We start from the raw sequence: 114,251 nt of genomic DNA on the forward strand, positions 1-114,251 counted from the left end.
TCCGGAAGTCCAAAGAGGCGTAAGAAAGTCCGCTAGCCCCGACTATTCCGCCATTCGGCGAACCTTCTACCATTTCTGATAGCTGCCGCTCATCCGAGCCGGAATCTGCCGACCCCGCAAAGGTAGCGGTGAGCGTTCCTTAAGAAATGGACGGGCGCGCCGCTTGAGAGGGCCGGCGCGCCCGCTGGCCGTCAGACCGGACGGTTCTCGTTGCGGTTGCGCACGGGTTCCATCGTCGCCACGCCATCCTCGTAGCTGATCTCGGGGAAGGGCATGGCCGTTTCCGCGAGCGTATTGAGCACGAATTCGAGCTTCTGCGCGCCGTTCATCTTCTTCACGTCGTTCTTGTCGATCGAGGTGAGTTCGAGCGTTTCCTTCCACACCGTCGATTCATCGAGCGGCAGGATCTTCGCGGTGATGCCGCCGGGCAGGGCCACCGTGTACTTCTTCAGGAAGTCGATGTTGTTGACGAAGAAGACATAAGTGCCTTCGGGCACGAGGAAGTCGGCCAGTACTTCGCCGGCGTCCTTGAGCCAGGCGAAGTTATGCAGATAGCCGGCGAGAACCGGGATCTTGCCGGTGGCGCTGTCGGCGACGGCGAGGATCTGTTCGATCGAATATGCCGGCGGGCGGGCCTCGTCGGCGACCTGGTCCTGGAAGGCGAGGGCGATGTCGCCCCGGAAGCCGAAAGTGCCGGCCTTGGGCAGCGGTTCCTTGAGAACGGCGTTGAGCAACCGGTGCTGGCTGGCAAGCGTCCCGAAGGCGGTGTCCTCGAGCGCGACGGCGGTGAGTGTGGACATGGTTGTCTCCTGCTGGTGATGCGAGCGTGTGCTTTGCAAGAAGCGGGCCGTTTTGCCTTGTCCGGGGTGTCGGAGGGATCTGGGCAGGGCTTTGTCGGGATTGCCTTCCCGGCATTGTGTGCATTGCAACAAAAAGCCCACGCGCATTTGTGACAAAGCTGACACGTAAAACTGCGGGGTCTTGGGAATCCTGCCATTTCCTGAGTTGGCACGCTGCTTGCTGCACCAGCTTCCACCAAAACAAGATATGCCAGGAGCAGCGCCATGATCGTCCTGACTGATAGTGCCGTTCACGCAGTTCGCAGCGCCATTGACAAGGCGGAAGCATCGCCCGCCGGTCTGCGCATTCAGGTCGAGGCAGGCGGCTGTGCCGGCTACAAGTACATGATGGGCCTTGTCGGCACGCCCGACGACGGAGACGCAGTGGTCAGCAGCGGCGGAGTTTCGATCTTCGTCGATGAGGAAAGCCAGCCGCTGCTTGCCGGTACCACGATCGACTTCGTGGTCGCGCTCGAAGGCTCAGGCTTCACTTTCGACAACCCTAACGCAACGAACAATTGTTCGTGCGGCAAGTCATTTGGCTGACGGAGACCGGCAATGTGGGAATACAGCGAGAAGGTCAAAGACTACTTCTTCAACCCCAAGAACAGCGGGGTCCTTGAGGACGCGGACGGCATCGGCGATGTCGGTGCCATCAGCTGCGGTGACGCACTGCGCCTGATGATCAAGGTGGACCCGGTGACCCAGATCATCACCGACGCCCGCTTCCAGACGTTCGGCTGCGGTTCGGCCATCGCCAGCTCGTCGGCGCTGACCGAACTGATCATCGGCAAGACCATCGAAGAAGCGATGCAGATCTCCAACCAGGACATCGCGGACTTCCTCGGCGGCCTTCCGCCCGAGAAGATGCACTGTTCGGTCATGGGCTTCGAGGCGCTGCAGGCGGCCGTCGCCAACTACCGCGGCGAGGAATGGGTTGACGACCACGAGGAAGGCGCCCTGATCTGCAAGTGCTTCGGCATCGACGAGGGCATGATCGAGCGCACCGTGCGCGGCAACGGCCTGACCACGGTGGACGAGATCACCAACTACACCAAGGCGGGCGGCGGCTGCTCGACCTGTGCCGAAGGCATCGAGGGCGTGCTCGAACGCGTCAATGCCGAGATGGTAGCCGCGGGCGAGCTCGCTCCGGAGAAGGCCTTCGTGCCGGGCGTGGTCCCCCGGAAGGTCAAGGAGAAGAAGGTCGTCCGCAACGATACGGCTGCCAAGGCTCCGCTCACCACGCTGCAGAAGATCAAGATCATCGAGCAGACGCTCGAGGAGATTCGTCCTTCACTGCAGCGCGATGGCGGCGACTGCGAGCTCGTCGATGTCGATGGCAACCGGGTGATCGTGAAGCTCACCGGCGCCTGTGTTGGCTGCCACCTGTCGAGCGCCACGATCGAGGGCGTGCAGGCCCGCCTCGTCGAGGCGGTCGGCGTGCCGCTGATCGTGATCCCCGCCGCACCAGTTCACTGATGGCGTCCACTGTTGACCGGTAACTGACTGATCCAAGGAAAGGCCCCCACCATGGAACCCGCGCCCGTCTATCTCGACAACAATGCCACCACCCGTTGTGACCCCAAGGTCGTGGAGGCAATGATCCCGTTCTTTTCGGAACAGTTCGGCAATGCATCCTCGATGCATGCCTTTGGAGCCGAGGTAGGTGGCGCGCTGGCCAAGGCGCGGAAGCAGCTCCAGGCGCTGCTTGGCGCCGAATTCGATCACGAAATCATCTATACCTCGGGCGGCACCGAGGCGGACAACATGGCGATCATGTCCGCGCTTGAAACGCAGGGCGACCGTGACGAGGTGATCACCTCGGCGGTGGAACATCCGGCAGTGCTCAGCCTCGTTGCCCATCTCGAAAAGACCGGCCGCGCCAAGGTTCACATCATTCCCGTGGACTCCAAGGGCCGCCTCGACATGGAGGCTTACCGCAAGGCGCTCGGCCCCAAGACCGCGATTGCCTCGATCATGTGGGCGAATAACGAAACCGGCACGATCTTCCCGGTGGAGCAGCTCGCCGAACTGGCTCACCAGGCAGGTGCGTTGTTCCACACCGATGCGGTGCAGGCCGTCGGCAAGATCCCGATCAACCTGGCCGACAGCGAAATCGACATGCTTTCGCTGTCGGGTCACAAGCTGCACGGTCCCAAGGGCATCGGTGCGCTCTATGCCCGCAAGGGAACTCGCCTGCGTCCTCTGATCCGTGGCGGCCATCAGGAGCGCGGCCGCCGTGCGGGCACCGAGAACGCGCCTGCCATCATCGGCCTCGGCAAGGCTGCCGAACTGGCGATGGAGCACATGGCCGACGAACAGACCCGCGTGGCCGGGCTGCGTGACCGGCTCGAAAAGGGCCTGCTCCAGCAGATCGGCAACAGCTTCGTCACCGGTGATGCGGACAATCGTCTGCCCAACACCGCCAATGTCGCGTTCGAATATATCGAGGGCGAGGCGATCCTGCTGCTGATGAACCGCGAGGGCATTGCCGCCAGTTCGGGCTCCGCCTGCACCTCGGGCTCGCTTGAACCCAGCCACGTGCTGCGTGCGATGAACGTCCCTTACACGGCCGCACACGGGGCCATCCGGTTCTCGTTCAGCCGCGAGAATGGCGATGCCGATGTCGACCGGGTGCTTGAAGTGATGCCTGCAATCATCGGCAAGCTGCGCGAGATGTCGCCGTTCTGGCGCGAACGCGACAACCAGGCCTTCAACCCGACTTATGCCTGACCCAACCACCTGAAGAGGAACCGGACCATGCTCGCCTATCAGCCCCGTGTCATTGTCAACGACAGTACGCTGCGCGACGGCGAGCAGTCTCCGGGAGTGGCTTTCAGCCTCGACGAAAAGCTGGCGATCGCCGCGGCACTCGAAGCGGCCGGTGTCGACGAAATTGAGGCAGGCACCCCGGCGATGGGCGTCGAGGACATCGAGGCGATTTCCGCGATGTCCCAGCAGGCCCGCACCTCGCAGATCATCCCATGGTGCCGGGCAACCCGCGACGACGTCGATGCTGCCGCTCGGACCGGCGTCGAGCGCGTGCATCTCTCGGTTCCGGTTTCGGATCGCCAGATCCGCGCCAAGTTCGGCACCGGACGGGCGGACGTCCTTGCGCGGATTGAGGAAGTTGTCGGCTACGCTCTGGACCGGGGCCTGCGCGTCTCGATCGGCGGCGAGGACGCCAGCCGCGCCGATCTCGATTTCCTGAAGCGTGTCGTCGTCACCATCGAGGAAGCCGGCGGGCAACGCTTCCGTTTCGCCGATACGCTGGGCGTGCTCGATCCCTTTGGGACCTGCGACCTGTTCCGCGAACTGGCCCGCGAAACCGACATCGAGCTGGAATTCCACGGCCATGACGACCTCGGCCTCGCTACGGCCAATACCCTCGCGGCGGTGCGCGGCGGTGCGACCCATGTCAGCGTCTGCGTGCTGGGCCTGGGCGAGCGGGCGGGCAATGCCCCGCTCGAGGAAGTCGTGGCGGGCCTGGGCGAGACGCTGGGCTGCTCGACCGGCGTTGACTTTACGCAGCTTCCACAGCTTGCGGACATCGTGGCGCGCGCCGCATGCCGCACGATCCCGGAAAACAAGCCGATCGTCGGCTCAATGGTCTTCACGCACGAATCGGGTATCCACGTTTCCGGCCTGCTGCGCGACGCCGGCACGTACGAAGCGCTTGATCCGGCCCGTTTCGGGCGTGAGCGTCGTATCCTGCTGGGCCGTCATTCCGGCCGCGCGGCGGTGACGTCCAGCCTGCGTTCGATTGGGCTCGAGGCTGACCAGCAGCGGCTTGAACGCATCCTTGCCGATGTGCGTGCCCGCGCTCTCAGCACCAAGCAGCCGGTGGAACTGGCCGACCTGGCTCTGATCTATTGCCGCTCGGGCATGACGGAAGGGGCTGTGTGATGCCTTACTCGTCCCTCATCGATCAGGTCGTGCCCGCAACCCCGCCGCGCCGCCCCTCGCTGTTTGCGATGCTGCGTGAGGATATCAGGTGCGTGGCCGCGCGCGATCCGGCCGCCAACAACTGGCTTGAGGTCGTCCTGACCTACCCGGGCATTCACGCCATCGTCTGGCACCGTCTTGCCAACCGGCTGTGGCGGGCAAAGCTGCGCTTTCCCGCGCGCTTCCTCTCGTGGTTCGCACGGCTGCTGACCAATGTCGACATTCATCCGGCCGCGACCATTGGCCGCCGTTTCTTCATCGATCACGGAGCAGGCGTGGTGATCGGCGAGACAGCCGAGATCGGCGACGACGTGACGCTCTATCACGGTGTCACCCTCGGCGGTACGAGCTGGTCTCCCGGCAAGCGCCACCCCACGCTCGAAGACGGCGTGCTGGTCGGCTGTGGCGCCAAGATCCTGGGACCGATCACCGTGGGCAAGGGCGCGCGCGTCGGCGCCAACAGCGTGGTCGTCGACCCGGTTCCGCCCGCCATGACCGTGGTTGGCATTCCCGGCCGCATTGTCCGCGCCGCCTCGGACCGCCGCCGCGTTACCGGCCGGATCGATCTCGATCATCACCTCATGCCCGATCCTGTCGGCGAGGCGATTGCCGAATTGCTCGACCGGATCGACTTTCTCGAGATGCGGCTTGCTCATCGCGAAGGCCGGGAACCCACATGCACGGAGGATACCCATGAGCTTGCTTGACGATCTTCAGGGCCTGTCGAGCGCCGAGGATTTCTTCACCTTCCTCGATGTGCCGTACGAGCCTTCGGTGGTGCACGTGGCGCGGCTCCACATCCTGCGGCGCATGGGCCAGTACCTGCGCGGCAGTGAAGTCGAGGGCGCACTGGCAAGTGCCGACGATGCCGCGCTCATGTCGTTGTGCCGCGAGCATCTCACCCAGGCTTACGAGGATTTCGTCAAGTCCTCGCCGATCGAGGAGCGGCTGTTCAAGGTTCACAAGGAGGCCATCGAGCCCAAGCCGGAACCGAACCGCCCCTTCGTGCCGCTAACCGCCCTCTCGGGCCAGAACCTATCCGCAGGAGAGTGACCATGCATATCGTCGTATGCATCAAGCAGGTCCCCGACAGCGCGCAGATCCGTGTCCACCCGGTCACGAACACGATCATGCGCCAGGGCGTGCCGACCATCATCAACCCCTATGACCTGTTCGCGCTGGAAGAAGCGCTGCGGCTCAAGGATCGTTTTGGCGCCACGGTCACGGTGCTGACGATGGGCCCGCCGACTGCCGCGGAATCGCTGCGCAAGGCGCTGACTTTCGGTGCTGACCGTGCCGTCCTGCTGACCGACCGCTACTTCGCCGGTTCGGATACGCTGGCGACCAGCTACGCGCTGTCGATGGCGCTGCTGAAGGTGGCCGAGGAATTCGGCAAGCCGGAGATCATCTTCACCGGCAAGCAGACGATCGATGGTGATACCGCACAGGTCGGCCCCGGCATCGCCAAGCGTCTCGACTACAACCAGCTGACTTACATCGCCCGCATCGTCGAGACCGATACCGATGCCGGCACGATCAAGGTCGAACGCCGCGCCGAAGGCGGGCTGCAGGTGCTGGAATCGAAACTGCCGGTGCTCATCACCATGCTGGAGGCGAGCAACGAGATGCGCCGCGGCTCGATCGAGAACGCGCTGATCGCCGCTCGCGCCGAGGTCGTCACCTGGAATGCTGCCGCTGTCGGCATCGAGGACCTGACAAAGTGCGGCCTGCGCGGTTCGCCGACGATCGTGAAGAAGGTCTTCGCGCCGACGGCCCGCACCGACAAGGCCGAAATCGTCGAGGTTGACGGCAAGGTCGACGCCAAGGCCGCAGCGCTGGTCGAAGCGATTTTCGCCAAAGCACCGGCGGTCGAGCAGGACCTGCTCGAACACGCCGCACACCACTACGTCTGAAAGGAGCGTATATCATGGCCGAAGAAAACAAGCCCGCTCCGGCAGCCGGCGGCAGCCGCGCCAACACGAAGAAGGAACTGCCCGAGCACTTCAAGGCGTACAAGCACGTCTGGGTGGCGGTCGAGATTGAGCATGGCCAGGTCCATTCGGTCTCGTTCGAGCTGCTGGGCGAAGGGCGCAAGCTGGCCGACAAGCGCGGCGTAGAACTGGCCGCCGTCGTCATGGGTGACGACCGCGCCAGCCTCGACGCTGCAGCGGTCGCGTGTTTCGAATACGGTGCGGACTGCGTTTATCTCGCGCAGGACCCGGCGCTGAAGCACTATCGCAACGAGACCTCGACCAAGGTTCTCACCGACATCGTCAACACCTACCAACCCGAGATCCTGCTGCTCGGCGCGACCAATCTCGGCCGCGATCTGGCGGGTTCGGTGGCGACCACGCTGCAGACCGGTCTCACCGCCGACTGCACCGAGCTGGCGATCGACGATGAAGGCTCGCTGGCGGCTACTCGCCCGACCTTTGGCGGATCGCTGCTCTGCACGATCTTCACGCTCAACTACCGCCCGCAGATGGCGACCGTGCGCCCGCGCGTTCTCGCCATGCCGGACCGCGAAGAGGGCCGCACCGGCCGGATCGTCGAGTTCGATCCCAAGCTGGTCGAGGACGACGTGATCACAAAGGTGCTCGACTTCATTGCCGACCGCGATACCGACAAGGCCAACCTGCCTTATGCCGATATCGTCGTGGCTGGCGGGCTTGGCCTTGGTTCGGCCGAGAACTTCCAGCTGGTCAAGGAACTGGCCGAAGTGCTCGGCGCCGAATACGGCGGCTCGCGTCCGCTGGTGCAGAAGGGCTGGATCACGTCCGACCGGCAGATCGGCCAGACCGGCAAGACCATCCGGCCCAAGCTTTACATCGCCGCGGGCATTTCGGGCGCGATCCAGCACCGTGTCGGCGTCGAGGGCGCTGACGTAATTGTCGCCATCAACACCGATCCCAATGCGCCGATCTTCGAATTCGCGCACCTGGGCATCGTCGCCGATGCCGTCACCCTGCTGCCTGCGCTGACCGACGCCTTCGCGGCGCGGCTGCGTGTCAACCGTCTCGCAAGCTGAGGAGGAACCCATGGGAGAATTCAACAAGCCGTTCGACGCCATCGTCGTAGGGGCAGGTCCCTCCGGCAATGCTTGCGCTTACATGATGGCCAAGGAAGGCCTCAATGTCCTGCAGATCGAGCGCGGCGAGTACGCGGGGTCGAAGAACGTGCAGGGCGCGATCCTCTATGCTGACGCACTCGAAAAGATCATCCCGGAATTCCGTGACGAAGCGCCGCTGGAACGGCACGTGATCGAGCAGCGCATGTGGATGATGGACGACAAGTCGCACTCCGGCATGCATTACCGTTCGGACGACTTCAACGAGGAGAAGCCCAACCGCTACACGATCCTGCGCGCGCAGTTCGACAAGTGGTTCTCCTCCAAGGTGAAGGAAGCGGGGGCGCTGGTTCTCTACGAGACCACCGTGACCGAACTGGTCAAGGATCTCTCGGGCAAGGTGATCGGTGTTCGCACCGACCGCCAGGGCTCGCCGATCATGGCCAATGTCGTGATCCTGGCCGAAGGCGTGAACGGGCTGGTCGGACAGCGCTCGGGCCTGCGTAATGAAGTCTCGCCAGACAGCGTCGCGCTGGCGGTGAAGGAAATGCACTTCCTGCCGCGCGAGACGATCGAGGCCCGCTTCAACCTTTCCGGCAACGAAGGCGTGGTGATCGAGGCCATGGGCACGATTACCAAGGGCATGACCGGCACCGGCTTCCTCTACACCAACGAGGAATCGATCTCGGTCGGCATTGGTTGCATCGTCTCGGACTTCGCGGAAACCAACGTGACGCCGAATGAACTGCTCGAGGCGTTCAAGAACCACCCCTCGATCAAGCCGCTGCTGGCGGACTCGGAGTGCAAGGAATACGCCGCGCACCTCATTCCCGAGGGCGGTTACAAGGCGATCCCGCAGCTCACCGGCGCGGGCTGGATTGTCGTCGGTGACGCGGGCCAGTTCGTCAACGCGGTGCACCGCGAAGGCTCGAACCTCGCCATGACGACCGGCCGCATCGCCGCCGAAACGGTCGTTTCGCTCACCCGCAAGCGCGAGGAGATGACCGCCGCGAACCTTGCCGAGTACGAGAAGCGCCTTGGCCAGTCCTTCGTCATGAAGGACCTGAAGAAGTACAAGGGCATTCCCGAGCTGTTGCACAAGAACAAGGGCAACTTCTTCGGCACTTACCCCAAGCTGATCAGTTCGGCGATGCAGACCTGGTTCCGCGTCGACGGGATCGACAAGATCTCCAAGGAAAAGGCGATTTTTCGCAATTTCCGTGAGACCCGTACGCTGTGGGGGATGATGGGCGACGCCTTCAAGATGGTTCGCGCCTGGCGGTAATTTCGAAATACAACACGACAATACGAGGAGCAGGCAGATGAGTGACGTAATGGCGGCGCCCCGCGCCAAGGTTGAAGAGAAGCTGTTCCAGAACCGCTATCTGGTCGATGCGGGCCGCCCGCACATCAAGGTCAAGCCGCACACGACGCCTTCGGCCAGCCTGATGTCGATGGTGACGCTGTGCCCGGCCGGCTGCTACTCGCAGACCGAAGGTGGTCAGGTCGAGGTTGCCGCCGATGGTTGCCTCGAATGCGGCACCTGCCGGATCGTGACCCGCAAGACGGGCGAGGTTGAATGGAACTATCCGCGCGGTGGTTTCGGCGTGCTCTACAAGTTTGGTTAAATTCGGACATTTCCGAAATTAATTTTGCGAGCCTTTATCAATTGCGAGGAAAGGCATTCATTGCTTGTCGAATCGGCGGAAATCTGAGACTTTTCCACTCTAGAGTCCGAATCCCGACAAACCGATCGGGAGTATCGATAAGGACCAGTGGAGAAGATGTCCTGACGGCAGAAAGGTTTCCGTCATGGACAGTCAGGTGATCAGCCCTTCGAACGCGCTACCGCCGGGATCTTACGTGAATACCTATAGTCGGCAACCGAGCCATACGCGGGCCGACATGGCGCTGCGCGGGGTATATGAAATTTCCAAGGTGCTCGCGGTACCCGGGCGGCTGGAAACGACACTCGCGAATGTATTGACGCTGCTGTCGAGCTTCCTTGATATGCGCCATGGCCTCGTCACCCTGCTCGACGAGGAGGGGACACCGGTCAATGTCGTCGGCATTGGCTGGCGTGAGGAACGGGCAGGGGCCTGGTTCGGGCGCATTCCCGAGCAGGCGGTGGACCGCATCTTCACGACCGGCATGCCTGTCGTCGTCCAGAACATGCAGAAGAGCTCGCTTTTTCCCGGCTGGAGCTCCGATGGGATGAAGCCGGAGGAGAGCCGCGTTTCCTTTATCGGCGTGCCGATCAAGGACCGCAACGACGTGGTGGGCACGCTCACGATCGAGCAGATCTGGGATGAAAGCACAACGTATCATGCCGCGGATGAGGACGTGCGCTTCCTCACCATGGTCGCGAACCTGATCGGCCAGACCATTCGCCTGCTTGAAATGGTTCAGCGCGATCGCGAGCGGCTGATGGAACAGCAGCGCATCCTCGAAAAGGAGCTGATCCGCGACAATCCCCCTCCGACCGGCAACGGCAAAAAGGGCAAGGCGAGTGCCATCGGCATCGTCGGATCGAGCCCGGCGCTGCAGAACGCTCTCCAGCAGATCAAGCGTGTCGCCCGCAGTCATTCCGCCGTGCTGCTGCGCGGCGAGTCCGGCACCGGCAAGGAACTGTTCGCGCGGGCCACGCACGATTTCTCGCCACGCGCCAAGAAGCCGTTCATCAAGCTGAACTGCGCGGCGCTGCCGGAATCGGTCCTCGAATCCGAACTGTTCGGGCATGAAAAGGGCGCGTTCACCGGTGCCGTGGCCCAGCGCAAGGGCCGTTTCGAACTGGCCGATGGCGGCACCCTGTTCCTCGACGAGATCGGCGACACCACGTCGGCTTTCCAGGTCAAGCTGCTGCGCGTGCTGCAGGAAGGCGAATTCGAGCGCGTCGGCGGCACGCAGACGATCAAGGTCGATGTCCGCCTCGTCTGCGCGACCAACCGCAATCTGGAGGAGATGGTCGCCAAGGGCGAGTTCCGCGCCGATCTCTACTACCGCATCAACGTGGTCTCGGTGCGGCTTCCCGCGCTGCGCGACCGTCGGGAGGATATTCCCCAGCTCGCGCGTGAGTTCCTGCGCCGTTTCGACGAGGAGCATCACACCGAGCACCAGCTTTCGCCCTCGGCGGTCCGCGTGCTGGAAAGCTGCTATTTCCCCGGCAATGTGCGCGAACTGGAAAACTGCATCCGCCGCACCGCCACGCTGGCGCATGAGGATCGCATCGGCGAGGCCGACTTTGCCTGCCGCAACGATGAATGCCTCTCGGCGACGCTGTGGAAGTCCGCTGTTTCGGCGCCATTCCCGATCGTTCAGCCGCGTTCTGCGGCTCCTGTCCTGCCCGAGCGGGAGGAGATGGATCCCGCGGACGTGATGGATCGCGATGCACCGGAAGATGAACCTGCCGACAACGTCAAGGTCGGGCAGCGCGAACTGCTCAAGGCGCTGGAGTCGACCGGCTGGGTGCAGGCCAAGGCCGCCCGCGTGCTGGGCCTGACGCCGCGCCAGATAGGCTATGCGATCCGCAAGTACGGGATTGAAGTACGCAAGTTCTAGGAGAGTAACGCTCTCGTCTGCTTTGCTCCGGGCATTGCTGCCTTCAGGCGGAAACCCGCGTGATCCAGCCCTGATCGAGCCAGCGGGCCAGCATCGTGCCGGCCAGTTGCAGGGCGGGTTCTTCTCCCAGCAGGTGCACGAGAAGTTCGCAGGCATCGGCATAGTTTGCCCCGGTCTGCATCGCAGCCAGCGCCCGGGCTTCGGGGGCGCTTACCATCGTGAACGTCGAGCAAAGGCCTCCGCGCCAGACAATGCAGCCCTGCGCTTCGGACAGGGGTGCGAGCTCGCGGGCTGCATCGATGCTTTCGTCTCCGCCCAGTAACGGCCAGAGCCTGAGGCAGTCGTGCTCGACCAGCCGCACGGCAAGACCGGGCACGAAGGCAAGCCGCAAGTCCTGCCAGGCCTGTGCGCCGAAAGCTGCCGTCGCTGCCGTGAGGGCTGGCCTGTCGAGCGTATCGGCATCGGCTGCGGTAAAGGCGACCTGCATGGCCCATTCGATCCATCCCAGTTCGGCGACATCCAGGTCGCGGGGGAACAGCGCTTCCAGCGTCCGGTCAAAATGCAGTCCGGCGTCGTCGAGCGTCCAGCTTGCCGGCGGATGGGTGATGAGGTGATGCGCCGCGGCGGCCTGAAACGCCTCTTCCCCGGCAAGGCGGGCGGTTCGCGGATAAGTCTCGCGCAGGGCATCGATCAGCCGGGCGCGGTAAGCGTTGCGGTAGATCTCGTAGCCAGCCCGCTCGCGTGCCTGCCAGTGCTCGGGCAGCAGGGCATCGTTCGCCAACAGGCCCTGAATGAATCCGCTTTGCTGTTCGGCGAGAGTCATGCTGCTGCTGCCCGGTTCACCCCGGCGGCGATGCTGCGGGCCGTGGCCAGTTCGGCCAGCAGGTCCGCGAGCGGTGGAATGGCGTCATCGCGTTCGATCATCACGGCGGCGGGGCCGGTGCGGGCGAGCGCAAGCTCCAGCAGGTCCCAGACGCCGGCGCAGACCGCGCGGTCGTGCGTGTCGATGGCGATTTCGCCCGGGGTGTGCCCGGCAAGATGGATCTGGCGCACGCGCTCCAGCGGCAAGCCGCCGAGATAGTCGTGCGCGCTGAAGCCGTGGTTATGGGCGCTGACGTAGATGTTGTTCACATCGAGCAACAGATAGCAGCCGGTCCGCTGCGCCACTTCGGAGAGGAATTCCCACTCGGTCATCTCGTTTTCGGGAAAGCTGAGATAGCTCGACGGGTTTTCGAGCAGCAGAGGCCGCTGCAAGATGTCCTGTGCGATCATCATGTTGGTGCAGATCACGTCGAGCGCTTCGGCCGTGTAGGGCAGTGGGAGCAGGTCATGGCTGTTGTGCGCGCTGCTGCGCGTCCAGCACAAGTGGTCCGAGACCCAGAGCGGCTCTATCCGGTCCGCGAGTGCCTTCAGCCGGGTGAGATAGTCCCGGTCCACGCCATGCGCCGAACCCGGCGAGAGCGAAACGCCGTGCAGCGCCACTTCGTGCCTGCACCGCACCGTGTCGAGCACGGCGAGCGGCTTGCCGCCATCGACCATGAAATTCTCGGAAATGACTTCGACGAAGTCGACGTCCACGTCTCCGCCCAGAAAGTCAGGATAGTGGGGGCGGCGCAGGCCCAGTCCAAATCCTGCGAAGGGCTCGATGTGCGTCATGGTGCGGTTCCGGTGAGGAAGTTTCAGAAGGTGGCGGCCCGGTCCCGCGAGGGGGCGGGGGGAACGTGGAGCCGGGCCGCCGGGGCGTGAGCGATCAGCCGATGTCGCCGATCGTGCCGCCCTTGGACAGGCAGGCGCCCGCGGCCATGGCCTTGAAGCCCTCACCCTTGCAGGAATTCATGCCCTTGCATTCATGTTGCGTGGTCTTGCAGTCGGCGTGGCCCTTGCAGGCGTTCACGCCATAGCAGTGCACCATGTCGTCCGAGCCGAGCGCGGCACCGGTGCTGCCAGCGGGCGCGGCGGCGGCAAAGGCGGTGGCGGACGAGAGGGCAAGGGTTCCGGCGAGGGCCGCGAAGGCGGTCTTGTGCGCAATCTGCATCGGTATTCTCCTGACGTTGTTTGCCCGAATGGCATGGCGTCATTCGCCGAGGTGTCTGGCGGGGTTACAGGGCGGTGAAAATTTTGCGGGCTGTAACCGGCGCGGCAGACACGCCGAATGACGGGATGATCCCCGGCGAGTGCCGGGTCACCATCAGGAGATTTCGATGCAGAACCGTTCGATTGCCGCTCTGGCGGGTGCCGTCCTGTCCGGCGCGCTTGCTGGCGTTATCACCGCGCCGCCCGCCGCCGCGGCGGACAAGCCGGCCATGGAAAAGTGCTATGGCGTGGCCAAGGCCGGGTATAACGATTGCGCGGCCGGGCCGGGTACCAGTTGCGCAGGCACGTCGGCGCGCGATTATCAGGGCAATGCCTGGAAGCTGGTCAAGAAGGGTACCTGCACCTCGATCAGGACGCCCGTGGGCGCCGGTTCGCTGACGCCGGTCGAGCGCTGATCCGCAGGGGGAGGAGCGGGACAATGCGGCGCGTGCCGGCATTCTGGCAAAGGATCACAGGCTTCATGCAAAGCCCGGCAATCGAAGGCGTGGCGCTGCTGTTCGTCCGCGTGGCGCTGGCGGGCGTGTTCTGGCGCTCGGGACAGAGCAAGGTCGAGGTAGGCACCTGGCTGCATGTCAGCGATGCGACTTACTACCTGTTCGAAAACGACTATGCCGCCGTCCCGCTTCCTGCGCACCTTGCCGCGCAGATGGCCGTGGCCTGCGAGCATCTGTTCCCGCTCCTGCTCGTCGCCGGGGCGTTGACCCGGGTTTCCGCGCTGGCGCTGCTGGGGATGACCATGGTGATCCAGATTTTCGTGTTTCCCGAAGCCTGGTGGAGCGTGCATATCCTGTGGGTGGCGCTGGCTCTCATGCTGATCGTGCGCGGGGGCGGGCTCATATCGCTCGACAGATTAGGCTCAAGGATGATGCCGCGATGACCGGGGACGAGGCGACCATGGCGCGGCTGATGCGCGCGGCGCAGGCGGGCGACCGGCAGGCCTATGCGGTGCTGCTGGATCAGGCGGCCAAGTGGCTGCGGCGCTATTTCCGCAAGCGCATCGCCCTCGAAAAGCTCGACGATCTGGTGCAGGAGGTGCTGCTTTCGGTCCACGCCAAGCGCTCGACCTACGATCCCGCGCGCCCGTTCTATCCCTGGCTGGCGGCGATTGCCCGCTACCGCTGGGTAGACCAGCTGCGCGTGGAGTACCGCACGCAAACGCAGGAACTGCTGGAAGACACCGCCAGCGAGGAGAGCGGCGAGGAACCGGTGATGGCGCGCGTCAGTCTGGAGCGATTGTTCGACCACTTGCCCCCGGCGCAGGCCGAGGCCATCGAGCTGGTGAAGATAGAGGGGTGTTCGGTCGCCGAAGCCTCCGAGCGGACAGGGCAGAGCCCGTCGCTCGTCAAAGTGAATATCCATCGCGGCATCCGCAAACTGGCCGCGATCATCGAGAAGGCAAGCTGACCCATGGACGACGCAACCCGGGCCCTGATCGACCGGATCACCACCGACACTGCGCCGGTGCGCCCGCTGCGCAAGGGCAGGGGGCTGGCACTGGCCGGGCTGGCTTTCATGGTGACGCTCGTCGCCGTGCTGTTCGTGTTGGGTGCCCGGCACGGACTGATGACCGGGCAGTTTTCGGTCTATTTTCTGGTGGTGAACGGGCTGCTGCTGGTGCTCGGCCTGTCGTGCGTGACGACGGTGGTGGCGATGGCCTCGCCGCAAGTCGGCGCAGGGCACGAGGGCCCGAAATGGGCGATCGCGATGGTGGGCGTGCTGCCGGCCGCGGCGGTGCTCTCCGCCACCGCGCCGGACGGCGTGGGCCTCATGCATGTGGAGGGTGTGCATTGCATGTACCTGGGGCTTGCCGCCTCGGTGCTGATTGCTGCGGCGCTGTTCGTCTGGTTGCGCCGTGGCGCGCCGGTGTCGCAGCGGCTGGCCGGGTTCTACCTCGGCGTAGGCGCGGGCGCGCTGGGCTCGGTCGCAAACGGCATGGCCTGCCCGAACGACACGATCGCGCACCTCGGCATCTGGCACGTGGCGCCGGTGGTGATCGGAGCGCTGGTAGGGCGCTATGGCATTGCGCGGTGGTTGCGGTGGTAGAGGGCGGTTGCAGCCGTTGCGGAGGCCCACCCCGCTACGCCCGCCCGTTTGCGGGAGGGCCGGAAGGTTTGGCAATGCAGTGACCTAACCGGACGGGGTGGGCCGGCATCAAGGTCTCGCGTGGGGCGCAATGCAGTCGCACCCCATCCCTTAAATCCGCCGCTTCTCCAGCTTGCGCGCTAGGGTCCGCCTATGCAGCCCCAGCCGCCGCGCGGCTTCGGAGATGTTGAAATCGCATTCGACCAGGGTGCTGTGGATGTATTCCCATTCCAGCGTCTTGATCGAGCTCTTGCGGCCGTCGACGGGCACGTCCGGGTCGCCCTGGGTGCTGGCGAAGGCGGCTTCGATGTCGTCGGTGTTGGAGGGCTTGGCGAGGTAGTGGGCGGCACCCAGCTTGATCGCCTCGACGGCGGTGGCGATACTGGCGTAGCCGGTGAGGACCACGATGTGCGTGTCCGGCCGCATGGCATGGAGCGACTGTACCACCGCCAGCCCGGAATCGGCGCCGAGCTTGAGGTCCACCACCGCGTAGTCGAAGTCGGTGGCTTTCGCCTTCGCCTCGGCCTGCTGCGCGGAAGCGGCGGAGGAGACCACATAGCCGCGCCGCTCGAACGAACGGCGCAGGGTGCGGGCGAAGGCCTCGTCGTCCTCGGCGATGAGCAGGGTGCGGCCGGGTTCGCTCGTGTCCCTGTCGTTCATGCGGGGCTCTCCTTCGTATAGGCCAGCGACGCCAGCGGCAGGGTGAGCCTGACCGTCGCGCCGCGCGGCTGGCGGTTCTCGACCGCGACCTTCCCGCCCAGCTTGCGCACCACGTTGAAGACGAGGAACAGCCCAAGGCCGCCGCCGTCGCGCCCCTTGGTCGAGGCATAAGGCTGGCCCACGCGGGGCAGCAGGTCAGGTGCGAAGCCGGGACCTTCGTCGCTGACGGCTATCAGCAGATCGTCGTTCTCGCGCGCGATTTCAAGGATCACGCGCTCGGGCGAGACTTCCTGCGCATTGTCGATCACATTGCCGATCACCTGCCGCAGCCCGGGATCGGCGACGATCGCGACGTCCGCCCCGAAGCGGTCGATGAAGCGCAGTTCGCCATCGGTGCGCGATTGCCAGTCGGCGGCGATATCGCCGAACAGGGCGCGCACGCTGGAGACACTGGGGTTCTCCCCGCGCATGTCGCCTGCCGACATCAGGATGCCGCTGACGATGGTCTTGCAGCGGTCAAGCTGGGTGCGCATGTCGGTGAGGTCTTCGCTGAGTTCGGTGTCGGCGGCGATGGCGGGCAGGTGAGACCAGTCACCGAGGATCACCGAGATCGAGGACAGCGGCGTGCCCAGTTCGTGCGCGGCGCCCGAGGCAAGCAGGCCCATGCGGATGATGTGGTCTTCCTCAGTGGCCTGCTGGCGCATCTCTTCCAGCGCCTTGTCGCTTTCGCGCCGGTTGCGGTCGAGCCGGACGACGAAGAACACCAGCAGCACGGCGGCGAGGACGAAGCAGAACAGGCTGCCGAGCTGGTAGAGGTGGAACTGGTGCGCGGCGTGGCGCGCGGGCAGGTCCAGCGGGACATAGACGAATGTCACCAGCAGCATGGACAGGCAGGCGAGCAGGGCAATGGCCCAGCTCCAGCGCGGATCGAGAATGACCGCGCCGATCACGATCTGCAGCAGGAACAGGAAGGTGAAGGGATTGGTCGCGCCGCCGCTGTGGTAAAGCTGCCAGCACAATGCGACGACATCGATCACCAGGGCATTGAACAGCTCACCCTGCGAGAAGTGCTCGCGCCGCTGCAGCAGGCTGGCAGTGGCGAGATTGATCAGGATGAGCAGCAGCGGCGCCATCAGCAGCGGCATCAGCGGCAGCTTGACCTCGAGGATCTGCGCCACCGCGACGATCGTCGCGAGCTGGCCGAACACCGCAATCCAGCGCAGCTGCATCAGCAGCAGCACATTGCGCCAGCTTTCGCTGCGCGAGGGGGGGACGGGGTCGATCAGGCGTATCATGCCTGATCCCTATGCCCTGCGGCGCCACACAACGCCAATACCGACTGCCGAAAGCAGGGCCATGGCGAACCATGTGAGGGCGTATTGCAGGTGGTTGTCGGGGAATTGGATGACCGTCAGGCCGGGGACGGGCGCGGGCTTTCCGGACGCGGGCGCGGAAGCGGTCTCGGTCTGGGCGTCGATGAAGACCGGGGCAGCGGGGCCGGTGTGTCTGGCTTGCGAGAGGGCTGCCAGATCGCGCGAGTACCAGCGATCATCCTGCGGGCGGTTGGACTGGAGCAGGCTGCCGCCCGGTTCAGTGGGGCGCACGAGGCCGGTTACACTGACGAAGTCTGAGGGCGTGGTCTTGCTCGCCTGAGGCACTGTCGTGCCCGCGGGGAGGAAGCCGCGGTTGATCCAGACGGTGCGGCCGTCCGTCATGTGCAGCGGGGTCATGGCCCAGTAGCCGGTGCCGAGATCGGTGGCCGCTCGCACGAGGGCCGTCTGCGATGCAGCGTAAGTGCCGGTCACTTTTACACGCAGGTAGTCGAGCGTGCCCGGTGCGGCCGAGGCCAGCCGCGCGGTGGGGGGCAGGGCGGCTGGCGCAGCATGGACCCGCGCATCGACGCGGGCGATCAGGTCGTGCTTCCAGTGCAGGCGCTTCACTTGCCACACGCCCAGCGCCACGAAAGCGGCCAGTGCAAAAAGCAACAGCAGGGTCAGCCCCCAGGGCCGCCCTGCTGCAGTGGTGTCTTGTGCCCCGGTGGGCGCGTTCAGGGGAGTTGTCCCATGTCGTGGCTCGTCATCGGCATCATGTTGTGGTTGAGGTGATACATCACCCACAGCGAGCCGGACAGCGCGATCACCACCAGGATGATGGTGAAGATCAGCGCCATGACCGTCCAGCCGTTCTCCGACTTGGTGTTCATGTGCAGGAAGTAGATCATGTGAACCACGATCTGCACCACGGCGAAGGCCATGATGACGAGAGCGGTCGCCTGCTTGTCGGCAATCGCGCCGCTCATCACCAGCCAGAACGGGATGGCGGTGAGGACGACCGAGAGGATGAAGCCGATCACATAGTCGCGCAGCGAACCGTGGCTTTCGCCGTGCCCGTCGTGGTCATGCCCGTGATCATGACCATGGCTGTGGTCGTGGGCGGCGTGGTGGTTGGCAGCGCTCATCGCAGCATCCCCATGAGATAGACGAAGGTGAAGACGCCGATCCAGATGACGTCGAGGAAGTGCCAGAACAGCGACAGGCACATGAGGCGGCGCTTGTTGGCCTGGATCAGGCCCTTGCGGGTGATCTGCGTCACCAGCGTGAACAGCCAGATCAGGCCGAAGGTGACGTGAAGGCCGTGGGTGCCCACCAGCGAGAAGAACGCGGTGAGGAAGCCCGAACGCATCGGCGTGGCGCCCTCATGGATCAGGTGCGCGAACTCATAGAGTTCGATCCCGAGGAAGCAGGCGCCGAACACGGCGGTGATCAGCAGCCAGCTGATCGTCGCGCCCTTCCGGTTCTTCGCCATGGCCAGCATGGCAAAGCCGTAGGTGATCGAGGAGAACAGCAGCATCGCCGTGTTCAGCGCGACCAGCGGCAGCTCGAACAGGTCCTTGGGGCTCGGCCCTGCCGCGTAGTTGCCGCCCAGCACGCCATAGGCCGCGAACAGCATCGCGAAGATGAGGCAGTCGCTCATCAGGTAGATCCAGAAGCCCAGCATGGTGCTGGCGCCTTCGGGATGGTGGTGCGGTTCCAGCTCGTAGAACGCGGCGGTGAGCTGCTCGGGGCTGGCGGTAGGCTTGGTCATGGTATCCATGGTGGTGGCATTCATGGCTCAGGCTCCCGCAGGCGCGAGCTGGCGCAGGGCCGTCGCTTCGGTCGCGGTCACTTCATCGGCGGGGATGTAGTAGTCGCGGTTGTAGTTGAAGGTATGGAAGATGGCGTAGCCGATCAGACCGGCGAAGGTCAGGCCGCCCAGCCACCAGATGTGCCAGATCATCGCGAAGCCGAAAACCGTGGCGATGCCGCCCAGGACGATACCGGCTTCGGTGTTCCTGGGCATGTGGATCGCCTTGAAGTTGCCGGCCGGACGCGGCGCACCGCAACGCTTCATGTCGTCCCAGGCATCGATGTCATGGACGACCGGGGTGAACGCGAAGTTGTAGGCGGGCGGCGGCGAGGTGGTCGACCACTCGAGCGTGCGGCCGCCCCAGGGGTCGCCGTCGCACGCCAGTTCCTTGCGCTTCCAGATCGAGTAGCCGACCTGGACCACGAAGGCGCCGATGCCCAGCGCGATCAGGGCCGCGCCGAAGGCGGCGATCATGAACCAGATCTGCAGGCTCGGATCGTCGAACACGCGCATGCGGCGGGTCACGCCCATCAGGCCGAGCACGTAGAGCGGCATGAAGGCGAACCAGAAGCCGATCGCCCAGCTCCAGAAGCTCAGCTTGCCCCAGCCTTCGTGCAGCTTGAAGCCGAAGGCCTTGGGCCACCAGAAGTTGATGCCCGCGAACACGCCGAACACGACACCGCCGATGATCACGTTGTGGAAGTGCGCGATCAGGAACAGCGAGTTGTGGAGGACGAAGTCCGCCGGGGGAACCGCGAGCAGCACGCCGGTCATGCCGCCGACCACGAAGGTCAGCATGAAGGCGATCGTCCACATCATCGGCAGCTCGAAGCGGATGCGGCCGCGGTACATGGTGAACAGCCAGTTGAACAGCTTCGCGCCGGTCGGGATCGAGATCACCATCGTGGTGATGCCGAAGAACGAGTTGACGCTCGCGCCCGAACCCATCGTGAAGAAGTGGTGCAGCCACACGATGTACGAGAGGATGGTGATGACCAGCGTCGCGTAGACCATCGAGCTGTAGCCGAACAGGCGCTTGCCGCAGAAGGTCGAGGTCACTTCGGAGAAGATGCCGAAGCAGGGCAGGATCAGGATGTAGACCTCGGGGTGGCCCCAGATCCAGATCAGGTTCACGTACATCATGGCGCTGCCGCCGAAGTCGTTCGTGAAGAAGTTGAAGCCCAGGTAGCGGTCAGCCGTCAGCATGCACAGCACCGCGGTCAGCACCGGGAAGGCGGCGACGATCAGGATGTTGGTGCACAGTGCGGTCCAGGTGAAGACCGGCATCTTCATCATGGTCATGCCCGGTGCGCGCATCTTCACGATCGTGCAGATCAGGTTGACGCCCGATAGCAAAGTGCCGACGCCCGCGATCTGCAGGGCCCATATCCAGTAGTCGACACCGACCCATGGACTGTAGGCGATGCCCGACAGCGGCGGATAGGCCAGCCAGCCGGTCTGGCCGAATTCGCCGATGAACAGCGACATCATTACCAGCACCGCGCCCGAGGCGGTCATCCAGAAGCTGAAGTTGTTGAGGAACGGGAAGCTGACGTCGCGCGCGCCGATCTGCAGCGGAACGACGTAGTTCATGAACCCGGTCACGAAAGGCATCGCCGCGAAGAAGATCATGATCACGCCGTGGGCAGTGAAGACCTGATCGAAGTGATGCGCGTTGAGGTAGCCTTCCGAGCCGTTGAAGGCCCAGGCCTGCTGCAGGCGCATCATCACCGCGTCGGCAAAGCCGCGCACGAACATCACGAGGCCCAGCACCATGTACATGATGCCGATCTTCTTGTGATCGACGCTGGTGAACCACTCCTTCCAGAGATAGCCCCAGACCTTGAACCAGGTCAGCGCGGCGACGAGGGCGATGCCGCCCAGCGCCACGGCGGCGAATGTGGCCCAGACGATGGGCTCCTGCGGGATCGCATCCCACCACAGACGGCCCAGCAAGGGGCTCCAATGATTGTGAACTACGGTTTCCATGCTGGTCAGTTCCGGGAAGTCAGGTGGGAATGCGCCGCGTGCTCTTCGGCCTTGTCAAAGGCGATGGCGTTGGGGGCGAAAGACTGCGGGGCCGTAAGGCCGGCGCCGCTCAGCGACTTCAGGTCGGCGGGGGCCTTGACGGTATTGTCGGGAGCGGTGCCGGGCTTCTGCTCGCACAGCGCACGCACCCAGGCGAGTTCGCGGCGCGTTTCGGCGTCGGGGTTGGCATTGGCAGCGGCTGAAGCGGCGCGGCCATGCTTGTCGTAGGAGAGCATCGAGACGTTGCGGATCCCGGCCTTGCCGAGGCCGCCGCGCGCGTCGATCGCCATCATCTCGCTCATGCACATCTTGCCCGGTTCGACGCACATGTCGAGGATCTTGCCGTAGAGGTCTGGCGAGACCGAGGCGTACTGCGCCGCGGGCACGTTCTCGCTCGGCTTTTCGAGTTCGAGGTAGGTGGCAGCGTCCAGCGCTCCCGCGCTATCCTTGCCGCCCGCCTTCACGCTGTCCGCCCACCTGGCGAAATCGGCTTCGGTAACCGAGCGGGTCTTGAAGCGCATGCCGGAGAAGCCCGCGCCCGAATAGTTGGCCGAGAAGCCCACGAAATCGTCGCCGGTCTTGTTCATCACCGCGTTGAGGCGGGTCTGCATACCCGGCATCGCGTAGATCTGTCCGGCCATGGCGGGCACGTAGAACGAGTTCATCACGCTGGAGGCGGTGATCTTGAAATCGAGCGGGCGGCCTGCGGGCACGACCAGTTCGTTGACCGTGGCAATGCCTTGTTCGGGGTAGATGAACAGCCATTTCCAGTCGAGCGCGACGACGTCCACCTCAAGCGGCCTGGCATCCTTCGCAACCGCCTTATCCGGGGCGATGCGGCCGATCGTGCGGTAGGGATCGAGCAGGTGCGTGCCCACCCAGGTCAGCGCGCCGAGGCAGATGATGATCAGCAGCGGCGCGGCCCAGATGACCAGTTCGAGCTGGGTCGAATGATCCCAGTCCGGCTGATAGTCGGCGTCCTTGTTCGAGGCGCGGTATTTCCACGCGAAGAACACCGTCAGGGCCATGACGGGAACGATGATGATCAGCATCAGCACGGTCGACATGACGACGAGGTCGCCCTGCTGCTGTGCGACATCACCGGCCGGCTTGAGCACGACCGTGTTGCAGGCGGACAAGGCTCCCGTCAGCGACAGGGCAGCCAGGACTCGGGCCAATACGGAGGTTTGGCGCGGCTTTGGGCGGGAATCGGATAGGCGCATGCGGTGCCGGTAGGCCCGTGCTGCGAATGCGAACATAGGACATTTTGTCCAATCCCCTTGATCGCGATCAATGACGATAGGGCCACCATGTGACGTCGGGTGCATGTGCGCCCGGCCAGATGATTCGTCCGTTTCCGGCGCGCTTTCCGGCGTGGGGGCGGACCCGATTATGAAGGCCGCGAAATCAAGATGAGCACTGTCCCCCAGAGCCGCGAAGCCCTTGGCTTGCCGATCTTCAAGGAACATCACAAGGTGTCCCCGGCCGAGATCGCGATCGGCGTCATCATCGGCCGTACGTCGGAATTCTTCGACTTCTTCGTCTATGCCATCGCCTCGGTGCTGGTGTTCCCGAAGCTGTTCTTCCCCTTCGTCGATGCGCTGACCGGCACGCTCTATTCCTTCGCGATCTTCTCGCTGGCGTTCATTGCCCGCCCGCTGGGATCGCTGATGTTCATGGCGATCGACCGCGCCTACGGCCGCGGCACCAAGCTGACGATCGCGCTGTTCATGCTCGGCGGCTCGACGGCGGCCATCGCCTTCCTGCCGGCCTATGCCGATGCGGGCATGACGTCTGTCTGGCTGCTGGCGCTGCTGCGGCTGGGGCAGGGCTTTGCCCTCGGCGGGACCTGGGATGGCCTTGCCTCGCTGCTCGCGCTCAATGCCCCCGAGGAAAAGCGCGGCTGGTACGCGATGATCCCGCAGCTCGGCGCGCCGTTCGGCCTGATCGTCGCCAGCCTGCTGTTCGCCTACATGGTGACTTCGCTTTCGGCCGCGGACTTCCTCGACTGGGGCTGGCGCTATCCCTTCTTCGTAGCCTTCGCGATCAACGTGGTGGCACTCTTCGCGCGCCTGCGCATCGTCGTGACCGAGGAGTTCGAGCACCTGTTCGCCAGCCGCGACCTGCAGGCCGTCAGCGTTTCCTCGACCATCCGCACCGAGTGGAAGACCATCGTGATCGGCGCCTTCGCGCCGCTCGCCAGCTTCGCGCTGTTCCACATGGTGACGGTGTTCCCGCTCTCGTGGGTCTATCTCTTCACCCGTGAGACGCCGGTCACCTTCCTGCTGATCGAGGCGACGGCTGCCGCGTTCGGCGTGGTCGCGGTGATCGCGTCGGGCCGTCTGGCCGACCACTTCGGCCGCCGCCGCCTGCTGGGCGGCTGCGCGGTAGGCATCGCCGTGTTCTCCGGTTTTGCACCGCAGCTGCTCGATGCCGGCACCGTGGGCGAGATCGTGTTCATGGTCTTCGGCTTCATCCTGCTCGGCCTCGCGTTCGGCCAGTCCTCGGGTGTCGTCGCCTCGGGCTTCGCCACCGAGCATCGCTACACCGGTTCGGCCTTCACCAGCGACTTGTCCTGGCTGGTGGGTGCCGCCTTTGCACCGCTGGCCGCGCTGCTGCTGTCGGTGAATTTCGGCCTGCTTGCCTCGGGCGCCTACCTGCTCTCGGGCGCGCTGGCGACGCTGGTGGCGCTCTGGCTCAACACCGGGCTGGCCGGTAACAAGTAAGCTTCAGATTATCCTGTCCGCATGAAGGCATGTGGACAGGATAATCATAAATGGAACATAATGGGAACATTGAAGTGATTCGCGTGATGTTCCCTTATGACCCGGAGCCCGGCCTCTAACTCTCTTTCCGCATCTCCCGGCCCGTCCGGGGAGGATTTTCCGTGGCCCGCGCCCGGCCATCTGCATGAGGTTCATGCCGATGCGGCGGCGCTGGCGGTGACACTGGCGTTCGCTCTTGCCGCGACAGGCCGGGCCGATGCGAGGCCGATCCTGCTGGCCCGCTGCCCGCGCCGGGCGGCGCTGCCGGTGCGGATCCATGGCGAGGGGCTCATCGGGCTCGGCATCGATCCGGGGCGACTGATCCTGGTCGAGGCGAAGGACGATGCCGCGCTGCTGCAGGCCGGGCTCGATGCGGCGCGCTGTGCGGGGCTGGCGGCGGTCGTGCTGGAAACCTGGGGTGCCTTGCCGCGCTACGATCTGACCGCCAGCCGCCGTCTGGTACTGGCGGCCGAGAAGTCTGGCGTGCCGGTGATCGTGCTGCGGGGCGGTGCCGCGCCGCGCACCAGTGCCGCGCACAGCCGTTGGATTGTCCGGCCTGCGCCATCGGTGCCCTGGCTGGCCAATGCGCCGGGATGGCCCGCCTGCGAGGTGGAGCTGTCGCGGCGGCGGGGTGGTCCTTCGGGTCTGCGCTGGCGGCTGGAATGGAACGAAGGGGGGATTGCGGGCACGAACGGAGGTTTCCATGCAAGGCGCATCGATACCGCGCCGCTATCTGGCGCTGTGGTTCCCGTGGTTCCCGTGCGAGCGGGTGCGGAAGGCGGAGGGGCAGAGGGAGGAGCAGGCGTCATCCGCGCCTTTGGTGCTCGCCGCGCGGAGTGGCAATGCCCTGCGCCTGACGGCTCTGGACGCGCAGGCCAGCAAGCTGGGCCTGAGCGTGGGGATGACGCTGGCGGATGCACGGGCGCGCTGTCCCGATCTGATGAGCTTGCCGCATGACACCGAAGCCGATGCCCGCGAACTGGAGCGGCTGACTGCGCGGATGCAGCGTTTTACCCCGATGGCGGCCCCCGATCCGCCCGATGGGATCATGCTCGATATCACCGCCTGCGCGCACCTGTTTGGTGGCGAGACCGCACTGGCGTGCACGGCTGCGGTCGAGGCGGGCTACACCGCGCGCCACGCCTTCGCCGCCCACGCCGCGGCGGCGCGGGCATTGGCGCGGTACGGGGAGCTATCCCCTCCTTCGTCATTGCGAGGCCGTAGGCCGAAGCAATCCAGGGTGGTTTGCGCCGACTCTGGATTGCCGCGCGGCTTCGCCGCTCGCAATGACGATGGTGAGGAGATCGCGGAGGAGGCGCTGCACGCCCGCATCCACGCGCTCCCCATCGCCGCGCTGGAACTGCCAGAAGATGCGCAATCCGGCCTGCGCCGCGCGGGGCTCGTCACTCTGGGCGATCTTGCCGCGCGGCCGATGGCGGCGCTGGCCGCGCGTTTCGGTGGGGACATGGTGGCACGGCTGCGCGCGGTGCTGGGCGAGCAGGACAGCCCGATGGTGCCGCAGCGCCGTGCCGAACCGTTACGTGCGAGCGTACGGTTCGCCGAGCCGGTCGCCCGTACCGAGTTCGTGCTCGATGTGATCGAGGATCTGCTGGCCGGTCTCTGCCGCCAGATGGAGGTGCGCCATCTCGGCGGGCGGCGCTTCACTGTCCGGCTGGAGCGCACCGACGGCGCCCGGCGGCAGCTCACGGTCGAAACCAGTGTGCCCAGCCGCGATCCGGCGCGGATCATCCGTCTGTTCCGCGAGCGGATCGAGGGGCTCGCCGACCCGCTCGATCCCGGCTTCGGCTTCGATGCCATGGCCCTGGCCGTGACCCGCAGCGAGCCGTTGCATCCGGCGCAACCCGCGATGGATGGCGAGGGGGGCGTGGCGGCGGAAGGCATCGCCGTGCTGATCGACCGGCTGACGACGCGTTTCGGGCGCGACGGCGTGCTGCGCACGGGGCCGTGCGACACGCATATCCCGGAAATCGCGCAGCGGGTGCTGCCCGCGATGCAGGTGGGTCCCGCAGCATGGCCGGACCTGGGCGAGGGCCAGCCGCGCCCCCTGTTCCTGCTCGATCCGCCCCAGCCGGTCACGGCCATGGCCGGTGTGCCCGATGGCCCGCCGCAGCGGCTGCGCTGGCGCGGCCACCTCCACGAAGTTGTTCGCGCCGAGGGGCCAGAGCGGATCGCCGCCGAATGGTGGCGCAAGGCGGAGGGCCATGTGGCGGGCGGGGCCGGGCTCACCCGCGATTACTACCGCATCGAGGACGAGACCGGCGCGCGCTACTGGGTGTTCCGCCACGGCCTCTACGAGGAAACCGGTGAGCCGCGCTGGTACATGCACGGCCTGTTCGCATGAACGTGATCGAGCCTGTCGCGGCCAGTGCCTACAGCTTCCTGCGCGGCGCCTCGCACCCCGGCGAGATGGTGGCGCGCGCCCATGCGCTGGGCATGGCGGGCATCGGCATTGCCGACCGCAACACCGTGGCGGGCGTGGTGCGCGCGCATGTCGCGTGGAAACAGCCCGGCGTGCGCGAGAGCGGCTTTCGCCTGCTCACCGGCGCGCGGCTGGTCTTTGCCGACGGTACGCCGGATATCGCAGCCTATCCCGTCGACCGCGCCGGGTGGGGGCGCCTCACGCGGCTCCTCACACTGGGCAACCGGCGCGCGGAGAAGGGCGATTGCTTGCTCCACCTGCCCGACCTGCTCGGTCATGCCGAAGGACTGGTGCTGATCGCCATGGATGGTTCGCCGGACCTGCTGGGCGCGCTGAAGGAGGCCGCGCGGCATCTGTGGCTGGCCGCCACGATGCCGCGCGGCGGGCGCGATGCGCGCGAACTGGCGCGGCGCAGGGCACTGTCGTCCGAAACCGGCGTGCCGCTCATTGCCAGCAACGATCCGCTCTATGCCGGGCCGGAGTGCCGGGCGCTGCACGACGTGATGACCTGCATCCGCGAGGGCACCAACGTGCAGGCCGCCGGGCGCAAGCTCGCCGCCAATGCCGAACGCTACCTCAAGCCCCCCGCCGAGATGGCGCGCCTCTTCGCCCGCTGTCCCGAGGCGCTCGCGGCGGGGGCGGACCTGCTTTCCGCGATCCGCTTCACGCTCGACGATCTGCGCTACGAGTATCCGCACGAGCCGGTCCCTCCCGGCCATACGCCGCAGGGCTGGCTCGAACATCTGGTGGAGCAGGGCGGACGGACCCGCTTCCCCGATGGCCTGCCGGACCAGTACCGCCGCACGCTGGCGGAGGAATACCGCCTCATCCGCGAGCGGAACTACGCGCCCTATTTCCTCACCGTGCACGATATCGTCGCCTATGCCCGCTCGCTCGATCCGCCGATCCTGTGCCAGGGGCGCGGCAGCGCGGCCAATTCGCTGGTGTGCTATTTCCTCGGCGTCACCCCGATCGATCCGGTGCAGGAGCAATTACTGTTCTCCCGCTTCCTGTCCGATGCGCGCGACGAGCCGCCCGACATCGATGTCGATTTCGAGCACGAGCGGCGGGAGGAAGTGATCCAGTACATCTACCGCCGCTATGGCCGCGAGCATGCGGGGATCGCTGCCACCGTGATCCACTACCGCCAGCGCAGCGCGATCCGCGAAGTGGGCAAGGCGCTGGGGATGACGGACGATGTGACGGCGCGCCTCTCGGGCACGATCTGGGGCAGTTATGGGGGGCGGGACGAACTGCCCGAGACGCGCCTGAACGAGGCGGGTTTCGATCCCGCCAATCCCGAACTCGCCCGGCTGCGCGATCTGGTGGGGAGCTTGCTCGAATTTCCCCGGCACCTCTCGCAGCACGTCGGCGGCTTCGTGCTCACCGAAGGGCGGCTGGACGAGATGGTGCCGATCCACAACGCGGCGATGCCCGATCGCACTTTCATCGAATGGGACAAGGACGACATCGACGCGCTCGGGCTGATGAAGGTCGACGTGCTGGCGCTCGGCATGCTCACCTGCATCCGCAAGAGCTTCGACCTGATGCGCGAGCACGGATTGGGCGACCATGTGCTGGCCACCGTCCCGCGTGAGGATGCAGCGACCTACCGGATGCTCCAGAAGGCCGACAGCATGGGCACCTTTCAGGTCGAGAGCCGGGCGCAGATGTCGATGCTGCCGAGGATGAAGCCGAAGGAGCTTTACGATCTGGTGATCCAGGTCGCGATCGTGCGGCCGGGGCCGATTCAGGGTGGCATGGTCCACCCCTACCTGCGCCGCCGCAATGGCGAGGAGCCGGTGGAATTCCCTGGCCCGCCGGACAGTCCCGATGAGCTGCGCGCGGTGCTGGGGCGCACGCTGGGGGTGCCGCTGTTTCAGGAACAGGCGATGAAACTGGCGATCGTCGCGGCCGAATTCACCCCGGTGGAGGCCGACGGGCTGCGCCGGGCCATGGCGACGTTTCGTCGCCACGGCACCATGCCCCGCTATCAGGAAATGCTGGTCGAAGGCATGGTCCGGCGCGGCTACCAGCGCGATTTCGCCGAGCGCTGCTTCGAGCAGATCAAGGGCTTCGGCGACTATGGCTTTCCCGAAAGCCACGCGCAGGCCTTCGCCTGGCTGGCTTATGTTTCCAGCTGGCTGAAATGCCATTACCCGGCGGTGTTCACTGGCGCGCTGCTCAACAGCCAGCCGATGGGCTTCTACGCGCCCTCGCAGCTGGTGCAGGACGCCCGCGCGCATGGGGTGGAAGTGCGCCCGATCGATGTGGGGGCGAGCCAGTGGGACAGCACGCTGGAAGGTGAGCGCATCTTGCGTCTCGGCCTGCGCCAGATCGGGGGCTTCCGAGCGGAATGGGCGGAGCGTTTGCAGCAGGCCCGCGCGGCACGGGCCTTCGCGGACATTCAGGACCTCGCCACCCGCGCGGATCTGCCTGCTCGGGCGATGGCGCTGCTGGCCGATGCCGATGCGCTCGGCTCGCTGGGGCAGGGGCGCCGCGACGCGGGCTGGGAAGTGCGCCGCCTGCCGCCGAAACAGCTCTCGCTGTTCGCGGCGATGGAGGCTCCCGAACTCGGCGCCGAGCCCGATGCCGCGCTGCCGGCGATGCCGCTGTCTGAGGAAGTCGTCGCCGATTACCAGACGCACCGCCTGTCGCTGAAAGGCCACCCGATGCAGTTCCTGCGGGCACGGCTGACGGGCGAGGGCGTGCTGAGCTGCGCCGGGGTCAACGCCGCGAAGGACGGCGCGCGGGTGCGCTGCGCAGGCGTAGTGCTGGTGCGCCAGCGGCCGGGCAAGGGCAATGCCGTGTTCATCACCATCGAGGACGAGACCGGCGTGGTCAACGCGCTGCTCTGGGCCCGCGATTTCGAACAGCAGCGCCGTCCGGTCATGGCCGCCCGGCTGGCCGAGATCGCGGGAGAGGTCCAGCGCAGCAAGGAAGGCGTGGTGCACCTGATGGCAAAGCGGGTGACCGACCGCTCGGCCCTGCTGGCGCGGCTGGACGGGACATTGCCCGCCGACCTCAAGGACGAGCGTCCCCCGGCAGCACCCCGTTCACGCCATCCGCGCAACGTGCGGATTTTGCCGCGATCGCGGGATTTTCATTAGGAGGGAGGCGCAACTTGTCCAGCCAGTCTCACGTTCGCACCGCGCCCGCCAGTTCGATCAATTCCTCGGTGATCTGCTCCTGCCGCAACCGGCGTGAGGTGGCGGTCAGTTCGTCGAGTTTGCGGGCGACGTTTTCGCGCGCGGCGATCATCGCGCGCATGCGGGCGTCGTTCTCGGCGGCGTAGGACAGGGTCACTGCCTCGCAGAGCTGGGCGAAGACATATTCGTCGGTCAGCCGCGCCAGCAGCAGCGGCGCGGGCAGGTGCACCAGCGGAGGCTGGGCGAGATTGGCGGGCGGGAAGCGCGCGAAGTCGAAGGGGATCACGGTCTGCGCCGCCACCCGGTAAGGCGCAGTATGGGTATCGTCGGGCCGGGCGCTGACCACCACGACGCGGCTGACCGTCCCTTCCTGAAGCCGGGCGAAGAGGCGGTCGGCAAGGCGGTTGGCGAGCGCCGCAAGCTGATCGGCATGGCCCGCCATGGCGAGGCAGTCGACCGGCTCCAGCCCGCGCTCGCGCGCAGCGCCCACGCCGCGGCTGCCGGCGATGAGCAGGTCCATCCGCTCCGTGCCGAGGGTCTCGGCGAGCGCCTGCACTTCGTCCAGGACATGGGTGTTGAAGGCGCCGACGAAGCCCTGCTCGGCGCAGAGTGCGAGGACCAGCACGCGGCCCCCCACGCCCTCGCCGCCGCCGGGCGCGGTACCGTCATCGGAATAGAGCGCCAGCGCCTGCGCAATGGCGCTGCCGATGGTCTGGGCATATTCGCGGATGCCCGCCAGCCGCGCATTGGCCTCGCTGCTGCGCACGGCGGCGATGCCGCGCATGGCGGAGATCACCGAGGAGAGCTGGCGAACGCTGTCGATCCGGGCTTCGACATCGCTCAGCCGCTCAGCCATGGGCGGACCCTGCCAAAGGACCTCCAACAAGCGAGCGGACGACATTCGCCATCCGCGCCAGCGCGGCTTCATCGAGCGTCTGGCTGGCCTCGACCACCGCAACCAGATCGCTTGCCGCCGCATCGAGCGCAGGACCGATCCGGGCGCGCAGGCCGGCGATGGCCTCTGCCGGGATCGCATCGAGCACGCCGGCATCAAGCGCGGCCAGCAAGGCCACTTCGTCGGCCTGCCGCATCGGGCTGAAACGGGGCTGGGCGAGCACGGCGCGGATGCGCTCGCCGCGCGTCAGCGTCGCCTTAAAGCGCGGGTCGGAGACGCCGCCAAGGCGCGTGAACATCTCCAGTTCGAGGAACTGCGCATAGTCGAGCCTGATCCGCCCCGAGACCTGCCGCAGCGCCCGCTTCTGCGCCTTGCCGCCGACACGGCTGACCGAAAGCCCGACATCGACCGCGGGGCGCTGGTTGGCGGCGAACAGGCGGCTGTCGAGCACGATCTGGCCGTCGGTGATCGAAATCAGGTTGGTGGGGATATAGGCCGAAAGGTTGCCCGCGTCGGTTTCGGCAATCGGCAGCGCGGTGAGCGATCCGCCGCCCAGCTCGGGCGAGAGGCGCGCTGCGCGTTCGAGCAGGCGGGCGTGGAGGTAGAAGATATCGCCCGGATAGGCCTCGCGCCCCGGCGGCTCGCGGGTGAGCAGTGCCAGCTCGCGGTGGGTGGCCGCATGGCGGGTGAGATCGTCGATCACGATCAGCGCGTGCTGGCCCTTGTCGCGGAAATACTCGGCCATGGTGAAGCCCGCGAAAGGCGCGAGCCATTGCAGCCCCGGCGCCTCTGCAGCCGAGGCCACGACGAAGATGCAGCGTTCAGGCGCGCCGTGGGCCTTCACCGCCTCGATAGCCCGGTCGATCGCGCTCGCCCGCTGGCCCACCGCGACATAGACGCAAAAGAGGTCCGAATTCTTCTGGTTGATGATCGCATCGAGCGCGACCGAAGTCTTGCCGGTGGCGCGGTCGCCGATGATCAGTTCGCGCTGGCCGCGCCCGAGCGCGAAGAGGGCATCGACCACCAGCACGCCGGTCTCGACCGGCTGCGAGACCAGATCGCGCTCGATGATCGCGGGAGCCGGGCGCTCGACTGGCAGGCGGGCGGTCTCGACAATCGGATCGCCCCCGTCGAGCGGACGGCCGAGCGGGTCGACCACGCGGCCGAGCAGCCCTTCGCCCACCGGCACGCGCACCACTTCGCCGGTGCCCGAGACGCGCATCCCCGCCTCGATCCCGGCGGCATTGTCGAGAATGACCGCGCTGATCGCATCGGCATCGAGCGTGAGCGCCAGCCCCATCTCGCCACCCGCGAAACGCAGTTGTTCGTTGAGGCGGACATTGGGCAGGCCGGAGATGCGGGCAATGCCATCGGCCACTTCCTCCACCACGCCGAAGGTCTCGGCATGGGGCGTGAGGTCGATGTCCCTGAGACGCTCGCGCCCCTGCTCCAGCCAGCGTGTACCGAGGTCTTCCGGGAAGGCCGCGTCATCCATCCGGGTTATCCAGCTTTGCGGTCACGCGGTCGAGATCCGCGCGCAGGTTGACGTCGAGCACGGCCATGCCGCCGCTCAGCCGCAGCCCCGCGATCAGGGCGGGATCGGCGTCGAAAGTCAGAGATGCCTCATGCCCCAGCGCCCGGCTGATCGCCTCGTGCGCGGCGGCCTTGTCTTGGTCGCCGAGCGGACGGGCGCTGAGCAGATGCGCGGACTCGGCCGATGTGGCGAGCGCTTCGCGCGTCGTTTCGGGCAGCGCGGACAGGGCCTGTCCCAGTTCGGGCAGGAACGCGGAGAGCGGCAGCTTCGCGCCCGGCCCTTCGAGCAGGCGCGCGGCCATGTCGGCGGCGAGTTCGTTGGCATGGCGGGCCATCTGCGCCTCGGCCTGCCCGCGTGCATGGGTGATCGCCATTTCGGCATCGGCGCGCTGGCGCTGCACCTCGGCATGGGCGGCCTCGACCAGCTTGGCGCGCTGGCCTTCGGCTTCCTTGCGCGCGGCGTCTAGCGCCGCTTCGCGCGCGGCAATCGTGCGGTCACGCTCGGCCTCGGCGTCGCGGATCGCGGCTTCCGCCTTGTCCTGCGCGGCCTTGGCATCGTCGAGCAGGGCATTCGCCGCCGCCTGCCGGTCGGCCACGACTTTCGCCATGGGGCGGAAGAAGAACCGCCCCAGAAGCCAGAGCAGCACCACCAGATTGATGGTCTGCAGGCCGATCGTCCACCAGTCGATGCGCATGGAGAGTGCGCCCCCGCCTTACTTCACGAAGGGATTGGCGAAGAGCACCAAGAGCGCAACCACCAGGCAGTAGATCGCCATGGTTTCGATCATGGCCAGGCCCACGAAGAGCGTGCGCGAGATCGTGCCCGCCGATTCCGGCTGCCGGGCAATGGCATCGAGCGCGGCGGCGACGGCGCGCCCTTCGCCAAGCCCCGGCCCCAGCGCACCGAAAGACACGGCGATGGCCGCCGAGAGCACGCTGATTTCTTCAACTGTCATGAAGCACTCCGTTCAGGGGAACCGGCGTCGCGGCCTTCGCTGACCGCGGCGCCGATGAAGACGCAGCCAAGAATGGCAAAGATATAGGCCTGCACCGCGCCCGTCAGCAGATCGAGCGCCATCAGCGGGATCGGCACCAGCAGCCCGGCGAGCGAGAGCATGATGCCGATCACGAAGACGCCGCTCATCACATTGCCGAACAGGCGGATGATCAGGCTGAACGTGCGGGTGATCTGCTCGACCAAGTTGAGCGGGATCATGATCCATGTCGGCTCGGCGAAAGTCTTGAGGTAGCCCACCAGCCCGTTCGAACGCACGCCGTGGTAGATCGTCGCGACGAAGACCAAGAGCGCGAGCGCCGCATCCGTTTCCAGATGCGCGGTCGGCGGCTCGACGCCGGGCAGCGCGCCGGACCAGTTGGCGATCAGCACGAAGAGGAAGATCGTGCCGATCAACACCCGGTAAGGCGCGGGATCGGACTGCACGACATCGCGGATCTGGTCGTCGAGGGCGCCGGTGATGAGTTCCGCCACGGCCTGCACCTTGCCCGGCCGCTGTGTGAGGCTGCGCTTCAGCAGGAGCGCGCCGAGCACCATCAAGGCCATGATCGCCCAGGTCGCGACGACCGGCTGGGTCACGGGCACCGGGCCGATGTGGAATACGGGCTCGACGACGAGCGGCGAGTTCATGGCTCCCTCCGTGTGCGGCGCAGCACCACGGCGCGGGCAATGACGATGCCCAGCGCGCCTGCCAGCAGGGGGATGGCCCCCAGCTTTACCAGTCCGAACAGCACCGCCACCATGACCGCCATGCGCAGGAAGTGCACCGTCAGCGCGCGGGTCGTGCGCCCGGCCAGATAGTCTTCGCTGACCGAGGCCAGCGTGCCGAAGTGCACGAAGCCCAGCACGAGTCCGAGCAGCAGCGCGCCGGTGGCTTCAAGCCAGACCAAGGGTTCGAGCCCCATCATATCCCCCGGTGCATCCAGCGCCATGCCAGCACGAACCCGATCACTGCCCCCACCATCAGCGCCGGTGCCGAAAAGAAGATGCCGGTGCCGAAATGATGATCGAGCCAGCGCCCCACGACCAGCATCGCGAGGATCGGCAGAACTACCATCCAGCCAAGCACACCGATCTGCCCGAAACGCCTGCCAAGCGAAGGCTCCGGATCGGCGCGCCCGGCCTTCTCCCGCTCCGATGCACGGCGTGCGGCTTCGGCCATGGGGTCAAGATCGGCGGTCATGACTGGTACTCTGCCAGAATTTCGCTGAGCCCGTCATCGCCATTGCGCATCAGGTAGCGCATGAGCTGGCGCACGGCGCGCGCGTGCACTTGCGCCTGCTTGACGCGGGCGCAGCGCTCGGCCTCTTCCTCGCCGGCTCGCGCCGCCTCGATTTCCGCTTCCAGGGCATGGAGATCGTCGCCGAGCAGCGCCTTGCGGCAAGCGATGGCAACGTGGTAGCCGCCGCTGACCGTCAGCACCCCGCCACGCACCGCGCAGTAATGCCGCACGCCCTCTTCATCCTCCCAGCGCACCAGCGAGGACGGCAGCACTGTCAGCAGATCGGCATGACCGGGCAGCACGCCGAAACTGCCGGATTCGTCCATCGCCCGCATCTTGCACGCGGCTCCGTTGACCACCTCGGTCTCGGGCGTTGCAATGGTGAGATGCAGCGTCCGGGTCATGCGGTGACGGTGCCCCCGGCTGCCTGTTCCTTGGCGCGCGCCTCCTCCAGCGTCCCGACCATGAACAGCGAACTTTCGCGCCAGCTATCGCATTCGCCCTCAAGGATCGCGCGGCACCCGGCGATGGTATCCTCGGGCTTCACCGACTTGCCGGGTGTGCCGGTAAACGCCTCGGTGACCATGAAAGGCTGGGTGAGGAAGCGCTGCAGGCGGCGCGCGCGTTCGACGATGCGGCGGTCCTCTACGCCGAGTTCCTCGATTCCGAGCAGCGAGACGACGTCCTGCAATTCACGGTAGTGCTCGATCGTGCGGCGCACTTCGGTGGCAACCCGCACGTGCTCCTCGCCCAGAACGGCGGGATCGAGGAGCACCGAAGTCGACGCGATCGGATCGATCGCCGGATACATGCCCTCGGCCGCCATCGCGCGCGAGAGCACGATCATCGAATCCACGTGGCCTGCGATGGTGGTGACGGCGGGATCGGTGAAATCGTCGGCAGGCACGTAGACCGCCTGAATCGCGGTGATCGCCGCACCGCCGACTGAAGCGATCCGCTCCTGCAGGCTGGCCACTTCGCTCGCCAGCGTCGGCTGGTAGCCGACACGCGACGGCAGGCGGCCGAGCAGACCCGAGACTTCGGCGCCCGCCTGAACGAAGCGGAAGATGTTGTCCATCAGCAGCAGCACGTTCTGGTGCTTGGCGTCGCGGAAGTACTCGGCGATCGTCAGCGCCGTCATCGGCACCCGCCAGCGCGCGCCGGGCGGCTCGTTCATCTGGCCATAGACCAGCACCGTGCGGTCCAGCACGCCGGATTCGCCCATGTCGAGCAGCATCTCGTGCCCCTCGCGCGAGCGCTCGCCCACGCCCGCGAAGACCGAAATGCCCTGATATCCGGTGACCATGGCCTGGATCAGTTCCATCACCAGCACCGTCTTGCCGACGCCCGCGCCGCCGAACATTGCCGCCTTGCCGCCGCGCGAAAGCGGCGTGAGCAGGTCGATCACCTTGATGCCGGTGGTGAAGGTATCGATCGAGCCGGTCTGCTCCGAGAGTGCGGGCGGCGCGCGGTGGATCGGCCAGCGCGGTACGTCATCGGGCAACGGCGCGCCCTTGTCGCCCAGTGCGCCAGAAACGGTCAGCAGCCGCCCGAGTACCGCATCGCCGACAGGTGTCGTCAGCGATGTGCCCATGCGCTGTGCGGCATCCCCGCGGCGCAGGCCCGCCGTCGGCTCCAGCGCAATGGCGCGGACGGTTCCGGTATCGAGATGCGCCTGCACTTCGGCCAGGATCGTGGAGCCGCCGGGCTGTCCGATCGTGATGGCCTCGTCGATGGCGGGCAACCCGCCTTCGGAAAAGGCGATATCGACCACGGCGCCGCGAACGGCGGCCACTGTACCCAGGGCATGGCTTTGATCGAGTTCGGTAGAAGTCACCGGCGAGTCCCGTTGTCCAAAGGATGGTCGGCGCTTGGGCGCAGCCTGTCAACAGGATGAAATGTCCCATCCATCCGAATGAAACCATGGCATTTTCGAATTCCCGCTCTTTCGCTTCGGCGGACAATCGGGTTACAAATCATTCGCGTGTCAGCATGGTGACAGAGACCCGGCGCTAGGCTCTTTTCTTGCAGCCTTTACCGATGGGGCTCGCTTCTGCGGGCCGTGGCCTTTTGATTGAGCGGAGTTTGCCCCTTGCGCCGAATTTTCCTCCTTGCCGGTTCCGCCTGTCTGGCACTGGCTTCCGTCACCGGCGCGTTGCCTGCCCTGTCTCCCGCGACAGCCAAGGCGCCAGCCGCAGCCGAGGCCTCCACGCAGTCCGGCTTTGCCCGCCATGTCATGGTCGCCGCTGCCAATCCGCTGGCAACGCAGACTGGTGTGGACGTGCTCAAAAAGGGCGGCTCGGCCATCGATGCGGCCGTGGCGATCCAGGCCGTTCTGGGACTTGTCGAGCCGCAAAGCTCCGGCCTCGGCGGCGGCTCGTTCATGATCTACTACGACGCAAAGACGCATAAGGTCACCGCCTATGACGGGCGCGAGAAGGCGCCGATGGGGGCGACCAACCGCCTTTTCGTCGACGATAGCGGCAAGCCGATCCCGTTCTTCGACGCGGTGCTGGGGGGCATTTCGACCGGCGTGCCCGGCGCCATCGCCATGCTCGACATGGCGCATCACGACCATGGCAAGCTGCCCTGGGCCGATCTGTTCAAGCCTGCGGAAAAGCTGGCATCGGACGGTTTCATCGTCAGTCCGCGCCTTGCCGGGATGATCACGCTCAAGCAGGCGCCGCAACCTTCCGCGCCCGATGCCAGGCGCTATTTCACCAAGCCGGACGGTACCCCTTATGCCGCAGGCGATCTGCTCAGGAACCCGGCCTATGCCCGCACCCTTCAGCTTATCGCAAAGTACGGTGCCTCGGGCCTGCTGACCGGGCCGGTCGCACAGGACATCGTCAATCGCGTGCATGAAGGTCCCCGGCCCAGCACGCTGACGCTGGCCGACCTCGCCGCCTACCGTCCGGTCAAGCGGGACGCGCTGTGCGCGCCGTATCTCACTTATGTCGTCTGCACTCCGCCGGCGCCTTCGGGCGGGCCGGGCCTGCAGATCGCACTGGGCATCCTCGGCCAGACTGACATCGCGAAACGCGGGCCGGGCGATGCCACGGCCTGGTACGAGTTCGCGCAGGCCAGCCGTCTCGCCTATGCCGACCGTGACCGCTACGTGGGTGACCCGGCGTTCGTGAAAGTGCCGGTCGAAGGCCTGCTCGACCCCGCCTACCTCAAGACGCGCGCTGCCCTGATCGGCGAAAAGGCCGGACCAGTGACCTTCGGCATGCCCGAAGGTGCCCCCGAAGTCGGGCCGGACGCCACCGCGGAACCGGGCGGCACCAGCCACTTCGTGATCGTCGATGCGCAGGGCAATGTCGTCTCGATGACGACCACGGTCGAAAGCATCTTCGGTTCGGGCCGCATGGTCGACGGGTTCTTCCTCAACAACCAGCTGACCGATTTCTCGTTCTCCCCCAACGACAGCGACGGAACGCCCGCCGCCAATGCCCCCGCGCCCGGCAAGCGCCCGCGTTCGAGCATGGCGCCCGCCATCGTGCTGACGCCCGGCGGCAAGTTCGTCGCGGCTGCGGGATCGCCGGGTGGTTCCGCGATTCAGGCCTATAATCTCAAGGTCCTGGTGGCGCTGCTGGGCTGGAAGATGAGCCCGCAGGACGCCGTGTCGCTCCCCAATCTCGTGGCCAAGGGCGACCGCTACGGCGCCGATCTGTTCCCCGAGCCGATCATGCAGGCGCTGGCAGAGCGTGGCATGCCGCTTTCGACGGCGCGTGGCGAGAACTCCGGGTTGCAGGCGATCATCGTCAAGAACGGCGGGTACGAAGGCGGCGCCGATCCCCGCCGCGAAGGCACTGCGCGAGGGTTCTAGACCCACCCCCGTACCACCTGCCGGGCAAGATCGGCAACGGTCCGCGCGGCCGGCGAACGCGTGCGCCCGGCGAGCGTGATGATGCAGATACGGCTCTTGGCAAGCGCCAGGCCTTCGACATTCAGCGCTATCAGGCGGCCATTAGCGAGATCGTCCTCCACAAACGCCGGAGCTGTCGTCCAGGTGCAATCAGAGTGCAGGACGGTTTCCCGCAGAACATAGTAGTTGTCGCATATGAACGTCCCGGCGTCGGCCTTGCCCATGTTCAACCGGACCGGGCGGGCCGCCGGATAAGCTGCGAGGTCTTCGGGCGTTACCCGGTCCTTCCGGGCCAGCGGGTGACCGGCTCTAGCCACATGAGCCAGGTCGAGAAAGGCGATTTCCTCGATGGCGATGCCGTGGGCGTCCGCCAATTGCCAGTCATTGCCGATGATCATTTCAATGGAATCGTCGTAAAGGCTGGCCAGCAGATCCACCGGAGACTTGATGACAGTCGCGATTTCCAGATTGGGACTCGATGACAGCAGACTGCCGCTCAGGCGCGGCAGCAACAGACTGGCCACCAGCGGCCCGATCCCGAACGCAACCCTTCCTGCAGCTCCCTGCGCATAGAGCTGCAAATTGCGCGTCAATTCATCCGCGCTGCGGAGCAGCGACCGCGCTTCTGCCACCACGAATTCCCCGGCCGGCGTGATGGTCACACCCCCGCGCCCGCGATCGAACAGTTTGAGACCGTGCCGGTTTTCGAAGGCTGCTATACTCCGGCTGAGTGCAGGCTGGGTAATGTTTTGCTGCTCGGCCGCGCGCGAGAAGCTCAGCGTGTCGGCGACAGCAACGATGTGGCGAAGGCGGGCAATGTCCATTGCATGCGCGTACAGCATGAAATGATAACTTCATATGCATTGGACGTCATGTTTCTACGCCTTATCCTGCGCCCGACCAAATGGGAGAGGATTTTCACATGGCTAAGCAGGCATTCCGGCGGTTGAAACTCGCCGCGACCGGACTCGCAATCGGCACTTGCGCCCCAGCGATGGCGCAGGCCGACCGCACTGTCCTGCCCATCCCGCGCGCGCCGTTCACCGGCAAGATCGCCGACAGTGTCCTGGATTCGACGCCCGCTCCTTCCGCCCCGGTCCGTGCACCGCAGGGGGCGCCCAATGTGCTGTTGTTCATGTCGGACGACGTCGGCTTTGCCATGTCGAGCGCATTTGGCGGCCCGGTGTCTACCCCCAATTTCGACCGGCTGGCCCAGACCGGCGAGCGCTTCAACCGCTTCAACACCACGGGCATCTGCTCACCCAGCCGCGCCGCGCTGCTGACCGGGCGCAACCACCACAATGCCGGGGTGGGCTGGCTGAGCGACTTGTCGTCTGGCTTCCCCGGCTATAACGGCCGTGTGCAGCCCGATACCGCGACGATCGCGCAGATCCTGCGGCTCAATGGCTACAACACCGCGATGTTCGGCAAGCATCACAACGTTCCTGCTCAGGACCGCAGCGAAGCCGGCCCGTTCGATGCGTGGCCGACCGGGCTTGGCTTCGAATACTTCTACGGCTTCCCCAATGGTGACAGCGACCAGTACTCGCCCGAACTCTATCGTGGCATCTCCCGTGTCGATCCGGACGAGGGCAAGGGCAAGATGCTCGACGAGCGCCTTGCCGACGACATGATCCGCTGGATCCACAACCAGAAGGCGGGTGCCCCGAACAAGCCGTTCCTGGCCTATCTCTCACCGGGTTCGGCACACGCCCCGCATCAGGTGCCACCCGAATGGATTGCCCGTTTCAAGGGCAAGTTCGACATGGGCTGGGACCAGATGCGCGTCGAGAGCTGGCGCCGTCAGCTGGCCATGGGGATCATCCCCAAGGGCACCAGGCTGACGCCCCGCCCGGCGGATATCCCGGCCTGGAATTCGCTGACGCCGCAGGAAAAGGCCTATCATGCGCGCACCATGGAAGTGGCCGCTGCCATGCTCGCGTTTCAGGACGCCCAGCTGGGCCGCGTGCTCGACGAACTGCAACGCATGGGCCAGCTCGACAACACGCTGATCGCCGTAGTCCTGGGCGACAACGGCGCGAGCGGGGAAGCAGGACCTCCGGGCACGATCAACGAATTGCGCGGCATGGACCGTATTCCCGAACGCAAGGAATGGATGCTCGCCAATATCGACAAGCTTGGCGGGCCGGAGACGTACGGCAACTATGCCGTCGGCTGGGCCTGGGCGATGAACACCCCGTTCCGATGGGTGAAGCAATATGCCGATATGCTGGGCGGTATCCGCAACGGCATGATCGTGAACTGGGCCGGCCACGTGGCCAAGCCGGGTTCGATCTGCGGCGAATTCTCGCACCTGATCGACATTACCCCTACCATTCTCGATGCGGCCGGCCTGCCCGCACCGAAGGAAGTGCTGGGCACCATGCAGAAGCCGATGGATGGCGAGAGCCTGCTGCCTGCCCTGCAGTCTTGCCCGGCGGAAAAGCCGCGCACCCAGTACTTCGAGATCACCGGTAAGATGGGGCTTTACCACGACGGCTGGTTCCTCAGCGGCGAAGATGGCCGCCCCTCGTGGGAAAACCTGGGGCCGGGCGGGCCGAACCCCACGGTCACCTGGACGCTCTACGACCTCAGCAAGGACTTCTCGCAGTCCACCGATGTCTCGGCCAAGTACCCGGACAAGCTGGAAGCGATGAAGGCGCTGTTCCACAGCGAAGGCGAGAAGAACGACGTCTTCCCGATCGACCACCGCTTCGGCATGGCGCGGGCGATGTCGCTGATGCAGCCAGATCCGCGCAAGCACTTCGATTTCTGGGGCAAGGACGTGTCGATCCCGGCCATCGGCAGCGGCCCGACGCTGATGGCACGGCCCTTCACGCTCAAGGCCGATCTCAAGCTCGACAGCGCGCAAGCCTCGGGCGCGGTTGTCTCGCTTGGCAGCAAGTTCGGCGGCTGGAGCCTCTATCTCGACAAGGGCCACCCCGCCTTCGTCTGGGCGCGCTCGACCGATCCGCAGGAAACCTTCAAGGCCGTCTCGGACAAGACCCTGCCGCAGGGGGTGTCGACACTGACCATGCAGTTCCAGACAAAGCAGCCCGGCGGACCGGCAAAGATCGTGCTGAGCGCGGGCGGCGAGGAATATGCGCAGCTCGACGTGCCGGTGAACTACTTCTCACCGTCCGGCAATGGCGAGTCGCTGGACATTGGCCGCGACTTGGGTGTGCCGGTTACCAAGTACGTCACACCGCACGGCATGATCGAAGGCGACGTGCCGCACGTGACGGTCGACTATCCCTGATACCTGGGGTCGCAGCTTCCACCGGGGAGAGCGGTACAGCCGGATCGAAAGGTCCGGCTGTACCGCCATGCGACAGTCCGTCAGCCCGCCTGAACCTGTTTGATCCAGTCTGCGAGATTGTAGTGGTTAGAAACCCGTCCGATCTTGCCGTCCGTGATCTCGAAGAAGGCGCCCACACGCAAGTGATAGGTCTGCCCCTTCGCGGCTGGCAGCCCCTCGTCGGATTCCAGATAGCGGCCGTCGAGCATGAATTCCGCTGACGCGTGCGAGCCGTCCCCGTTCGCCATGACCTGCGGATCGAGCACCTGCTCGGCGTAGCAGCGGTTCATGTGTGCGAGGAATTCAGCGAACAGCGCCTTGCCCTTGCGCGGCGCGCCCTGACTTGGCTCATGCACCACATCATCGGCCAGCAGCGCAAGCATACCCTCCGCATCGCCGCGGTTGAAGGCAGCATAGTAGGACCGGATCAGGTCCAGTGTTTCGGCAACGCTCATGTCGTGATCCCTCAGGCCTTCAACCGCTCCGCGTGCCAGGCGACGTGCCCGGCCATGAACGTCGAGATGAAGTAGTAGGAGTGGTCGTAGCCCTCCTGCATCCGGATCGTCGCGGGCTGGCCAGCATTTTCGCAGGCCTCCACCAGAAGCTGCGTCTTGAGCTGCTCTTCCAGGAAGCCGTCTGCGCTGCCCTGATCGACCAGCAGGTCCGGCACGCGCGCACCATCCGCGATCAGCGCGCAGGCATCGTATTCGCGCCAGGCCGCACGGTCCGCGCCGATATAGCCCGTCAGCGCCTTGTCGCCCCAGGGGCAGGCCAGCGGTGAGACGATCGGCGAAAACGCGCTCACCGAACGAAACCGCCCGGCATTGCGCAAGCCGATCGTCAGCGCGCCATGGCCGCCCATCGAGTGCCCGGTGATCCCTTGCCGCGCCATCTCGGCAGGAAACTGCGCGGCGATCAGCGCGGGCAGCTCCGTCTCGATGTAGGAGCGCATCCGGAAGTTCTTCGCCCACGGCGCCTCAGTCGCATCGACATAGAAGCCCGCGCCCTTGCCGAAGTCATAGCCTTCATCGTCGGGCACGTCCTCGCCGCGCGGACTGGTGTCCGGCGCGACGAAGATCAGGCCGTGCTCCGCGCAGGCCGCGCGGAACTCGCCCTTTTCGGTGACATTGGCATGAGTACAGGTGAGGCCCGAAAGGTACCACAGCACCGGCAGCTTCGCGCCTTCGGCATGGTCGGGCACGAAGACGGAGAAAGTCATCTCCGTCCCCGTCTCCGCCGAGACATGCTTGTGAACGCCCTGCGTCCCGCCGTGACTGCGGTTGAGCGACACCGTTTCCATGGTCATGCCATCCGGGGTCATGCGATCAGGCGGCAGCCATGTGCCACAGGCACAGCTTGTTGCCATCCGGATCGCGCAGGTAGGCGCCGTAGCTGCCGGGGAACGCATCGCGCGGTCCGGGCGCACCGTCGCAGGTGCCGCCATTGGCAAGACCCGCCGCATGGGCGGCATCGACCGCCGCGGGGCCCGAGGCTGCGAGGCCGATCGTGCCGCCGTTGGCAAACGTCGCCGGCTCGCCATTGGCAGGCGTGCCCACCGCGAAAACGCCATTCGGCGACATGTAGATGACGCGGGCGCCGGTCGGCAGCATCATGCCCTCGGCATGGCCTAGCGCGGTCATCACGCCATCGTAGAACTTCTGGGCCTGGGCCACGTCATTGGTGCCGACGAAAATGTGGGTAAACATGGTGCTGGAATTCCTCAGTAGACAACAACCGAGCGGATCGACTTGCCCGCGTGCATCAGATCGAACGCGGTGTTGATTTCTTCAAGCCCCATCACGTGCGTGATCATCGGGTCGATCTGGATCTTGCCGGTCATGTACATGTCCACGATCTTGGGTACATCCGTGCGGCCCTTGGCGCCGCCGAACGCCGTGCCGCGCCAGTTGCGGCCCGTCACCAGCTGGAACGGACGGGTGGAAATCTCCTTGCCCGCCTCGGCCACGCCGATGATGATCGAGGTGCCCCAACCGCGGTGGCACGCTTCCAGCGCGGTGCGCATCACTTCGGTATTGCCGGTGGCATCGAAGGTATAATCGGCGCCGCCATCGGTCATCAGCACGATCTTGGCCACCACGTCCTCGCGGCTCATGCCCTTCGAGTTGAGGAAGTCGGTCATGCCGAACTTGCGGCCCCATTCCTCGCGGTCACCGTTGATGTCGACGCCGATGATCTTGTTGGCACCGGCAAGGCGCGCGCCCTGGATCACGTTGAGGCCGATGCCGCCGAGGCCGAAGACGACCACATTATCGCCCACCTGCACCTTGGCGGTGTTCACCACCGCGCCCACGCCGGTGGTGACGCCGCAGCCGATGTAGCACGAGGTCTGGAACGGCGCGTCCTCGCGGATCTTGGCGACGGCGATCTCGGGCAGCACGGTGAAGTTCGAGAAGGTCGAGCAGCCCATGTAGTGGAAGATCGTCTGCCCCTTGTAGCTGAAACGGCTGGTGCCGTCGGGCATCAGCCCCTGCCCCTGCGTCGCGCGGATCGCGGTGCACAGGTTGGTCTTGCCCGACAGGCACGACTTACACTGGCGGCATTCGGGGGTGTAGAGCGGGATCACGTGATCGTCCGGCTTCACCGAGGTCACGCCCGGCCCCACCTCGCGCACGATGCCCGCGCCTTCGTGGCCCAGGATCGAGGGGAAGATGCCCTCCGAATCGAACCCGTCCAGCGTATAGGCATCGGTGTGGCAGATGCCCGTCGCCATGATTTCGACCAGAACCTCGCCCTCCTTGGGACCTTCCAGATCGACTTCGACGATTTCGAGCGGCTTCTTGGCTTCGAAAGCTACGGCGGCGCGGGTCTTCATGGGGAAACTCCTGTTTATCGCGGCCTGTCTATCGCGCCGTGACTGTTGTGATAAAGCCGGAAAATCGCAACTCATTATGTCAGCTGAGGGATAATCTATGAGCTCCTGGGACGGGATCGACGAATTCGTCGCGATCGCCACGGCAGGCACCTTTCGCGGCGGCGCCTCCGCGCTGGCCGTTTCCACCACCCACATGAGCCGCGCGATCGTGCGGCTGGAAGCGCGGCTGCAGACGCAGCTGTTCCACCGCACCACCCGTTCGGTGCGGCTGACCGACACCGGCCGGGTATTCCTCGAACATTGCCAGCGCATGCTGATGGAACGCGAAGAGGCCTTTGCGCTCGTCAACGAGACCGGCGAGCCGCAAGGCGAACTGCGCCTCACTTGCTCCACCGCGATGGGCGAGCGTTTCATCGCCCCGATCCTGCGCCGCTTCGCCCGCACCTATCCCCGGTTGCAAGTCAATATCGACCTCACGAACCGCGTCGTCGATCTGGTGGCCGAAGGTTACGACCTTGCGGTGCGCACCGGCCACTTGCCCGACTCCCGCCTGATCGGCACCCGCATCGCCAGCCGCTCGCTGGTGACCTGCGCCAGTCCCGACTATCTCGCCCGGCGCGGAAGCCCGCGCACCGTGGATGATCTCGGCTCGCAAGACCTGCTTGTGGGCAATGCCGGCACCTGGCACTTCCGGGTGGACGGCAAAGCCCGGTCTTACCGCCCGCACAGCCGCTGGCGCTGCAACAGCGGCAGCGCGGTGCTGGAAGCCGCGCTTGACGGCATGGGGGTTTGCCAGCTTCCCGGCTTCTACGTGCGGCAGACACTGGCGGAGGGTACGCTGGTGCCGCTGCTCACCGATCTCCAGCCCGCCGACGAACCGATCTGGGCCGTCTATCCGCAGCGGCGGCACCTGCAGCCAAAGATCTCGGAATTGGTGAGCGTGCTGCGCAAGGAACTGCCGGCGATGCTGGGGATGGGTGGGAAGGTTTGAAGCTCAGCCCCCTAGAACGTCTCCCGGTCCAGCTCCCGCAAATCGAGTTCCGCGCACAGCGCCGCCCGTGCCGCTACCACATCCCGCCACAAGGCCGGGCTGTGCAGCTCCTCCACCGCAATCTCCTCCGGCCAGTACTGGCGCACCATTGCCTCGATCCGCTCCAGCTTTTCAGGCGTGGCGATAAAGCGCGGGTCGACGGTCGCGGGATCGGCCACCACGCGCAGGCGCAGGCAGGCGGGGCCGCCGCCGTTGGCCATGGACTCGCGCAGGTCATGGACGAAGAGGTGGCGGATCGGGCCATTGCCTGCGACGTGCGCCTGCAGCCATGTCCACACCGGGGCGTTCTCCTGCGCCTCGCCGGGGAGCACCAGCGCGGTTTCACCCGAAGGCAGCGTCACCAGTTGCGCGTTGAACAGGTAGGACGTGATCGCGTCCTCCAGGCTCACCGCGCTGGCGGGCACTTCGACGATCTCCACTTCGGGCAGCTTGGCGCGCAGCTCGGCATAGAGCCCCTCGCGATCGGCGAAGGCCAGTTCGTGGGCGAACAGCACCCGCTCGTTGGCGACGGCGACCACGTCGTTGTGAAAGGCCCCGGCGGCAATCGCCTCGGCCGATTGCTGCGCAAAGATCGTGCGCGCCGGGTCGAGCCCGTGGACGCGGGCGACGGCTTCGCTCGCCTCGCGGTGCTGGCGCGCGGGGAAGGGGCCGCCGCTCTCGCCATAGACGAAGACCTCGATCCCCGGCGCATCGTGGCTGGCGCACAACCGCATGTGGTTGGCTGCGCCCTCGTCGCCGAACGGGGGCGGCACCGGGGCGTGGACCACGAAATGCGCGGCGTCGGCAAAGGCCAGTTGCAGCTGTACAAGCGTCTCGCGCCATTCGTGGCTGCGGTGCGGCATCGTCACCAGATTGGCAACGGTAAGGTGGCAGCGCCCGTCGATGCAATCGGCGGCGGGCGAGACCGTCGCGGCATTGGCCGCCCACATTGACGAGGCCGACAGCGCATTGGCGCGAAGGTTGGTGCTGGCCCCCGCCACCGAGGTGCCGAGCTGGCGCAGCCACCCCTCGTCGGGCCGGCGTTGAGGCAGGAAGAACCCCTGCGGCAGCCCCCGCTCCAGATTGGCGCGCATCTTCGCCAGCCCCTGCACCGCCGCATCGCGCGGGCGCGAGACTTTTCCGAAATTGCGCGTGGACGCGAGATTGCCGAGGCTCAGCCCCGCGTAGTTGTGGCTGGGGCCGACGATGCCGTCGAAGTTTATTTCGGTGATCATGAACGGTGCCTCAGGCCGGAGCGTAAGTGATGGTATCGCCGACGCCAATGTCCAGCAGCCCGGCCGCCTGTTCGTCAAGCGTCACGCCGTCGCCGCTCTCGCGCACGCAGCCCAGGCAGGCGCGGAAATCGGCGAGGCGGCCGCACGAGATGAGGTGAGTGGGGCCTTCGTCCGCGCAAGGAACCAGCGCCGTCACCGTGGCGTCCTTCGCCTCGCGGACCGTCTTGATGCGGTCGGTTTCGGCCATCATCGAGGGGCCGCCGTCGAAGATGTCGATGTAGTTCTGGAAGCGGAAGCCCTCGTTCTCCAGCATCCGCATCGCCGGTCGGCCGGAGAAGTGCGGCTGGCCCATCACTTGCCGCGCGCCTTCGGAAAGAAGGGCGGTGTAGATCGGGTGCTTGGGCATGAGGTCGGCGATGAACTGGTTGCCGTGCCTGGCGTTGAACTCGTCGGCATCGCGAAAGCTCATGTCGAAGAAGCGGCCGGCAAGGCCATCCCAGAACGGCGAGTTGCCCGCATCGTCGATCGCGCCGCGCAGTTCGGCCAGCGTGCGATCGGCGAAGCGGCCGCGGTGGGCGCGGATGAACAGGTAGCGGCTGCGCGCCAGCAGCTTGCCGGTGCCCGCCGAGCGCTCGGTGGGATCGAGGTAGAGCCCGCCCACTTCGCTCGATCCGTCGAGATCGGTGCACAGCGTCAGCATCTCGGCGCGGAAGGTGCGGTCGAGCTCCTTGGAATGCTGCGTGATGCGGCCGATGCGGTAGGAATAGAACGGCAGCTCGGTGCCCACCTGCGACATGATCTGGCAGGTGCCGCGCACCTTGCCGGTCTCGGTGTCCTCGAGGATGAAGACGTAGAGGTCGTTGTTCAGCGTGTCATCGGGCCGGGCGAAGGCCATGGCAGCGCGGTGCAGCTTGGCCTGCAGCGTCGGCTTGTCGGGCGGCAGGTTGGTGAAGCCGCCGCCGGTGCCCTTGGCCATGCGGTAGAGCGCTTCGAGGTCCTTTTCGCGGGCGGTCCTGAGGAGAAACGTCATAGCGCGGTACCTTGCCTGTCGAGACGGTGCATGACCAGTGCCGTCAGCCGGGCGCGGGCATCGAGCGAGCTGGCGAGCAGGAATTCGTCGGGCGAGTGGATCGCCCCGCCGAGCGCGCCCATGGTGTCGAGCACGGGCACGCCGCAGGCCGCGATGTTGTTGCCGTCGCACACCCCGCCGGTGTCCTTCCAGCGCATCGCCTGGCCGAGATCGGCGGCAGCCTGCGAGACGAGGCCATAGAGCGCCTCGGTCTCCGCGCTGATGGGCTTGGGCGGGCGCGAGACGCCGCCGGTGAGGTGGATCGAGACGTCATGCGCGGCGGCGACGGCGGCGATGGCGTCGTCGATCAGGGCGCGCGCGACTTCGGCCAGTTCCGGCGTGCGCGGGCGCAGGTTGAAGTGGAGGATCGCGAGGTCCGGCACGGTGTTGTTGGGCGCGCCGCCCTCGATCCGGGCGGGGTTGACCGACAGTCCTTCGCGCCGCCCCGCTGCCAGTTTTAGCGCGAGGTCTCCCGCTGCGACTATGGCGTTGCGTCCGTCTTCGGGATTGCGGCCGGCGTGGGCGGACTTGCCGTGGATCACGGCGGCATAGTTGCCCGATCCGGGCCGGGCGCGGGCCATGGAGCCGTCGGGCAGGGCGGGCTCATAGGTGAGCGCCGCGATCTTGCCGCGCGCCAGCTCAGCGATCAGCGGGGCCGAGGAGAGCGAACCGGTCTCCTCGTCGCTGTTGATGAGCACATCGTAGCCGAGCGAGGGACCGGACTGCTCATAGGCGGCGAGGCCTGCGAGCATCAGGGAAAGGCCGCCCTTCATGTCGGCGGTGCCGGGGCCGTGGAGGGTGTCCTCGTCGAGCCAGTCGCAGGTCTGGAACGGATGCTCCTTCGCATAAACCGTGTCCATGTGGCCGGTGAGGATCACCCGGCGGTTCGCCTGCGGGCGCACAGAAAGAACCAGATGGCGGCCATGGACGACAGGGCGCATGTGACCTTCGCGATCGACTTTCTCGACCGGAACCGGGTCGATCAGCCGTACCTTGCCGGGCAGCGCGGTGAAGGCATCGGCGAGTTTCTCTGCCATCGCAGCCAGCCCGTCGAGATTGGCAGTGCCGCTGTTGATCGCGGCCCATTCCAGCGTGCGTTCGAGGATCGGCGCGCGCTCAACCGGGGCGAGCAGGTCCCGTTCTTCGGAAGTAAGGCGACTCATGTGCGCAGCTTTCCGGCCAAGGCGCCGGTGTTGCCTGCCGCGCTCGCCGCCTCGAAGCTCGCGACCGGATAGGCGCAGTAGTCGGCAGCGTAGTAGGCGCTTGGGCGGTGGTTGCCGCTGTCGCCGAGGCCGCCGAAGGGCATCGAGCCTGCCGCGCCGGTGGTTGGCCGGTTGCGGTTGACCACGCCTGCACGGCATTCATGGATGAAGCGCTGCCACAGCGCGTCATCGCCGCTGATCAGCCCTGCGGAAAGGCCGAAGCGGGTGTGGTTGGCAGCGGCCAGCGCCGCATCGAAATCGGCGACGCGGCGGACCTGCAGCACGGGGGCGAAGATCTCCTCGTCGGGCACGCCGACGCCGGTCACATCGAGCAGGGCGGGCGTGACGAAAGCGCCGCTGCGGCCTTCGATGCCCTCGAAGGGGCGGATGACTTTCGCGCCATGTCCGATAAGTCCGGCCACGCGGTCCTTGGCGGCGGCAGCGGCGGCATCGGAGATCAGCGGGCCGAAATAGGGCTCGGGCGTCTCGTCCCAGGCGCCGATGATGAGCTTTCCGGCCAGATCATCGACGGCGGCCACCAATGCCTTGCCGAAATCATTGTCCGGCACGATCAGCCGCCGCGAACAGGAGCAGCGCTGGCCAGTGGTGACGAAGGCGGACTGGACGACAATCGAGGCCGCCTCGTTCACATCGCCGTCCCACGCCACCAGCGGGTTGTTGCCGCCCAGTTCGAGCGCGAGAATTACGTCGGGACGGTCGGCGAAAATGCGGCGGAAATGCGCGCCCGCACCCGCCGATCCGGTGAACAGCAAGCCATCGATCGGGCCGGAGACGAGCGCCTCGCCAGCCTCGCGCGCGCCCTGCAGGATCTGGAACACGCCATCGGGCAGGCCTGCCTCGGCCCAGCATTCGGCCATGGCCGCGCCGGTAGCGGGCGTCATTTCACTTGGCTTGAACACCACCGTGTTGCCCGCGAGCAGAGCCGGGACGATGTGGCCGTTGGGCAAGTGACCGGGGAAGTTGAACGGGCCAAGCACCACCATCACCCCGTGCGGGCGGTGGCGCAGCACGGCCTGTCCGAAAGGCATGTCGGTTTGTTTCTCGCCCGCGCGTTCGGCCTGCGCGGTGATCGAGATGCCGACCTTGCCGATCATCGATCCCACTTCGGCCAAACCTTCCCAGCGCGGCTTGCCGGTCTCGCGGCTGATCGTTTCAGCGAGCGCGTCCTTGCGGGCTTCGAGCGCGGCCCTGAAGCGTTGCACGGCCTCGACACGGGCCTCCACCGGCAGCGCGGCCCAGCCGGGGAACGCGGCGCGCGCGCGGTGCAGCGCGGCGCTGACGGCGTCCTGACCGGCCGTTTCGCCTTCCCAGACGAGATCGCCGGTCGCGGGGTCGAAGGATTGCAGCATGGTCAAGGTATCCTCGCGTCGAAGCAGGCGGGACCGGGCCGGTTCGTGTGCCTGCGGCCGCACAGCCACGCCATTTTCATTATTCAATTATTGCGTGAGAGTGGAACATAAGAAGTGATTGCGGGGAAGTCCATGCGCTGTCCGCAGATGGGCGGGATAACCTTTTGCCCGGCCCGCGACGCCCCCGCGATTGGATCGCGCGTGCTCTGGACAGGTCAGCGTGTTCGCGCTTCGATGTGCCGGAAAACAGCCTCTTCGGGAGCAGGAACAGAACATGGCGATCAGCACGGGTTTCATCGGGATCGGCAGTCAGGGCGGGCCAATGGCGCACCGAATGCTGCTGCAGTTTCCGCTCACGGTCTGGGCGCGCCGCCCGGAAATGACGGCCGAATTCGCCGAGAAGGGCGCGTCAGTCGCGCCCAGTGTCGAGGAACTGGGCGCGGCCTGCGATCACGTGGGCCTGTGCGTGGTCAACGATGCCGACGTGCTGGAGATCTGCGGGCGGCTGGTTCCCGCGATGAAGCCGGGCAGCCTGCTGGCGCTGCATTCCACGATCCTGCCCGAAACCGCCGCTAGTGTGGAGGTGCTCTGCACGCAGCATGGCGTCCTGATGGTCGATGCCCCGGTCAGCGGCGGCGCACCGGGGGCGCAGGCAGGCACGATGACGGTGATGTGCGGCGGTTCGCAGGAGGCCTTCGATCAGGCCAAACCCGTGTTCGAAAGCTTCGGCAAGCTGATCGTGCTGCTGGGTGAGGCGGGCGCCGGTCAGAAGGCCAAGATCGTCAACAACACGCTGATGGCCGCCAACATGGGCCTCGCGCAGGCGGCGCTGCAGGCGGGCGAGATGCTGGGCGTCGACCGCAAGGCGCTCGCCGAGCTGGTCAACGCCAGCTCGGGCAAGAGCTTCGGCTTCGAAGTCTATGCCCGCATACCCGAGCCGCGCGCGTTCGAACACGGCGCGAAGATGCTGCTCAAGGACACCAACCTGCTCGCCGCGATCCTGCCGGACAGCGCGGACGCGGCGGTGCTGGAGAGCACGGCGAAGTCGTTTCTTTTGCTGGCGGCGGAGTAAGGGATTTTCCCTTTTCCGCCGTCGAAAGGCAGCCGCCGGTGGGACACTCCGACTGGATGGAGACGGGTGAACGCACCGGCGGCGGCTCAACTTCGGAGCCGCGGCTATTTCACGCGGCTTGCGACCCGAGTGGAGACTTTGAACGGCAGTATGGTGTGTCAACTTATTGCTAAGCGCAACGCTAAATACGGTACCGTAACAAAATTACGGAAATTGCCCCGCGTGTGGCTGTAGCCCGTCCGCCACCCCGGGATGCCAGCCGCTCTGCGCCAGAATGGCATCAGGGTCTTCCAGTTTAAGCAGTACGCGAAGGGCCGCCCGCTTGTTTTTGGCCTTCTGGTAGTAGGCCTTTGCTATGCGGTATCCGACCCAATAGCCCAGATCGCCCGGATGATCGGGTTCGCCCGGGCCGTTGTAGAGCCAGGCGGAAAGATCGGTATTCCCCTTGTCCCGAAGGAATTTCTGCTCGATCTCCTGCTCGCGGCCCTTTGTCCACACCGCGAGATGCGTGTTGCTCACACTGCCGGATGTCAGCCACGCCATAAGTTCTGCCACGCCTTCGATCAGCGATTGCCGAAGTACGGTCGTCGGAATTGTGTCGTCGTCGAGCTCGGGCGGCTGCTGGATGTGTCCGTATTCATGCGCAATCAGGTGCAACAGGCGGTCAGAGAGATCGCTCTCCATCCAGTCGGAACGGCAGGCCACTTCCAACCCGATCAGGACACCCGACTTGCCGGTCGTCCCCCCGATGTTGTCGCGGCCGATTAGAATGGTCACCGGCGGGAATGTCGCGTCGGGATCAAGCTTGGCCAGCTTGTGAAAGACGCGTTCAAGTCTGGCTGCCACTGAGGGTAGGACGTCCAGGCAGTGGCGTGCATGGTCATAGACCTGCCGGTCCTGGGCTATGGTCCTGGCCAGTGCTTCGCCCGAGATGATCCGGTGTGGCACGAACTGGCGCACACCATCGGTGCCGCCGTCGATATAATCCCGTTGAAGGACTTCCGCGGAAGGTTCGCCCTTGGCGGCGTCGTAGATTGCGTAGAACCTTTCGACGTCGCTGGTATGAACTTCTGCCGTCCGGTGCGTGCTTGCCAATGCTTTCCCTCCGGGGGTGGAAAGCATAGCAAGCACCGCTACTGCACCAAGACAATCCAGCCTACCCGTGCGCCCCGAACTCATTCGCCAGCGCCGTGGTGATCCGCAGCGACAGGCCATAGCAGCGCGCAATCGGGTCGATGTAGTCCTTGTGGATCTGGGCATAGCCCGCCGCGCTCGAGTCCGGATAGTCGCTTGGCTCGTCGATGGCGAAGTCGCTGATCGAGGGGAAGTGGACCGGGAAGGCGCGGCGCAGCTGGGCGAGGCCGTCGTCGACGCGCAGGCTGAAGAACATCTCCAGCACGTCGTCGCGGCTGATGTCGTTGGCGCGGCTGAAGGGCGGGACCATCACCGCGCGCAGGAACATGTGCTTGAACAGCGCGATGCGCAGCGCCTGCAGCGCGCCGAGGCTGCGGCGCGTGTGTTCGCGGTCCTTCGGCGGGGTCTCGTCGGGGATCAGGTCGAGCAGCTTGTGCAGCTTCATCGCGTCGACCCGCAGCCGCGAGGCGAGGCGGCGGAACACGCCGGTGCGGTCGTCCTTGGTGAGGTATTCGGCCAGCTTCAGGCAGGCGTCCGAAATGTGCTGCTCGTGACCGCGATAGGGGCGGCTGGCCCAGTAGGCCGAGTTGAACAGCTCGCCATAGGCCGCCACCGTCTTGATCGAGGCGAGCGCATTGGCCGCGCGCACCAGCCGCACGAGCTGGCGCCCGCGCGCGCTTTCGGTCAGCATCTCGGCGATTTCCTCGCGGTTGCCGTCGGACGCGGTGCCCATGCCGGCAATCACGTTCACCGGATAGCCGAGCTGCTGGAGGATCGCGTTGTGCGGGATCGCGCGGATCTGGCGCAGGCTCATGGTGCGGTCGGCGGCAAGGTCCGACTGGCGGCGCGACTTGCGGCTGCCGGTATCGTTGAGCAGGCCAAGGCCGAAGGCGGTGATCGCCCGGCTGTAGGTGGCGCTTTCGAGGTGCTCGTGCTGCACCCGGCGGATCGCGCGGTAGAAGTCGAGGCTGAGGTCGGTGCGGCGGTAGAACACGTCGGTCGGCGCGCTGGTGTCCGCGCCCCACAGCGGCTTTTCGGCCATGCGGGTAAGCGTGGCGAGCGCCAGTTCGTCCGAGCCGAACCAGATGTAACCGTCGCCGCCCTGGAACGAGACTTCGGGCTCCAGCCGGATCCCGGCGCGCAGGAAGCGGCGCCGTGCCCAGGGCGGCATCTGCCACTCGAAGCGGTCGCCGATGCTGGAGGGATGGCAGCCGCGGCCCATGGATTCGCCGCCGGTGTTGAAGATCAGCGCGGCGACGTCGGTTAACCCGTTGACGGCCATGGCCTCGGCCAGCCGGCCGTGCAGACGCTCGATGGCAAGCGCGGCCGGGATCTGGCCGACGAAGCGGCCCGCGTCGGAAAATCCGGTCTGGATCGACACGCGCCCGCGCTTCTTGGCGTATTCGCGATAGGCCGGTTCGGAGAGCACCGCGTCGAGGAAGCGGCCGCCGTGTTCGAGGGCGCTCTCGGTCTCGAACAGGGGCGAGACGTCGACCTTGTCCTCGATCCCGAACATCTTGGCGAAATAGAGCGCGGCGAGAATCGTGGTCGGTTGCTCGCACTCGGCAACCAGCATGCGGATCGGCGCGTCGGCGTCGATGTGGCCGAGGATCTGCGCCATGGCGAGGAACTGGCGCACGGCGGTGCTGTTCTCGATGGCGAGCGCGGCGAAGTTGGACTTGAGCGGTTTCACTTCGGCCAGCAGTTCGCGCATCTTCACCAGCGCGGCCTGGCTGGCGAGGCTGAGCTTGCCGTCGGGATCGATGCGGCGGCGGATCGCGTTCTGGAGCTGCGACGAATTCACGCGGAAGTGAATCCAGCCCATGCCGAGGCCATCGGCGCGCATGGCGGCGGCAGTGACGAGCAGCTTGCAGGCCACTTCCTGTCCGGCGTGGCGCGCCTCTTCTTCGAGTTCGGCGATGATGCCGGAGAGGCTGGTGAGCTTGTCCGGATGTTCCGCCGTCAGCGTATTGGCGGCTTCGGACAAGGCTTCCGGGGCCGTGAGGTCCTTGCTGAAATTGGCCACCATCTGCGCGGTATGCTCTGCCGCGCGGGCCAGCTTGCCGGCAATTTCGGGTTCGAGGTCTGCAAGGCTTTCGGCATAGCTGGACAGGCGCTGCGCCTTTTCCTGCAGGCGGTAGCGGATCGAGGTGGACCAGCCGATGTCGGTGCGGCCGTCCATGTCGTAGCCGACCCAGCTGGCGAATCGCACCGGCATCGGCTGCAGGTTCCTCCAGCGCTTGGGCCAGCGGGTGGCGGCAATGTCGAACAGGCGGGCGCAGATGCGGTCGCGCGCCTTCTGGCCGTTGGCGATGGCGGCCATGGCCTTGTCGTGCTCGTAGTCGAGCGTGATCGTGTCACGCCCCGTGGGGGCCACGCAGACGGAGGCCTCGCTATGGTCGCCGGTGGAGGCAGACTGCGCGACGGCTTCGGTCTGGGCGCTCGACAGAAGGAACGTCGGGTGCGCGGTGAAGACGACATGTGCGGCGGGGCGCTGCCAGCGCACGGCGAACTGGGTGAAGTCCTCCTCGTCCGCAGCCGCATCGAGCCGGGCGTCGTTTTCGGCGAGCGGGATGGTTTCGAGCACGCGGTCAAGCCTTGCGGCGCGGGTGCGCAGGCTGTCGCACTCCATCTCGGCGACGAGCGCCTCGATCTGGTCCAGGCTCATCTCGCCGTTTTCCAGCTCGCGCGAGAGCTCGATGCCGAGCTGGAAGACCGGATTGTAGAGCGGCGTCTGCGCAGTCAGCTTGTGCAGTTCCTGCAGACGGGCGTTGAGGTCCGCGACGGTGGTGAGCGCCGGGCCGGTCATCGTGCGAGCCCCGCCGCAGCGCGGGCCGCCGCCTCGATTTTGGCCACATCGGGCGGACCCTTGGGCACCATCCAGCTGCCGCCGACGCAAAGCACGGCCTCGAGCGCGAGCCAGTCCGGGGCATTGTCCATGGTCACGCCGCCGGTCGGGCAGAACTTGGCGGCCGCGAGCGGGGCCGAGATCGCCTTGAGCGCGGGCGGGCCGCCTGCTGCCATCGCCGGAAAGAACTTGAGCCGGTCGAACCCGAGTTCGAGTGCGTACATCACGTCGCTGGCATTGGCGGTGCCGGGCAGGAAAGGAATGCCGGACCTGGCAGCCGCTTCGCCCAGCTTCGGCGTGAGGCCGGGGGAGACGATGAACTCGGCGCCCGCGTCGATCGACTTGGCCAGATCGTCCGGAGTGAGCACGGTGCCCGCGCCAACCACGGCGCCGGGAACCTGCTTCATCATCTTGATCGCCTCGATCGCGCATTCGGTACGCAGCGTCACTTCGAGCGCGGGCAGGCCGCCTGCGACCAGTGCCTCGGCAATCGGCAGGGCGTGTTCAATCTCCTCGATTACCAGTACCGGGATGACCGGGGCTAGAAGCATGACCTTTTCGACGGCGGCGGATGAGGTGATCATTTCGGCAAGTGCTCCCTTGCGAAGGCTGCAGCGGCGCCGAACAGGCCGGGCTGCGGATGAGTGATGAGCTTGACGGGAAGAGTGGCCATCATGCCGGCGAAGCGGCCCTTGGCGCAGAATCTATCGGAAAAGCCGGACTTGAGGATGGTTTCGCGGATGCGGTAGCCAAGCCCTCCTGCGATCACGACGCCGCTGGCGCCGTGCGCGAGGGCATAGTCACCCGCTGCCGCCCCGAGTGACAGGCAGAAGCGGTCGACGGCGGCCGCTGCCAGAGGGTCTTCGCCCGACGTGCCGGCAGTCCAGATCTCGACGTCGCTCTTCTCGACGATGGCCTTGTGTTCCATCGCCGCGAGCGTTGCGTAGATATCGACGATCGCCGGGCCGGAGACGACGCGTTCGACCGAGACGCGGGTGTGGCGCTTGCGCAGCCGGGCGAGGATGGCGTCATCGATCAGGTCGAGCGGGGCGAAATCGATGTGGCCGCCTTCGGTCGCCTGTACGTGGTAGCTGCCTTTCCCGTCACGCCACAGATGGGCCACGCCAAGGCCAGTGCCGGGGCCAAGAACGCTGATCGTGCCGGAGGAGGGCAGCGGTGTGCCGGGCGGGCCAGCCAGATCGACGAACTCGCTTTCGGGCGCGCGGGCCACGGCGTGGGCGACGGCAGCGAAGTCGTTGACGATAGTGTGGCGGGTGGCGCCCAGCTTCTCCGCGATCAGCGCCGGGCGGATGATCCAGGGGTTGTTTGTGAACTTGATGATCTCGCCGCCGACCGGCCCGGCGACGGACATGGCGACGGCCGGGGGCAGGGTGCCTCCGTTCATGTGCTGAAATGCCTGCCAGGCGAGCTGGAAGCTGCCGTGGTCCCTGGTGTGCAGCGTCGCCGGTTCGCCCAGCGTGATCGTGCCGTCCGGCGCCACGCTGGCGAGGGCAAAGCGTGCGTGAGTGCCGCCGATGTCGACGGCCACGAGGTCAGTCATGTCACTCTCCGGTTGCCGGATCTGTCCGGTCTTTTCGATGGTAGCCGTGCCGCTCACAGCCCCGCCACCTCCAGCATCGCCGAACCGCCCTGTTCCGCGCCGCCCGCGCTCAGGCGGAACATCGCGAAAAGTTCGCGGCCCATGCCGATTTCGGCGGCGGGCGCCGGGGCCGGTTCGCGCGATGACAGGTCGGCCGTGGTCGAAAGCGAGCCATCCTCGGCGGAGAGGCGCACCACGTCGCCGTCGCGCAGATAGGCGAGCGGGCCGGGCTTGCCGTCCTTCGCTAGCGCTTCGGGGGTAACGTGGATCGCCGCCGGGACCTTGCCCGAGGCGCCCGACATGCGCCCGTCGGTGACGAGCGCGACCTTGAACCCGCGATCCTGCAGCACGCCGAGTGGCGGGGTCAGCTTGTGCAGTTCGGGCATGCCGTTGGCGCGCGGGCCCTGGAAGCGGACGACGACCACAACGTCCTTGTCGAGCTCGCCCGCCTTGAAGGCTTGGCTGACCGCTTCCTGCGTGTCGAACACGCGGCAAGGCGCCTCGATCGTCCAGCGTTCCTTGTCGACCGCGCTGGTCTTGAAGGTGCCGCGCCCGATATTGCCCGAGACGAGCCGCATGCCGCCATCGGGCTGGAACGGATCGGAGACCGGGCGCAGCATCGTGTCGTCGCCGGTTTCGGCAGGTGCCGGGGTCCAGGCAAGCACATCGTCCATCATCATGGGCTCGCATGCATAGTCGCTCATGCCGCCTGCGGCGACGGTCAGGATGTCCGCGTGGGCAAGGCCGGAGCCGAGCAGTTCCTTCACCACCCAGGCCATGCCGCCCGCCGCGTGGAAGTGGTTCACGTCGCCCGAGCCATTGGGATAGACGCGGGTGATCAACGGGATCGCGGCGGAGAGTTCGTCGAAGTCTTCCCAGTCGATGATCACACCGGCAGCGCGGGCCATGGCGGGCAGGTGGATCGCGTGGTTGGTCGAGCCGCCGGTGGCGAGCAGCCCGATAATGGCATTGACGATGGCCTTCTCGTCCACGACCTCGGCCATCGGGCGGTAGTCATTGCCCTTCTTGGTCATCCCCGCGAGCCGGTGTACGGCGGCGCGGGTGAGCGCCTGCCGCAAGGGCGTGCTGGGCGGAACGAAGGCGGCGCCCGGCACGTGCAGGCCCATCATCTCCATCATCATCTGGTTGGAGTTGGCCGTGCCGTAGAAAGTGCAGGTGCCCGGCGCGTGGTAGCTGGCGCTCTCGCTGGCGAGCAGTTCCTCACGCCCCACCTTGCCTTCGGCGTAGAGCTGGCGGGTCTTCTGCTTTTCCTTGTTGGAAATGCCGCTCGGCATCGGGCCGGAGGGGATGAATACCGCGGGCAGGTGCCCGAAGCGCAGCGCGCCCATGACGAGCCCGGGCACGATCTTGTCGCAGATGCCCAGCAGCGCCATGCCGTCGAACATCGCATGGCTGAGCGCGACGGCGGTGGACAGGGCAATGGTGTCGCGGCTGAACAGTGAGAGTTCCATGCCGTCGAAGCCCTGCGTCACGCCGTCGCACATGGCGGGCACGCCGCCCGCGACTTGCGCCGTTGCCCCGACTTCGCGGGCGAAGAGCTTCATCTGCTCGGGGTAGCGGCCATAGGGCTGATGGGCGCTCAGCATGTCGTTGTAGGCAGTGACCACGCCGAGATTGATCGCGCCGCCGGTGGCGATGGCGGGCTTGTCCTCGCCCGAGGCGGCAAAGCCGTGGGCGAGGTTGGAGCACGAGAGGAAACTGCGGTCCGAATGACGGTCGCGCTCGCGCGCGACCATGTCGAGATAGCGCGAACGGCTGGGCTTCGAACGCTCGATGATGCGATCGGTCACGCGCGCGACGACGGGGTTGAGAGGGCTCATGGGCTTCTCCTGATCTTTATTGGCCGGTCCGCATGGGCTGCGGAGACGCCGCTGGCGGGCGCCTTGTCTCCGGGTTCAATCCAAACTCTTCGTGCCGGACAAACTTGTCCTGACGGGACGGGGCCTATTCGTGCCAGGTCACGCCATCGCGCTCTGCAAGCGCGATGGCGGCCGACGGGCCCCAGCTTCCGGCTGTATAAGTCTTGGGTTCGAGCTGCTGTTCCTCCCAGCCGGCACGGATCGCATCGATCCATTCCCACTGGGCCTCCACTTCGTCACGGCGCACGAACAGGGTCTGGTCGCCCTCGATCAGGTCGAGCAGCAGGCGTTCGTAGGCGATGCGCCGCTGCGGCCCGGCGAAGGCGTCCGCCATCGAGATTTCGAGCGGGATCGAGCGCAGGGCAATGCCGTCGCGGTCGAGCCCGGGAACCTTGGCCATCAGCGAGAGCGTGATGTTCTCGCTGGGCTGGATGCCGATGACCAGCCGGTTGGGCGCCATCTTCGCACTGCGGCCCGGAAAGATCGAGTGCGGGACGGAGCGGAACTGGACGATGATCTCGGTCGTGCGGCGCGGCAGGCGCTTGCCTGTGCGCAGGTAGAACGGCACGCCCTGCCAGCGCCAGTTGTCGATATGCGCCTTGATCGCGACGAAGGTCTCGGTGTCCGAATCCTTACCGAGCTCGTCGTCATAGCCCGGTACCGCCTGACCGCCGATGGCGCCGGCGCGATACTGGCCGGTGACGGTTTCGCCAGTCTTCACCGGACGCAGCGAGCGCAGGACTTTCACCTTCTCGTCGCGCACGTTGGTCGCGTCATAGGAAACGGGAGGTTCCATGGCGACAAGCGCGAGCAGCTGGAGCATGTGGTTCTGCACCATGTCGCGCAGCGCGCCGGAATCGTCATAGTAGGCGACGCGCGATTCGAGCCCGACGGTTTCGGACACGGTGATCTGCACGTGATCGATGTGCGCGGCGTTCCACAGCGGCTCGAACATCAGGTTGGCAAAGCGTAGCGCCAGCAGGTTCTGGACGGTTTCCTTGCCGAGGTAATGGTCGATCCGGTAGATTCGATCTTCCGGGAAGGCACCGGAAACGGCGTCGTTGATCACCTTGCTGGAGGCCAGATTGATGCCGAGCGGTTTTTCGAGGCCGATGCGGACCCGGTCACCGGCAAGGCCGCTGCTGGCCAGGCCGCGAATGGTGGGCTCGAACAGGCTCGGCGCAGTCGAAAGGAAGATCGAGAGACCCTCCTTGGGCGTCCCGACCTTGCTGGCGAGGGCATCGAAACCTGACGGGTTGTTCGCGTCCAGCGACTGGTAGCTCAACCGGTTGAGGAACGTGGCCATGCCGCCGCGGCGGTTGGCCGGAAGGAATTGCTCGAGCGATTCGCGCGCGAAGTTGCGGAAGCCCTGATCGTCGAGGTCGGAGCGTGCCGTGCCGATGATCTCGATCTGGGGGTCCAGCAATCCCTCGGCGTCGAGAGCGCAAAGCGAAGGCAGGAGCATCCTGCGGGAGAGATCGCCCGTGGCGCCGAAGAGGAGCAAGCGATCGGAAGTGAATTTCGTCACGAAAACCTTTCCATCGGGAAAGCCGCGCTCCTCCTCGCGGCCTTGTGAATGCGCGATCCTTCCGGGTTATGACAGGCCCTTCCGGTTCTCGCGGATGCAGCATAACCGCAGTGTGGACAGTTGACCAGCGGGCAAGAGCACTTGCGGACCTGTCATCTTGCTGGAAGGCCCGGGTTTCCGCCCCGGACGCGATTTATGAATTCGATTGCGTAATTGTCATTGCCACCAGACTGTCTCTTTCAAATAGTAGGGGCGCTCTTTCGCACGCGGCAACCGCGTGGCGAGAGGATGTATGGAAAGGGGTAACTGCCGCATGACCGTCGAGGGTGTTCACCTCCTCGAGCAACTGCAGACGCCGGCGCTCGTCGTGGCGCGCGGGCAGGTGCGGTTTGCCAACAGCGCGGCTCTGGGGTTGCTGGGCGCGCATATCGTGGGGCAGGACGTGCGCATTGCCATCCGCGATCCCAAGGCCGTGGCGGCGATCCTCAGCGATAGCGGCGGCACAGCGCAAGTGACCGGGCTGTCGACTGGAGGCTCGGTCTGGGAAGTGGACTGCCGCGTGCTCAGCCCAACCGAGCGGCTGGTCAGCCTCTATGATCTTTCCGAAAGGGTCAGCGTCGCCAAGTCGCATGCGGACTTCGTGGCCAATGCCAGCCATGAACTGCGCACGCCGTTGGCCAATGTGCTGGGCTATGTCGAAACGCTGATGAACCCCAAGGCGGGCGGGGACGAGGGAGTGCGCAACCGCTTCCTCGGCACGATCCGCCATGAAGCGCAGCGGATGCAGGCGCTGATCGCCGATCTCATGTCGCTTTCGCGGATCGAGGCGGTGAAGCACGAGGTGCCGTCAGATCGAATCGATCTGGTCGCGCTGGCGCACGAAGTCGCCGGGGAGTTCCGCAACGGCGGGCAGGTTACGGTTACCGCCAACTGCGCTGATGCCGTGATCGCGGGTGACCGGGGGCAGCTTTCGCAAGTGCTGCGCAACCTGATCGACAATTCGCGCAAATACGGCAAGCCAGACGGGACCGTGACGGTCTCGGTCGAAGCGGCGAAAACCGGCTGGGTACTGGTCTCGGTCCGCGACGAGGGGGACGGCATCCCCCCCGAACACCTTCCGCGCATTACCGAGCGGTTCTACCGCGCCGACACCAGTCGCAGCCGCGCGGCCGGGGGCACCGGGTTGGGGTTGTCGATCGTCAAGCACATCGTCGAGCGTCATCGCGGACGTTTCGACATTGAAAGCCGGTCCGGTCAGGGTACCGTTGCCTCGATGATGCTGCCCCTGCGCACCGAAGGCTGAACGGCCTTCGGTGCGGGGCTGACCTAGAAATCGAGTTCGAAGCGGGTGCCGAGGACATGCGCGTCGTAATCGGTCCGGCCGGAGGGCAGCGCTTTGGCGCCGTCATATTGCAGCAGCGCGTAATTGAGATTGAAGCGCAGGTACTGGATCGGCGACCAGATCAGGGCCGCGATATAGCCATTCAGCTTGCCGCCGGAGATATCCTTGTCGTCGAGATCGAGGTAGTCGTACCGCAGGTTGATCTGGATCGAGCCGATGCCGCCGTCGCCCATCGGGCGGGCCGGGGCCTTGCCTGAAAAGATGCCCGCCTTGTACCCGCGCGAATCCCCTTTGGTGAGGAAGTAACCCAGTTCGGCATAGCCGCCGCGGAACGTGACGGCAGGCAGCCCGGTGCGGCCGGCACGCAGCGCATGGACCTCGGCCGCGCCATGCCAGCGCCCGGCGATACCCGCCAGTTCGAGGCCGTAATGCACTTCCTGATCCACCTGCATTGAGGGCGTTCCGATCAGGCGCGTATTGGTGGAATGCGCATAGGGGCGCTGGCGGTACCGCGTCGTCCCGTCGGCGAGGCGGCCCATCCGGCGCCAGTGGGCCGATGCGCCGAAATGCAACTGGATGTCATCCACCTTCGGCGCGTAGACGAGGCGCCCGTCGATTCCGTAGCTGTTGTTCTCGTCGCCGCCGGAGGTTCCATCGCTGTCATTGGCAAGTGCGCCGATGTCGTCCGTGAAGATGCCCAGCTGGGCGAGCATGGCGCCGCGCTGATATTGCGCTGAAAGCCCAAGCCGGCGCTCGAAGCCGAAGGCATCGGTGAATGCGGCACGCTCCATCACGCTGCCGGTGGTGTCGCCGGTCAGTTCGTCGAGCGACTGGAAGGAGTTGTGGTTGCCTAGCGTGACCAGCCACCCGGCCCTGTCATAGGTCACGAAAGTGTCGACGAGATCGACGGTATTGTCGGAAAGTTCCAGTTCCAGCTTGTAGCCGAAGCCTGCTCCAAGGCTGCCTTCGCCGCCCAGACGGATGCGGCGCATCTCGTTCGAGAAGCCGAGGCCTTCGTCGGCGAGGGCCTTCGGGGCGGAAACGTAGTTGGCATCGGCCTGGATGCGGCCCTTCACCTTGAAAGCCTTGTCACCTTCGGTGAAGCGGGGAGAACCTTTCCAGCCGATCTTTGTTTCCGGCTGCGGTGCAGCAGCAGCAGCAGCAGCTGGCGGGGCGGGAGCCGGCTGAGATGCGGCGGCTGCAACAGGAGGTGGCGTTCCAGTGTTGTCAGGCGCCAGGCCGAGGGTGCGCTCGAGACGTGCCAGCCGCGCACGAAGCTCTCGTATCTCGGCGCGCATGGCCTCTGCTTCCGCATCCGGCACGCTTTGCGCAAGTGCCGGGACCGGTTGCAGCAGCGCTGCGGCAACGGCTGTTCCGGAAAGGGTTCGGTACATGAAAATGACTCCGCAATCTGGCGTTGAGCTCAAGAGCGGCGCGGCGAATATGTCGGTTGAATGACGGAAAAAAGACAGTCGTCGCGGCGGGGCCGTCCGGGACTGCCCGGGAGGGGCAAATATGGCGCTCAGGGGACTCCCTGATAGCGTCATAGTCACCGGCTACAGACATTATACGTTACCTGGGAGACAACCTTTGTTGTACTGGGGTAGGACGAAACTGACGTATTTCTGCCGTTCTTTGGCGCCAGAAACACTACGTCACAAAAGCGTAACATCATGGTCATAGAGGCGTCGCCGTTGTGTAACTGAACGTTCACGAAAGGACCTGGACGTGAAAAATATTTTGGGGCCGTCAGCACTGGCTGTCGTAGTTTCGCTTGGCTGGGCCCTGCCGACACCGGCAAGCGCTGCCGATACCGCTTCGATCCAGCAGGAACTCGCAGCGATGCGCGCCCAGATGCAGGCGATGGCGCAGCGAATCGATTCGCTTGAGGACGAACTGGCAGCGGCGAAGGCCGAAGCCGCCTCTGCCACGCAGGTCGCCGAAAATGCGACGCAGGCCGCCGTTGCGGCCAAGGCCGCTGCTGAAAAGCCTTCTCCGGTGAAGATTGCGTTCAAGGGGGCTCCGCAGATCAGCACGGACGATGGCTGGAGCTTCAAGCCGCGCGGCCGCATGCAGCTGGACATCGGCGGTGTGGACGGGCCCTCGGGCCTGACCTCCAGCCAGCAGGCGCACCTTGGCACCAGCGCCGAGTTCCGCCGAATCTACCTGGGCTTCGATGGCTCGATGCCGGGCGGCTTCGGCTACCGCGTGGAGATCAACGTCGCCAACTCCGACGTGTCGATCAACGACATGTACATGACCTACAAGGCCAGCCGGAACGTCAACCTGACGCTGGGCAACCAGAAGCCCAACTGGGGTCTGGAGGAAATGACCTCCGACCTGTTCACCAGCTTCATGGAGCGCAACAGTTTCTCGCAGGCGTTCGGTTTCGAGCGCCGCGTCGGCCTGAACGCCGAATACAACGGCAAGGGCGTTGTGGCGCAACTGGGCGTCTTTACCGACGATCCCAACACGCTGGGCAGCGATACCTACAAGTCGTGGAGCGTCGATGGCCGTTTGGTCGCGATGCCCAAGGTCGCGGGCGGCACGCTGCATCTGGGCGGCTCGGCGCACTTCCGCAAGCTCAACGACGCGATCCCTACGGTCACCTATCAGGCGCGCCCGTTCCTGCACACGACCGATCTGCGTTTCGTCAAGGCGGGCATCACCGATGCGACGGAAGAGCGCGGTCTCGGGCTTGAGGCGGCCTATATCAACGGCCGTTTCCACGCGACGGCGGAAAGCTTCTGGCAGACCGTCCGCCGCACCGGGTTCAAGGACCCGACCTTCAATGGCGGCTATGCGGAAGTTGGCTACATGCTGACCGATGACACGACCGCCTACAAGAACGGCACCTATGACCGCATCAAGCCCAGGCATGGCCTGGACAAGGGCGGCATGGGCGCGATCCAGGTGAATGCCCGCTACGACTGGCTGGACCTGACCGACGCCGGCATCCTGGGCGGCCACCAGCAGACCGCGGGCATTTCTGCGCTGTGGGTGCCGACCGACTACGTTCGTTTCATCCTCAACTATGGCCATGTCTGGGTGAAGGACGCACCCGTCACCGCCGATGGCGATGCCAGCTACGGCGCCGATGCCCTGGGCATGCGCGCGCAATTCGACTTCTGATCCCATTGCGGCGCGGCCAGGGCATCGCCTCGGCCGCGCTTGCAACCCGGCAACCCTGCGCCTAGAGCAAGCCAACCTTGCGATCGCGAATCCCGTGGGGATTCCCTGTCGCGGAATGACGCAGGAATTGGCCGAAAACCCAGCATTTTTCAGCAAATTTCAGGAATGGCACACAATGTCACTTCTTGGTCATAGAAGTGTCATTGTATCCCAATAGGGGCGTTCCAGAATTAAGCCCAAGGGGTAAGTCTATGCGTTCGACCAACACCATCATCTTTGCTGCCGTTTCCGTGCTTGCGCTTAGCGCTTGTGGCGGGTCGGGCGGTTCCGCTTCCGGCGCGCGCGATTACGTGACCGCCGTCGGCTCCTCGACCGTCTATCCGTTCGCGACCGCGGTCGCCGAGACCTTCGCCAAGGAAGGCCACAAGTCCCCCGTGATCGAATCGACCGGCACGGGTGCGGGCATGAAGCTGTTCTGCGCCGGCGTTGGCGCCCAGCACCCCGACATCGAAGACGCCTCGCGCCGCATGAAGAAGTCGGAATACGAACTCTGCCAGAAGAATGGCGTGACCGAGGTCGTCGAGGTCCAGGTCGGCATCGACGGCATCGCTTTCGCGGAAGACAAGAAGGGCCCCGGCTTCGAGCTGACTCCCACCGACATCTACAAGGCGCTGGCCGCCAATCCGTTCGGCAAGCCCAATACCTCCAAGACCTGGAAGGATGTGAATCCGTCGCTGCCGGCAGAACCGATCCTGGTCTATGGCCCGCCGTCGACCTCGGGCACGCGTGACGCGCTCAAGGAGCTCATCATGGAAGCGGGCTGCAAGAGCGATCCGGCCATGGACAAGCTCAAGGATGCCGACAAGGACAAGTACGAGGCGACCTGCCACGACATCCGTGAAGACGGCCCCTATGTCGATGCCGGCGAGAACGACAACCTGATCGTTCAGAAGCTGTCGCAGAACCCCAAGGCGATCGGCATCTTTGGCTATTCCTATCTTGAAGAGAACATCAACACGCTGAACGGCATCGCGCTTTCGGGCGTGAAACCGACCTACGACGCCATCGCCGACTTCAGCTATCCGGGCGCGCGTCCGCTCTACATCTACATCAAGAAGCAGCATCTTGGCCCGATCAAGGACCTCAAGGCCTATGCCGATGCATGGACCAAGGCATGGGGCCCCGACGGCTACCTCAAGCCCAAGGGCATGATCGTCGCCACCGACGATGTGCGCCAGAAGAATGCTGAAATCATCGCCAACATGACGCCGCTCGACCCGAGCGTGCTGAAGTAAGGCCGGGACGCAAGACAAGGTAACAAGGGGCAGCACGGCCAGTTATGATTCTTACAGGAGTACTCCTGGCCGTGATCGGCCTGGGCTTCGTCGGCTGGTTTGCCGCGCGGGGCCGGGCCCGGTTGCTCTATACTGGCCGGGGATCGATGCATTCGATGCCCGGCTATCATGGCTGGCACATGGCGCTGTGGATTCTTGTCCCGGCGCTGCTGGCCTGGGCGGCATGGTCGGCGATCATGCCGGGCCTGGTGGACGGGGCGGTACTGGCCGATCCCATAGCCGCGCAGCTTCCCGATGGGGACATGCACCGGGCCTCGATCCTCGCTGACGCCCGCAACATGGCTGCCAATCCCGACGCCGTGGCGTTCGATCCGCTGGCGCAGGAACTGGCCGTGCCGATGCGGGCCGCGCAATCACGCTTCGGCATGATCGGCGGCATTCTGGTCCTGATCGTGGCACTGGCCGGCGGCGGCTATGGCTTTACCCGCGTTCGTGCCGGCTTTCCGGCGCGCACCCATGTCGAGCGCGCGGTGCTGGCGCTACTGCTGATCGCCTCACTGATGGCGATCCTGACGACGTTCGGCATCGTCGCCTCGCTGCTGTTCGAAGCCGGGCTGTTCTTCAAGGACGTCTCGCCGATCGCGTTTCTCACCGGCACCCACTGGGCACCGGGCAATGCGCGCGGCGTCGATATCGACGGTAACTTCGGCGCGGTCCCGCTGTTCTGGGGCACGATCTACATTGGCGCGATCATCGCCATGCTGGTGGCGATTCCGCTTGGCCTGATGAGCGCGATCTACCTCACGCAATATGCGTCCAGTTCGATCCGCAAGTGGGTCAAGCCGATCCTCGAGATCCTCGCGGGCATCCCCACCGTGGTCTACGGCTACTTCGCCGCGCTGACGGTGGCCCCGCTGATCCGCGACACCGCGGCCTCGCTCGGTGTCGCCAACCCCTCGACCGAAAGCGCGCTGGCCGCGGGCCTCGTCATGGGCGTGATGATCATTCCCTTCGTCTCCTCGATGGCAGACGACGCGCTCGCCGCCGTCCCGCGCGCGATGAGCGACGGTTCGCTGGCGCTGGGCGCGACCCGGTCGGAAACGATCAAGAAGGTGCTGCTGCCCGCCGCGCTGCCCGGCATCGTCGCGGGTGTGATGCTGGCAATCAGCCGTGCCATCGGCGAGACCATGATCGTGGTCATGGCCGCGGGCGCTGCGGCGCGTCTTTCCGCCAACCCGCTCGCATCGATGACGACGGTGACCTACCAGATCGTCCAGATGCTGACCGGTGACCAGGAGTTCAACAGCCCCAAGACGCTGTCCGCCTTCGCGCTGGGTCTGGTGCTCTTCGTCGTCACCCTGATCCTCAACATCATCGCCCTGCGCGTCGTGAAACGGTTCCGCGAAGCTTATGAGTAACTCCACTTTCAACTCGCCGGAGTTCAACAAGCGGCTGGCCCGGCGCCACGCGGCAGAGCGCCGCTTCAAGCTGATCGGGCTTGGTGCCATCGTGATCAGCCTCGCCTTCCTGGCGCTGCTGCTGTTCATCATGATGCGCAACGGCCTGGGTGGCCTGAACTGGGATTTCCTCTCGGGTTCGGACTCCACTGATCCGCATGTCGCGGGCATCTGGGGCGCGGCCAAGGGCTCGATCCTGACGATGCTGGTGACGCTGCTGCTCTCGTTCCCGATGGGCGTGCTCGCTGCGATCTACCTTGAGGAATTCGCGCCGCGTTCGCGCTGGATCGAGCTGGTCGAAGTCTCGATCAACAACCTGGCCGCGGTGCCTTCGATCATCTTCGGCCTGCTGGGTCTTGCCGTCTTCATCAACACGCTGGGCATGCCGCGCTCCTCGCCGCTGGTCGGCGGCCTCACGCTGGCACTGATGACGATGCCGGTGATCGTCATTTCAGGCCGCAACGCGATCAAGGCGGTGCCGCCCTCGATCCGCGACGCCGCGCTGGCGGTGGGCGCGTCCAAGGTGCAGGCGGTGTTCCACCACGTGCTGCCGCTCGCGCTGCCGGGCATCCTCACTGGCACTATCATCGGCATGGCCCGCGCACTGGGTGAAACCGCGCCGCTGCTGATGATCGGCATGCGTGCCTTCATCGTCACGCCTCCGGACGGGATCACAGCTCCCTCCAGCGTGCTGCCGATGCAGATCTTCCTGTGGTCTGACGAAATCGACAAGGCTTTCGTCCAGAACACTTCCGCCGCCATCATCGTCCTGCTGGTCTTCCTGCTGGTGATGAATGGCCTCGCGATCTACCTTCGAAACAAGTTCGAAGTGCGCTGGTAGGGACATGAACGAAACCAAGCTTATCGCCCGCAACGTCGACGTTTTCTATGGCCCCAAGAAGGCCATCGACAATGTTTCGATCGATATCGACAACGGCATCGTCACGGCCTTCATCGGCCCGTCGGGCTGCGGCAAGTCGACCTTCCTGCGTTCCTTGAACCGCATGAACGACACGATCGCCGGTGCCCGCGTGACCGGCGAGATCCTGCTCGACGGCGAAAATATCTATGCGCCCACCATGGACCCGGTCGCCCTGCGTGCGCGCGTCGGCATGGTGTTCCAGAAGCCGAACCCGTTTCCGAAGTCGATCTACGAGAACATCGCCTATGGCCCGCGCATCCACGGCCTGGCGAACTCGAAGGCCGAGATGGACGCGGTGATCGAAAGCTCGCTGACCAAGGCGGGCCTTTGGGACGAGGTTAAGGACCGCCTGACCGACGCCGGCACTGCGCTTTCGGGCGGCCAGCAGCAGCGCCTGTGCATTGCCCGCGCGATTGCCGTCAGCCCCGAAGTGATCCTGATGGACGAGCCCTGTTCGGCGCTCGATCCCATCGCGACCGCCAAGATCGAGGAACTGATCGACGAGCTGAAGGAAAACTACGCGATCGTCATCGTTACCCACTCGATGCAGCAGGCCGCCCGCGTGTCGCAGCGCACGGCCTTTTTCCACCTTGGCAACCTCGTGGAGTATGGTGAGACCAGCGAAATCTTCACCAATCCGCGCGAAGAAAAGACCAAGGACTACATTACCGGCCGCTACGGCTGAGAAGGAACACGCCATGGTAGATCATACCGTCAAGGCATTCGATTCAGAGATCGGCCAGCTTCGCGGCCTCGTCGCCGAAATGGGCGGGCTGGCCGAAGTCGCCATCCGCGATGCCATCACTGCGCTCGTCCAGCATGACGAGGACCTTGCCAGGCAGGTGGTCGCCGCCGATGCACGGCTCGATGCGCTGGAAGCAGAAGTGGACCGTCTTGCCGTCCGCACCATCGCCCTGCGCGCGCCGATGGCCGACGATCTGCGCGACGTAATCGCCGCGCTCAAGATCTCCGGCGTGGTCGAGCGTATCGGCGACTACGCCAAGAACATCGCCAAGCGCGTCTCGGCACTCGAGGGCCGCTACAAGATCGAGCCGGTCACGCTGGTGCCGACGATGGCCGAGATCGCCGAGAGCATGGTGCGCGATGTCCTCAACGCCTATGGCTCGCGCGATGCGACGCTGGCGGTAGAGGTGATCCGCCGCGACCAGAAGCTGGACCAGTTCTACAACACGCTGTTCCGCTCGCTGGTGACCCACATGATGGAGAACCCGGCGACGATCACCAGCGCCGCCCAGTTGCTCTTCATCGCCCGCAACCTGGAACGCATCGGCGACCACGCGACCAACGTCGCCGAGATGGTCTACTATGCCGCCACGGGCGAATACTGCACCGAGCGCGACAGCCAGACCGATGATACGGGATTGAGCGCATGAACCCGACCGTTCTTGTCGTCGAGGACGACACCGCCCTGTGCGAACTTCTCACCTGGAACCTCAGCGCCGAAGGCTATGAGGTGCGCTCCACCGCCGACGGCGAAGAAGCCTTGCTGATGGTGCGCGAGCAGACGCCCGACGCCATCGTGCTCGACTGGATGATCGAGCAGGTACCCGGCATCGAGGTCTGCCGCCAGCTGCGCAAGGACAAGGAAACCGCGCAGGTTCCGATCATCATGCTGACCGCGCGCGGCGAGGAAGAGGACATGATCCGCGGCCTCAAGACCGGCGCGGACGACTACGTGACCAAGCCGTTCTCCCCGCGCGAACTGATGGCCCGCATCGAGGCGCTGCTGCGCCGCTCGCGCCCCTCGCTGGCCGGCTCTGTGCTGCAGTGGGGCGACATCGAACTCGACGCCACCAGCCACCGCGTGCGCCGTGGCGGCGAGCCGCTGCATCTCGGCCCGACCGAGTTCCGCCTGCTGCGCTACTTCATGGAACGCCCGAACCGCGTCGTCTCGCGTCAGCAGATCCTCGACGGCGTCTGGGGCATGGACTCGGACATCGACGAACGCACCGTGGACGTCCACATCCGCCGCCTGCGCAAGGCGATCAACCGCTCAGGCGACACCGACCCCATCCGCACCGTGCGTGCCGCGGGTTACGCGATGGACGTGAACTGAGGCGCGCATTGGCCCACGTCCGCTCGTCCTGAGCTTGTCGAAGGACACCGGAGCAGCGCTTGTTCGACACCCCCTTCGGGCTGGCTGCTTGCAGCAGCCGCTCAGGACAGGCTGCGACAAGCTCAGGGTGAGCGGTGAATGGGGCTGTGTACAGCGAGTGCGGTACTGATCGCTCCCGCGCCTTGCCGGGCAGCCCGGCCGAACTAATGTCGCCCCCACGCAACGTGGGACAGGCGCATGACTGGCAAACTCGGCTTCGGCTACCTCTACGATTTCCGCAATCCGGCCCAATGGCAGCGCGCGCCCGAGGCGCTCTACAGCGAAATCCTCGATACCGTCGCGGAAACCGAGGCTCTTGGCTTCGACGGCGCCTGGGTGCCCGAGCATCACCTGGCTGACGATGGCTACATCTCCTCGCCGCTGGTCGCGCTTGCAGCCATCGCCGCACGAACCAGCCGTTTGCGGCTCGGCTCGGGCATTGCGCTGGGCCCGCTCTATGAACCGCTGCGCTTTGCCGAGGATTGCGCGGTGCTCGATGCGCTGTCCGGCGGCCGCCTCGCGATGGGGCTCGCGATCGGCTACCGCGCCCGCGAATATGCCGCCCACGGCCTCGATTTCACCAAGCGCGGCGCCCGCTTCGACGAGTTCCTGCACGTGGTGCGCCGCCTTTGGGATGGCGAGACGGTCAATTTCGAGGGCAGGTTCTTCAACCTGAAAGGGGCAAAGGTCCGTCCGCTCTCCAGCCGTGGCCAGATCCCGCTCTACATCGGCGGCTTTGCGCCCAGGGCGATGGAGCGTGTGGCGAAATATGGCGACGGGTACTTCGGCAACGCCGATATCTGGCCGCTCTACAGGGAGAAGCTGGAAGAGCAGGGCAAGGACCCGGCGCAGGCGAAGATCTGGATTCAGGGCCTGATGATGGTCGTCGCGCACGACAAGCAGGCCGCGCTGGATGAACTCGCGCCCTACTATCACCACGTCAACAACGCCTATGGCGAATGGATGAGCGAGGACGTGGTCGAGGGAAAGGGGGCCATCGGTGTAGAGAACGCCGCGATCAAGCCGATGGACCTCGATACCTTCAAGGCCAGCGGCATCCTGCAGATCCTGACGCCCGAAGAGGCCATCGCCTATTTCAACCGCCTGCTGGAAAAGGCGCCGGTGGAGCATTTCACGATGATGATGCCCCCCGGGCTTCCGGCGGAGCGCTTCTTCGCCTATGCGCAGACATTCGCAAGGGAAGTGATCCCGGCATTCCGGTGAGGGCGAATTGGCAAGCGGCGCGGAAGACAAGGTGACAGGCGAAGACCGGCGCGGGGGCAGCCCGCAGTCGGTGACTCGCGTGATCCGTCTGCTTGAAGCGCTGTGCGCAAGCAACGAGGCGGTTTCGCTGGCCGATCTCAGCCGCCGCCTCGCCACGCCCAAGAGCAGCCTTGCCGCGCTGCTGCGCGGGCTGGCGGACGAGGATCTGGTGGTTTCGACCGACGGCGCCTGGCGGCTCGGCCCCGGCGCCTTCGGCCTCGGCAGCGCGTTGACCGAGGCGCGGCGGCGGCTGCACAGCTCGGACCTGATCCGCGAAGGCATGCGCCGCCTGTGCGAGCGGACCGGCGAGACCGTGCTGCTCATGGTGGGCGACCACGAAGGCGACATGGTCACGTACGTCGATCTGGTCGAAAGCCGCAATGTCGTGCGCTATTCGGTCGCGATCGGCGACCGGCGGCCGTTTTACGCGACAGCGGGCGGCCGCGCCCTGCTGGCGACCTGCTCGCCCGAAGCGGTCACGTCCTACCTCAAGCGTGTCGCGCTCGAACGCATGGCGCGCAGCACGGAAATCAAGCCCGCCGCACTGGCGCAGGCAGTCGAACAGGCGCGGCAGGATGGCTATGCACAGACCGTCGATCAGGCGGCGGACGGCGTCACCGGCACCGCCAGCGTGATCCGCGACGCGGCGGGCGGCGTGGTCGGCGCGCTCGTGGTGGCCGCCCCCAGCGAACGCGCGCAGGGCCGTCTGGACGAACTGGCGCGTCTGGTAGTGGATGAGGCGGCAGCGATTTCGCGGAGTCTGGGGTTCCGGTAGGGCAAAAGGGCAGACTGTATGACTGCTAATTGGTGATTTCGCCCAATAGCAGACGTTCCGGATACGATGACAAAGCTGACATGACACCGTCGTTCAAGTCCTTCACAACTCGATCTATTACGGCCGTTGAGGCTTCTCCGTGGAGAGCGTTTGTTGAAACTTCTCGTGACAATAGATGACTGGATTAGGGACTGGACATTCAAATCCGAAGAAGGTCGCAGGAGGTGGTCGGCCTTTAATGGACTGAAAAGCAAGGGATTCTGGAAGTTTGTTGTCTTCTGCTTGGGTCCTTTGTCGTTTATATCGTTAATAATTGAGAGCTTCTTCGGAAAAGGTGCATCCAGTAGCTTCGTGCTTGTTGTCGTAGTGCCGCTCTCGCTACTTCTTTTTTCGAGGATGCGCGCTCATCGGGAAATGTTCAATTCGAACGCTGAACAGTAGCAGAGTGAGATTGAGCGTTACCAAGGAAGGGCAGTTCCCCCCGACTTTCCTGCCTTTGATCTATTTGTCGGGACCTCCTGCAAAGCGGCCTGCCGCTCAGCTACCCATCGCCAGCATCCGCTGCAAACTCCCCCCAAACCCGCGCAAGGCCCACAAGTGCAGGAAATTGGTCGAGACGAGCAGGAAGCCCTCGACCACCTTGTCGCGCCGCAAGAGCGGGTCGAACGGCCCTTGCGCATGGCCGATATCGGGCATCCGGGCGGTGATCAGCGCGGGCAGGTCCATCATCAGCGCGAGGCCGGTGATCGCCAGCGACAGGTCGAAATGCAGGTCGAGCAGTCCAGCGGTGAGATCTGGGCCGCCGTGCGCGGCGAGCTCGCTCCGGTAGTGGTCGAGCAGGCCGTCCAGTTCCGCTTGCAGGAACCGGATGGGCGAGGCGGAGAGGCCGCCCCACAGGCCGGTCGCCAGGTTCATCGGCCGCACCATGCCCCAGTCGAGCAGTCCGCAGTGCAGCGTCCCGCCGGACTCGCGCCAGAACCATGCGTTGTCGATATTGGCGTTCCAGTGGCACAGGGCGACAAAGCGGGGATCGGCGTGGAAGAACCGGCGCACGGCGCCTTCGTGCTGCAGAATGGCCAGCGCTTCGGCTTCGAGCCGGGCGGGGAAGGCCGGATCAGTCAGGGTTTCGGGGAAGAGCTGTGGATGCTGCGCGAGGAACGTGCCCAGCGCTGCGACCTTGGCGCGCAATTCCTCTGGGCCATAGGCGATGGGCAGATCGGCCTGCGCTGCCTCGCGGTCGTAAGGGAACAGTGCCTCCACCTCCGGTGAAAGCGCGCCCCGGTGCTGCGCCGCCGCCAGCCGGGCCTGTGCGGAAACCAGCACGCGGTAGTATGCGAGCGGATCGGGCAGCAGGTGGTCCATGCACTTCTCGTGCAGCGGCTCGATTGCCCCTTCGCCGAAGGCGATCCGTTCGGTGATCAGCAGGCCGGTGCCGCTTTTCGCCTCGAAATCGCCGAAAACCGCGCGGGGCACGGCGAGTGGGAAGGCGGGCAGGCGCGAGAGCGCGGCGAGGCGCACTTCGCCGTCGAGCTCGGCGCGGCGGCGGTCGCGGAAGGGATCGGCGAAATCGCGCGAGAACTTGGCGAAGAGGCGGCGCGGCAGGCCTGCCTCTGCGCGCGCATAGGTCACATCCAGCAGCGCCTTCTGGCCCGAATTGCCGCCCGCGAAGATTTCGAACCGGTCGGCCGAGACCACCCGGTTGTCCGCCGACAGCGTGCCGTAGGCCTGCATCGCGCGGGTCAGGAACTGTTCGGGCGCGGCGCGCAGGTCCTCCGCACTGGCGGGCATCAGGATACCGGTGGTGTCTCCGGTGGCGGTCCGGTTCATTCCACCTCGAACACCAGCAGCACGTTGCCCGGCATCTTCGAGACGAAGCCATAGCCGGACGAGACGATGAGCTGGCCGTGATCGGCGATGGGCGCCGCGCCGCCGCTCATGGCGCCGCCTTTCGCGGGCACGCCGTTCACGGTGGTGAAGTCCCGCGCCACGTCGAACTGCCAGAGCTGCTCGCCCGTCGCGGCGTCGAGAATGCGCATGTAGCCGTCATCGCCCCCGGCCAGCACCATGTCGGGGGTGACCGTGAAGGCGCCGCTGTTGCCGGGCAGGCAGAGCGGGCGGCCCTCGCAGACCTTGTCCGGCGCGGGTGCGTCCCACAGTGTCCTGCCCGTTGCAAGGTCGAGCGCGTGGATACCCGGCGCGGGCGGGAAGGGGCGTTGCACGAAGTCGGGCATGTCGCTGATGCCGACATAGACCCGGCCGCTGTCAGCCGCGAGCCCGAAGTGGACGCCGCCTGCCATGCCGCCGCGCCCGACCTGCCGCTTCCACGCCAGCTTGCCCGTTTGCGCATCGACGGCCCAGGCAATGCCGGACTTCTGCCCGCCAAGCACATAATCGCGCCCGTCCTTGCCGGTGGCGAGGATCGGTAGGGCGCCGAAGTCGAAGTCGGGCCCGGCATCTTCGGGGCAATTGTCCGGATCGGGAGTGACGCAATCGACGTTCCAGGCATCGCCCGAGAGCGCCTGGAAGTGCCATTTGAGCGCGCCCGTCCCGAGGTCCATCGCCACGAGTGCATCGGAAAGTTCAGTGGCGGGATGGGTGTAGTTGTCGCCCGTGGCCACGATCAGGTTGCCGCGCTTCGGATCGATCGCGATCCCGGCCCAGACAGGCACGCCCGAGGGGCCGAGAAACTTTCCGCCGTCCTGCGGTTCCGGTTCGCCGACAAGCCATGTCCGCCTCTTCTCCGCGCCGGTGCGGGCATCGAGCGCCAGCACCGACCCGCGGAACGAGCAGCACTTGTATCCGGGACTTGCGGCGGCGGCCTCTTCCAGCGAGGAAACTGGCACGTAGAGCGTATCGCCGTAGAGCGCCGGGGCAGCGGTGATGACGGTGGCGGGATGCTCGTCGACATGGACTTTCCACACCAGCTTGCCGGTGAAGGCCTCGACAGCATAGGCATTGCCCGTCCAGTCGCCGAAATAGGCCAGCGGCACGGCCTTGGCGTCATCCGCCTGCCACGGGGAGAGAACGATGGCAGTGCGCACTTCCGAGCCCGCGTTGAAGGTCCAGCGGGTGCAGCCGGTCGCGCGGTCGAGCGCATAGACCTTGCCGCCCTGACTGCCAACGAACACGGCCCCGCCGCCCAGCGCCGGTTGCGAACGAGCACGGTTGGCGAGGGGGAAGCCGAAGGCCCATTTCAGCTTGAGCTTGCCAAGGTCCGCCTTGCCGATTCCGGCCTGCGCGGTGGAGACTGAATGGGTAGCGGCGAGATCGAGCCCGGCGCCGGCAAAGGCGGGTACCTGCTTGCGGTCGAACAGGGCGTGATCGGGCGTGCAGGGCGGCGGTTCGGGCAACGCGGCCTCGGCCGTGCCCAGCGCGCGGCCGGAGAGGTGCTCGGCTACTTGTACCTTCTGCTCGGTGCTCAGGGTGGAACCCTGCGCCTTCATAGCGCCGTCCGTCAGCGCTGCGACAATGGCATCGGGCGTCATGTAGCTGAGCAGCACGCGGGCAGGGGCACGTCCCGCGCCGGTGTCGTGACAGGCGGCACAAGTGCTTCGGTAGATCGCCCCTCCTTCAGGGAACAGGTCGTGCGCCGAAGCCACGCCGGGGGTGTTCTCCACGGTCTTGTCCGAGGCGGTTGCGGTGAAAGGTCCAGCGACCGCGAGGAGAGTTGCCAGAAGCCCAAAGACCAGGGCAACAAGCCGTGGCGGGCGCAACGCGTGGTGCGGCTCCATGAAAATTCCCTCTCCCGAATCCTTGTCCGGGTGATGGAACAGCAATTGGCGCGGGTGGTCAAACGCCAGGCAGCAGGTAAACCGCCTACGCGGCGCTTTTCAGCGCCGTGTCCTGCTCACTCACCGCGGCGGCGATGGCGCACAGGAACTGGTCGGTGGCGCGTTCCCACGAATAGAGCGCACCCATCGCCGCAGCATGAACGCGTTCAACGCACAAGGCGGCGGTGATGGCATTCTCGAGGCTTTCGTCGATGGCGCCGCCGGGGTGGGGCAGCCGCGTCTCGACGCCGCAACCGTCGGCGCCAAGGATGTCGATGGGGCCGGTCACCGGGTAGGCCGCGACCGGCGTTCCGCAGGCCAGTGCCTCGATCACGACGAGGCCGAAAGTGTCGGTCAGGCTAGGGAACACGAAACAGTCGGCGGCGCGATAGGCCGAGGCGAGTTCCTCGCCGGCCAGCGCGCCGAGGAACAGCACGTCGGGATAGCGGCGCTTCAGGCTCTCCAGCGCGGGGCCGTCCCCCACCACGACCTTGCTGCCGGGCACATCGGCGGACAGGAAGGCTTCGAGGTTCTTTTCCGGCGCGACACGGCCAACGTTGAGCAGGACCGGGCCGGGCAGGGCAGCCATCGCCGGGTGACGGGCGCCGTCAGGCTTGAAGAGGCTATGGTCGATACCCCGGCTCCACGGCCGGGTATGGCCGATGCCGCGCGTGGCCAGTTCATCCGCGAGGCTCTGGGTGGACACCAGCACGGCACTGCTCGGCGCGTGGAAGCGCTGCAGGATCGGCCAGAAGTATTCGGCGGAAAGGCCGGTGCGCACCGCCGCATATTCGGGAAAACGGGTGTGGAACGCGGAGGTGAACGGCACCCCGCGCGAAAGGCACCAGCCCCGTGCCGCCCAGCCGATCGGGCCTTCGGTGGCGATATGGACGATCTCCGGCGCGGCCCTGTCGAGCATGCGGCGCACGCCGAAGCGGGGCGCCATGGCCAGCCGGATCGAAGCATAGCCCGGCATGGGCACGGTCAGGAAGCGGTCGGGGGTGATCGTCTCGACACTGTGCCCGCGCGCGCGCAGTTCATCGAGCGTGGCGGACAGCGAGCGGACGACGCCGTTGACCTGGGGCAGCCAGGCGTCGGTCGCCAGCGCCAGTTTCACGCGCCGGCCTCCGCAGCAGTGACTGGAGCACCCAGTTCGCTGACTGTCATGTCGCTGGCGTGGCCGCCGGTCTCGGCAACCCAGTCGATGATCGCGATCTGACCTTCGAAGTCCTCGGTCAGCGCCGTGCAGCTTTCGACCCAGTCGCCGTCGTTATAGTAGGTGATGCCGCCGAACTGGCGGATCTCGGCGCAGTGGATGTGGCCGCAGACGACGCCGTCGAACCCGCGGCTGACCGCTTCGGCGGCGACCGCTTCCTCGTAGCTGCACACGTACTGGACGGCGTTCTTCACCTTCTTCTTCATGTAGGCGGAGAGTGACCAGTAGGGCATGTGCAGGCGGCGGCGCACGGCGTTGAAGGCGATATTGGCGCGCAGCAGCATGCCGTAGGCCTTGTCGCCCAGGAACGCGAGCCACTTGTGGTAGAGCACGACGCCGTCGAAGGCATCGCCATGCGTGACCAGCAGCTTGCGGCCGTCAACCGTTTCGTGGACCGCCTCCAGCGCCAGTTCGACCCCGCCGAAAGTCAGGCCGGCATAGTCGCGCAGCATCTCGTCATGGTTGCCCGCGATGAACACCACCCGCGTGCCGCGATGCGCCATCTTGAGGATGCGGCGGACCACTTCGTTGTGGGCGTCGGGCCAGTACCAGCCCTTGCGCAGGCGCCAGCCGTCGACAATGTCGCCAACGAGGTAGAGCGTCTCGCACTGGACCGAGCGCAGGAAATCGACCAGCAGCGCGGCGTTGCAGCCGCGCGTGCCGAGATGGATGTCGGAAATCCAGATCGTGCGGTACTTGCGCTTGGGGCGGAAGCCCTTGGGATCGGGAATGTCCAGCCACGCCGGAATGCCGGTTGCCGGCCGGGTGTACTGATCGAGAAGAGTGTCCACTTCGGTTCGCATCGCTCGGTTGCCCCCGGTTGCTAGCGAAGTTTGTCATGGCAGAACGGCGTTGCGCAGCCGTGACGGTTGCGGGTCAGTTCCGTGACAATCCACATGGATTGCAGTTGTTTTGCAGTTTTCACACTTACGTCACCAATACGTCACCCGTTCGTCATAATCGACGGGCAGACAGCCGCCGTGTTAACCGGGCAGGGGCGATGCGGCGGATCGATATATTGCTGGCGAGCGAGCTTTCCGGGGGCCTTGCGGCTTTCCGGCATGACGAGTTTGACGTCGTTCTTCATCGCTGGACCGACTTTGCCGAATTGCCCCTGATCGAGGGGGCGCTCTGGATCTTCATCGACTGGGTCCTGCCCGAAATGTCCGGGCTGGAACTGTGCCGGCGCCTGCGTGCGGACCCTCTCACGGCCCATGCGCATGTGACCATGGTGCTCGAGGAAGACAATCTGGAAGATCGCAAGCGCGCGCTGCGCATGGGGGCGGACGACTACATGGTCGGCCCGCTCACCCGTACGGCGCTTCTCGACCGGGTGCTGGGCGCCAGCATCGGCGATCAGGACAGCACGGGCATCCGCGTCGTCGCGCAGGGTGATCTGACGGTCGATGTTGCGGCGTTCCAGGCGCGCTGGCAGGGCAAGCCGATCTCGCTGATGCCGAACGAACTGCGCCTGCTGCGCTACTTCATCGAGCATCCGGGCCGTGTGTTCAGCCGCGGTCAGCTCATATCCGCGCTCGGCAAGCAGGAGCCGCCGGTGGACGAGCGCACCGTGGATGTGTGGATCGGGCGTCTGCGGCGTGCGCTGAAGAGCGCGGGCGCGGGCAATCCGCTGCGCACCGTGCGTTCGCTGGGCTATGTCTTCGATACGGTCTAGGCGGCCGGAAGACTGAATCCCCCGGCCGCCTGCGCACTGTTTACCGTGTTCTGTGTAAACCCGTTCGCGTTCAGAATTCCGACCAGTCTTCGCTGGGGTCGGATTTGAGCGCGAGATTGCCGTCGAAGGCGGGCGGTGGCGGTGCCTTGCGGGTGGCCGGGCGCGGCGTGCTCACCGGTTTGGGCGCGCTGAGTTTCTGAACCGGCGCAGCGCTGCTGCTGAAGCGGAACTGGCCGACGACCAGCGAAAGCTCGCGGGCTTCGTCCGACAGCGATCGCGTCGCGGCGCTGGCTTCCTCGACCATCGCGGCGTTCTGCTGGGTGACCTGATCGAGCTCGCCCATCGCGGCGTTGACCTGTGTGAGGCTGGCGGCCTGACTTTGCGAGCTTTCGGCGATCCCCGAGATCTGCGCATTGACCTCGCCAATGCGGGCAACGATCTTGGAGAGCAGGGCCCCGGTCTCGCCGACCAGCTTGACGCCGCTTTCGACCTGCTCCGACGATGCCGTGATCAGCGCGCTGATGTCCTTTGCGGCATCGGCCGAACGCTGGGCGAGGGCGCGCACCTCGTTGGCGACCACGGCGAAGCCCTTGCCGGCATCGCCGGCGCGTGCCGCTTCCACGCCGGCATTGAGCGCCAGCAGGTTGGTCTGGAACGCGATCCCGTCGATGACGCCGATGATCTGACGGATTTCCTGCGCCGAATGTTCGATCGCGCCCATGGCATGGACCGCGCGGTCGACGACTTCGCCGCCTTCGGTGGCTTCGCGGTGGGCATTGGAAATCGAGTGCTGGGCACCGACCGCGGCGGTTGCGGATTCGTTGACACCCTGCGTCACCTGATTCATCGCGGCCGTCGTTTCCTCGAGGCTGGCGGCCTGCTGTTCGTTGCGGCGCGACAGGTCGTCGGACGCGGTATGGATTTCCGAGGCTCCCGTCAGCACGGCGCTCGCCGTGCGCTGGACGGTGGAAATCGTGTCGGTGAGCGATGTCACGGCGCGGTTGAAATCCTGACGCAGTGCTTCGTATTCGCCCGGGAAGACTTCGCGGATCTCGCAGTCGAGGCGGTTGCCGGACAAGGACTTGAGCGCTTCGCCGAGACGGTTGACGACGACTTTCTGGCTCTCGGCGTTCTTTTCCACCTGAACCGCATTGTCGCGGAATGCGGACATGGCCTTGGTCATGCGGCCGACGCAGTCCTCGTAGTCGGTATACTGCACTTCGCTGCGGGTATCCCCGGCTGCGAGGGCTTCCATGCGCACGACGGTGTTGACGTAGGGAGTGCAGATCCGCTCTCCGGAAATGAGCACGGTCGCGAAGATGGCAGCGCAGGCTGCACCAGCCATGGCGATGAGGGCAACTCCAGGCAGCGTTCCGCTCACGGCCATCACCGTGGTGGCAAGACATACAAGGCCCAGTCCGGTGTGGACAATCAGCAGAGCCTTGAATTTCTCGCGGATAGGGGCCTTCTTTTCGAACCAGTCTAGCATGTGTCGATCCTTGTTGGGGAAGCTGCGACGGTTGCATATGGCTGGAAGCCGTGCGCCGAAGTCCTTGGGCAATCTGTCAAGTTAAACAATTGCCACGACCTAGTAGCTTGTGATTGAAAGTATTGGATGATTTTTGGTCTACGCAATTTTGCGTAAACGTCTGGTGGAAATCGCTCAAAAATCCACCTGATGGCCTTGCGCTTGAAGGGACGTCGAAAAATGGTGGGTTGAGCGGTGAATTGTGTCGGACGTCATCGTTTCCAGTGGCTGCTCCAAAGAGCTTAATTGGGAATAATACTTTTATCCGATATCCGTATTTGTCTGCAGCAGCAGTGGGGCTGCAGCACCCGATCTGGCATTTTGTTAAACCCGCGCGCCTTGTGCCTTGAGAAACGCCATGCTGCCTTCAATGCGCGCGTCTATCGGTGGTTGCAGACCTGATCCTGCACCGTTCAGCCGTGACGTGAGTTCGGTGAACTGCCGGGGGCGCGCAACTTCACCGGCCCGGTACAGGGCTACGAGGTAGCGCTTTCCCAGCCACCGCTCGGCCACGAGGCTTGTCGCGAAGATTGAGGCGGCCGGATCGGCAACGCGCGCCAGCTGCCGCGTGATGGCCTCGACGTCTTCAAACAGGTGGAGCATGCCCGGGCACAGAACGCTGCCGAACGCCTGATCCCGGAAAGGCAGTGCGGTGAGGTCAGCCTGAACGAGAACCACCTGATCGGGCACGCGCCCGGCCAGTTTGACCAGTCTGCCCCGTGCAGCTCGCAACATGTCCGTGGAAAGATCGACGAGAACGGTCGGGCGACGCGCGACGGCGTGAACGGAAGCGGTCGAAACCAGCGTCCCGCAGCCTGCGTCGAGTAATGGCCCCGTTCCCGAATTCGCAGCCTCGGCTGCGAAGGCCGTGTAGGAAGCAGGCGACGTGCCCCAGGCAAGGTGATTGTAGATCCGGCTGCCGATCAGGTGGTCGTAAAGTCGGGCGCGTCCGTCATATGGCTGCGATACGGTATCGGTCGGCATGACGGACCAGATGCCGTCCTCGATCAGGCGCGCCGTCCGGCCGGCGGCCAGAAGGTCTTCGAGAAAGTTCGGAGCCGTCATGGGGGGAGGCCTATCAGTTCGTGCGCCTTGGGCAAGCCATGGTCTCTGCTTCCTTTGCGGCAATCGCCGTCAGATCCAGCCTGCCGTCTGCGCCAGCAGCCACAGGCCAATTGCAAGAAAGAGAAGCGCCGCGATCATGCGCACGGTGGCCAGCGGCACACGCCGAATGATTTCGTGGCCGAGGAACACGGCCGGTACGTTGGCGATCATCATGCCCAGCGTGGTGCCGGTCATCACCGGGATCACGCTCTGGAAGCGGGCGCCCAGTGCGATCGTGGCGAGTTGGGTCTTGTCGCCCATCTCGACGACAAAGAAAGCAATGGTCGTGGCCAGGAACGGGCCGAACCGGTGGGGCTTTGCTTCCTCGTCCTCGTCGAATTTGTCCGGGATCAGCGTCCAGCCGGCCATCAGGATGAAGCTCGCGGCGACGAGATAGCGGAACCACAACCCGTCGAGGAAGGCCGAGGCCTGCTCTCCTGCCAGCGCAGCGAGGAAGTGGTTCGCGAGCGTTGCTACCAGAATGCCTGCAATGATCGGCCAGGGGCGGCGGAAGCGGGTGGCCAGCACGATCGCAAGCAACTGGGTCTTGTCGCCGATCTCGGCGAGAGCGACCACGGCGGTAGAGGTGATGAGGGCTTCCAAGCAGGTTCTCCGGGCCGGGCGGGCAGTACGCAACAACGCATACGGTGCCCGCCCGGCCGGACGGAACCGCAAGCGCCATTGGTCTCGCCCGAACGGTGGCCCGTCCTTCCGTGCGCCATGGCCTCTCGGCCAAGTATGTTGACGACGGGTTCCGCCGGGGACGGGCGGATGGCTACTCCCCAGATGACTGCGGACTGCCTAGGCGATGTACGCCTTTCAGGGAAGACGAAAAAAAGCCCGGTCGCATTGCTGCGACCGGGCCGTTCAGGTGCCGTCGGAAGGGCAGGGGCCTTCCGGTGAGAAACGGATCAGAACTTGATCGAGGCCGAGGCCGAGAACATGCGGCCGAGGTCATAGGTGTTGTAGTTGACCTTGCCGTCGTCGAACTTCTGGTATTCGAAGTGGCCACGGCCGGTCAGGTTGCGGCCTTCCAGCTTGAGCTCGATTTCCTTGTCGCCGATCATGAAGCCCTGGCGGATCACCACGTCGATGGTCAGACCGGGGTATTCGAAGATGTCGGGCTGGCCCGAGTTGGCAAGACCGCGGCTGACCGCGCGCTTGCTGGCGTAGTTGAGCAGGATCGTCTGCTGCGACAGGCTCTCGGTGTCTTCCAGGCCGATCTGCACGTTGGCGATGTGTTCGGACTGGCCGGTGAGCGGTGCACCATCGACGAAGTAGTCGGTGGCCAGCGACGTGCCGGTACCCGCGCCGTAGACGCGAACGGTATCGTTCTCGCCCACTTTGATCTTCGACTTGGTGTAGGTGTAGTTGCCGATCAGGACGAGCCTGCGGTTCTCGAAGAACTTGCCGCCCATGCCATCGAGGTAGACGTACTTCTGCAGTTCGACCTCGGCGCCGTAGAGGTTCGCGGTCGGTGCGTTGGCATAGGACGTGACGAAGGTTTCCGTTCCGGTCAGGAAGGATTCGATCGGCTTGTCGATCTTCTTGAAGAACGCACCGAGCGAAACCCGCTGATCACGCGCGAAGTACCATTCGAAACGGGCTTCGGCGTTGGTCAGCTTGCTGTCTTCCAGATACGGGTTGCCCTGGTAGGTGCGGTTGGTGTCCGGATCGTAGAACGGTTGGTACAGCAGTTCGCGGAACTGCGGGCGGGCAATGGTCTTGGAACCGTTGAGGCGAACCTGCATGCCGGGTTCGATCTCGTAGGTCAGCGTCACCGCCGGCAGGAAGTACTCGTTCTTGAGGTCGGTCGCCTTCGTCGGGTCTGCGCCGATCGGGCGCAGGATCGTCGATTCCTTGGCATATTCCCAGCGCACGCCGGCATCGATCGACAGCTTGTCGGTCAGCTGGCCATCGGCCTTGGCGTAGAACGCGTGGTTGAGCAGGCGGGAATCGAAGAGGGCCGTACCGGCGTCGGGTTCACGCAGTTCCAGCGTGTAGTTGACGTCGTAGTCCGACAGGTACCACGTGCCCGGCTGCAGCAGGACATCGAGCCGCAGCAGGCCGAAGTTCGAGATCTGCGTCGCGTCGCCGCTGGCATAGATCGCGAAGGACCGGCGCGAGTTGGTGCGGGTGTTGATCTGATAGGCATAGCCCACCGTGCCCGACCATGCCGAACTGAAGTTGTGCGTGACGTCGGCGCCGGCCGACCACACGTCTTCGTTCAGCCGCGAGAAGGAGACCGTGGTCGGGTCCTGGTTGCCGTTGCCGAGGCGGTTGACGAAGTCAGCGCCGTAGTCGTCGGATTCCACGTTCGTGCGCAGGTATTCCGCCTCGATCTCGAACGGCGCGAGGCGCTTCGAGTTCGCATAACCGGCGCGCACATCGATCTTGGTGTCGTCGGCCGGCTTGAACTCGCCCACGAACTGGGTGTCGATCAGCTGACGCTCATACCAGCCGGTCGACTGGCGCATGTAGTCGGCCTGCAGGTTGTTCTCGCGCTTGCCGAGGCTGAGGCCGGTGTGCTTGACGGTGTCGTGGATGTAGACGTTGGTCCAGCGGATCTGGTTGTCGCCCCATTCGAGGCCCAGGCCGAGCAGGCCATTGCCGACAATGCGGTTGTCGGTGTTGATGGCGTTGAAGTTCTCGAACAGCTGGTCCGCGGCAGCCGTGGTGCCCTGTGCACGCTGGCGGATGATGTCGCGGGTCTGCGTCGTGTTCGAATATCCGGCCGCGGCAATGACGCCGAGCGTGGCCCCGCCCAGATCGAACGAGGTGCCCGCCGTCAGGTTGCCGGAAAAGTTCGGCTGGGTCTTGTTGACCTTCTGGATCACGGCGTTGCGGCCGTTGACCAGATAGCCGCCGAGTTCCTTGGCCTGATCGCTGGTGGGATCGATGACGGTGTTGCTGTTGAAGTAATCCTGCAGCACCGAGGGGATGTTGCGGTTGCCGTTATCCCAGCCCGTCCAGTCGGTCTTGCTGCCGTAGTAGGTGTAGCTGAGCTTGTCGGTGGTTTCGGTGTCCCAGGTGAAGCCGCCGCCGATTTCGAGGAAGCTCTCGTCCGGGATGGCCTGGGTGGTGAGGTTGATCACACCGCCGCCGAATTCACCGGGGAAGTTCACCGAGTAGCTCTTCTGGACAAGCGAAGAGGCGACGATGCTGGTCGGGAACAGGTCGAGCGGGACCACGCGCTTGAGCGGTTCGGGGCTGGGCAGCGGCGAGCCGTTGAGCAGCGCCAGCGAATAGCGGTCGCCAAGACCGCGAACATAGACGTAGCCGTTGCCGACAACCGACAGGCCGGTCACGCGGCCCAGGGCGCCTGCGATGTCGCCTTCGCCGGTGCGCGCGATTTCCTCGGAGGACAGGACCGAGATGACTTCCGGCGCGGTCTTCTGGATGTTGCGGTTGCGCTGACCGGTAACGATGATGGCACCGCCCGGCACCGAAATATCGGGAGCCGTCTGCTCTTCGGCGGTTTCGTCCGCAGGGGACGATGCCTGGGTGTCTTCATCGCTCGAAGCGGTCGGCGGTGTGCTTTCCTGTGCCCAAGCCACGGACGGCGTCAGGATCGAGGTGGAAAGCAGCAGCAGCGATACAAGCCGCGGCTTGGTCATTGGATGTCCCCCTGGAACAAGTACATGAAGCGAATGAGGGGGCGGCCGAAATGGACCGCCCCCTCTGTCGTTTTTTATTGGGCGGCCGGATCAGGTGGTCGGCAGAGCCGTGCAGCTCTCACCCGAACCGAAGTCGGCCGTGGCGTTGTCGCAGGTCCAGCCGGTGTACCAGGTGTCCGACGAACCGCTGACGGCGCCGATGTAGCTCACCGCGTCGAAGTACGAAGAGATGGTCTGGATGCTGGCGTAGGCAGTGACGCCGCTCTCGTTGGTGCCGTTCACGAAGGTGCTGGTAAGCGTCGAGGTGAACGAGGTGTTGTTGTTCGTTCCCGCAGCGAAAGCATCGGCGGCCGGCGTGGCGCTGGCGTAGGTGCCGGTGTTCAGGAACTTCGTCGAATTGCAGGTCAGGACCGTCGAGTGGACCGTGAGGGTCGCCGGGACGGTGCCCGAGCCGTTCATGCGGACGCATTCGTTGTTCGGCGTGTTGATGATGCCGTTGATCCAGGTGATGTCCGAGTTGCCGCGGATCATGACCGAAGCCTGGTCGTTCGATTCGTTGTTCGAGCTGACGCTGGGCTGCACGCCGGTGAAGTTAGCGAGCGTGGTGACCTGACGCGGCGTGTCGGTTTCGGCGCCGTTCGAGTCGATTTCCATCAGGGCGTCGCCGCCGCCGTCGCGCTGCAGCAGCAGGACGTACTGGAAGAAGCCCTGCAGGCCGGTGTCGAGGTCGATGCTGTCGTCGTCGGCGTTGACCGCGATGTAGTGCTTGAACTGGACCTTGCCGCCGAAGAATTCAGCGCCGTCGTCCGAGCTGTTGACCGACTGGAAGTAGTCGAGTGTGGTGCCCGAGCCGATGCCCTCGGCGGTCAGCGACTGCAGTTCCTTGCCGTTGCTGAGCACGTAGCCCGAGTAACGGATCTGCACGTACTTCATGCTGCCGGCGTTGTAGGCGTTGTCCTGGCCACCGAACACGGCCTTGTTGACCGAACCTTCGGTGTCGCGCTCGCAGGTGCCGGCAGCGGTCGAACCGTAGTTGCAGTCGGTCACGATGCCGCGGCCGAGCAGCACGACGCCGCCCCACTGGCCCTGCGACGAATCGTCGTTCGAACCGCGCACGTTGTCGGCGCTGGTGAAGATGATCGGCTTGGTGGCGGTGCCTTCGGCGTCGATCTTGTTGCCGCGGTTGACCGCGAGCCAGGCGGGTTCGGAGCCGTTTTCGCCATAGAGTATCACGCCCGGGTCGATCGAGAGCGTGACGTTGGTGTCGGCCGACAGGACCTTGCTGCTGCAGCTTGCGGTCGTGGTGGTGAACGTCGCCGTCGAGGTCGGGGCGGTGAAGCCGCCGTCGCAGCCGACGTCAACGCGGCCATGGAGGCGGTACAGCAGGCCATCGACCTTGGGCAGGGTGGTGTTGGCGTCGATCAGGGCCGGCAGCGTGCAGACGCGCCAGGTGCCTTCAGGGCCGCTGATGGTGCCGTCGTTGCTGAGCTGGGTGGTCGCGCCGATGGCCGGGCAGTCGGAAGCCGCGGTGACGGTGGTCGACGTCGGGGTCGGGGTCGGCGTGGGAGTCGGAGTCGGGTTGTTGATGGTGATGCTGCCAGCGCCCGGCGACGAGATATCGTCAGCACCGCAGCCAGCGAGAGCGAGAGCGCTGCAGCCAACGAGCAGCAGACCGGAAATTTTCTTCACGTTGATTCCCCCGTGTTCGAGTCGCGGACGAGGCGGCGATTCCGCCCTCGTTGCAGGCCGCCTCTAGGCGGAGGGGGTGACGGTTTGTTGGCAATACGGTGACAGTAATATTCATTTATACGACTGAAATATGACGATCGTCCGACAGGGGAAAATCGGCCGGTCACGACTCACCGGTTTCTGCGCGATTCACAGTTTAATTGCACTTTTATGACACTTGCGTCATTTTGTTGCGAAATCGCACCCGGGGGCAGAAGATGCCCTGCAATCGATAGTCAGTTACGGGAGAATAGACATGCCCCTTACCGCTCTGATGACCGCCGCGCTCCTGGGTCAGTCGGCCTTCTCGCTCGCGGTCGAAGCTCCGCCCGCCGACAAGGTGCAGGACGTGGCCTATGAGGAACTCGCCAGCGGCCGTTCGGAAGCGGCGTTGCACAAGCTGGAGGCGAGCGATGCCGTGCGAACCGGTGATCCCGCCGCATTGATCAATCTCGGCGCAGCCTATGCCGGCGAGGGGCAGACGGCCAAGGCGATTGCCACCTACCGGACCGCGATCGCGAGCCGTGACCGCTACGATCTTGAACTCGCCGACGGCTCATGGATGGATTCCCGCCTGGCGGCGCGCACCGCGCTCAGCCGGTTGCTTGTCTCGACGGCGCAGGCTTCGCGCTGAGCGGTCTGCCCGCGCTGGGGGCAATCGGGGTGGCGAGGTTCCCGCTTCATGCCTCGGGTCGCATGCTTTAATAATACGGGAGCTGTTGCGGGATGAGGGCGCCGGCTGGAACCGGCGCCCTCTGCGCGTTTCGGCGGCAGCGCAAAAAATTCCTGCAACATGTGTGTAAGGTTGGCCGTGTTATCGTCACATACTTGTCATTAGTATGGCGCAATGGGCGCTCATACGGAGGGTATGGTGATTCGATACGTTGAGATTTCGCGCCGCAAGCTTGGTGGCGTTTTTGGCGCTTTTGCAGGCATTTTTGCGGCTCTGGCCCCGGTTGGTGCCCACGCGCAGGCCGTGGTCAATGATCCGGCCGGCAGCGGTCCGATCGTGGCCGCGCTCGGCTGGCTGCAGGGCACGCTGCTTGGTAATGTAGCGACTGCCGTGGCCGTCATGGCGGTGGCCGCCGTCGGCTTCATGATGCTGACGGGCCGCATGAACTGGCGCTTTGGCGCCACTGTCATCATCGGCGTGTTCATCCTGTTCGGCGCCGGTGCGATCGTTTCGGGCATTCAGCAGGCGGCGGTAGGCTGATGGCGCTCGCCCGCTATCCGGTGCACCGCGCACTCACGCGGCCGCAGATGTTCGCGGGCGTGACCTACAGCTTCTTCATCATCAACGCCGCGGTAACGACAGAAATTTTCCTGATCACAAAAAGTTTCTGGGCATTGCCTGCTGCGGCGGCGATACATGGTATCGGCTATCTCGCCTGCTTGCGGGAGCCGCGCGTGTTCGACCTGTGGATCGCCAAGGTCAGCAAGTGCCCGCGTGTTGCCAACTGGCAGCGCTGGGGCTGCAACAGCTACGCGCCCTGAGCGGAAGCGCGGAAGGGGAGTTATGAGCAAGAGCAAGAAATCGCCGCTGAAGGGCTGGGGCGCCAAGGAAGTCCTCGTTGGCGACCGGCTGCCTTATGCGGCACTGGTGGACGAGAACGTCCTCCTGCTGCGCGACGGTTCGGTGATGCTCTCGCTGATGGTGCCGGGGGTCGCGTTCGAGACGGCCGACACTGACGAACTCAACGCACACGTCGCCACGCGCGAAGTGCTGCTGCGCTCGACGCTAGATTCGCGTTTCGTGCTCTATCATCACGTGATCCGCCGCCGCGTGGAAATCGAGATGGAAGGCCATTTCGAGGATCCGCTGGCCGCGCATATCGATGCGCGCTGGCGGGCGCGCACCGGCTCGGGCGCACTGTTCGTCAACGACCAGTTCATTACGCTGGTGCGCCGTCCCGCGCGCGGCAAGGCAGGCTGGGCGGACAAGTTCTCGCGCATGATGAAGAACAAGGGCCAGGCTCCGGCCGAGGCCGATGCCGCCGACGTGCGTGCGCTGCGCGCGGCGGCCAATGCGATGGTCGCTTCGCTGGGGGCCTACGGAGCCCGCCTGCTGGGCGATTATGAAGGTCAGGCAGGCACTTGTTCCGAAGTGCTCGAGCTGCTGAGCGCGCTCTACAACGGCGAGATGCGCCCGGTGCGCCGCCCGTCCGAAGAGACCGACATCGGCCACATGCTGGCTTACCGCCGCGTCAATTTCGGCATGGATGCGATGGAACTGCGCGGCGCTGACGGGCGCGGCACGGTCGGTTCGATCGTGAGCCTCAAGGACTATCCCGATTCGACCGGTCCGGGCCTCACCGACGCACTGCTGCGCCTGCCGTGCGAGCTGGTGCTGACCGAGACTTATGCGCCCAGCGACCGCCAGATCGCGCGCGAACGCATCGACCTAGCCATCCGCCGCCTGCGCTCGGCGGACGAGGAAGCCGTGGCCGAACGCCGCGAAATGAGTGCTGCACGCGATGCGCTGGGCACCGGCTCGGTCGGTTTCGGCGACCATCACCTTTCGGTGCTGGTGCGCGCCGAATCGCTCGAATCGCTCGACGAGGTGACTGCCTCCTGTGCCGCCGCTCTGGCCGATGCCGGTGCCGTCGCGGTGCGCGAGGACGTCAATCTGGAGCCGGCGTTCTGGGGCCAGATGCCCGGCAACGAGAGCTTCATCGTGCGCCGCGCGCTGATTTCCAGCGCCAACATGGCCTGTTTCGGCTCGCTCCACGGCTTCGCGATGGGGCAGGCGAGCGGCAATCACTGGGGCGACGCGGTCACGCTGCTGTCCACCACCAGCTCGACGCCGTTCTTCTTCAACTTCCACCAGGGTGACCTTGGTAATTTCACCGTCATCGGTCCGTCAGGTTCCGGTAAGACGGTGGTCATGAACTTCCTTGCCGCGCAGGCGCAGAAGTTCGCCCCGCGCACGATCCTGTTCGACAAGGATCGCGGCACCGAAGTGTTCCTGCGCGGAATTGGCGGCCGCTACAGCCGCATCGCCGCGGGTCATCCGACGGGCTTCAATCCCCTTGCCCTGCCGGATACCGCGGCGAACCGCGCCTTCCTGCGTGATTGGCTGGGCGTGCTGCTCGAAGCCAGGGGCCCCGAGGAGCTGGCCACGATCGCCGGTGCCGTCGATGCGGCCTATCACAACGATCCGTCGCTGCGCCGCCTCTCGCATTTTCGCGAACTGCTGGCGGGTGCCCGCCGTCCCGAGCCGGGCGATCTCGCCTCGCGTCTGGACGCGTGGATTCAGGGCGGCGAGCACGGCTGGCTGTTCGACAACCAGATCGACCAGCTTGATCTTTCGGCCCGCGTGCTCGGCTTTGACATGACCGCGCTGCTCGAAAGCCCGCGCCTTCGCACGCCGGTCATGATGTACCTGTTCCACCGCATCGACGAGCGGCTGGACGGCGAACCGACGATGATCCTGATCGACGAGGGCTGGAAGGCGCTCGACGACGAGGTCTTCGCCGCACGCATCCGCGACTGGCTCAAGACGCTGCGCAAGCGCAATGCCCTGGTCGGCTTCGCCACCCAGTCCGCCCGCGACGCGCTCGACAGCAAGATTGCCACCGCGCTGGTCGAACAGACCGCGACGATGCTGTTCATGCCCAATGCCCGCGCGCGCTACGAGGATTACTGCGAAGGCTTCGGCCTGACCCAGCACGAGCTGGACGTGATCCGCACGCTGCCTGCGCATTCGCGCTGCTTCCTGATCCGCCAGTCCGATGCCTCGGTGGTAGTCCGGCTCGACCTTTCGGGAATGCCCGAGGTGCTCACCGTCCTGTCGGGCCGCGAAAGCACGGTGCGCAAGCTCGACCAGCTGCGTGAGCGTTACGGCGACGAGCCTTCGGTCTGGTATCCGGTGCTCACCGGCCTGCAGTGGCCGGGCGATGCCGAAGACGGCAATCTCTGGATCGAGGCGGCCGAGTAAGCGGTATGTCGAGCGCCTGCGATCAGCTTACCGAAGTCGCTTCCGCCGGGGTCGCCCCGGCGCTGCGCGCGGTCGACTGTGTGGCCAACGAGATGGCCGCCAGCGCTTTCGGCCGCCTGTTCGGCGCGGGCGGCGCGATGGGGCCGGTGCTGACCATTGTGCTCACGCTCTACATCGCCTTCTTCGCCTATTCGCTGTTGACCGGCCGCTCGACGCTCGGCGTTTCGGCGCTGACGCCGCGCATGTTGCGCGTGGGCGTGGTGCTGACGTTCGCGACCAGCTGGCTGGCCTACCAGAACGTCGTGTGGAACCTTGCGCTCGGCGGGCCGGACTGGATCGCCGGGCTGCTGATGGGCGTGAAGGGCTCTGCGACCACGATTTTCGGCGACCGCATCGACATCGTCTTTGCCGCGATTTCGGACATTGCCACGAATGGCAGCGGGCAGGGTGGCGGTGACGCTGCCAAGGCGGCCACCAGCGCTGCCGGGATGCTCACCCCCGAAACGATCATGTGGATGGGCGCGCTGCTGCTGCTGCTGGGCACTGTCGGTGTGCTGCTGACGGCGCGCATTGCGCTCGCCGTGCTGCTGGCGATCGGGCCGATCTTCATCATCATGGGACTGTTCGACGGCACTCGCGGGCTGACTGCGGGCTGGCTGCGCGGCGTTGCCATGACTGCCGTCACGCCGCTGTTCGTGGTGCTGGGCGGCGGCATTACGCTCGAACTGCTGGTACCGATCATCTCGGGCCTCGTGCAAAGCGCGGCCCTGGGCGAGATCGACGGGCGCGCCGCCATGGCGTTCTTCCTCGTCGCTGCCGTGCACGTCGCGCTGATGGTCATGGTGGTCAAGGTGGCTGCGACGATGGTCGCTGGCTGGCGCGTGTTCGGGCTGGCCGGCGAAGAGCGCGGCACGCGCGGCGGGCAGGTGACGGCGGCTCCTGCCGTTTCCACTTTTGCGCCCGCACCGGCTCCGGCCGCCATGCAGGGGCGGGCTTCGGGCATCGCCAGCGCTGGCGCCACGGCCATGGCCGAAGCACCCCAGCATGGTGGCGGCTCCGACACGCGCGGCAGTGATCGCCGCACGGTGGTGACCCACGTCTCTGGCGGAGGCCTTGAGCCGATGCGTTCAAGCGACAACACCTCGCGCACGCGCGGGATCGGCAGCCGCTTCCGCGGCGCCTCGAACGATACCGGCCGCATGCCGGCCAAGGAGAAGATACAATGACCCGCGCCCTGGCATCGCGCGCTGCGCTGCTCGCGCCCGTTCTGTTCGCACTCGCCGTTCCGGCTCACGCCGAGGACACGCGCCTCGTCGCGCATGCCTACAGCGACAACGAGGTGGTGCGCATCGACGGCAAGGCCGGCATTCAGGCGGCGATCGAGTTCGGCGACGGCGAATCGATCGAGAACGTCGCGGTCGGCGATTCCCAGGCCTGGCAGATCACGCCCAACAAGCGCGCGGACATGCTGTTCGTGAAGCCGCTGGAAGCGACTGCGCGCACCAACATGACGGTAGTGACCAACCGCCACACCTATTTCTTCGATCTGGTCGCCTCGCCCAAGGCGAAGCCGCTCTACATGCTGCGCTTCACCTACAAGGACGAGCCGCGCGAGGCACCGGTTCCGGGGGCAGCCATGGCCGGTCTCAACCCGGCCGAGCAGGCGCTGGCCACAGGCGATCCGATGGGCATGCCGGCCGATCCGGCCAGCCTGAACTTCGCGTGGAAGCGTTCGGGCTCGGACAAGCTGCTGCCAGCGCGCATCTATGACGATGGCAATTCCACTTATCTCGTCTGGCCCGAGAAGTCGTCGGTCCCGGCGATCCTCGTCGAGAACGAGAAGGGCGAGGAAGGTCCGGTGAACTATGCGGTGCACGATTCCACGATCGTGCTGCCAGATGTGCCCGGCAAGATCATCCTGCGTTCGGGCAAGGCCAGCGCCGTGCTCGAGAATACCCGGCCCGTTTCCGCCGCGCCCGGTGCGGCGATGGCCGCGAACACGTCCGCTTCATCGACGGCAAAGGGGAACTAAGACATGGCGCCCAATTCTTCCCTGCGTGAACGCATCTCGCCCGAAGGGGCCACCGATCCGCGCGATGGCGAAGGCGCACAGGTCATCGATCTGGCGACCCGCAATGTCCTGCCGCAGGTCTCGCAGCGCAAGCGCGGGGACGGGCTGGGCATGGCTGCCGGTGTCCTGATCATCGCGGCCCTCGGCGGCCTGACCCTGTGGTCGATGGATGCCGCGCGCAACGGGATGGCCAATCCTGACGCCAACCCCGCGCCGCAGCCCGCAGCGCCCGCACCGGCGGCTGCCGTTCCGGCGCCCGAGCAGAAACCCGCCGTTGCCCCGGCTTCGCTGCCTGCACCCGCGCCGGCCCCGGTTCTCGCCGCACCGCCCGCAGCCAACACCGCGCCGGCCGCAAACCCCTATGCCAGCCCGACGGTTGTCTTTGATGTGGGCACCGGTGGCGCGCCGGCGGCCGTGGCGGGCCCTGCTGGCGAAGCCAAGGGCGGCAATGCCAACGAGGATTTCGCTGCGCGCCTTTCGGGCACCGGCACGACCGCAACGGCGGCCAGCTCGTTCGATCCGGCCACCACGGTGACACAGGGCACGCTGATCCCCGCGGTTCTGGAAACCGCGATCGACACCGACGTGCCGGGCTATGTCCGTGCGATCGTGTCCACCGACGTCCGCAGCTTCGATGGCCGCAACGTGCTGGTCCCGCGCTCCTCGCGTCTGATCGGGCAGTACAAGAGCGGGCTCACCGCCGGACAGAAGCGTGCCTACGTGATCTGGACCCGCCTTATCCGTCCGGACGGCGTCTCGGTAAACCTCGGCTCGCCCGCGATTGCCTTTGGCGGCGAAACCGGTCTGGAAGGCAAGGTCAACAGCCACTTCTTCGAGCGGTTCGGTTCGGCCATGCTGCTTTCCGTGGTCGGCGGGTTGTCGACCCTCGCGACGAGCGGCGCCAGCGTAGTGGTTGCGGGCGGCGGGCAGTCGGCGGCTGCCGCGGCGATCCAGAACAATTCCAGCGTGGGGCCGACGATCCGCGTCCGTCAGGGGCAGCCGATCCGCGTGTTCACCGCCAAGGATCTCGATTTCAGCCAGGTCCAGTGACGTATCATGGCGGACGTTCTCATCTTGCAGCCGGAGCGTGCTTCGGGGGCCATGCCCGTGTCTGAATCAGGCCCGGAAGCGCAGTCGCCGCGCAGCGTCTATCTCGATGCCTATCTGGCGCCGCTGCGCCCCTGGCTCGACCGCGAGACGGTGACCGAAATCCTCGTCAACCGGCCGGGCGAAGTGTGGATCGAGGATGCCGCGCATCCGGGTATGCAGCGCGTCATGCTGCCGGAGATGGACAATCGCCTGCTGCAGCGCCTTGCCGAGCAGGTCGCGCGCATCAGCCATCAGGGCATCAACCGCGAGCATCCGCTGCTCTCGGCGACGCTCCCGGCCTATGGTGGCCAGAGTGGCGCCCGTATCCAGCTCGTCGGCCCGCCCGCCACGCGCGCCAACTGGGCCATGGCGATCCGCCGCCACCGTCTGCTCGAACTGCCGCTCGACGCCTATGACCGCGGCCCGATCACGCCCCCACGCGAAGAACCTGCGCCCGATGCGATGGCCGAGCCGATCGCGTTCCTGCGCGATGCCATCCGCCGCCGCCGCACGATCCTGATCTCGGGTGGCACCTCGACGGGCAAGACCACCTTCCTCAACGCGATGCTGTCGGAAATCCCCTCGCACGAACGCGTCGTGCTGGTGGAGGACACGGCCGAACTGCACTTGCCCGGCGCCAACGGCGTGGGCCTGATCGCGGTGAAGGGCGAACTGGGCGAGGCCAAGGTTTCCGCCAACGACCTGCTGCAGGCTGCGCTACGCCTGAGGCCCGACCGCATCGTGCTGGGCGAGCTGCGCGGTACCGAGACCGTGAGCTTCCTGCGCGCGATCAACACCGGCCACCCCGGCTCGTTCTCGACCGTCCACGCCAACACCCCGCGCGGCGCGCTGGAGCAGATCGCGCTGATGTCGATGCAGACCGGCATTGGCCTCACTCGTGCCGAGACGCTGGAATATGCCGCTTCGGTGATCGATATCGTCGTGCAGCTCGACCGTCAGGACGGCAAGCGCGGTATCAGCCAGATCGCGGAGAGCAAAACTCTGGTTGGTTGAAGCGCCTCGCGCCGGTCGTCAGACGGCGGCTAGTGCACCTTCGGGCGTTTCGACCACGGCTTCCAGTTTCAGCCAGTCCGCAAGGGCCTTGAGGTCCTTGGCATTGCCCGAACCGAATAGCGGTTCGGCCAGCGCGTCCAGCGAGAGCACCAGATTGCCCTCGCGGATCGCAAGCGCAGTGGCAGCGATCCCGGACTCGGCAGTGGCCGTGAGGCGGCGGCACAGCCGCACCGCAAGGCCCCAGCCAATCGCGCGGTCGAGGTCGGCCTTGCTGGCAAGCCGGTTGAACTCGGGCGGAACCTGGGTCAGGCCCGAATTGGCGAAGACCGTCATGGCCATCATCGCCCGGCCATGCATGTCCAGCCCGATCCAGCGCTTGCGCAGTGCCCAGGTCAGTGCCTCTTCGGTGCGCAGGTTGGGCTCGGTGCGCATGGTGGCTAGTGCCAGCAGCGTCGCGGCTTGCCGCACTTCGCCGTCCTGCGACTCGTCGAGGCAGACGGGCGTGGTCCAGCGAACGACGCGCATGGCATCGTCGGACGAGACCCTGGCACCCATGGCAAAGCCGGCGACACTGGCCAGCATCGGACTTTCCTGCCGGATCTTTTCGGGAAGCTGGCTGTGCAGCAGCCCCTCGCGCAGGCCCCATGAGGAAAACACGAGATGCGAAGGGTGCAGGTTCGAGATCAGCTGCGCCATCAGAGCGGCGGCATCGGGCAGGGTGGCGAGGCGCGCGTTGGAAATACGCGGGTCCGGATTGTCGATCTTGCCCTTGGCGAAGATCCGGGCGATCCGCAGGGCTTCGCTGCCGGGCAGCTCGAATCCGTGCGGATCGTCAACCGGCCAGTCGAGCACGCGCATCGCCTGCAGCGCGACGGCGCGCCAGGACCCGCCGACAATGTAGAGCGGCTGACCGCGCCCCTTGTCCCAGGCCTGTTCCTTGAGGCCCAAGCGCACGGTGGTCGCGAATTTCTGGGCTCCGGCGGTGCGCATGTCGGGCAGGCGCAGGGTGCCGAAGGGCAGGGTGATGCCGCCATCAAGCACTTCTCCGCCTTCGGGGCCGCCGATTTCGACCAGTTCGAGGCTGCCGCCGCCCAGATCCGCCGCCACGCCGCGCGCATGCGGGAAGGCTGAGATCACGCCGGTGGCGCTGGTGCGGGCCTCCTCCTCGCCAGAGAGCAGGCGGGGGGAGAGACCGAAGCCGCGCACGGCTTCGAGGAATTCCGGGCCGTTGCTGGCATCGCGCGCGGCCGCCGTCGCCACGCATTCGACATTGTGGACCTTGAGCAGCTGCAGCACCCCTGCAAAGCGGGCGAGCGCGGAAAGCGCGGTGCGCATGGACTTTTCGGAGATCGCCCCGGTCTTGCCGAGATCGCGCCCGAGGCGCGCATTGACCTTCTCGTTCAGGATCACCACCGGCGCGCGGGGCGGCCCGTTGTAGACCACGAGGCGCACCGTGTTCGACCCGATGTCGATGATGGCGCGTTTCTCGGTCGAGTGGCTGATGCCGATCATGCAGTCAGACGAATCGTATAGCCCGGCAATTCGGGCGGCCCAAGGCGCCCTATGTCAGATGTTGCCGCGTCTTAGCGAGAGCTTTGGCACTTTTCGTCCACTGGCAATTGCCGCGCCTCGGCCCGAAAGCGACGGATTAGTCATGAAATAGCGGTGGAGGTTGAAAGGATTTTCCACCTTTCCGACGCGCTCGTAGCTGCCGTCAGGGCCCAGAATCCAGCTCTGTTCGGTGTCGAGCAGGTTTGCCATCATGACCTGATCGAGCACCTGATCATGGACGGTCTTGTTACGCATCGGCACCAGGACCTCGACCCGCCGATCGAGGTTGCGGCTCATGCCGTCGGCCGAAGTCAGGAAAACCTTGGCGCGACGGTTGGGCAGGTGGCCGCCGTTGGCGAAGACCCAGATCCGGCAATGTTCGAGGAAGCGGCCAATGACCGATTTGACCGAGATGTTCTCGGACAGGCCGGCGATGCCCGGCCGCAGGCAGCAGATGCCGCGCACGACGAGGATGATTTCCACTCCGGCCTGGCTGGCTTCGTAGAGCTTGTCGATCAGCTGCGGATCGGTCAGCGAATTCATCTTGGCCCAGATCGCCGTGGGCTTGCCGTCCCTGGCACTGGCGATTTCGGCGTCGATGCACTCGTCCAGCTTCGCGCGCAGGCCGATCGGCGAGATCGCCAGCACTTCGGTGCGCTTGGGCTCGACATAGCCGGTGATGAAGTTGAACAGCCGCACTGCGTCACGCCCCGCCGCAGGATCTGCCGTGAAATAGGAAAGGTCGGTGTAAACGCGCGCCGTGATCGGGTGGTAGTTGCCGGTGCCGAAGTGGCAGTAGGTCCGGTTTCCATCGCCTTCGCGGCGGACCACCATCGAGACCTTGGCGTGGGTCTTCCAGTCGACGAAGCCATAGATTACCTGCACGCCCGCGCGTTCGAGCTGGCTGGCCCAGAGCAGGTTCTGCTCCTCGTCGAAACGGGCCTTGAGCTCGACCACGGCGGTCACCGACTTGCCCGCTTCCGCCGCCTTGATGAGGGCGGAGATGATCGCCGATTGCTTGCCTGCGCGGTAGAGCGTCTGCTTGATGGCGATCACGTCCGGATCGCGCGCGGCCTGGCGCAGGAAATCGATCACCACCTCGAAGCTCTCGTAGGGGTGCTGGATCACGATGTCCTTTTCGCGAATGGCCGCGAAGATATCACCGTCATGTTCCAGAATGCGTTCGGGATAGCGGGGCGAATACGGTTCGAACTTCAGTTCGGGCCTGTCCTCGTCGCACAGAGAGGAGAGGCCGGTAAAGCCGATCAGGCCATCGGTCTTGAGAATCAGGGCCTTGTCGAGCCCGAGCTGGGTGCGCAGCAGTTCCTCGGCCGCCGGGTCGAACTTGCCCTGCAACTGCAGCACGATCACGAGGCCGCGGCGGCGGCGCTGGATCGCGGTGCGGTAGTAGCGCACCAGATCCTCGGCATCTTCCTCGATCTCGATGTCGCTGTCGCGCAGGATGCGGAAGACGCCGTGGCCGTTGAGCTTGAAGCCGGGGAAGATCTGGCCGGCATTGCGGCAGATCAGGTCCTCGATCGAGATCCACGCCGCCTGCTCGCCGGGGAGGCGGATGAAGCGCGGCAGCGAGGACGGGATCAGCACCATTTCCATCACCGGCGCGTCGTCCGCCGTGCGAGTCAGCGAGAACAGCACGCCGATGCCCTGGTTGGCGACGAAGGGGAACGGGTGCGCGGGGTCGATCGCCTGCGGCGTGATCACCGCCATGATGTGTTCTTCGAAGTATTCGCGCAGCCAGCGTTCGCGCGCGGCATCGAGCTTTTCCTCGCCGATTACCGCAATTCCGGCATCGGCCAGTTCGTCCTTGAGGCCGGACCAGACCTTCTGTTGTATCTCGTCGAGCGCAAGCACCTTTTCATGCGTGGCCGACAGCGCCTGAGAGGGCGTCATGCCGTCGATCGAGATTTCCTCGACCTGGCTGCGCACTTGCCCGGCGAGGCCGGCGACGCGTACCATCAGGAACTCGTCGATGTTGCTGCCCGAGATGGAGAGGAAGCGCAGGCGTTCCAGAAGCGGGTAGTTCGGATTGGTCGCTTCGGCCAGAACGCGCTCGTTGAAGGCCAGCCAGCTCAGTTCGCGATTGAAATAGCGTTCGGGCAGAGTGGCGAGCTGCGATGTTTCGCAGGTTTCCGTGGCGTCCGATTCTTCGCGAATATCCAGCATGTTTCTCGTTTTCACAGGGAAGGCCCTTGCACGCAAGCATGACAATTGCGGGGCAGTGAGGACAAACTTGCCTGAATCTATCGAAATTGATCAAGTCGGGAAATGAACATCGTTGCAGCGCAGCATCGTTTGGCGCACACTCGCCCCTGATGATCAAGGCAGCCCTGCACCATCTCACCCGCTACCGCTACTCGAAGCGGATCAAGCTCGGCCCCCAGGTGATCCGGCTCCGCCCGGCACCGCACAGCCGGACGGCAGTGCCGAACTACTCGTTGAAGATCAGCCCGCCCGAGCATTTCCTGAACTGGCAGCAGGATCCGCACGGCAACTGGCTGGCGCGGGTGGTGTTCCCCGATCCGATCGACCACTTCTCGATCGAGGTGGACCTGCTGGCCGAGATGGCGGTGATCAACCCGTTCGACTTCTTCGTGGAGCCGGACGCGGAGGAATATCCCTTCACCTACTCGGAGGCGATGAAGGCAGACCTTGCAGCCTATTTCGAGCTGGAAGGGCAGGGGCCGCTGTTCGAGGAGCTGGTGGCCCAGCATGCCGATTATGAAGGGCGTACGGTCGATTTCCTCGTCGATATCAATTCCAGGCTCCAGCAGCGCATCAACTATGTGATCCGCATGGAGCAGGGCGTGATGACCCCGGAAGAGACGCTGACGGCGGGGATCGGTTCGTGCCGCGACTCCGCCTGGCTGCTGGTGCAGCTGCTGCGCCGCCTCGGTTTCGCAGCACGGTTCGTCTCCGGCTATTCGATCCAGCTGGTGGCCGACGTCATTCCCAAGGAAGGCCCGCAGGGCGTGCTCGAGGATGTGACGGACCTTCACGCCTGGGCCGAGGCCTACGTGCCGGGCGCGGGCTGGATCGCGCTCGATGCCACGTCGGGCATGTTCGCGGGTGAGGGGCACATCCCGCTCTGCGCCACGCCGCATTACCGCTCGGCCACGCCGATCGAGGGCATGGCCGAACCGGCCGAAGTCGATTTCCACTTCGAGATGGACGTCTCGCGCATTGCCGAGGCGGTGCGCATCACCAAGCCGTTCACCGACGAGCGCTGGGACAACCTGCTGGCACTGGGCGACCAGGTCGATGCGGACCTGACAGCAAATGCCGTCAATCTGACGATGGGCGGCGAGCCGACTTTCATTGCCGCCAGCGACTTTGAGGCGCCCGAATGGAATGCCGAGGCTGTCGGCCCGACCAAGGCGGCCTATGCCGACCAGCTGATCCGCCTGCTGCGTCAGAAGTTTGCCCCCGGCTCGCTGCTGCATCACGGTCAGGGCAAGTGGTATCCGGGCGAGACGCTGCCGCGCTGGGGCTATTCGATCTACTGGCGCAAGGATGGGCTGCCAATCTGGCAGGATGACAGCCTGCTGGCCGGCGAGAAACCGCTGGAAAAGGGCGGTGATCCCGATCCGGTGCCGAGCGTCGACGTCAAGAATGCGGCCCGACTGCTGCAGGCCGTGGCCGAGGGACTGGATGTCAGCCCCGAGTTCGTCCAGCCCGTCTATGAGGACAGGGGCGTGTGGATGTTGCGGGAGGATGAGCTGCCGGTGAATGTCACGCCGCTCGATCCCAGCATCGAGGACGAGGAAATGGCCCGCCGTTTCAAGCGTACTTATCGCCGCGGGATCGAAAAACCGGTCGGTTTCGTGTTGCCGGTGCAGCGCTGGAACGCCCGGGACGAGCGCGCGCCGCGCTGGCGCAGCGAACTCTGGCGCGTGCGCAAGGGCGTGTTGACTGTGGTTCCCGGCGATTCCGCGGTCGGCTATCGCCTGCCGCTCGGCTCCCTGCCCTATGTGGGACCGGCAAATTTCCCGTACATCCATCCGCGCGATACGGCTGAAGAGCGCGAGCCGCTCGCCGATTTTCGCAGTCAGGTGATCGAGCGCGGAACCCAGTCGCGCGAACGGCGCTCCGGCCAGCGTTTCGAACATGTGCCCGAACCGCACATGTTTCCGCAGCCCGCGGTCGAACAGGACATCATCGAAGGCGCTGTGCGCACGGCCATGACGGTCGAGCCGCGCGGCGACTATCTGGCGGTGTTCATTCCGCCGACCGAATGGCTGGAGGACTACCTCGAACTGGTCGCGGCCGTCGAAGTCGTGGCGGAGGAGCTCAAGCTGCCGGTCCGCATCGAGGGCTATCCGCCACCGCCCGATCCGCGCCTTACCGTGCTCAAGGTCACGCCCGATCCCGGTGTGATCGAAGTGAACATCCACCCCTCCACCTCCTGGCGAGAGACGGTGGAGATCACCGAAACGCTTTACGATTGCGCGCGCGAGGTGGGCCTGACCGCCGACAAGTTCATGGTCGACGGGCGCTCGATCGGCACTGGCGGGGGCAATCACATCGTGCTGGGCGGGCCGAGCCTGCTCGACAGCCCGTTCATCCGCCGTCCGGACCTGCTCAAGAGCTTCGTCATCTACTGGCAGCGGCATCCGTCGCTCAGTTACCTGTTCTCCGGGCTGTTCATCGGCCCGACCAGCCAGGCGCCGCGCATCGACGAGGCCCGCCACGATGCGCTCTACGAGCTTGAAGTGGCCCTTTCGCAGGTACCCGGGCCGCACCTGCAGCAACCTGCGCCCTGGGTGGTGGACCGGCTGTTCCGCAACCTGCTCGTCGATGTCACCGGGAACACCCACCGGACAGAGATCTGCATCGACAAGCTGTTCAGCCCCGATGGGCCGACCGGGCGGCTGGGCCTTGTCGAGTTCCGCGGTTTCGAGATGCCGCCGGATGGCAAGATGAGCCTTGCCCAGCAGTTGCTCCTGCGCGCGCTGGCCGCGTGGTTCTGGAAGGAGCCGCAGGACGGGCCGCTGGTGCGCTGGGGCACGCAATTGCATGACAAGTTCATGCTCGGCCACTTCGTCTGGGCCGATTTTCTCGACGTGCTCGCCGACTTGGGCCGGGCAGGCTACGACTTCGATCCCAAATGGTTCGAGGCGCAGCGCATGTTCCGGTTTCCCGTCCACGGTGAAGTCGAAGGCGGCGGCGTTTCATTGGAAATCAGCCACGCGCTGGAACCGTGGAATGTGCTGGGCGAGACCGGCGCGATCGGCGGTACCGTGCGCTATGTGGACAGTTCGACGGAGCGCCTGCAGGTGAGGGCATCGGGGCTTGTCCAGGGCCGCCACGTCATTACCTGCAACGGCCGCCGCGTGCCGCTGACCACGGTTGCTCCTGGAGAAGGCGTTGGCGGCGTGCGCTACAAGGCGTGGGCGCCGGCCGAGTGCCTGCACCCCATGCTGGCGTCCAACCCGCCGCTCACATTCGACATCTATGATCTGTGGAATGGCCGCTCGCTGGGTGGCTGCGTCTACCAGGTCGCGCACCCGGGCGGGCGCAGTTACGATACGGTGCCGGTCAACGACTATGAGGCAGAGGCCCGGCGCAAGGCGCGATTCTTCGACAACGGACACTCACCCGGTCCGCTGCCGGTGCCGCCGGTGGAGATGTCCGGCGAGTTCCCGTACACGCTCGACTTGCGCCGCCCGATTGGCCTAGTGTGAGGGTATGGCGAAAAAGCCGTCCGTCAGTACCGTGGAGCGCCCGGCGGGGTGGCTTGAAGGCTATCCCGTAGAGATTGCCGGGGGTGATCTCTACGGGGACGCCTCCGGGGCTGCGGCGGTGCGCTGGAAATCGGTCGCCGAAGGACTGGCGGCGAGTTCCGACGGCGATCTCGCCGCCCTGCAGGATGCCGCGAGCCGTCATGCACAGGATCTCGGGCTGGCATTCCGCGTCACCGGCGATGAGGACGAGCGCGGCTGGCCGATCACGGCCATGCCGCTCGTCATCAGTGCCGACGAATGGGCCACGGTAGAGCGGGGCCTGATCCAGCGGGCCACAATGTTCGAACAACTCGCTGCAGACGTTTACGGTGAGCAGCGGCTGGTGAAGGAAGGCCATCTTCCGGCAGCGGTGGTGGCGGGCAGCCCGTTCTTCGCGCGCAAGATGCTGGGCAATATTCCGCCACAGGGCAACTTTCTGCACGTCTATTCGGCCGATCTGGCCCGGGGACCGCGCGGGCAGTGGCGGGTGCTGCAGGATCGCGTGCGGATTGCCGCGGGCGTCGGTCACGCGCTCGAAAACCGCCTCACGATGCTGCGCGCGTCGGGCAGCGTTCTGGCCGACAATCGCGTCCGCCGCGTCAGCGAGTTCTTCGCGTTGATGCGCGACGGCATGGCGGCTGCCTGCGGCCGCGACCAGCCCCGCATCGCCCTGCTGACGCCGGGGCGTTTCAACCAGTCCTATGCCGAACAGGCGCATCTCGCTCGCTATCTGGGTTTTCCGCTCGTGGAGGGGCGGGATCTCTCGGTGATGGACAACCGCCTCTATGTCGGCACCATCGCCGGGCCGAAACGGGTCGATGCGGTCTGGCGCTGGATCAACACCACCTCGCTCGATCCGCTGTCGTTTGATTCCAAGTCCCAGCTGGGCGTCGCCAACCTGTTCGAGGCCTGGGCAGCGGGTGGGGTCGGGATGGTCAACTGGCCTGGGGCCGAGGTTCTGGAGACACCCGCCTTTGCCGCTTTCATGCCGCGGCTTTGCAAGGTCCTGCTGGGAGAGGAGCCCATGCTCCCGAATATCGCCACCTGGTGGTGCGGGCAGGTGGCCGAAAGCGCGACGGTGTCCGGACGCTTGGACGAGCTGGCGCTGCTGCCTGCCTTCGGGCTCCCGGTGGAGGGGCTGCAGACGCGTCAGCCGGTCGCAGGGGCCAGTCTGGAGCCGGACGAGCGTCAGAAATTGCTGGAGGCCATGCAGCGCAGGCCGATGGATTACTGCGGACAGGAAATTGTCCACCTTTCGACGACCCCGGCGGTCATCGATGGCGCCATCGTGCCGCGCCCTTTCACGGTGCGGGCCTTCGTCGCGCGCACGGCGGACGGGCAATGGTCGGTCATGCCCGGCGGGCTTGCGCGTCTCTCTTCCAGCAATGCCTTGCCGACCTCGCTGATGGGGGCGGGGGATCTTTCCGCCGATGTCTGGGTGGTGGATCAGAGACCGGCCGGGCCGGCCACGGCTGCGCGTGCGGTCGAGGAACCTGCGATTTCGCGCGGGGGCGGCATTCTGGCCAGTCAGGCGGCGGACAACCTGTTCTGGTTCGGCCGCTACAATGAACGTGCGGAGACGGTCGTGCGGATCGTGCGGACCCTGCTGGGCAGCACGATGGAAGGCGATATCGGCATCGACGGCGAGGGCGTGCGCGTCCGCGGCCTCGTCGACCTGCTTCTCGAGTTCAACGCGATCGCTCCGGCTACGGCCGGGAACCTTCCGGCGGCCGTGTGCGCCCGGGCACTTACCGAAACGCGCCTTCCTGGCGGCGTGGCGGCGCTCATGCGGCGACGGATGCAGACCGGGCTGGCGCTGCGCGAGCGGTTCGCCCGGGATTTCTGGCGGATCGTCAGCCGGCCGATGCCGTCAGTCGATGCCAGCCGGCCGCAAAGCATGCTGGCCAGCGCACGCTGGCTGACCGAGCATTTCAGCGCGCTGGCGGGACTCGTCTCGGAAGACATGGTGCGCTCGGCCGCCTGGCGATTCCTGCAGATCGGGCACCGGATCGAGCGGGGGCAGGCGATCTGCCGCATGGCGTCGAAATTGAGCGCTGAGGAAAGTTCGGCCCAGTCGCTGGGGATGCTGCTTGACCTGTGCGACAGCCAGATCATCTACCGCAGCCGGTACCTGACCGGCCCGATGACCAATCCGGTGCGCGATCTTGTCCTGCTCGATCCGGATAATCCGCGCGCGCTCAAGTATCAGGTCGCCCAGATCGTCGAGCATCTGAGCGCCTTGCCTAGTCTGCGCGACGACAACATTCCCGAGCCGCCCCTGCGTGCCGCGCGCGCGCTGGCGGGTGAACTGGAAGCCGTGCTGGCGCCGGAGATGACGCCCGAAAGGCTCGAGACGATCGAAAAGCAGCTTCAGCACCTGTCCGACGAGATTTCGGAGCGCTACTTCCTCAAGTTCGATCGCGAGGAAGCGGAAAAGAGAACGCGGCTGCTGTGATGCGCTACGCTGTCACCCATATGACCCGGCTTGAATACGCGGCGCCCGTGCGGCTCGCGAAGTTCAATGTACGCCTGCGCCCGGCGCGATGGCCCGGGCAGACCGTGAGTGACTACAAGCTCACGATCGATCCGCAGCCCGCGCAAGTGCACGAGGCGGATGGCGGGTACTATGTGAACGAGGCGCATTTCGGACTGCACGAGCCTATCACCCAGTTGCAGATCGAAAGCCGGTTCACGGTCGAGCGTGAAGCGCTGCCGTTCTTCATTGAGGAGGCTGACGGTCCGCATCTGGCCGACTTGCGCGAACGGGCGATGGCGATGCCCGATCTCTCCGACCTGGCGCCGGCATCCTACATCTTCGCGTCGCCGATCGCCGTGCCCGAACACGAGATCGCGATGTGGGCAGGCTCTTTCCTCGATGACGACATGCCGGTGATGGAGGCGGGGCGCGCGCTGATGCACGCGATTCACGAGGAATTCGCCTTCGATTCCGGCGCGACACAGACCGACACGCCGCCGATCCAGGCCTTTCGCAACCGCCATGGCGTGTGTCAGGACTTCAGCCACGTGATGATCATCGCGGCGCGGGCGCATGGCATTCCGGCGGCTTACGTCAGCGGTTATCTGCGCACGCTGCCGCCGCCAGGGCAGGAACGTCTGGTCGGAGCCGATGCCATGCACGCATGGGTCAACCTGTGGTGCGGCGACGAACTGGGCTGGGTTGGATTCGACCCGACCAATGCCGTGCTTGCCGATACCGATCACATCTTCATCGGCATGGGGCGTGACTATTCGGATGTCGCGCCGCTGGATGGCACTTTCCGGGGATCGTCGCGGCAGACGATGTTCTTCTCGGTAGACGTCGCGCCGCTGGACTGATCCTGCAGCGGGCTCAGGTGCGCAGGTCCCTGGTCCGTGCCGTCTCGCCGGGAAAGATGCCCGCAATTGCCATGACTGCGCCGAGGCGCGAGAGCGTTTCGAGCATGTCGCCGACGCTTTCCTCGGCAATGAGCAGGTCCAGCGTCTCGCGCGTGGCGACTGGACCGCGATCGCGCAGCGAGGTCACGAGTTCGAGAATGACCGCCTCGTGTTCCGACACATGCGGGCAGGACAGCGAGCAGAACGCGAAGGTTTCCAGCGCGTCGCGGTTGAACAGCAGCATCGTGCGATGGAAGGCCTGAAGACCGCCGATCATGCGCCACTTGGCGAACGCCGGTGCCAGCATCCGGGCAGGGCAGCGCTTGTGGCCGATGGCCGTAACCCACGCGCGCATGGACCAGACGAGGAAGCGGGCCCCCTCGTCGAGGGTGCTCAGGGGACGGTCGACATACTGGTACATGTCCGAATCTCCAAAGGGGTTGCAATTGAGAATGATTATCAATAGCTATTGATACGCGGCTTGGCCTTGCGGTCAAGCCCCTCCCGGGCCCGGCGCTTGTCATGGGGCGTCCGGTTCACTCCTGACCTTGGCCGGGGCGGCTTCTTGCCTTGCCCGCCCCGGCCCTGTTTTGGCGGCAGGACGGCGGTAGACCTGCAATAAATTCGGGAACCAAGCGGCTGGTAGCGCACTGTTAACTATCGTTGGTTAGCGTGCGTTGTTTCGCGGAGAGTCTGAACTGGACCGGATGTGCTGAAGTTCAAGGCGACAATACTTGAATTGATCGCCAAAGGCCTGCCTCTGGCAGAGGTCATGCACGGCATCTGTTTGCAGATAGAAGAGCGATTTCAGGGTGTTGTCTGCTCTGTCCTGATCCTGGATCGTAGCGGCACCCTTCATCCGCTGGCCGCGCCGAGCCTGCCGGAGGACTATTCGCAAAGCCTGGACAATCTGACGATCGGACCCAATGTCGGGTCTTGCGGAACGGCAGCCTATCTCGGCCAGCCGGTGGAAGTGCACGATATCGCCCGCGATCCGCGCTGGTCACCCTTTCCGGCTTTTCAGGAGGCGGCGCTGTCGCTGGGGCTGAGGGCCTGCTGGTCGTCGCCGCTGGTCGACGAGAAAAATACCGTTCTGGCCACGTTCGCGCTGTATTTCCGCGTACCGCGCGCACCGACCGGCGAGGAACGCGCGATCGTCGATGTCTGCCTGCACTTGTGCCATCTGGCCTTTGCCCGCCACCTGCGGGTGGCCGACCGCGAGCGGCGCGCCAATACCGATGCTCTGACGGATCTGCCAAATCAGGGCAGCTTCAGCCGGGCCATCGCCCATCTCGGCTGCGAAGAGCCGGGCGCGTGGGGCGTTCTCATGATCGACCTCGATAACCTCAAGACGGTCAACGATACTTTCAGCCATTCTGCGGGCGATCAGTTGTTGCAGGAGCTGGCTGCGCGATTGTCGCGTTTCGTGTTTCCGGACAGCGCGTTCCGCGTCGGCGGAGACGAATTCGCGGTTCTGATCAAGGATCCGGTGCGGCTGCAGGACATGCAGAAGACGGCCACCAGCCTGCTCGAAATCCTTTCCCGCCCCGTCGAGTGCGAGAAGTTCTCGCTTGTCGCCGAAGCCAGTATCGGCGGTGCAATCGTCGCCGGCGATGAAGCCGTGCCGGAAGACGTGCGCTACAAGGCCGATCTGGCACTGCATCATGCGAAGGAGAGCGGGCGCGGCGGGTACGTGCAGTTTGCCAAGGGTGTAGGCAAGCGCATGATTGCGCGTATTTCGTCAATCGAGAGCCTTGATGCCGCCTTGAAGGAAGGGCGCATAGAGGCATGGTATCAACCGGTCGTGCGGCTGGCGGACCGGCGTATTGTCGGCTTCGAGGCGCTGTCCCGGATGGTGTCGCCAGATGGCGAGATCATTTCCGCATCGGCCTTTGCCGAAGCCGCCGGCGACGTGCGTGTAGCCTCGGTCCTGACGCATCGGATGCTGTCGGCCGTGGCGGAAGACATGCGTGCCTGGAGCGCTCTGGGGATCGATTTCGGTTATGTCGCCGTCAACGTCACCGCCGTGGACCTGCGCGGGGGCCGGCTGGGGGAAACGCTGGACCGGCTTTTCCCCGATGAAAGGCTGATGAAACGCCTTATCCTCGAGGTGACGGAAAGAGTGTATATCGGTGAACGCGACAGGCTGGTGTGCGAGGCGTTGGCGCACCTGAGAAGGCGTGGTGTGTACATCGCGCTGGACGATTTCGGCACGGGCTTCGCTTCATTGACGCACTTGCTGGAACTGTCTGTCGATTTCATCAAGGTCGATCAGGCCTTCACCGCCCGGCTGCCTGACGATGATGTGAGCGGAACCATCATCGCCGGACTGGTCGCGATTGCCGGGAAACTGGGCGCATCCGTCACCGCCGAAGGTGTCGAGACGGATGCTCAGGCGGAAAAGCTGCTGGAACTGGGGTGCCAGGTGGGACAGGGCTTCCTGTTTTCGCGCGGTGTTCCTGCCGGCGAGGCGGCGCGCCTGCTCATGCGCCATGGCGCCTCGAACCCGCACGGTGTGCCGTTACCGGGAGGGCGGATTCCCGCCCCTCGGGAAGAGGCAGTTCTGCCCACGGAAGCTCCACGCCGCCGCTACACCCGAACCCGTGCTGCAGGCGAGACCGGATAGAAGCTGCAATCCACAGCTTCTAACTCGGTTGTGCACTGCATTATCCACAGGCTGGCGGCGCGGCCCCGAACCGTTACTCGGTGGTCTTGCCGTCGAAGTGCTCGTGCGCGGTGCTGGCCTCGGCGCAGGTCTTGTGCACCGTGCCGTCGACATGCTCAGGCGGGCCATAGATGGTGTAGAGCTTGAGCGGCTCCTTGCCCACGCTCACCACGTTGTGCAGCGCGCCGGCCGGCACGACGATGCCGTCATCTGCCTTCACCTTGTGCACCACGCCGTCGATCGAGACTTCGCCTTCGCCAGCTTCGATGCGGAAGAACTGGTCGATGTCGAGGTGCACCTCGGCGCCGATCTCGTCACCCGGCTCGATCGACATCAGCACCAGTTGCAGGTTCTGTCCGGTGTAGAGAACGCGGCGGAAGTCGACGTTCTCCTCGGTCAGCTTCTCGATGTCGTCGACGAATCCCTTCTTCATGCGGTCGGCCTTTCCAAGTGCGTGTCGGGGGGAGGATAGCGGGCCTGCGCCGGGCTGCAATTGATCTGGCGCAGGCCGATGCGATTCAGCGGTAGTCGAAGCCGCCTTTGGGCTTAATTTTCAGTGTGTTCTGCTGCATGGCTGTCATCAGGTAGGAGCCGGCGAGCATGGGCAGTTCGAGCATCTGCATCTCGTTGTAGGTCTTGGCCAGCGTGTCCCAGGTCGCGTCGGACATGCAGTAATCGGCCACAAGTTCTTCCATCGCCCGCAGCAGCGCGGCCTCGTGTTCGCTCCAGCCGGGGGCCGAGGAGCCTTCGATCACCCGCTCGATCTCTTCCGGGGTCACGCCGAAGGCTTTGCCGATATCGACGTGCTCGCTCCACTCAAACGGTGCGCGCGCCAGCAGGGAAATGCGCAGGATGGCCAGTTCGCGGTCCCGCAGCGGGATCGTGCCCCTTGCCGCCAGTTCGATGCCCAGCGTCATCTGTCCCTTGAACATGCCGGGGTGGCGCAGGGTGATCAGGCTGACATCGGGGAAAGGACGGTCGTCCGGGATATTGAAGGCGGCGCGGATCGCATCGATCTGTTCCTGCCCTTCGGGCGTGACTTCGTCGAGCCGCAGCGGTGCGTAGCGGGGGCCGTCGCCGACGATCTGTGCCATGCGGGCATCGGCGTCGAATTCGTGCTTTCCAGTGATCGGTTCAGCCATTGTCGGGTTCCAGAAGTGCGTTGGTTGATGCGGGTAAGGGGGTGATGCGGGTCAGGCAGCCGTCTCGCTGAACGGCGCCCAGGTTTCCATGTGCTTGAGATAACCGGCGAACTGCGCGCGGACGGCATCGAAATCGAGCCCGAACTTCGACGGATCGGGCTTGCTCATGCGCCCGGCGCTCTGGTTGCTTTCCCACCAGGCGCTCATGGCGTCCGCGAAGGCGGGAGAGACCTCCTGTCCCAGCCATGCGTAGAGACCGCGCACTTCGCCCAGCGGGTCGCGCTGCATCGCGCGGAAATGGATGTCGTAAAACCGGTCATCGTTGCCCCGCTCGCGGAAGGCGATGGCGCGGCGCATCCCTTCGGACCAGCAGCGCACGTTGAGTTCGCCGATGTAATGGTAATCGACGTGATCGGTGAATTTCTCGATGATGTCGGCATAGACGGTCGCGACCGAGAGCATCACGTCGGTGGGGTCGCGGTGCGTCATCACGAAGCGGGCATCGGGGAACGCGTTGTCGAGCGCGTCGAGATAGAGCAGGTGCGTGGGGGCCTTGAGCCGCCAGGGCTTCGACGGTTCGCCCCACTGCAGCAGCTTGAGCACGCGCTTTTCGTAGAGGTAGGTTTCGGTGTGGTCGGCCTCCAGCAGCCAGCCGGCATAGCTTGGCACTTGCGCAAAGGCCTGGAACATCTGGCTCTTGAAATCGAGCGCCATCAGATCCTGGCATTCCATCGCGCCGTCGATCCCGGTCGGCGTGCGCTTGCTGTCCTTGAGGCTCTCGTCGGCGGCGCTGGAGGCCCCGCGGCGCGGGTCCGGCCCCTCCACGGTCGAGGGCGGGGGGCAGGGCTGCGAGCTTTCCCATACGCGCAGATAGCGGATGTCCGGATCGCTGGAGAGCAGGAACGAAAGCGCCGTGGAGCCGGTGCGCGGCAAGCTGACGCCGAACAGCGGTTCGCGGATTTCCCCGTCGTCGATTTCCGGGTGGCGGCGGTACCAGTCTTCCACCATCAGGCGCTGGCGCAGATAGAGCAGGATGCGGTCGCGCAGGACATACTCGCCCGTCGCATTGAGCCGGGCCTCTGTATTGAGCGAGGTGACCAGTCGCTCCAGCCCTTCGCGGAAGCTGTCGCCGCCAAAATTTTCGAGGCCCGTATCACGCCGGGCCGTTTCGATCAGGTCGCTGTAGTTTTCCATCGGCTTCTACTCTCCCGGGCCGGATTTCCTGTCCGGTTGTTCCGGATCGCGGGAGCACTATGCGTGTTGAAAAGGCCGCGCGCCAACCGCCGCGGCGATGTTGCGGATCAGCCGCGTGCGGCGCGCGCCGCCGCGCCGCCCGCAAAAGGCGCGATGGCCAGCAGGACAAGGCTGGCCGCGCCCGTCAGGGCAAGCCCGCTTTCGCCGCCCATGCCGAGGCTGCCTGCGCCGAAGATCAGGATCGGCACCGCCATCGGGATTACCAGCAGTCCCGACAGCGCCGCACCGCCGCGCAGCCCGGCGGTCAGTGCCGCTACGGTCACGCCCAATGCGGCGAGGCCCGGCGTGCCTGCCAGCAGCCCGATCTCGACGATCCTCAGCGTGTTGCCGTCCAGCCCGAGCAGGGCGGCGGCGGGCAGGGCGGCGAGCATCAGCGGCGGGCCGAAGCTCAGCCAGTGGGCCAGCACGCGCACCGCGATCACCAGTTCCTCGGTAATGCCGCGCAGCGCCCACTGGTCGAACATACCCATTTCGATGTCGGGCTCCACCAGCCGGTCGAGCGGCAGGATCGCGGCGAGCAGGGCGGCAACCCAGATCACCCCGCCGCCGGTCCGTGCCAGCAGCGGCGCGTCGGGGCCGACCGCGAAGGGATAGAGCATCGCCACCGAGAGGAAGAACAGCACCGGCAGCACCGCGCCGCCGCCGCGCCCGCCCAGCAGCAGGCGCGTGAGGTCGCGGCGAAGCAGGGCCATGACGCGCCTGCTCATGCCGCGTACTCCGCCAGCGCAAGACGGCCCATGCCGGGCAGCGCGAACGGCTGGTGCGAGGCAACCAGCGCGATGCCGCCCGCCGCGCAATGTTCGGCGACCAGTGTTTCGGTCAATTCCACCGCATGGACGTCGAGCCCGTTGAGCGGCTCGTCGAGCAGCCACACGCTCGCCTTCTGTCCGATCAGCCGGGCGAGTGCGGCGCGCTTCTTCTGCCCGGTGGACAGGTACCGCACCGGCACGTCTAGCAGGTCCGAAAGGCCAAGGCGCGCCAGTTCGTTGTCCGCCGCGCCGTCGATATGCTGCCAGAATGCCAAAGCCTTGCCGAGCGGCTGGACCGGATCAAGCGCGTGCCGCTCGTCGATCAGGCCGATGGTGCCGTTGACCTCCACCGATCCGGCGAAGGCCGGCGCGAGACCGGCAACGATGCGCAGCAGGCTGGACTTGCCGATGCCGTTGTGCCCCGCGATCTGCAGGGCTTCTCCTGCCGCGAGGCGCAGCGAGAGGCGGCGGAACAGCACCCTGTCGCCGCGCCGGCACGCGAGATCGGTTACGGAAACGGCGGCCCCTTGCATCGACGGGTGCGATAGGGGAAACCGCAGGCACTGCCAAGGAGAGTGACATGGCCATCCCCCGCCTGACCGATGCCGAACGCGACGAAGCGCTGAAGGGCCTGCCCGGCTGGACGCTGAGCGAGGACGGTCTCGCCTTCGAAATCGAGCTGGAATTCGGCGATTTCAACGAGGCGTTCGGCTTCATGACGCGCGTTGCGCTCCATGCCGACAAGGCCGATCACCATCCCGAATGGTTCAATGTCTACAACAAGGTGCGCGTGAGGCTGACCACCCATGACGCGGGCGGGCTGAGCACGCGCGATGTGGCGATGGCGCAGTTCATCGACGGGATCGTGTGAGCGGGAGGGGTTGGGGGTGGGCTGTCTTAGCGCGCGCATTACCACCTGAACCCCGATGCCGCACATGCGAACAGATTATGAAATTTCTGTAACTTTTCATTTCTAATCGTATTCCCCGATTACTCTGACGAGCCTCTCCTGTTTCTCCTTCGTCAAGAAGCAGGTGTATCCCGGCGCCGGGCTGGAGGTAGCCCCTCGCAACAGGAGAGGTATGATGTTCAGGAAATCCCAGAGGCCTTTGACGACGCTGCTGCTTGGCACAGCCGTCGCGCTGATGGCCCCGCCGGCTATGGCACAGGATGCTGCGCCGATGGCAGCGGGCATGTCCAACAAGGACTGGTGGCCCAAGAGCCTCGACCTGGCCGCATTGCGCCAGCATGAGGCCCAGTCCAATCCCTACGGCTCGGACTATGACTACGCGAAGGAATTCGCATCGCTCGATCTGGATGCCGTGAAAGCCGATATCCGCAAGGTGCTCCACACCTCGCAGCCCTGGTGGCCGGCCGACTATGGCAACTACGGCCCCTTCTTCATCCGCATGGCATGGCACAGCGCCGGCACCTATCGCGTGGGTGACGGGCGTGGCGGTTCGGACGGCGGCGAGCAGCGCTTCGAGCCGCTGAACTCCTGGCCCGACAACGTCAGCCTCGACAAGGCGCGCCGCCTCGTCTGGCCGATCAAGCAGAAGTACGGGCGCAAGCTGTCCTGGGGTGACCTGATGGTCCTCGCCGGGAATGTCGCTCTGGAAGACATGGGCTTCACCACCGTCGGTTTCGCGGGCGGCCGCGTTGACGCCTGGCAGCCGGACCTTGTCTACTGGGGCCCGGAAATGAAGATGCTGGACGACAAGCGCCGCGACGGCAAGGGCAACCTCAAGGGCCCGCTGGCCGCCGTGCAGATGGGCCTCATCTACGTCAATCCGGAAGGCCCGAATGGCAACGGCGATCCGATCTCGGCCGCTGCCGACATCCGCCGCGCCTTCGGCAACATGGCGATGAACGACGAGGAAACCGCCGCGCTGATCGCGGGCGGCCACACCTTCGGCAAGGCGCACGGTGCGCACAAGCCCGAAGAATGCATGGAAGCCGATCCGGCCGCGGCCGGTCTCGAGCAGCAGGGCCTTGGTTGGAAGAACAACTGCGGCAAGGGCATGGCCGAGGACACCATCACCAGCGGCCTTGAAGGCGCATGGTCGGCGGCTCCGACGCAGTTCACCATGCAGTACGTGGACAACCTGATGAACTTCGACTGGGTCAAGACCAAGAGCCCGGCCGGCGCGACGCAGTGGATCCCGAGCGATCCGGCCGCCGCGAACCTCGTTCCCGACGCGCACGTTGAAGGCAAGTTCCACGCGCCGATCATGTTCACCACGGACATCGCGCTCAAGGAAGACCCGAAGTTCCGGGCCATTCTCGAAGGCTGGCGCAAGGACAACACCGCGTTCGCCAAGGCCTTTGCCCGCGCGTG

General features: G+C 65.5%; 101 protein-coding genes (1 of these 101 running past the window's edge). 48 read left to right on the forward strand and 53 right to left on the reverse strand.

Annotated elements, in window-relative coordinates; translation table 11 throughout:
* Positions 1-191: 191 nt before the first annotated feature.
* Positions 192-800: a hypothetical protein gene (locus MTR64_RS11165; protein ID WP_243993794.1), complete on the reverse strand. Its 609-nt coding sequence runs from the start codon at positions 798-800 to the stop codon at positions 192-194.
* Positions 801-1,064: 264 nt separating this feature from the next.
* Here MTR64_RS11165 and MTR64_RS11170 point away from each other — a divergent pair, with 264 nt between their 5' ends.
* From MTR64_RS11170 to nifA, 11 genes are all read left to right on the forward strand, one after another.
* Positions 1,065-1,385 (forward strand): HesB/IscA family protein, encoded by a 321-nt coding sequence (locus MTR64_RS11170; RefSeq protein WP_243993796.1) that lies wholly within the window; start codon positions 1,065-1,067, stop codon positions 1,383-1,385.
* Positions 1,386-1,397: 12 nt separating this feature from the next.
* The gene (gene nifU, locus MTR64_RS11175; RefSeq protein WP_243993799.1) at positions 1,398-2,318 is read left to right on the forward strand and encodes a Fe-S cluster assembly protein NifU; all 921 of its coding nucleotides are present in this window, start codon (positions 1,398-1,400) and stop codon (positions 2,316-2,318) included.
* Between the two features lie 51 nt (positions 2,319-2,369).
* The gene (gene nifS, locus MTR64_RS11180; protein ID WP_243993801.1) at positions 2,370-3,572 is read left to right on the forward strand and encodes a cysteine desulfurase NifS; all 1,203 of its coding nucleotides are present in this window, start codon (positions 2,370-2,372) and stop codon (positions 3,570-3,572) included.
* Between the two features lie 27 nt (positions 3,573-3,599).
* Positions 3,600-4,745: a homocitrate synthase gene (gene nifV / locus MTR64_RS11185; RefSeq protein ID WP_243993803.1), complete on the forward strand. Its 1,146-nt coding sequence runs from the start codon at positions 3,600-3,602 to the stop codon at positions 4,743-4,745.
* Positions 4,745-5,491 (forward strand): serine O-acetyltransferase, encoded by a 747-nt coding sequence (gene cysE / locus MTR64_RS11190; protein WP_268740872.1) that lies wholly within the window; start codon positions 4,745-4,747, stop codon positions 5,489-5,491. Before nifV ends, cysE begins: the two co-directional genes overlap by 1 nt.
* On the forward strand, positions 5,478-5,837 hold the full coding sequence (gene nifW / locus MTR64_RS11195) for a nitrogenase stabilizing/protective protein NifW (RefSeq protein WP_243993805.1): 360 nt from the start codon (positions 5,478-5,480) through the stop codon (positions 5,835-5,837). The genes cysE and nifW overlap by 14 nt, the downstream gene beginning before the upstream one ends.
* A 2-nt stretch (positions 5,838-5,839) precedes the next feature.
* Positions 5,840-6,697, forward strand: a complete 858-nt coding sequence (locus tag MTR64_RS11200) for an electron transfer flavoprotein subunit beta/FixA family protein (RefSeq protein WP_243993807.1) — start codon at positions 5,840-5,842, stop codon at positions 6,695-6,697.
* A 14-nt stretch (positions 6,698-6,711) separates the two neighbouring features.
* Positions 6,712-7,812 carry an electron transfer flavoprotein subunit alpha/FixB family protein gene (locus tag MTR64_RS11205; protein ID WP_243993809.1) on the forward strand — a complete coding sequence of 367 codons (1,101 nt, stop codon included), beginning with the start codon at positions 6,712-6,714 and terminating at the stop codon, positions 7,810-7,812.
* Positions 7,813-7,822: 10 nt separating this feature from the next.
* Positions 7,823-9,136, forward strand: a complete 1,314-nt coding sequence (locus MTR64_RS11210) for an FAD-dependent oxidoreductase (RefSeq protein ID WP_243993811.1) — start codon at positions 7,823-7,825, stop codon at positions 9,134-9,136.
* A 37-nt stretch (positions 9,137-9,173) separates the two neighbouring features.
* A complete protein-coding gene (locus MTR64_RS11215) occupies positions 9,174-9,479 on the forward strand; it encodes a ferredoxin family protein (RefSeq protein ID WP_243993813.1) in 306 nt (101 codons plus the stop codon).
* A 184-nt stretch (positions 9,480-9,663) separates the two neighbouring features.
* Positions 9,664-11,409 carry a nif-specific transcriptional activator NifA gene (gene nifA, locus MTR64_RS11220; protein WP_243993815.1) on the forward strand — a complete coding sequence of 582 codons (1,746 nt, stop codon included), beginning with the start codon at positions 9,664-9,666 and terminating at the stop codon, positions 11,407-11,409.
* Between the two features lie 43 nt (positions 11,410-11,452).
* Here the strand turns inward: nifA and MTR64_RS11225 are convergent, their stop codons facing one another.
* From MTR64_RS11225 to MTR64_RS11235, 3 genes are all read right to left on the reverse strand, one after another.
* The gene (locus MTR64_RS11225; RefSeq protein WP_243993816.1) at positions 11,453-12,232 is read right to left on the reverse strand and encodes a DNA-binding domain-containing protein; all 780 of its coding nucleotides are present in this window, start codon (positions 12,230-12,232) and stop codon (positions 11,453-11,455) included.
* Positions 12,229-13,065 (reverse strand): DUF692 domain-containing protein, encoded by an 837-nt coding sequence (locus MTR64_RS11230; protein WP_243993817.1) that lies wholly within the window; start codon positions 13,063-13,065, stop codon positions 12,229-12,231. Before MTR64_RS11230 ends, MTR64_RS11225 begins: the two co-directional genes overlap by 4 nt.
* 94 nt (positions 13,066-13,159) lie before the next feature.
* A complete protein-coding gene (locus tag MTR64_RS11235) occupies positions 13,160-13,444 on the reverse strand; it encodes a hypothetical protein (RefSeq protein WP_243993818.1) in 285 nt (94 codons plus the stop codon).
* 166 nt (positions 13,445-13,610) lie between these two features.
* On the opposite strand from MTR64_RS11235, the gene MTR64_RS11240 reads away from it, so the two are divergent.
* The 4 genes from MTR64_RS11240 to MTR64_RS11255 all read left to right on the forward strand — a co-directional run bounded on the left by MTR64_RS11240 (position 13,611) and on the right by MTR64_RS11255 (position 15,546).
* Positions 13,611-13,898: a DUF2282 domain-containing protein gene (locus MTR64_RS11240; protein WP_243993819.1), complete on the forward strand. Its 288-nt coding sequence runs from the start codon at positions 13,611-13,613 to the stop codon at positions 13,896-13,898.
* Positions 13,899-13,963: 65 nt separating this feature from the next.
* On the forward strand, positions 13,964-14,380 hold the full coding sequence (locus MTR64_RS11245) for a DoxX family protein (protein WP_243993820.1): 417 nt from the start codon (positions 13,964-13,966) through the stop codon (positions 14,378-14,380).
* The gene (locus MTR64_RS11250) at positions 14,377-14,907 is read left to right on the forward strand and encodes a sigma-70 family RNA polymerase sigma factor (RefSeq protein WP_243993821.1); all 531 of its coding nucleotides are present in this window, start codon (positions 14,377-14,379) and stop codon (positions 14,905-14,907) included. Before MTR64_RS11245 ends, MTR64_RS11250 begins: the two co-directional genes overlap by 4 nt.
* Before the next feature lie 3 nt (positions 14,908-14,910).
* Entirely contained in the window at positions 14,911-15,546 is a 636-nt protein-coding gene (locus MTR64_RS11255; protein ID WP_243993822.1) for an NrsF family protein, read from the forward strand.
* A gap of 150 nt (positions 15,547-15,696) precedes the next feature.
* Here MTR64_RS11255 and MTR64_RS11260 read toward each other — a convergent pair whose 3' ends face one another.
* The 7 genes from MTR64_RS11260 to cyoA all read right to left on the reverse strand — a co-directional run bounded on the left by MTR64_RS11260 (position 15,697) and on the right by cyoA (position 22,622).
* Complete coding sequence (locus MTR64_RS11260; protein WP_243993824.1) at positions 15,697-16,245, reverse strand: response regulator transcription factor; 549 nt, start codon at positions 16,243-16,245, stop codon at positions 15,697-15,699.
* A complete protein-coding gene (locus MTR64_RS11265) occupies positions 16,242-17,540 on the reverse strand; it encodes an ATP-binding protein (protein WP_243993826.1) in 1,299 nt (432 codons plus the stop codon). The genes MTR64_RS11260 and MTR64_RS11265 overlap by 4 nt, the downstream gene beginning before the upstream one ends.
* Positions 17,541-17,549: 9 nt before the next feature.
* The gene (locus MTR64_RS11270) at positions 17,550-18,230 is read right to left on the reverse strand and encodes an SURF1 family protein (protein WP_243993828.1); all 681 of its coding nucleotides are present in this window, start codon (positions 18,228-18,230) and stop codon (positions 17,550-17,552) included.
* A 62-nt stretch (positions 18,231-18,292) separates the two neighbouring features.
* On the reverse strand, positions 18,293-18,703 hold the full coding sequence (gene cyoD / locus MTR64_RS11275) for a cytochrome o ubiquinol oxidase subunit IV (protein WP_243993830.1): 411 nt from the start codon (positions 18,701-18,703) through the stop codon (positions 18,293-18,295).
* The gene (cyoC, locus tag MTR64_RS11280; RefSeq protein ID WP_419144941.1) at positions 18,700-19,329 is read right to left on the reverse strand and encodes a cytochrome o ubiquinol oxidase subunit III; all 630 of its coding nucleotides are present in this window, start codon (positions 19,327-19,329) and stop codon (positions 18,700-18,702) included. Before cyoC ends, cyoD begins: the two co-directional genes overlap by 4 nt.
* 27 nt (positions 19,330-19,356) lie before the next feature.
* On the reverse strand, positions 19,357-21,360 hold the full coding sequence (gene cyoB, locus MTR64_RS11285) for a cytochrome o ubiquinol oxidase subunit I (protein WP_243993833.1): 2,004 nt from the start codon (positions 21,358-21,360) through the stop codon (positions 19,357-19,359).
* 5 nt (positions 21,361-21,365) lie between these two features.
* Complete coding sequence (cyoA, locus tag MTR64_RS11290) at positions 21,366-22,622, reverse strand: ubiquinol oxidase subunit II (protein WP_243994035.1); 1,257 nt, start codon at positions 22,620-22,622, stop codon at positions 21,366-21,368.
* A 189-nt stretch (positions 22,623-22,811) separates the two neighbouring features.
* On the opposite strand from cyoA, the gene MTR64_RS11295 reads away from it, so the two are divergent.
* The 4 genes from MTR64_RS11295 (at position 22,812) to MTR64_RS11310 (ending at position 29,714) form a co-directional block, all read left to right on the forward strand.
* Positions 22,812-24,125 (forward strand): MFS transporter, encoded by a 1,314-nt coding sequence (locus MTR64_RS11295; RefSeq protein ID WP_243993835.1) that lies wholly within the window; start codon positions 22,812-22,814, stop codon positions 24,123-24,125.
* Positions 24,126-24,221: 96 nt separating this feature from the next.
* Positions 24,222-25,121, forward strand: coding sequence for an ImuA family protein (locus MTR64_RS11300; RefSeq protein WP_243993837.1), 900 nt, complete (start codon positions 24,222-24,224; stop codon positions 25,119-25,121).
* Positions 25,012-26,526 (forward strand): Y-family DNA polymerase, encoded by a 1,515-nt coding sequence (locus MTR64_RS11305; protein WP_243994037.1) that lies wholly within the window; start codon positions 25,012-25,014, stop codon positions 26,524-26,526. Before MTR64_RS11300 ends, MTR64_RS11305 begins: the two co-directional genes overlap by 110 nt.
* Complete coding sequence (locus tag MTR64_RS11310) at positions 26,523-29,714, forward strand: error-prone DNA polymerase (protein WP_243993839.1); 3,192 nt, start codon at positions 26,523-26,525, stop codon at positions 29,712-29,714. The genes MTR64_RS11305 and MTR64_RS11310 overlap by 4 nt, the downstream gene beginning before the upstream one ends.
* A 28-nt stretch (positions 29,715-29,742) precedes the next feature.
* On the opposite strand, the gene MTR64_RS11315 is transcribed toward MTR64_RS11310, so the two are convergent.
* The 9 genes from MTR64_RS11315 to atpD are packed head-to-tail and all read right to left on the reverse strand — an operon-like array spanning position 29,743 to position 36,222.
* Positions 29,743-30,609, reverse strand: a complete 867-nt coding sequence (locus MTR64_RS11315; RefSeq protein WP_243993841.1) for a F0F1 ATP synthase subunit gamma — start codon at positions 30,607-30,609, stop codon at positions 29,743-29,745.
* Positions 30,602-32,143 carry a F0F1 ATP synthase subunit alpha gene (locus tag MTR64_RS11320; protein WP_243993843.1) on the reverse strand — a complete coding sequence of 514 codons (1,542 nt, stop codon included), beginning with the start codon at positions 32,141-32,143 and terminating at the stop codon, positions 30,602-30,604. Before MTR64_RS11320 ends, MTR64_RS11315 begins: the two co-directional genes overlap by 8 nt.
* Entirely contained in the window at positions 32,136-32,876 is a 741-nt protein-coding gene (locus tag MTR64_RS11325) for a F0F1 ATP synthase subunit delta (protein ID WP_243993845.1), read from the reverse strand. Before MTR64_RS11325 ends, MTR64_RS11320 begins: the two co-directional genes overlap by 8 nt.
* An 18-nt stretch (positions 32,877-32,894) precedes the next feature.
* On the reverse strand, positions 32,895-33,137 hold the full coding sequence (locus tag MTR64_RS11330; protein ID WP_243993846.1) for a F0F1 ATP synthase subunit C: 243 nt from the start codon (positions 33,135-33,137) through the stop codon (positions 32,895-32,897).
* The gene (locus MTR64_RS11335) at positions 33,134-33,826 is read right to left on the reverse strand and encodes a F0F1 ATP synthase subunit A (RefSeq protein WP_243993848.1); all 693 of its coding nucleotides are present in this window, start codon (positions 33,824-33,826) and stop codon (positions 33,134-33,136) included. Before MTR64_RS11335 ends, MTR64_RS11330 begins: the two co-directional genes overlap by 4 nt.
* The gene (locus MTR64_RS11340; protein WP_243993850.1) at positions 33,823-34,128 is read right to left on the reverse strand and encodes an ATP synthase subunit I; all 306 of its coding nucleotides are present in this window, start codon (positions 34,126-34,128) and stop codon (positions 33,823-33,825) included. The genes MTR64_RS11335 and MTR64_RS11340 overlap by 4 nt, the downstream gene beginning before the upstream one ends.
* A complete protein-coding gene (locus MTR64_RS11345; protein WP_243993851.1) occupies positions 34,101-34,379 on the reverse strand; it encodes an AtpZ/AtpI family protein in 279 nt (92 codons plus the stop codon). The genes MTR64_RS11340 and MTR64_RS11345 overlap by 28 nt, the downstream gene beginning before the upstream one ends.
* Positions 34,376-34,822: a F0F1 ATP synthase subunit epsilon gene (locus MTR64_RS11350; RefSeq protein ID WP_243993852.1), complete on the reverse strand. Its 447-nt coding sequence runs from the start codon at positions 34,820-34,822 to the stop codon at positions 34,376-34,378. Before MTR64_RS11350 ends, MTR64_RS11345 begins: the two co-directional genes overlap by 4 nt.
* On the reverse strand, positions 34,819-36,222 hold the full coding sequence (gene atpD / locus MTR64_RS11355) for a F0F1 ATP synthase subunit beta (protein ID WP_268740874.1): 1,404 nt from the start codon (positions 36,220-36,222) through the stop codon (positions 34,819-34,821). Before atpD ends, MTR64_RS11350 begins: the two co-directional genes overlap by 4 nt.
* A 288-nt stretch (positions 36,223-36,510) precedes the next feature.
* Between atpD and ggt the strand changes: the two genes are divergently transcribed.
* Positions 36,511-38,247, forward strand: coding sequence for a gamma-glutamyltransferase (gene ggt, locus MTR64_RS11360; protein WP_243993854.1), 1,737 nt, complete (start codon positions 36,511-36,513; stop codon positions 38,245-38,247).
* Here ggt and MTR64_RS11365 read toward each other — a convergent pair.
* Positions 38,244-39,128 (reverse strand): LysR family transcriptional regulator, encoded by an 885-nt coding sequence (locus MTR64_RS11365; protein ID WP_243993855.1) that lies wholly within the window; start codon positions 39,126-39,128, stop codon positions 38,244-38,246. The genes ggt and MTR64_RS11365 overlap by 4 nt on opposite strands.
* Positions 39,129-39,208: 80 nt before the next feature.
* Here MTR64_RS11365 and MTR64_RS11370 point away from each other — a divergent pair, with 80 nt between their 5' ends.
* Entirely contained in the window at positions 39,209-41,545 is a 2,337-nt protein-coding gene (locus MTR64_RS11370) for an arylsulfatase (RefSeq protein WP_243993856.1), read from the forward strand.
* 80 nt (positions 41,546-41,625) lie between these two features.
* On the opposite strand, the gene MTR64_RS11375 is transcribed toward MTR64_RS11370, so the two are convergent.
* From MTR64_RS11375 to MTR64_RS11390, 4 genes are read right to left on the reverse strand one after another with little or no spacing between them, the layout of a single operon-like run.
* Complete coding sequence (locus MTR64_RS11375) at positions 41,626-42,039, reverse strand: ketosteroid isomerase-related protein (protein WP_243993858.1); 414 nt, start codon at positions 42,037-42,039, stop codon at positions 41,626-41,628.
* 11 nt (positions 42,040-42,050) lie between these two features.
* On the reverse strand, positions 42,051-42,890 hold the full coding sequence (gene fghA, locus MTR64_RS11380) for an S-formylglutathione hydrolase (RefSeq protein WP_243993885.1): 840 nt from the start codon (positions 42,888-42,890) through the stop codon (positions 42,051-42,053).
* A gap of 19 nt (positions 42,891-42,909) precedes the next feature.
* Entirely contained in the window at positions 42,910-43,290 is a 381-nt protein-coding gene (locus MTR64_RS11385; protein ID WP_243993887.1) for a VOC family protein, read from the reverse strand.
* Between the two features lie 14 nt (positions 43,291-43,304).
* Entirely contained in the window at positions 43,305-44,417 is a 1,113-nt protein-coding gene (locus tag MTR64_RS11390; protein WP_243993889.1) for an S-(hydroxymethyl)glutathione dehydrogenase/class III alcohol dehydrogenase, read from the reverse strand.
* A 97-nt stretch (positions 44,418-44,514) separates the two neighbouring features.
* On the opposite strand from MTR64_RS11390, the gene MTR64_RS11395 reads away from it, so the two are divergent.
* Positions 44,515-45,408: a LysR substrate-binding domain-containing protein gene (locus MTR64_RS11395; protein ID WP_243993891.1), complete on the forward strand. Its 894-nt coding sequence runs from the start codon at positions 44,515-44,517 to the stop codon at positions 45,406-45,408.
* Between the two features lie 11 nt (positions 45,409-45,419).
* On the opposite strand, the gene MTR64_RS11400 is transcribed toward MTR64_RS11395, so the two are convergent.
* From MTR64_RS11400 to astD, 4 genes are read right to left on the reverse strand one after another with little or no spacing between them, the layout of a single operon-like run.
* Positions 45,420-46,682, reverse strand: a complete 1,263-nt coding sequence (locus MTR64_RS11400) for an N-succinylarginine dihydrolase (RefSeq protein ID WP_243993893.1) — start codon at positions 46,680-46,682, stop codon at positions 45,420-45,422.
* Positions 46,683-46,692: 10 nt separating this feature from the next.
* Positions 46,693-47,712, reverse strand: a complete 1,020-nt coding sequence (locus tag MTR64_RS11405) for an arginine N-succinyltransferase (RefSeq protein ID WP_243993895.1) — start codon at positions 47,710-47,712, stop codon at positions 46,693-46,695.
* Positions 47,709-48,914 (reverse strand): hydrolase, encoded by a 1,206-nt coding sequence (locus MTR64_RS11410; RefSeq protein WP_243993896.1) that lies wholly within the window; start codon positions 48,912-48,914, stop codon positions 47,709-47,711. The genes MTR64_RS11405 and MTR64_RS11410 overlap by 4 nt, the downstream gene beginning before the upstream one ends.
* Positions 48,911-50,323 (reverse strand): succinylglutamate-semialdehyde dehydrogenase, encoded by a 1,413-nt coding sequence (astD, locus tag MTR64_RS11415; protein WP_243993897.1) that lies wholly within the window; start codon positions 50,321-50,323, stop codon positions 48,911-48,913. The genes MTR64_RS11410 and astD overlap by 4 nt, the downstream gene beginning before the upstream one ends.
* 274 nt (positions 50,324-50,597) lie before the next feature.
* Between astD and MTR64_RS11420 the strand changes: the two genes are divergently transcribed.
* Entirely contained in the window at positions 50,598-51,395 is a 798-nt protein-coding gene (locus MTR64_RS11420) for an NAD(P)-dependent oxidoreductase (RefSeq protein ID WP_243993899.1), read from the forward strand.
* Positions 51,396-51,599: 204 nt separating this feature from the next.
* Here the strand turns inward: MTR64_RS11420 and MTR64_RS11425 are convergent, their stop codons facing one another.
* The 6 genes from MTR64_RS11425 to zwf form a co-directional block, all read right to left on the reverse strand.
* A complete protein-coding gene (locus MTR64_RS11425) occupies positions 51,600-52,490 on the reverse strand; it encodes a DUF2268 domain-containing putative Zn-dependent protease (protein WP_243993900.1) in 891 nt (296 codons plus the stop codon).
* A gap of 61 nt (positions 52,491-52,551) precedes the next feature.
* Positions 52,552-55,338, reverse strand: coding sequence for a phosphoenolpyruvate carboxylase (locus MTR64_RS11430; protein WP_243993901.1), 2,787 nt, complete (start codon positions 55,336-55,338; stop codon positions 52,552-52,554).
* On the reverse strand, positions 55,335-55,961 hold the full coding sequence (gene eda, locus MTR64_RS11435) for a bifunctional 4-hydroxy-2-oxoglutarate aldolase/2-dehydro-3-deoxy-phosphogluconate aldolase (RefSeq protein WP_243993902.1): 627 nt from the start codon (positions 55,959-55,961) through the stop codon (positions 55,335-55,337). The genes MTR64_RS11430 and eda overlap by 4 nt, the downstream gene beginning before the upstream one ends.
* Positions 55,958-56,938 (reverse strand): glucokinase, encoded by a 981-nt coding sequence (locus MTR64_RS11440; RefSeq protein ID WP_243993903.1) that lies wholly within the window; start codon positions 56,936-56,938, stop codon positions 55,958-55,960. The genes eda and MTR64_RS11440 overlap by 4 nt, the downstream gene beginning before the upstream one ends.
* 53 nt (positions 56,939-56,991) lie before the next feature.
* Positions 56,992-58,818, reverse strand: a complete 1,827-nt coding sequence (gene edd / locus MTR64_RS11445; protein WP_243993904.1) for a phosphogluconate dehydratase — start codon at positions 58,816-58,818, stop codon at positions 56,992-56,994.
* A 124-nt stretch (positions 58,819-58,942) separates the two neighbouring features.
* Positions 58,943-60,385, reverse strand: coding sequence for a glucose-6-phosphate dehydrogenase (gene zwf, locus MTR64_RS11450; RefSeq protein WP_243993906.1), 1,443 nt, complete (start codon positions 60,383-60,385; stop codon positions 58,943-58,945).
* Positions 60,386-60,698: 313 nt separating this feature from the next.
* Here zwf and MTR64_RS11455 point away from each other — a divergent pair, with 313 nt between their 5' ends.
* Positions 60,699-61,688 (forward strand): sensor histidine kinase, encoded by a 990-nt coding sequence (locus MTR64_RS11455; RefSeq protein ID WP_243993908.1) that lies wholly within the window; start codon positions 60,699-60,701, stop codon positions 61,686-61,688.
* 23 nt (positions 61,689-61,711) lie between these two features.
* Here MTR64_RS11455 and MTR64_RS11460 read toward each other — a convergent pair whose 3' ends face one another.
* Positions 61,712-63,121, reverse strand: a complete 1,410-nt coding sequence (locus MTR64_RS11460; protein WP_243993910.1) for an OprO/OprP family phosphate-selective porin — start codon at positions 63,119-63,121, stop codon at positions 61,712-61,714.
* Positions 63,122-63,455: 334 nt separating this feature from the next.
* On the opposite strand from MTR64_RS11460, the gene MTR64_RS11465 reads away from it, so the two are divergent.
* From MTR64_RS11465 to MTR64_RS11505, 9 genes are all read left to right on the forward strand, one after another.
* Positions 63,456-64,859 carry an OprO/OprP family phosphate-selective porin gene (locus tag MTR64_RS11465; RefSeq protein ID WP_243993912.1) on the forward strand — a complete coding sequence of 468 codons (1,404 nt, stop codon included), beginning with the start codon at positions 63,456-63,458 and terminating at the stop codon, positions 64,857-64,859.
* Positions 64,860-65,110: 251 nt separating this feature from the next.
* Positions 65,111-66,154 (forward strand): substrate-binding domain-containing protein, encoded by a 1,044-nt coding sequence (locus tag MTR64_RS11470; RefSeq protein ID WP_243993914.1) that lies wholly within the window; start codon positions 65,111-65,113, stop codon positions 66,152-66,154.
* 44 nt (positions 66,155-66,198) lie between these two features.
* On the forward strand, positions 66,199-67,572 hold the full coding sequence (gene pstC, locus MTR64_RS11475; RefSeq protein ID WP_243993916.1) for a phosphate ABC transporter permease subunit PstC: 1,374 nt from the start codon (positions 66,199-66,201) through the stop codon (positions 67,570-67,572).
* Positions 67,565-68,452, forward strand: a complete 888-nt coding sequence (gene pstA / locus MTR64_RS11480; RefSeq protein ID WP_243993918.1) for a phosphate ABC transporter permease PstA — start codon at positions 67,565-67,567, stop codon at positions 68,450-68,452. The genes pstC and pstA overlap by 8 nt, the downstream gene beginning before the upstream one ends.
* A 4-nt stretch (positions 68,453-68,456) precedes the next feature.
* Entirely contained in the window at positions 68,457-69,218 is a 762-nt protein-coding gene (pstB, locus tag MTR64_RS11485) for a phosphate ABC transporter ATP-binding protein PstB (protein WP_243993920.1), read from the forward strand.
* A 13-nt stretch (positions 69,219-69,231) separates the two neighbouring features.
* On the forward strand, positions 69,232-69,927 hold the full coding sequence (phoU, locus tag MTR64_RS11490; RefSeq protein WP_243993922.1) for a phosphate signaling complex protein PhoU: 696 nt from the start codon (positions 69,232-69,234) through the stop codon (positions 69,925-69,927).
* Entirely contained in the window at positions 69,924-70,610 is a 687-nt protein-coding gene (gene phoB, locus MTR64_RS11495) for a phosphate regulon transcriptional regulator PhoB (protein WP_243993924.1), read from the forward strand. The genes phoU and phoB overlap by 4 nt, the downstream gene beginning before the upstream one ends.
* A gap of 237 nt (positions 70,611-70,847) precedes the next feature.
* Positions 70,848-71,873, forward strand: coding sequence for an LLM class flavin-dependent oxidoreductase (locus MTR64_RS11500; protein WP_243993925.1), 1,026 nt, complete (start codon positions 70,848-70,850; stop codon positions 71,871-71,873).
* A gap of 31 nt (positions 71,874-71,904) precedes the next feature.
* On the forward strand, positions 71,905-72,687 hold the full coding sequence (locus MTR64_RS11505; protein WP_243993927.1) for an IclR family transcriptional regulator: 783 nt from the start codon (positions 71,905-71,907) through the stop codon (positions 72,685-72,687).
* Positions 72,688-73,224: 537 nt separating this feature from the next.
* Here MTR64_RS11505 and MTR64_RS11510 read toward each other — a convergent pair.
* From MTR64_RS11510 to MTR64_RS11525, 4 genes are all read right to left on the reverse strand, one after another.
* Entirely contained in the window at positions 73,225-74,514 is a 1,290-nt protein-coding gene (locus tag MTR64_RS11510) for a hypothetical protein (RefSeq protein WP_243993929.1), read from the reverse strand.
* Positions 74,511-76,418 (reverse strand): PQQ-binding-like beta-propeller repeat protein, encoded by a 1,908-nt coding sequence (locus tag MTR64_RS11515; protein ID WP_243993931.1) that lies wholly within the window; start codon positions 76,416-76,418, stop codon positions 74,511-74,513. The genes MTR64_RS11510 and MTR64_RS11515 overlap by 4 nt, the downstream gene beginning before the upstream one ends.
* Before the next feature lie 85 nt (positions 76,419-76,503).
* Positions 76,504-77,574, reverse strand: coding sequence for a glycosyltransferase family 4 protein (locus MTR64_RS11520; RefSeq protein ID WP_243993933.1), 1,071 nt, complete (start codon positions 77,572-77,574; stop codon positions 76,504-76,506).
* A complete protein-coding gene (locus MTR64_RS11525) occupies positions 77,571-78,476 on the reverse strand; it encodes a UDP-2,3-diacylglucosamine diphosphatase (RefSeq protein WP_243993935.1) in 906 nt (301 codons plus the stop codon). Before MTR64_RS11525 ends, MTR64_RS11520 begins: the two co-directional genes overlap by 4 nt.
* A 197-nt stretch (positions 78,477-78,673) precedes the next feature.
* Here MTR64_RS11525 and MTR64_RS11530 point away from each other — a divergent pair, with 197 nt between their 5' ends.
* Complete coding sequence (locus tag MTR64_RS11530) at positions 78,674-79,348, forward strand: response regulator transcription factor (RefSeq protein ID WP_243993937.1); 675 nt, start codon at positions 78,674-78,676, stop codon at positions 79,346-79,348.
* 70 nt (positions 79,349-79,418) lie between these two features.
* Here the strand turns inward: MTR64_RS11530 and MTR64_RS11535 are convergent, their stop codons facing one another.
* The 5 genes from MTR64_RS11535 to MTR64_RS11555 all read right to left on the reverse strand — a co-directional run bounded on the left by MTR64_RS11535 (position 79,419) and on the right by MTR64_RS11555 (position 87,286).
* Positions 79,419-80,837: a methyl-accepting chemotaxis protein gene (locus tag MTR64_RS11535; protein ID WP_243993939.1), complete on the reverse strand. Its 1,419-nt coding sequence runs from the start codon at positions 80,835-80,837 to the stop codon at positions 79,419-79,421.
* A 363-nt stretch (positions 80,838-81,200) separates the two neighbouring features.
* Positions 81,201-81,941, reverse strand: coding sequence for a class I SAM-dependent methyltransferase (locus MTR64_RS11540; RefSeq protein WP_243993941.1), 741 nt, complete (start codon positions 81,939-81,941; stop codon positions 81,201-81,203).
* A 69-nt stretch (positions 81,942-82,010) separates the two neighbouring features.
* Positions 82,011-82,583 (reverse strand): TMEM165/GDT1 family protein, encoded by a 573-nt coding sequence (locus MTR64_RS11545; protein ID WP_243993943.1) that lies wholly within the window; start codon positions 82,581-82,583, stop codon positions 82,011-82,013.
* Between the two features lie 308 nt (positions 82,584-82,891).
* A complete protein-coding gene (locus MTR64_RS11550; protein ID WP_243993945.1) occupies positions 82,892-85,597 on the reverse strand; it encodes a TonB-dependent receptor domain-containing protein in 2,706 nt (901 codons plus the stop codon).
* A gap of 90 nt (positions 85,598-85,687) precedes the next feature.
* Positions 85,688-87,286 (reverse strand): hypothetical protein, encoded by a 1,599-nt coding sequence (locus MTR64_RS11555; RefSeq protein ID WP_243993947.1) that lies wholly within the window; start codon positions 87,284-87,286, stop codon positions 85,688-85,690.
* A gap of 295 nt (positions 87,287-87,581) precedes the next feature.
* Here MTR64_RS11555 and MTR64_RS11560 point away from each other — a divergent pair, with 295 nt between their 5' ends.
* The 8 genes from MTR64_RS11560 (at position 87,582) to virB11 (ending at position 95,436) form a co-directional block, all read left to right on the forward strand.
* Positions 87,582-87,959 carry a hypothetical protein gene (locus tag MTR64_RS11560; protein WP_243993949.1) on the forward strand — a complete coding sequence of 126 codons (378 nt, stop codon included), beginning with the start codon at positions 87,582-87,584 and terminating at the stop codon, positions 87,957-87,959.
* A gap of 234 nt (positions 87,960-88,193) precedes the next feature.
* On the forward strand, positions 88,194-88,538 hold the full coding sequence (locus MTR64_RS11565) for a TrbC/VirB2 family protein (RefSeq protein WP_419144939.1): 345 nt from the start codon (positions 88,194-88,196) through the stop codon (positions 88,536-88,538).
* Positions 88,538-88,819 (forward strand): type IV secretion system protein VirB3, encoded by a 282-nt coding sequence (locus MTR64_RS11570; RefSeq protein ID WP_243993951.1) that lies wholly within the window; start codon positions 88,538-88,540, stop codon positions 88,817-88,819. The genes MTR64_RS11565 and MTR64_RS11570 overlap by 1 nt, the downstream gene beginning before the upstream one ends.
* 22 nt (positions 88,820-88,841) lie before the next feature.
* Positions 88,842-91,262 carry a VirB4 family type IV secretion/conjugal transfer ATPase gene (locus tag MTR64_RS11575; RefSeq protein ID WP_243993953.1) on the forward strand — a complete coding sequence of 807 codons (2,421 nt, stop codon included), beginning with the start codon at positions 88,842-88,844 and terminating at the stop codon, positions 91,260-91,262.
* Between the two features lie 5 nt (positions 91,263-91,267).
* Complete coding sequence (locus MTR64_RS11580; protein WP_243993955.1) at positions 91,268-92,488, forward strand: type IV secretion system protein; 1,221 nt, start codon at positions 91,268-91,270, stop codon at positions 92,486-92,488.
* On the forward strand, positions 92,485-93,294 hold the full coding sequence (locus MTR64_RS11585) for a TrbG/VirB9 family P-type conjugative transfer protein (protein WP_243993958.1): 810 nt from the start codon (positions 92,485-92,487) through the stop codon (positions 93,292-93,294). Before MTR64_RS11580 ends, MTR64_RS11585 begins: the two co-directional genes overlap by 4 nt.
* A 3-nt stretch (positions 93,295-93,297) precedes the next feature.
* Entirely contained in the window at positions 93,298-94,383 is a 1,086-nt protein-coding gene (locus MTR64_RS11590) for a TrbI/VirB10 family protein (protein ID WP_243993960.1), read from the forward strand.
* A 6-nt stretch (positions 94,384-94,389) separates the two neighbouring features.
* Positions 94,390-95,436: a P-type DNA transfer ATPase VirB11 gene (gene virB11 / locus MTR64_RS11595; RefSeq protein WP_243993962.1), complete on the forward strand. Its 1,047-nt coding sequence runs from the start codon at positions 94,390-94,392 to the stop codon at positions 95,434-95,436.
* A gap of 18 nt (positions 95,437-95,454) precedes the next feature.
* On the opposite strand, the gene MTR64_RS11600 is transcribed toward virB11, so the two are convergent.
* Both MTR64_RS11600 and MTR64_RS11605 read right to left on the reverse strand, forming a co-directional pair.
* Positions 95,455-96,948, reverse strand: a complete 1,494-nt coding sequence (locus MTR64_RS11600; RefSeq protein ID WP_243993965.1) for a Ppx/GppA family phosphatase — start codon at positions 96,946-96,948, stop codon at positions 95,455-95,457.
* Between the two features lie 54 nt (positions 96,949-97,002).
* A complete protein-coding gene (locus tag MTR64_RS11605; RefSeq protein ID WP_243993967.1) occupies positions 97,003-99,171 on the reverse strand; it encodes an RNA degradosome polyphosphate kinase in 2,169 nt (722 codons plus the stop codon).
* A gap of 149 nt (positions 99,172-99,320) precedes the next feature.
* Here MTR64_RS11605 and MTR64_RS11610 point away from each other — a divergent pair, with 149 nt between their 5' ends.
* The 3 genes from MTR64_RS11610 to MTR64_RS11620 are packed head-to-tail and all read left to right on the forward strand — an operon-like array spanning position 99,321 to position 106,064.
* A complete protein-coding gene (locus MTR64_RS11610) occupies positions 99,321-102,689 on the forward strand; it encodes a DUF2126 domain-containing protein (protein ID WP_243993969.1) in 3,369 nt (1,122 codons plus the stop codon).
* A 4-nt stretch (positions 102,690-102,693) separates the two neighbouring features.
* On the forward strand, positions 102,694-105,183 hold the full coding sequence (locus MTR64_RS11615; protein WP_243993972.1) for a circularly permuted type 2 ATP-grasp protein: 2,490 nt from the start codon (positions 102,694-102,696) through the stop codon (positions 105,181-105,183).
* Positions 105,183-106,064 carry a transglutaminase family protein gene (locus MTR64_RS11620; RefSeq protein ID WP_243993974.1) on the forward strand — a complete coding sequence of 294 codons (882 nt, stop codon included), beginning with the start codon at positions 105,183-105,185 and terminating at the stop codon, positions 106,062-106,064. The genes MTR64_RS11615 and MTR64_RS11620 overlap by 1 nt, the downstream gene beginning before the upstream one ends.
* A 13-nt stretch (positions 106,065-106,077) precedes the next feature.
* Here MTR64_RS11620 and MTR64_RS11625 read toward each other — a convergent pair whose 3' ends face one another.
* Positions 106,078-106,524, reverse strand: coding sequence for a hypothetical protein (locus tag MTR64_RS11625; RefSeq protein WP_243993976.1), 447 nt, complete (start codon positions 106,522-106,524; stop codon positions 106,078-106,080).
* Between the two features lie 288 nt (positions 106,525-106,812).
* Here MTR64_RS11625 and MTR64_RS11630 point away from each other — a divergent pair, with 288 nt between their 5' ends.
* On the forward strand, positions 106,813-108,729 hold the full coding sequence (locus tag MTR64_RS11630) for a putative bifunctional diguanylate cyclase/phosphodiesterase (protein WP_243993978.1): 1,917 nt from the start codon (positions 106,813-106,815) through the stop codon (positions 108,727-108,729).
* 73 nt (positions 108,730-108,802) lie between these two features.
* Here MTR64_RS11630 and MTR64_RS11635 read toward each other — a convergent pair whose 3' ends face one another.
* From MTR64_RS11635 to ccmA, 5 genes are all read right to left on the reverse strand, one after another.
* Positions 108,803-109,201 carry a cupin domain-containing protein gene (locus MTR64_RS11635; protein ID WP_243993980.1) on the reverse strand — a complete coding sequence of 133 codons (399 nt, stop codon included), beginning with the start codon at positions 109,199-109,201 and terminating at the stop codon, positions 108,803-108,805.
* Positions 109,202-109,286: 85 nt separating this feature from the next.
* Positions 109,287-109,910, reverse strand: coding sequence for a carboxymuconolactone decarboxylase family protein (locus tag MTR64_RS11640; protein WP_243993982.1), 624 nt, complete (start codon positions 109,908-109,910; stop codon positions 109,287-109,289).
* 51 nt (positions 109,911-109,961) lie between these two features.
* Positions 109,962-111,104, reverse strand: a complete 1,143-nt coding sequence (locus MTR64_RS11645) for a sulfotransferase family protein (RefSeq protein ID WP_243993984.1) — start codon at positions 111,102-111,104, stop codon at positions 109,962-109,964.
* A 107-nt stretch (positions 111,105-111,211) separates the two neighbouring features.
* Positions 111,212-111,871 carry a heme exporter protein CcmB gene (locus MTR64_RS11650; protein WP_243993986.1) on the reverse strand — a complete coding sequence of 220 codons (660 nt, stop codon included), beginning with the start codon at positions 111,869-111,871 and terminating at the stop codon, positions 111,212-111,214.
* Entirely contained in the window at positions 111,868-112,446 is a 579-nt protein-coding gene (gene ccmA / locus MTR64_RS11655) for a heme ABC exporter ATP-binding protein CcmA (RefSeq protein WP_243993989.1), read from the reverse strand. Before ccmA ends, MTR64_RS11650 begins: the two co-directional genes overlap by 4 nt.
* A 47-nt stretch (positions 112,447-112,493) precedes the next feature.
* On the opposite strand from ccmA, the gene MTR64_RS11660 reads away from it, so the two are divergent.
* Together MTR64_RS11660 and katG are read left to right on the forward strand one after the other, a co-directional pair.
* Positions 112,494-112,784 carry a 4a-hydroxytetrahydrobiopterin dehydratase gene (locus tag MTR64_RS11660; RefSeq protein WP_243993991.1) on the forward strand — a complete coding sequence of 97 codons (291 nt, stop codon included), beginning with the start codon at positions 112,494-112,496 and terminating at the stop codon, positions 112,782-112,784.
* Positions 112,785-113,058: 274 nt separating this feature from the next.
* Positions 113,059-114,251, forward strand: partial view of a catalase/peroxidase HPI gene (gene katG / locus MTR64_RS11665; RefSeq protein WP_327194267.1) — the 5' portion only. Its footprint extends 976 nt past the window's final position; only the first 1,193 of its 2,169 coding nucleotides appear in the window; it begins with the start codon at positions 113,059-113,061; its stop codon lies off the right edge, out of view.

It is taken from the genome of Novosphingobium album (ex Hu et al. 2023) (assembly GCF_022832385.1).
GTDB classification, from domain to species: domain Bacteria; phylum Pseudomonadota; class Alphaproteobacteria; order Sphingomonadales; family Sphingomonadaceae; genus Novosphingobium; species Novosphingobium album.

Excerpts from the sequence above, each read along its gene's own strand:
- MTR64_RS11165 (WP_243993794.1), bottom strand. The coding sequence starts at position 800 with ATGTCCACACTCACCGCCGTCGCGCTCGAGGACACCGCCTTCGGGACG.
- MTR64_RS11170 (WP_243993796.1), top strand. The coding sequence starts at position 1,065 with ATGATCGTCCTGACTGATAGTGCCGTTCACGCAGTTCGCAGCGCCATT.
- nifU (WP_243993799.1), top strand. The coding sequence starts at position 1,398 with ATGTGGGAATACAGCGAGAAGGTCAAAGACTACTTCTTCAACCCCAAG.
- nifS (WP_243993801.1), top strand. The coding sequence starts at position 2,370 with ATGGAACCCGCGCCCGTCTATCTCGACAACAATGCCACCACCCGTTGT.
- nifV (WP_243993803.1), top strand. The coding sequence starts at position 3,600 with ATGCTCGCCTATCAGCCCCGTGTCATTGTCAACGACAGTACGCTGCGC.
- cysE (WP_268740872.1), top strand. The coding sequence starts at position 4,745 with ATGCCTTACTCGTCCCTCATCGATCAGGTCGTGCCCGCAACCCCGCCG.
- nifW (WP_243993805.1), top strand. The coding sequence starts at position 5,478 with ATGAGCTTGCTTGACGATCTTCAGGGCCTGTCGAGCGCCGAGGATTTC.
- MTR64_RS11200 (WP_243993807.1), top strand. The coding sequence starts at position 5,840 with ATGCATATCGTCGTATGCATCAAGCAGGTCCCCGACAGCGCGCAGATC.
- MTR64_RS11205 (WP_243993809.1), top strand. The coding sequence starts at position 6,712 with ATGGCCGAAGAAAACAAGCCCGCTCCGGCAGCCGGCGGCAGCCGCGCC.
- MTR64_RS11210 (WP_243993811.1), top strand. The coding sequence starts at position 7,823 with ATGGGAGAATTCAACAAGCCGTTCGACGCCATCGTCGTAGGGGCAGGT.
- MTR64_RS11215 (WP_243993813.1), top strand. The coding sequence starts at position 9,174 with ATGAGTGACGTAATGGCGGCGCCCCGCGCCAAGGTTGAAGAGAAGCTG.
- nifA (WP_243993815.1), top strand. The coding sequence starts at position 9,664 with ATGGACAGTCAGGTGATCAGCCCTTCGAACGCGCTACCGCCGGGATCT.
- MTR64_RS11225 (WP_243993816.1), bottom strand. The coding sequence starts at position 12,232 with ATGACTCTCGCCGAACAGCAAAGCGGATTCATTCAGGGCCTGTTGGCG.
- MTR64_RS11230 (WP_243993817.1), bottom strand. The coding sequence starts at position 13,065 with ATGACGCACATCGAGCCCTTCGCAGGATTTGGACTGGGCCTGCGCCGC.
- MTR64_RS11235 (WP_243993818.1), bottom strand. The coding sequence starts at position 13,444 with ATGCAGATTGCGCACAAGACCGCCTTCGCGGCCCTCGCCGGAACCCTT.
- MTR64_RS11240 (WP_243993819.1), top strand. The coding sequence starts at position 13,611 with ATGCAGAACCGTTCGATTGCCGCTCTGGCGGGTGCCGTCCTGTCCGGC.
- MTR64_RS11245 (WP_243993820.1), top strand. The coding sequence starts at position 13,964 with ATGCAAAGCCCGGCAATCGAAGGCGTGGCGCTGCTGTTCGTCCGCGTG.
- MTR64_RS11250 (WP_243993821.1), top strand. The coding sequence starts at position 14,377 with ATGACCGGGGACGAGGCGACCATGGCGCGGCTGATGCGCGCGGCGCAG.
- MTR64_RS11255 (WP_243993822.1), top strand. The coding sequence starts at position 14,911 with ATGGACGACGCAACCCGGGCCCTGATCGACCGGATCACCACCGACACT.
- MTR64_RS11260 (WP_243993824.1), bottom strand. The coding sequence starts at position 16,245 with ATGAACGACAGGGACACGAGCGAACCCGGCCGCACCCTGCTCATCGCC.
- MTR64_RS11265 (WP_243993826.1), bottom strand. The coding sequence starts at position 17,540 with ATGATACGCCTGATCGACCCCGTCCCCCCCTCGCGCAGCGAAAGCTGG.
- cyoD (WP_243993830.1), bottom strand. The coding sequence starts at position 18,703 with ATGAGCGCTGCCAACCACCACGCCGCCCACGACCACAGCCATGGTCAT.
- cyoC (WP_419144941.1), bottom strand. The coding sequence starts at position 19,329 with ATGACCAAGCCTACCGCCAGCCCCGAGCAGCTCACCGCCGCGTTCTAC.
- cyoB (WP_243993833.1), bottom strand. The coding sequence starts at position 21,360 with ATGGAAACCGTAGTTCACAATCATTGGAGCCCCTTGCTGGGCCGTCTG.
- cyoA (WP_243994035.1), bottom strand. The coding sequence starts at position 22,622 with ATGCGCCTATCCGATTCCCGCCCAAAGCCGCGCCAAACCTCCGTATTG.
- MTR64_RS11295 (WP_243993835.1), top strand. The coding sequence starts at position 22,812 with ATGAGCACTGTCCCCCAGAGCCGCGAAGCCCTTGGCTTGCCGATCTTC.
- MTR64_RS11300 (WP_243993837.1), top strand. The coding sequence starts at position 24,222 with ATGACCCGGAGCCCGGCCTCTAACTCTCTTTCCGCATCTCCCGGCCCG.
- MTR64_RS11310 (WP_243993839.1), top strand. The coding sequence starts at position 26,523 with ATGAACGTGATCGAGCCTGTCGCGGCCAGTGCCTACAGCTTCCTGCGC.
- MTR64_RS11315 (WP_243993841.1), bottom strand. The coding sequence starts at position 30,609 with ATGGCTGAGCGGCTGAGCGATGTCGAAGCCCGGATCGACAGCGTTCGC.
- MTR64_RS11320 (WP_243993843.1), bottom strand. The coding sequence starts at position 32,143 with ATGGATGACGCGGCCTTCCCGGAAGACCTCGGTACACGCTGGCTGGAG.
- MTR64_RS11325 (WP_243993845.1), bottom strand. The coding sequence starts at position 32,876 with ATGCGCATCGACTGGTGGACGATCGGCCTGCAGACCATCAATCTGGTG.
- MTR64_RS11330 (WP_243993846.1), bottom strand. The coding sequence starts at position 33,137 with ATGACAGTTGAAGAAATCAGCGTGCTCTCGGCGGCCATCGCCGTGTCT.
- MTR64_RS11335 (WP_243993848.1), bottom strand. The coding sequence starts at position 33,826 with ATGAACTCGCCGCTCGTCGTCGAGCCCGTATTCCACATCGGCCCGGTG.
- MTR64_RS11340 (WP_243993850.1), bottom strand. The coding sequence starts at position 34,128 with ATGGCGCTGGATGCACCGGGGGATATGATGGGGCTCGAACCCTTGGTC.
- MTR64_RS11345 (WP_243993851.1), bottom strand. The coding sequence starts at position 34,379 with ATGACCGCCGATCTTGACCCCATGGCCGAAGCCGCACGCCGTGCATCG.
- MTR64_RS11350 (WP_243993852.1), bottom strand. The coding sequence starts at position 34,822 with ATGACCCGGACGCTGCATCTCACCATTGCAACGCCCGAGACCGAGGTG.
- MTR64_RS11365 (WP_243993855.1), bottom strand. The coding sequence starts at position 39,128 with ATGCTGTACGCGCATGCAATGGACATTGCCCGCCTTCGCCACATCGTT.
- MTR64_RS11370 (WP_243993856.1), top strand. The coding sequence starts at position 39,209 with ATGGCTAAGCAGGCATTCCGGCGGTTGAAACTCGCCGCGACCGGACTC.
- MTR64_RS11375 (WP_243993858.1), bottom strand. The coding sequence starts at position 42,039 with ATGAGCGTTGCCGAAACACTGGACCTGATCCGGTCCTACTATGCTGCC.
- fghA (WP_243993885.1), bottom strand. The coding sequence starts at position 42,890 with ATGACCATGGAAACGGTGTCGCTCAACCGCAGTCACGGCGGGACGCAG.
- MTR64_RS11385 (WP_243993887.1), bottom strand. The coding sequence starts at position 43,290 with ATGTTTACCCACATTTTCGTCGGCACCAATGACGTGGCCCAGGCCCAG.
- MTR64_RS11390 (WP_243993889.1), bottom strand. The coding sequence starts at position 44,417 with ATGAAGACCCGCGCCGCCGTAGCTTTCGAAGCCAAGAAGCCGCTCGAA.
- MTR64_RS11395 (WP_243993891.1), top strand. The coding sequence starts at position 44,515 with ATGAGCTCCTGGGACGGGATCGACGAATTCGTCGCGATCGCCACGGCA.
- MTR64_RS11400 (WP_243993893.1), bottom strand. The coding sequence starts at position 46,682 with ATGATCACCGAAATAAACTTCGACGGCATCGTCGGCCCCAGCCACAAC.
- MTR64_RS11405 (WP_243993895.1), bottom strand. The coding sequence starts at position 47,712 with ATGACGTTTCTCCTCAGGACCGCCCGCGAAAAGGACCTCGAAGCGCTC.
- MTR64_RS11410 (WP_243993896.1), bottom strand. The coding sequence starts at position 48,914 with ATGAGTCGCCTTACTTCCGAAGAACGGGACCTGCTCGCCCCGGTTGAG.
- astD (WP_243993897.1), bottom strand. The coding sequence starts at position 50,323 with ATGCTGCAATCCTTCGACCCCGCGACCGGCGATCTCGTCTGGGAAGGC.
- MTR64_RS11420 (WP_243993899.1), top strand. The coding sequence starts at position 50,598 with ATGGCGATCAGCACGGGTTTCATCGGGATCGGCAGTCAGGGCGGGCCA.
- MTR64_RS11430 (WP_243993901.1), bottom strand. The coding sequence starts at position 55,338 with ATGACCGGCCCGGCGCTCACCACCGTCGCGGACCTCAACGCCCGTCTG.
- eda (WP_243993902.1), bottom strand. The coding sequence starts at position 55,961 with ATGATCACCTCATCCGCCGCCGTCGAAAAGGTCATGCTTCTAGCCCCG.
- MTR64_RS11440 (WP_243993903.1), bottom strand. The coding sequence starts at position 56,938 with ATGACTGACCTCGTGGCCGTCGACATCGGCGGCACTCACGCACGCTTT.
- edd (WP_243993904.1), bottom strand. The coding sequence starts at position 58,818 with ATGAGCCCTCTCAACCCCGTCGTCGCGCGCGTGACCGATCGCATCATC.
- MTR64_RS11455 (WP_243993908.1), top strand. The coding sequence starts at position 60,699 with ATGACCGTCGAGGGTGTTCACCTCCTCGAGCAACTGCAGACGCCGGCG.
- MTR64_RS11460 (WP_243993910.1), bottom strand. The coding sequence starts at position 63,121 with ATGTACCGAACCCTTTCCGGAACAGCCGTTGCCGCAGCGCTGCTGCAA.
- MTR64_RS11470 (WP_243993914.1), top strand. The coding sequence starts at position 65,111 with ATGCGTTCGACCAACACCATCATCTTTGCTGCCGTTTCCGTGCTTGCG.
- pstC (WP_243993916.1), top strand. The coding sequence starts at position 66,199 with ATGATTCTTACAGGAGTACTCCTGGCCGTGATCGGCCTGGGCTTCGTC.
- pstA (WP_243993918.1), top strand. The coding sequence starts at position 67,565 with ATGAGTAACTCCACTTTCAACTCGCCGGAGTTCAACAAGCGGCTGGCC.
- pstB (WP_243993920.1), top strand. The coding sequence starts at position 68,457 with ATGAACGAAACCAAGCTTATCGCCCGCAACGTCGACGTTTTCTATGGC.
- phoU (WP_243993922.1), top strand. The coding sequence starts at position 69,232 with ATGGTAGATCATACCGTCAAGGCATTCGATTCAGAGATCGGCCAGCTT.
- phoB (WP_243993924.1), top strand. The coding sequence starts at position 69,924 with ATGAACCCGACCGTTCTTGTCGTCGAGGACGACACCGCCCTGTGCGAA.
- MTR64_RS11500 (WP_243993925.1), top strand. The coding sequence starts at position 70,848 with ATGACTGGCAAACTCGGCTTCGGCTACCTCTACGATTTCCGCAATCCG.
- MTR64_RS11510 (WP_243993929.1), bottom strand. The coding sequence starts at position 74,514 with ATGAACCGGACCGCCACCGGAGACACCACCGGTATCCTGATGCCCGCC.
- MTR64_RS11515 (WP_243993931.1), bottom strand. The coding sequence starts at position 76,418 with ATGGAGCCGCACCACGCGTTGCGCCCGCCACGGCTTGTTGCCCTGGTC.
- MTR64_RS11525 (WP_243993935.1), bottom strand. The coding sequence starts at position 78,476 with ATGCGAACCGAAGTGGACACTCTTCTCGATCAGTACACCCGGCCGGCA.
- MTR64_RS11530 (WP_243993937.1), top strand. The coding sequence starts at position 78,674 with ATGCGGCGGATCGATATATTGCTGGCGAGCGAGCTTTCCGGGGGCCTT.
- MTR64_RS11535 (WP_243993939.1), bottom strand. The coding sequence starts at position 80,837 with ATGCTAGACTGGTTCGAAAAGAAGGCCCCTATCCGCGAGAAATTCAAG.
- MTR64_RS11540 (WP_243993941.1), bottom strand. The coding sequence starts at position 81,941 with ATGACGGCTCCGAACTTTCTCGAAGACCTTCTGGCCGCCGGCCGGACG.
- MTR64_RS11550 (WP_243993945.1), bottom strand. The coding sequence starts at position 85,597 with ATGACCAAGCCGCGGCTTGTATCGCTGCTGCTGCTTTCCACCTCGATC.
- MTR64_RS11560 (WP_243993949.1), top strand. The coding sequence starts at position 87,582 with ATGCCCCTTACCGCTCTGATGACCGCCGCGCTCCTGGGTCAGTCGGCC.
- MTR64_RS11565 (WP_419144939.1), top strand. The coding sequence starts at position 88,194 with ATGGTGATTCGATACGTTGAGATTTCGCGCCGCAAGCTTGGTGGCGTT.
- MTR64_RS11570 (WP_243993951.1), top strand. The coding sequence starts at position 88,538 with ATGGCGCTCGCCCGCTATCCGGTGCACCGCGCACTCACGCGGCCGCAG.
- MTR64_RS11575 (WP_243993953.1), top strand. The coding sequence starts at position 88,842 with ATGAGCAAGAGCAAGAAATCGCCGCTGAAGGGCTGGGGCGCCAAGGAA.
- MTR64_RS11580 (WP_243993955.1), top strand. The coding sequence starts at position 91,268 with ATGTCGAGCGCCTGCGATCAGCTTACCGAAGTCGCTTCCGCCGGGGTC.
- MTR64_RS11585 (WP_243993958.1), top strand. The coding sequence starts at position 92,485 with ATGACCCGCGCCCTGGCATCGCGCGCTGCGCTGCTCGCGCCCGTTCTG.
- MTR64_RS11590 (WP_243993960.1), top strand. The coding sequence starts at position 93,298 with ATGGCGCCCAATTCTTCCCTGCGTGAACGCATCTCGCCCGAAGGGGCC.
- virB11 (WP_243993962.1), top strand. The coding sequence starts at position 94,390 with ATGGCGGACGTTCTCATCTTGCAGCCGGAGCGTGCTTCGGGGGCCATG.
- MTR64_RS11600 (WP_243993965.1), bottom strand. The coding sequence starts at position 96,948 with ATGATCGGCATCAGCCACTCGACCGAGAAACGCGCCATCATCGACATC.
- MTR64_RS11605 (WP_243993967.1), bottom strand. The coding sequence starts at position 99,171 with ATGCTGGATATTCGCGAAGAATCGGACGCCACGGAAACCTGCGAAACA.
- MTR64_RS11610 (WP_243993969.1), top strand. The coding sequence starts at position 99,321 with ATGATCAAGGCAGCCCTGCACCATCTCACCCGCTACCGCTACTCGAAG.
- MTR64_RS11615 (WP_243993972.1), top strand. The coding sequence starts at position 102,694 with ATGGCGAAAAAGCCGTCCGTCAGTACCGTGGAGCGCCCGGCGGGGTGG.
- MTR64_RS11620 (WP_243993974.1), top strand. The coding sequence starts at position 105,183 with ATGCGCTACGCTGTCACCCATATGACCCGGCTTGAATACGCGGCGCCC.
- MTR64_RS11625 (WP_243993976.1), bottom strand. The coding sequence starts at position 106,524 with ATGTACCAGTATGTCGACCGTCCCCTGAGCACCCTCGACGAGGGGGCC.
- MTR64_RS11635 (WP_243993980.1), bottom strand. The coding sequence starts at position 109,201 with ATGAAGAAGGGATTCGTCGACGACATCGAGAAGCTGACCGAGGAGAAC.
- MTR64_RS11640 (WP_243993982.1), bottom strand. The coding sequence starts at position 109,910 with ATGGCTGAACCGATCACTGGAAAGCACGAATTCGACGCCGATGCCCGC.
- MTR64_RS11645 (WP_243993984.1), bottom strand. The coding sequence starts at position 111,104 with ATGGAAAACTACAGCGACCTGATCGAAACGGCCCGGCGTGATACGGGC.
- MTR64_RS11650 (WP_243993986.1), bottom strand. The coding sequence starts at position 111,871 with ATGAGCAGGCGCGTCATGGCCCTGCTTCGCCGCGACCTCACGCGCCTG.
- ccmA (WP_243993989.1), bottom strand. The coding sequence starts at position 112,446 with ATGCAAGGGGCCGCCGTTTCCGTAACCGATCTCGCGTGCCGGCGCGGC.
- MTR64_RS11660 (WP_243993991.1), top strand. The coding sequence starts at position 112,494 with ATGGCCATCCCCCGCCTGACCGATGCCGAACGCGACGAAGCGCTGAAG.